Here is a 106,568-nt window from a genome sequence, read left to right as displayed (position 1 = left end):
TCCGGCCCATCGTGGCTGTGGGCACCGTCGGTGCCCCCTTGACACGCGCGGTTGGGCGTTGCCAGGTCGGCGGGATGACACGGCCCCCTCCTTTGGGATGAAGAGCCCTCGCACGACAAAGCGGCTCACCAGCCCCGTTACGCGGTGCGTGCCGGCCTTTCTCCACAAAGGGAGGGCTTCGTGTCATCCCGCCGACCTGGCGCAGCCCTACCGCACGTGTCAAGGGGGCGTTGTGCAGGTTTTGCCTGGTCGTGTGCCGATGTCGCCCCCTTGACGCGTGTGGTAGCCCTTCGGGAGGTCGGTGGGATGGCACGAAACCCGGACCCACAACCCAACGGGACATCCAGGCGGGGTTGTCCATCCTGCTGATCTGCCCGTCCGGCGAGGACGCTTGTGGTCTTTTCGCCACTACCCGCCGCCCAACTCGTCCCCAGTCACCCCCCACCCAGACCGGCCATTCGGGGGACCGCAACCGGGGGCTAACCCCCTTCCCCGACCGCCCCGACCCGGCCAGGATTGACGGGTGACCCAGCCTGTGCGCCCCGAGGACATGCGGGCCTCCGACGCCGAGCGCGAACTGGTCCAGCAGTCGCTGCACCGCGCCCACGCCGACGGCAGCCTCGACCTGGCCGAGTTCGACGCCAGGGTGGCACGAGCCTGGCAGGCCAAGACGAGGGGCGAACTGGCCGCCCTGACCGCGGACCTGCCGACCGTGCACCCCACGCCACCCGCCCAGGTCGCCGTCCCGACACCGAAGAAGACCGGCAACGGCCGCAAGGCGCTGAAGGTCCTCACGACGATCTGGCTGAGCATCAGCGTCCTCAACTTCGCCCTCTGGCTCCTCGTGAGCCTCCTCGGCGGCGACGGCCTGGTGCACCCGTGGTTCCTGTGGGTCGCCGTCCCACCGGGCGCGGTGCTCGGCGTCATCTGGGTCAGCACCAACGGCGACCGGAAGCCGAAGCCGTAACGCTGTTACCATCGACCGGCGAGGGGAGGCGCGCGTGCCGGAGTCCTTCATCCGAGCGAGTGACAACGACCGGGCGGCGGTCGCCGCGGAGCTGATCCGCGCCCACACCGAGGGCAGGCTCACCCTGACCGAGTTCGACGAGCGCACCCGCGCCGTCCACGAGGCCCGCACGTACGCCGACCTCGCCGCCCTCACCGCCGACCTGCCCATCGACCCGGTCACACCCACCGCACCCCCGACCGCCACCGCACCCCCGACCACCGTCACATCGACGACCACCGTCACACCGACGACCGTCACACCGACGACCGTCACACCGACGACCGCCACGCCCGCCGACCCGCGCCCGTCCCGCACCGTCGCCAAGGGCCTGACCACCGCCTGGGTCGCCGCGAGCACGGTCAACTTCCTCGTCTGGGGCGTCCTGAGCCTGGTCCTCGGCGAGGTCCTCTACCCGTGGTGGCTGTGGGTGGCGGTGCCCTGGGGAGCCCTGCTGCTGGCCGGCCGCCTGGGCCGATTTGGGCGTTCGAGCTGACGCGCGTACGATGGACAGGTGGCGCACACGTCGCGCCGGTTCCGTCATGCCCGGGAGTGCCGACTCCCGGACGGTGGCAGGGGTTCGCAAGGGCCTTGAGGAGTCGGGGTGTCGCGTGCCCGCACTCCGGAAGTAACACCCACCGTCACGAAACGCGGAGGACATGGGCAAGAAGGACGGGGCCATTGAGGTCGAGGGCCGCGTAGTCGAGCCGCTCCCCAACGCGATGTTCCGCGTCGAGTTGGAGAACGGTCACAAGGTCCTGGCACACATCAGCGGCAAGATGCGTCAGCACTACATCCGCATCCTCCCTGAGGACCGGGTTGTCGTGGAGCTCTCGCCCTACGACCTGTCCCGCGGGCGCATCGTCTACCGCTACAAGTGACCTCCGGCGCGCCCCAGCACGGGCGCACCGGCTGACGCAGGAGAAGCTCAGGCGTGAAGGTCCAGCCGAGCGTCAAGAAGATCTGCGACAAGTGCAAGGTGATCCGCCGCCACGGCCGGGTCATGGTGATCTGCGAGAACCTGCGCCACAAGCAGCGCCAGGGCTGAGCGGAGCACAGCCGGCACGAGTCGAGTCTTCCACGGACGCGACACCGAGTAAGCCTCTTCGCACCTGTCCCACCGGCACGACCGGTGGGGCACACCCCCGGACTCCAGGCCGGGGCCGGGACACCGGTCGTGAGAGCGACCGGAACTGACACAGCGAGTCAGTCCCGGGATCGGGCGAGGAGCAGACCTGGAGCGACACCACTGTTAGGAGCAAGCGCCGTATGGCACGACTCGCTGGCGTCGACCTCCCCCGCGAGAAGCGGTTGGAGATCGCGCTCACCTACATCTTCGGCATCGGTCGCACGCGCTCGAAGGAGCTGCTGACCGCCACCGAGATCTCCCCGGACATCCGGGTGAAGGACCTCGGCGACGACGACCTGGCGAAGCTGCGGGACTACATCGAGAACAACTTCAAGGTCGAGGGTGACCTCCGCCGCGAGGTTCAGGCCGACATCCGCCGGAAGATGGAAATCGGCTGCTACGAGGGGCTGCGCCACCGTCGCAACCTGCCCGTCCGCGGGCAGCGCACCAAGACGAACGCGCGCACTCGTAAGGGTCCGAAGAAGACCGTCGCCGGCAAGAAGAAGGCCGGGAAGAAGTAAGACCTCGCGTCTCTAGCCAGTAGGAGTTCACCCAGAAATGCCACCCAAGTCCCGCCAGGGCGCCGGGGTCAAGAAGGTCCGGCGCAAGGAGAAGAAGAACGTCTCGCACGGCCAGGCGCACATCAAGAGCACGTTCAACAACACCATCGTGTCCATCACGGACCCGATGGGGAACGTGATCAGCTGGGCGTCCGCCGGCCACGTCGGCTTCAAGGGCTCCCGCAAGTCCACGCCGTTCGCCGCGCAGATGGCCGCCGAGAACGCCGCCCGCAAGGCCGCCGAGCACGGCATGCGCAAGGTGGACGTGTTCGTGAAGGGTCCGGGCTCCGGCCGCGAGACCGCGATCCGTTCGCTGCAGGCCGCCGGTCTCGAGGTCGGCACCATCCAGGACGTGACCCCGCAGCCCCACAACGGCTGCCGCCCGCCCAAGCGGCGCCGGGTCTGAGGCACGGGGAGGAGTAAGACAACATGGCTCGCTACACCGGACCGGCCACTCGCATCTCGCGCCGTCTCAAGGTCGACCTCGTCGGCGGGGACCAGGCGTTCGAGCGTCGTCCTTACCCGCCTGGCCAGCACGGCCGCGGTCGGATCAAGGAGTCGGAGTACCTGCTCCAGCTCCAGGAGAAGCAGAAGGCCCGCTACACGTACGGCGTGCTGGAGAAGCAGTTCCGCCGCTACTACGAGGAAGCGGTCCGCCGCCCCGGCAAGACCGGTGAGAACCTGCTCCAGATCCTGGAGTCCCGGCTGGACAACGTCGTGTACCGCGCGGGTCTCGCGCGCACCCGCCGCCAGGCCCGCCAGCTGGTCAGCCACGGTCACTTCATCGTGAACGGCCAGAAGGTCAACATCCCGAGCTTCCGGGTGTCGAAGTTCGACATCATCGACGTGAAGCCGAAGTCGCTGCCCACGCTGCCCTTCGAGGCCGCGCGCGCTTCCTTCGGCGACCGGCCGATCCCGGCGTGGCTCCAGGTCGTGCAGTCCAACCTGCGCATCCTGGTGCACCAGCTCCCGGAGCGGGCGCAGATCGACACGCCCGTCACCGAGCAGCTCATCGTCGAGCTCTACTCGAAGTGATCCTCCCGGCGGGGCGGTCCGGGGGAGCGATCCCCGGGGCCGTCCCACCGGTCGGGTCCCGCGACGGCACGGAATGGTGTGCCGAACGCGTTCGCCGGTCTCCGCGACCGGTTCCCACGACGTCAAATAGCGGGCGTCGGGGTCAGAGAGGAAGAACCCAGTGCTGATTTCCCAGCGTCCCTCGCTCAGCGAGGAAGCGGTCAACGAGACCCGTTCCCGGTTCGTCATCGAGCCGCTGGAGCCGGGCTTCGGCTACACCCTCGGCAACTCCATCCGCCGCACCCTGCTGTCGTCCATCCCCGGCGCGGCCGTGACCAGCATCCGCATCGACGGCGTGCTGCACGAGTTCACGACCGTCCCCGGCGTGAAGGAGGACGTCACCGACATCATCCTCAACCTCAAGGAGCTGGTCGTCAGCTCCGAGGAGGACGAGCCGGTGACCATGTACCTGCGCAAGCAGGGGCCGGGCGCGGTGACCGCCGGCGACATCGTGCCCCCGGCCGGTGTCACCGTGCACAACCCCGACCTGCACATCGCCACCCTGAACGGCAAGGGCAAGCTGGAGATCGAGCTCGTGGTCGAGCGCGGTCGCGGCTACGTCCCCGCCGTGCAGAACAAGCAGGCCGGCGCCGAGATCGGCCGCATCCCCGTCGACTCGATCTACTCGCCCGTCATGAAGGTGACCTACAAGGTCGAGGCCACCCGTGTCGAGCAGCGGACCGACTTCGACAAGCTGATCCTCGACGTCGAGACCAAGCCGTCGATCACGCCGCGCGACGCCGTCGCGTCGGCCGGCAAGACGCTGGTCGAGCTGTTCGGCCTCGCCCGCGAGCTGAACGTCGACGCCGAGGGCATCGAGATCGGCCCCTCGCCCGCCGAGGCGGACACCATCGCGGCGTTCGCGATGCCGATCGAGGACCTGGACCTCACCGTCCGGTCCTACAACTGCCTCAAGCGCGAGGGCATCCACACCGTGGGCGAGCTGGTCTCGCGCAGCGAGGCGGACCTGCTGGACATCCGCAACTTCGGTGCCAAGTCGATCGACGAGGTCAAGATGAAGCTCGTCGGCCTCGGCCTCGCGCTGAAGGACAGCCCTCCCGGGTTCGACCCCTCGGCCGCCGCCTCCGACTACCCCACCGAGGGCTGGGGTGCGGACACCGCCGTGGACACCCACGACGACGGCCAGGACTACGCGGAGACCGAGCAGCTCTGAGGCCGCTGAGCGGCCGGGCCGGAGCAGAGGATCAGAAAGAAATCCGAGGAGCAATTCGATGCCCACCCCCACGAAGGGACCCCGTCTCGGGGGCTCGCCGGCCCATGAGCGGCTGATGCTGGCCAACCTGGCCACGTCCCTGTTCACCCACGGTCGGATCACGACCACCGAGGCCAAGGCGAAGCGGCTGCGCCCGTACGCCGAGAAGCTGATCAGCAAGGCGAAGGTCGGCGACCTGCACAACCGTCGCGAGATCCTCAAGGTCATCCGTGACAAGGACATCGTGCACAAGCTGTTCGCCGAGATCGGCCCGCAGTTCGCCGACCGCCCCGGTGGCTACACCCGCATCACCAAGACGCTGCCGCGCAAGGGCGACAACGCCCCCATGGCCGTGATCGAGCTGGTCGCGGAGAAGACCGTCACCTCCGAGGCGGAGCGCGCCCGCAAGACCAAGTTCGCCAAGGACGAGGCCCCGAAGGCGGTCGAGCCCGCGGAGACGAAGTCCGAGGACGTGCCGGACCAGGACGCCGAGGCGCCCGAGTCGGCGACCAAGGACGCGACGGAGGAGCCCGCCGAGGGCGCCGACGACGCTTCCGCGGAGGCCCCGAAGGCCGAGGACAAGAAGGACGAGTCCTGACGGACGCGCACTTCACCGACGAGCCCGTCGTTCCCGCTGGGGACGACGGGCTCGTTCGTGTGCGATTGGACCTGGGCTACGACGGCACGGGGTTCTCCGGGTGGGCCCGGCAGCCGGGCCGCCGCACGGTGTGCGGGGTGCTGGAGGACACCCTGTCGACGGTGCTGCGCGAGGACGTGCAGCTCACCGTGGCGGGCCGCACGGACGCGGGCGTGCACGCGTCGGGGCAGGTGGCGCACGCGGACCTGCCCGTGTCGGTGGACGTCGCGGGCCTGCCGAGGCGCCTGGCGCGGGCCCTGCCGGCCGACGTGCGGGTGTTCTCCGCGCGGGTCGTGCCCGCCGAGTTCGACGCGCGGTTCGCCGCGCTGCGCCGGCACTACGAGTACCGGGTCACCGACGCCCCGTTCGGTGCGCACCCGCTGCGCCGGCTGGACACGCTGGCCTGGCCGCGCCCGCTGGACCTCGACGCGTTGAACGAGGCGTCGCGGCTGCTGCTGGGCGAACGGGACTTCTGCGCGTTCTGCAAGCGGCGCGAGGGCGCGACCACGATCCGCGAGCTGCAACGCCTGGAGTGGGTGCGCGACGGCGACGTGCTGACCGCGCACGTGTCCGCCGACGCGTTCTGCCACTCGATGGTGCGCAGCCTGGTCGGCGCGCTGCTCGCGGTGGGCGAGGGCCGCAAGCCGGTGGGCTGGCCCGCGTCGCTGCTGTCGCTGACCGGGCGGTCGAGCGAGGTCGCGGTGGCGCCGGCGCACGGGTTGTCGCTGGTCCGGGTCGACTACCCGGCCGACGACGAGCTGGCCGCGCGGGCCGCGGTCACCCGGAACGTGCGTGCCGCGCCGACCACGTGAGCCAGACCGCGCCGCCCAGCGGGATCTCCACCAGGTACGTGTAGAACGCGAACAGCAGCACGCCCGCCACGGCGGGCGCGGCGGGCGTGCCCAGGCCGACCAGCAGCGCGATGGTGCCGTTCTCGCTGACGCCGAACCCGCCCGGTGTGATCACGACCAGCGTGAGCAGCCGGCTCACCGCGAACGCCGCGACGGTCGGCCCGAGCCCGAGGTGCACGCCCGCGGCGGCCAGGCACCACCACAGCAGGACGCCCTGGAGCAGCAGGTAGCCGAGCATGCCGAGGGTCATCCGCCGCCAGCTCTGCCGGATGACGTGCCCGGTCTGCCGGCGCAGCCGCAGCAGGAACCGGGTGGCGCGCCCGCCGAGGACCCTCCCCAGCCACCGCAGGCGCAGCAGCACCGCCACGGCCGCCGCCAGCGCGACGGCCGCCGCCACCGTCGCGGCCAGGACGCCGTCGCCCAGCACGACCGCGCCCTGCACGGCCAGCGCGAGCAGCGGCAGCGCCGTCCGTGACGCCGCGTTCCACAGGCCGGTGACGATCGCCGACGTGGTGATCGCCCGCGCCGAGTGGCCCCAGCTCGACGCCATCGCCGCGGTCACCGCCACCCCGACCGCGCCGCCGAACGGCAGCACGTTGCTGACCGCGCTGCCCGCCGCGTTCAGGCCGAACGCCTGGGTGTGCCGCAGGCCGGGCAGCGAGGCGGTCAGCACGAAGGTGTAGGCCCAGAGCCCGGCGAGCCACAGCGCCGTCAACCACAGCGCGGTGCCGACCCCGACGTCCCGCAGCCGCGCGCCGACGGCGGACCACGCCACCCCGCCCACCGCGGGCACGAGCGCCACCACCAGCCACGCCGCCAGCCCCAGTGACGCCAGCGACGCGAGGACGCGCGGCCACCGCCTCACCGGGCTCGCAATCGTTTGCGCTCGACGTACCACTCGGTGCCCAGGACGACGTCGAACACCGGCGGCGGGAGCTTGAGGAGGGCGGCGAGGGTGCGGGTCGACTCACCGCCGGTGGTCTGCGTGGCGTGCGCCGCCATGGCCGCCCGCTTCACGCGCGCGTACCGCCGGACGTCCACCGTGTGGGTGATCTCGTGGCGTGCGGTGTAGGCGTGCTCGAACGGGGCGAGGTCGAACCGGCGGACCAGGCGGGCCAGCCGCAGGCCGCGCAGCAGCCACGTCCGGTCGACCGTCGCCTCCCACACGCGGGGCGTGCCGGCGAGTTCGGCGGCCAGCGCGCCGACCCGGTGCACCTGGACGTGGTCGGGGTGGCCGTAGCCGCCGCGGGGGTCGTAGGTGGTCAGCAGGTCGGCGCGCTCCTCGTGCAGCAGCTCGGCCAGCCGCTCGGCGGCTTCGCCCACGTCGGCGCGGGCGAACCCCGGACCGCCCTCCAGCCCCGAGTCGGGGTAGCCGAGCAGTTCGACCCGGGCGCAGCCGAGGAGCCGTGCCGACGCGTGGGCCTCGCGGGTGCGGACCGCGCCGAGGTCGGATCTCCGGTCGCTCAGGCCCCGTTCGCCCGCGGTGGCGACGACCAGCACCACGCGGTGGCCCGCGCGGGCCAGGCGCGCCATCGTGCCGCCGGTCAGCAGCGCTTCGTCGTCGGGGTGGGCGTGGAAGAAGACGCACGTTCGGCTCACGGGTGCCAGAGTGTCAGTTGGTCCGTTCGGCGGCTTGACGGGAGGCGGAGTTGTCCACGATCCACGTCACCGATTGCTTCCTGCCCCGGCTGGGCGGGATCGAGGTCCAGGTCGCCGGGTTGGCCGCCGAGCAGGCGTCGGGCGGCGAGGACGTGCACGTGATCACCGCGACCAGGCTCGCGCGGCCCGGCGACGGCTACTCGGTGCACCCGGTCGCGGTGCGGCTGCCGTGGGAGCTGCCGGTGCACCCGCGGGCCGGGGCGCACCTCCACCGGCTGATCGGGTCGCTGTCGCCGTCGGTGGTCCACGTGCACGTGGGCGCGATCTCGCCGTTCGCGTGGGCGGGGGTGCGGTCGGCGGTGCGGCTGGGCCTGCCGACGGTGGTCGTGGTGCACAGCATGTGGGACCCGGTGGTGCGGTGGTGCTACCGGGTGCTGGACCGGCTGGGGTCGTGGAGCACGGCGCGGCTCGCGGTGGCGGCGGTGAGCCGGGCGGCGGCGGAGCGGGTGCGTGCCGCGGCGCCCGGGGTGGCGGTGGCGGTGGTGCCGAACGGGATCGCGCCGGAGCGGTGGCGGGGGCTCCCGGGGCGGCGGCGGGACGGGGCGGTGCACGTGGTGTCGGTGGGCCGGCTCGCGGCGCGCAAGGAGCCGATGGCCCTGCTGCGGGCGTTGCGGGCGGTGTCGGCGGACGTGCCGCTGCGGGCGACGCTGGCCGGGGCGGGGCCGGAGATGCCGGCGTTGCGGCGGTACGTGGAGCGGCACGGCCTGGGGTGGGTCGGCCTGCCCGGTCGGCTGGACCGCCGGCAGGTGGGTCGCCTGCTGGCCGACGCGGACGTGTTCGTGAACGCGGCGTCGCAGGAGGCGTTCGGGCTGGCGGCGCTGGAGGCACGCACGGCCGGGGTGCCGGTGGTCGCGCGGCCGGGGACCGGTGTGGCGGACTTCGTGCGCGACGGCGTGGAGGGGCTGCTGACCGACGACCTGGCCGCGGGGATCGCCCGCCTGGCGACCGACCGGGAGGAGCGGCTGAGGATCGCGGCGCACAACCGGGCGACCGTGCCGACCCACTGCACGTGGCCGCGCGTGCTGGAGGCGCTGCGATCGTGCGCGGCGCGGGTGTGAGGGTCAGAAGGTCAGGTCGGCCAAGTCCAGCGTGATCGGCACCGGCGCGGCGGTGATGGTCGCCGGGGTTCCCGCCTCCAGCACGTTCTCCGCGACGTACTCCTCGCCGGTGAGCCGGTGCGCCGTGAGCCGCCAACCGTGGAACTTGCTCGCCTGCTCGATCGTCCACAGGAACGGGACTCGGGCTTCGGCGTACGCGAGGGTCTTCGTCTCCCTCTCGGCCCGCTGGTTGCCGGGTGACCAGATCTCGACCGCCACGACGACGGCTTCCGGTGGGAAGATCACGCCGCTGGGCTGCTGGTTCAGGACCACGATGTCCGGGATCAGCCCGATGCGCCACGCCGAGGCGATCTTCACGTTCACCGCGGGGACGACGTAGAGGTCGGGGCGACCACCGGCGGCGAGGGCGACCTTGAGCGGGTGGATCAGGTTGCCGGCCACGTACTGGTGTTCGCCGGACGGCGCAGGAGTCACGTGAAGGTGTCCAAAGATCAGCTCGGTGCGTGACCCGTCCTCCGAAGGGGGCAGGTCCAGCCAGTGTTCGATCGTGTACGGGCCGATCATCGGACCCTTCCGCGGCTGGGGGTCTTCATGCAGAGCTGCGGACACTACGTCCACCTCCAGGATCGACACGATTATGACCCTGCCACAGTCCCACCGGGGCGATACCGACCCTGATCAGGTGAAACGCGGAGCGGCCCCTCACCGGCGGAAGTGGTGAGGGGCCGCTGCGCGGGGCCGGACCGGACGACCGGTTACAGGTCGAGGGTCCAGCTGTCGATGTAGCCGGTGTCCTGGCTGTACGCGTCGCGCACGCGCAGCTGCCAGGTGCCGTTGGCGTTCTCCGCCGACAGGTTCAGCGTGTACGTGGCGTCCACGTTGTCCGCGCTGTCGGTGCCGGACGTGACCTTGAGCTGCTTGACCACGCCGCTCGGCGTGATCAGGTCGATGGCCAGGTCACCGCGGTACGTGTGCTTGACGTGCACCTCGACGGTGGCCGCCGAACCGGCCTTGCCGCCGCAGTCGGTCACCGTGATCGGGCTGGACGCGGTGCCCAGGTCCGGCACGGCCACGTCGGTCGCGTTGGTCTTGGCCGGGCAGCCGCCGGGCGGCGGGGTGGAGTCGCCGACCAGGCGCAGCAGCTTGTTGGGCGACCCGGTGCCGGGGCTGCCGACCACGCCGTTCGTGGCGCCGTTGACCAGGGCGTCGCGCACCTGCTGCGGCGTGGCGGTGGGGTTGGCGGCCAGGTAGACCGCCGCCGCGCCGACCACGTGCGGGGTGGCCATGGACGTGCCGCTGATCGTGTTGGTGGCGGTGTCGTTGGTGTACCACGCGGAGGTGATCGAGGAGCCCGGCGCGAAGATGTCGAGGCAGGTGCCGACGTTGGAGAACGACGAGCGGGCGTCGGTGTTGGTCGTGGAGCCGACCGTGATCGCCTCCAGCGTGCGCGCCGGGGACGTGTTGCAGGCGTTGGCGCCGTTGTCGTTGCCCGCGGCGAGGCCGTAGGTCACGCCCGAGGCGATGGAGTTGCGCACGGCCTGGTCGACCGTGGCGTCCGCGCCGCCACCGAGGGACATGTTGGCCACGGCCGGCTTGACCGCGTTCGCGGTGACCCAGTCGATGCCCGCGATGACGCCCGCGTACGTGCCGGAGCCCGCGCAGTTCAGCACCCGGACGCCGACCAGCTTGGCCTTCTTGGCCACGCCGTGCTTCGTGCCCGCGACCGTGCCGGCGACGTGCGTGCCGTGGCCGTTGCAGTCGGTGGAGTCGTTGTCGTTGTCGACGGTGTCGCGGCCGCTCACGGCCCGGCCGCCGAAGTCGCTGTGCGAGAACCGGATGCCCGTGTCGATGATGTATGCGGTGACGCCCTCACCCTCGTTCGGGTAGGTGTAGGAGTTGTCCAGCGGCAGCGCGGCCTGGTCGATCCGGTCCAGGCCCCACGACGGGGTCGGCGTCTGCGTGGCGGAGATCCGGACCTCGCCGTCCTGCTGCACGTACGACACCGACGGGTCGGCGGCCAGCTTGCGGGCCTGCGCCTCGGTCATGGTCGCCGAGAAGCCGCGCAACGCGCTGGTGTACGTGTGCTTGACGTTCGCCTGGTACTTGGCGCTCAGCGCGCCGACGCCGCTGGTGCTCACGTCCTTGAGCACGACGATGTAGCTGTCCTTGACCGCGTTGGGCGCGTCGGCCCCGAGGATCCGGCCCTCCGCGGCGGTGGAGGTGAAGGTGGTCAGCGCGGCCGTGACCGCGAACGCCGTGCCCGTGGCCAGCCCGACACCGGCCAGCCGTCTCGTCCAGGACGTGCGAACGTCTCCCATGGCACTCCTCTTCGCAGGGTGGGTGCCCGGTCGCCGTGTCGCCCCCGCGACCGACCGGACACGGTGAGTTGTTCCTAGTTCGCCGCGCGGGTGGGGCGCAACGATTTGCGCGGAACAACCGACGAATGGCTCCTCCACAGTTTTATTCGTGCTGTGAATGGAATGCTGCGGAGAGTGACTGGACCGGGGCGAAAAAATATGCCCCCGGACGTCGTCCGAGGGCATGGCGCGGTGGGCGCGCGGCGTCAGTCGCCGCGCCGGACCGCTCCGAGGATCTGCTGCTCACCGGGGGTGGTGACGAGGCGCAGGGGCCGCCAGAGGTTCGTGCCGAGCGCGATCACCTGGTCGTCCTTGAGCGTGGTGAGCTGGTGCGCCATCTGCGGCGGCAGCCGCCAGATCTGGCTCGCCAACTGCGCCTGCCCGACCGGCAGCCGTTGCAGCAGCACGAGGTCCGCGGAATTCGCGGTCGTCGCCGCCTGGGGGTGCAAATAGGGCAGGACGTACATCGTGGTCTGCCACGGCGACCGCGGCGGGAACAGCTCCTGCGGCACGTGGCCGCCGTCGTGCACGACGAGCAGCGGGCTGTCCTCCGACGGCCGCGGCAGCTCGACCGGGCTGAGCCGGCGCAGCTGCACGAGCGGCGAGGGGCGGCCGTCCGGGCCCGCGCCGGCCGCGCGCACCACCGGCTGCCAGGCCGCCGGGCGGCCCGTCGCGATGGTGATCCACGCGCCCGTCGCCATCGCCCGCAACGCGATCTGCCGCGCCAGGTACAGCCCGCCGACCACGACCATGCGGGTCGGCGCGGACCGCAGCACGGAGATCGTCAGGGGCTCGCCCTGCAGACCCGAGCCGAGCACCATGCCGCCGCGGTCGCCGGACGGGCTCACCACGTCCAGCAGTTGCGGCGACACCAGGAACTCCGGCGCCACGCCCCGGCCCTGCGAGTCCATCAACCGGGAGTTGCTCACGCCACACCTCCGAGCGGCAGCGTCGCGGCCAGCCCGGCGACCTGCAGGCCGTTCAACGGGGTCAGCGTGATGTCGAGCTTGTCGGCCAACGCCTTGAGCCGGTCGTCGGCGCGGTCCAGTTCGGACGGCGTGCGCGCGCTCACCCGCACCATGCCGCGCAGCCCGACCTGGCCCTGCTCGCTGCTCGGCGAGATCGTCATGGACAGCGTCGAGGACAGCGCCCGCACGCCGGTCAGCGCGTTGAGGTTGTTGCGCATGCCCTTGGACGGCCAACTGGTGATCGCGTAGCTGGCGTGGCCGACGCCGCCCGCCGTCACCCCGGACCACTTCTCCCGCAACGACACCGCGTTGTTCGACCCGGCCACCGACGTCAGCTCGGCCGCCGAGATGCCCGCGCGGATCAGCTCGTCCGGGTCGAGCGGCCGGATCGACACCCCGGTCGACTCCAGCGCGTTGCGCACCCGGGACAGCGCGCCGATCAGCGCCCGGTGCGCGCCCACGACGCCGCCGCCGCGCTCCCGGATCGCCGCCGCGCACCGCCGCGGGTCCAGCCGCACCGCGATCCACGTGGTCCGGCGGGCGGCCGCGGGCAGCGGGCCCAGCACCTCCAGGTAGGAGTTGAGCGCGGGCGAGTTCACCGGCAGCGCCGCGCTGCCGGGGTAGCAGTGCCAGATGACCGAGATCGCGTCGAGGACCACGCCGCGGTCCTCCAGCGTCGGCGCGAGCGCGCCCAGCGGCAGCGACGGCGCGCTGCCCACCGCGGTGATCAGGCCCGGGGCCGGGTCGACCAGCAGCACGGCGGTCCACGCGCCCTGGTGCCACGCCATGCCCAGCGGGCGGCGCTCGTGGTCGACGCCGCGCGCCACCACCAGGTCCGGCACCGCGAGGCGCAGCAGCGCCACCCGCGGGTCGTCCGGGCCGATGACCGAGGACTCCTCCTCCGACGGCGGCTTCATCTCCACCGGGCCGGTGCGCTTGGCGGTGCGGCTGTGCGAGCGGAAGCTGTAGCGGGCCACCAGGACGATCCACTGGGTCAGCCAGCGGCCGCGGGACTTGGCGAACGCCAGGACGAGCGCGATCAGCACGATGCCGCCCGCGACGTACATCGGCACCGGCTCCACGCCGTCGCCGGTGGCGCCGATCGCCAGCAGGACCAGGCCGACGGCGACGCCGACCTCGAGGACAACCAGGTTGGCGACCGGCAGCGCGCCCAGGCTCGCGCCTGCGGTGCGGCGACGCGCCCGGAGCAGCGCGGCGCGGACGGCGCCGCCCGCCGCCTGCGCGCGTGCCATGGCGGGGTTGGGTTGGCCCGGATGTGGGGAGCTCACGGACATCCGCTCTGGTTCTCTTTCCGTCGGCGTGCGCCGGGTGGGACCGACCGGGTCTGACCAACCCGCACACGGACCACCCGCCGTCCGGCTATCGTGCAGACCGTACCGCGACTGGGAGAGCAGCGAGCCGAGAATGGCATCAACACCCACCACCAAGTCACAGGTCCAGGCTTACCGCTTCGTGCTGCGCCGGATGCAGTCCGCCCTGGTGCGCAGAGACGCGGTGATGCTGCACGACCCGATGCGCACGCACTCGCGTGCGACCGCGGTGGGCGTCCTGCTCGGCGTGATCGGTCTGATCGGGTTCCTCATCTTCGGCTTCTTCTCGCCCGACCCCCAGGTCGACGACCAGACGCAGATCGCCATCTCCAAGGAGACGGGCCAGGTCTACGTGGTGCACACGGTCGGCACGACCAAGACGCTGATCCCGATGACCAACCTCGCCTCCGCGCGGCTGCTGCTGTTGCAGCGGTCGAACCCGGACAAGGGCCAGGCGCAGGTCGCGGGCGGTGACGCGGCGGCGGGCCAGGTCAACGCGGGCGGCCCGCAGGCCGCGGGCGGCGACCCCAAGCTGGTCAGCGAGAAGGCGTTGGCGAAGCTGCCCAAGGGCAGGCTCACCGGCATCCCCGACGGCCCGGACGTGCTGCCCAAGCCCGCCGACCGGATCGGGTCGGACTGGTCGGTGTGCGACACGCTGCAGCTGGACGAGTCGCTGAACGACCCGTCGGCCCCCGGCAAGTTCACCACCACCGTCCTCGCGGGCTACAGCGGCGGCGGCGAGCTGCTGGACGGCAACCGCGCCCTGCTGGTGCGCGCGGGCACCGACGACAAGCAGGCGTACCTGATCTACAAGGCGCCGGTGAACTCCAAGATCACCTCGACGTCGACCGTGCGGGCCAAGGTGGACCTGACCAACGCCGAGGTGCGCACCGCGCTGAACCTGAGCCAGAAGAAGCCGCGCGCGATCAGCGCCGGCCTGCTCAACGCGATCCCCGAGGCCAAGCCGCTGGTCGCGCCGGACATTCCCGGCCGCGGTCAGCCCGTGACCTACATCACCAGGGAGAACCTCAAGGTGGGCTCGGTGATCGAGGTCCGCCGCGCCGGCGCGGAGTCCGAGTTCTACGTGGCGCTGCAGGAAGGGCTGCAGAAGATCAGCCGGGCCGCGGCCGACCTGATCCGCGCCGCCTACGCGCAGGGCGCGGAGCCGAAGCTCGTGGACATCGCGCTGATCAACAACGCGCAGACCGCCGACCGGCTCGACTTCGCCGACTACCCGCCGGACGTGCCGGAGGTCCTGGAGCCCAACCAGAACAACCGGGTGATCTGCCTGGGCTGGCAGGCGCAGAACGTCAACTCCGACAACAAGTCGCAGCACACCAAGGTCACCATCGCGCCGTCGCTGCCGATCCCGTCGGGCGTGGTGCCGGTGGAGATCAACCAGGTCGGCGCGACCGGCGAGGTCGTCGGCCAGTTCGCGATGGCGCCGGGCAAGGCGGCGGTGGTGCGCAGCGCGACGTCCACCCAGGACTTCGCCAGCGGCCCGATCCACCTGATCACCGGTCGTGGCGTGAAGTACGGCATCCCCGACGTGCTGACCGCGGGCGCGCTCGGCCTGGGCGCGGACGGGTTCGCGCCCGGCCCGGAGTCGATCCTGCGGCTGCTGCCCAACGGCCCGCAGCTCAACCGCAACGACGCCTCGCGGAGCTGGGACTCCATCCCGGTGCCCAAGGACAACGGCCTGCTGCCCGAGGCGAAGACGAGGCAGCAGGGCGGCTGAGCCCTTCGGCGGAACCGGCGTGGTCCGGATTCCGTCAGAGGTGCGGGAGGTGCCCTGGTGGACGAGGTCACACGCGGTGCGGTCGCGGGCGGTCGCGGGCAGGTCGCGGTCGACCCGCGCTGGCTGGAGCTGTACGCCCGGCGCGTCGAGGAAGCGGCCGAGGAGCTGACCGGTGCGCGGTCGGCGCTGCGCGAGGCGCCGGTGCGGCCCCAGAGCTTCGGCGAGCTGGGGCGGGCGCTGCGCGGCGCCGAGGCGTACGGCCGGGCGGCGGCGCTGCTGCACGGGCAGCTCGACCGGGCGTGCGAGGTGCTCACGTCCGCGGCGAAGGGCCTGCACGAGGTGGCCGAGCACTACGGCGCCCAGGACGACGACGCGGTGGCGTTGATCAAGGCGGTCGACCGGCGGGCGGGGTTGGGCTGATGCGGGGCAGGGACGGCAGGCAGATCGCCGCCGAGGTCGGGCCGGAGCTGGACTACCTGTCCGGGATCAGCCGGCGGCTCGGCGTGCGCGACCTCGTGGCGGACTACTTCAGGCCCGTCCTGGGCGAGTGGAACGACCTGCACGACGAGGCGGAGCGCTGGCGCGAGGCCGGGCTCGTCGCCGAGCGCGTGACGCGTGATCTCACCAAGCCGCTGGGCAAGCTGGACTCGGCGTGGCAGGGCAAGGACGCGGACTCGTTCGTGGAGCACATGCGCAAGGTCGGCCTGGCCGGGCACGACCTGTCCGACGCGATGCACGCGATGGGCGAGGCGCTGGACCAGACCGCCGAGGGACTGCGCGTCATCGTCGAGGACATGGCCCGGGTGTTCGCCGAGGCGGCCGACGCGGTGTCCGCCGCGGCGGCGTTGCCGGTGGACGGCGACCGGCGCGTGGTGGAGGCGTTGGACGAGCTGCACGACCCGGCGAAGGAGCTGCACGAGTCGGTGCGGGACGTGCTGGAGGCGTTCCTGCGGCTGTGCGAGGGGGTGTCCGGTTCGGACGACTTCGCCGACGTGCGGATGGAGCACCGGTACCCGGAGCGGGACTGGTCGCCCACCGCGCTCGTGAAGCCGGCCGCGCCGGAGCCCGTGACGACGTTCCCGACGCCGCCGGCGGAGACGAAGCCGGCCGCGAGCGGCGGTGCGGGCTCCGGTGGTGGCGTGCCGGGCGGTGGTGGTGTGCCCGGTGGCGGTGGCGGTGGCGGTGTGCCGGGTGGCGGGGGCGTTCCCGCCGGTGGCGTGCCCGGTGGCGACGCGGCGGAGCGGATGCAGCCGGGCGGGTCGACGGGGATCTCCGAGCCGCGTCCCGTGGAGGCCGGTCCGCGTCCGGCGGCGGCCGCCGCGGCGGCGGGTCCGTCCGGTCCGGTCGCCGGCGGCGCGGGGATGATGGCCGGCGGGATGATGGGCGGCATGGCCGGCGGCCAGCAGGGCGGCGACAAGGAGCACAAGTCGAAGGTCCAGCTGGCGGGCTCCACCGAGCAGGTGTTCGGCAAGCCCAAGAAGTCCGCCCCGCCGGTGCTCGGCGAGGACTAGGAGCCCTGAGCGTTGAATTCAGGGGTCCTGAACGTACGACTCACGCGTTCTGAAGGTAGGACTCACGCGACGCGAACGTAGGACACGCGCGTTCTGAACGTAGGACACGCGGGAAGGGGCTTCCCGCGTGTCCGGTCAGATCAGGGAGCGCTTCGGCGGCGGGACGCGCCGGGCGCGGGTGCGGTTCACGGTGTGCACGATGAACAGCGTCAGCAGCAGCAGGCCGACGCCCGCGCCCGTGCCGGACAGCGCCACGATCATCGGCGTGCTGCTCGGCGGGTTGAGCGGGCCGAGGTTGGTGATGAGCTGCTCCGGCGTCGCGGGCTTCGCGCCCGGCCGCTCGAACGGCAGCTCGGCGGTCAGCGCGGCCACCGGGTTGATCATCCCGTAGCCGACCTTGTGGTCGCGGCCGTTCGGGTTGCCGGGGTGCTGCGCGGTGGCCTTGATCCGGTCCATCACCTGCCGCGCGGTCAGGTCCGGGAACCGCTCGCGCACCAGCGCGGCCACGCCCGCCACGTAGGGCGACGCGAAGCTGGTGCCCTGGATCGCGGTGAGCCGCCCGTTCGGGTCGGAGTTCGCGTCGGTCAGGCCCTGGCCCTTCGGGTCGAGGGTGACGATGTTCTCGCCCGGCGCGGCCACGCTGACCCACGGGCCCCACACGGAGAACGACGACACCTCGCCCTCGATGTTGATCGACGCCACGGACAGCACGTTGTCCGCGTACCACGGCGGCGACGCGACCACGTTGACCGTGTTCGGGTCCTGGTTGTCGTTCTGCGCCTGGCAGCCGCTCTGCGAGTCGATGTTGCCCGCGGCGGTGACGATGACGACGTCCTTGTCGTTCACCGCCCAGTCGATCGCCGCCTGCAGCTCGCGCTCCTGGTCGCTGGGCGCGCGCGGCGGGTCGCACGCGGTCAGCGAGATGTTGATCACCTGCGCGCCCTGGGCGGCGGCGGAGACGATGGCCTTCGCCAGGGTGCCGACCTTGCCCGCGGACGACCGGTTGTCGACCTTGGCCGGGTCGTCGAACTTGAAGTGGTTGCTGGTCTGGCGGAACGCCAGGATCTGCGCGTCCGGCGCGGCCCCGACGAACCCGGTCTCGTCGTCGCGGCTGGCCGCCGCCACGCCCGCGACCTCGGTGCCGTGGCCGTCGCAGTCGTCGACGCCCTTCTTCTCCGTCTCGACGTAGTCCCCGGCGGCGGTGACCCGGCCGGCCAGCCGCGGGTGGTTGTTCACGCCGGTGTCGATGATGGCGAGCTTGATGTCCTTGCCGGTGGCGAAGCGGTGCGCCTCCTCCAGCCGCAGCTGCATCTGGCCCCACGGCTTGTTCGGGATCGGGCGGTTGCCCGTGCCCGAGGTGATGCACTGCGTCTTCGGCTGGTAGTCGACGTCTTCCTTGGGCGGCTCGGGGGCCCGCAGGAACGACCGGTCCACCGGCGGCGGCTGCGAGTTCGGCCGGGCGGCCGGGTCCGTGGACGGCTGGGCGTACGCGCCCGGCGCGGTCGCGAGGGTGACCGCCACCGCGGCCAGCGCGGCGATCTTGCGGATGCGCATCAGGGCCTCACGCGGGGATCAGCTGGCGCATGGCGACGTACAGGTCCATCACCGCCAGCGCCAGCGGCAGCACCGCGGCGATCAGGATGGCCTCCAGCACGTCGACCGTGCGGCGCAGCACCGGGGAGAACTTCTGGTTGGGGAAGATCACGCCGAGCACCAGCGCCACCGCGCCGACCACCACGAGGGCGCCGAACACGTACAGCAGCCGGTCCGCGGGGGAGGACTGCACCAGCCACCCCAGCAGCACGCCCGCGCCCGCGATCATGCCGCTGGCCAGCAGCGCGACCGCCTGCGCGCCGTTGGCGTAGGCCCGGCCGCGCAGCAGCAGCACGAGCGTCACCACGATCGCCAGCAGCGGGCCCCAGATCGTGCCGTCGCCCGCGGCGATCACGGCGAACACCGCGGCGATGCCGCCGCAGCCGATGATCATGCCGGTCAGGTACTCGTGCGCGTTGGCGGTGCGCCGCTCGATCACGGAGTACTCCGGGAAGCCGGTGTCCTCCTTGAGGTCCTCGGCGCTGCCCGGCACGGTCGGCAGCGGCAGCTTGGCGAGCTGGATCGTCAACCGGGGCAGCGCGGACAGCATGGCCAGCGAGACCGCCGCGGTGGCCGCCGCGATGCCCTGCACCGGGTGGTCGACGAAGATGCCGACGAGGAACGCGAGGGCGCTCAGCGCGCCCGCCGTGGCGGCGGCGATGAACACCGTGATGCCCCGGCCGATCAGCATGATCGAGGCCGAGGCGAAGATCAGCACCAGCACGCTGGCCAGCAGCAGGTTCGGCCGGTCGATCGGGCCGGGCACGATGTAGAGGCCCGCGACGTAGGCCATCGGCAGGCCGCCGGCCGCGGCGATCAGCACGCCCGTGCCGGTCGCGTTGTAGGCCCGCGCCACGACCGCGCCCGCGGCCAGCGCCGCGACCGCCACCACGCCCGCGCAGATCGCCGGCGCGAGGCTGGAGCCGCCCGCGAACGGGCCCGCCATCAGCACCGCGACCGCGGCCGTGATGAGCGCCAGCGCGCCCGCGAGGTGGCCGTAGCGCCGCGCCGTGTCCTTGGTCCACGGGCGGAAGCTGTCCGGGTCGGACTCGGCGATCGCGTCGACCACGTCGTCGTACAGCGGGGGCGGCGGGTTCTCGTTGCGCTTGCGGAGCTGGAGCAGCTCGCCGTCGACCACGCCCAGCGAGGCCAGGGTGCGGCTCGGGTCGAGCGGGCTGTCGCCCAGCTTCGCCAGCGCCCAGCCACCGTGCCGCACGCCACCGTCCGGAGTGGCCTCCTTGGCCATGTCCAGCAGCATCGGCAGCAGGTCGGCCACCGCCACGTCGGCGGGCAGCGCGACGTCGATACGCGTTCGCGGCGCAACCACCGTCACCCGGCTGAACACCGTCGTACCGGTCGCCACCAGCGCCCCCTAATGTCCTGATGAGTGTCTGCGTGGTTCCGCCCCGACCTTATTGGTCCGGTCGGACGTGCTCGGGCTCGCCCCTCGGGGAGCGGACCCAGTATGGGGGCACCGGGCGCCGGGGCACCGCCGTTCCGCGCAACCCGTTGCAACACGTTGACCGCCGATTTGCCGGACCCCCCGTCGTGCGGGGTGCCGATGCGCCATAGTGTCGGTTGCGACCGGTGGCGCACACCGCTGGTGGCCCCCGTCCGCACCGGTCCGCCCGGGTCGGGCGGACCGCAACGGGATCGACGCTGAAGAGGTGCCTGTTAGGTGAGCACGCTGCAGTTCAAGCGCACGGCACGCCTCGCTGCTCCCCGCCCGCCGGGCGGTGAGGTCCACCTCGAACCGCCGCCCGAGGTCCCCCGGGTCATCCCCGGCAACATCATGATGAAGGCGCTGCCCGTCGTCATGATCGTGTCGTCCGTCGGCATGATGGTGCTGATGTTCAGCTACAGCAATCGCAGCCCGGCGGCGATGATCATGCCGGGCATGATGCTGGTGTCGACCATCGGCATGATGGCCGGCGGCATGGGCAGCGGCAAGGGCCAGAAGAAGGCCGAGATGAACGAGGACCGCAAGGACTACCTGCGGTACCTCGGCCAGATGCGGGACCGCGCCCGCGAGGCCGCCAACGAGCAGCGCGCCGAGCGCGAGTGGGTCCACCCCGACCCGCAGATGCTGTGGTCCCTGGCCACCACCCGGCGCATGTGGGAGCGCCGGCAGAACGACCCCGACTTCTGCCACCTGCGCGCGGGCCGCGGCTCGCAGCGGCTGGCGACCCGGCTCGTGCCGCCGCAGACCGGCCCGGTCGAGGAGCTGGAGCCCATCGCGACGCTGGCGCTGCGCCGGTTCGTGCGCGCCCACTCGCTGGTGCCGGACCTGCCGATCTCCATCGCGCTGCGCGGCTTCGCCGCCGTCGGCCTGCTGGGCGACACCGAGCACAAGCGCGGCCTGGCCCGCGCCCTGCTGGCCCAGATGGTGACCTTCCACTCGCCGGACGACCTGCTGATCGCGGTCGTCACCACCGGCCGCACCAAGGCCGAGTGGGAGTGGATGAAGTGGCTGCCGCACGTGCAGCACCCGACGATCGTGGACGGCATCGGGCAGATGCGGATGATGGCCGGCTCGCTGGCCGAGGTCGAGCAGATGCTGGACGAGCAGCTGCGCGACCGGCAGCGGTTCACCCGCAACGCGCCGCCGCCCGCCGACCAGCCGCACGTGGTGATCCTCATCGACGACGGCGACGTCACGCGCGAGGAGCAGATCATCCTGGAGGAGGGCCTGGTCGGCGTCACCCTGCTCGACCTGTCCGAGTCCCTGGGCAACCTCACCGCCCGCCGCGGCCTGCGGCTGGTGATCGAGGACGGCAAGCTGGGCGCGCGCAGCGCGAGCGGCGTCGAGTGGTTCGGCTCGCCGGACTCGCTGAGCGTGGTCGAGGCCGAGGCGCTGGCGCGGCGGCTGTCGCCGTACCGGATCGGCGGCGTGGACGCGGGCGGCAGCGACGAGGACCCGCTGTCGATGAGCAACAACCCGCCGCTGCTGGAGTTCCTGGGCATCCCCGGCGACCCGATGACGTTCGACGTGCAGGCGGCGTGGCGGCCCCGGCCGGTGCGCGACCGCTACCGGGTGCCGTTCGGCATCGGCGAGTTCGGTCAGCAGGTCGAGCTGGACATCAAGGAAGCGGCGATGGAGGGCATGGGCCCGCACGGCCTGTGCATCGGCGCGACCGGTTCCGGCAAGTCCGAGTTCCTGCGCACGCTGGTGCTGGGCATGCTGGCCACGCACTCGTCGACCTCGCTCAACATGATCCTGGTCGACTTCAAGGGTGGTGCGACGTTCCTGGGCCTGGACAAGGCCCCGCACGTCGCCGCGGTCATCACGAACCTGTCCGGCGACCTCACCCTGGTCGACCGCATGAAGGACGCCATCGCGGGCGAGGTGGCCCGCCGCCAGGAAGTGCTGGCCAAGGGCAACTACAAGAACGTCTGGGACTACGAGAAGGCGCGTGAGAACGGCGCCGACCTCGACCCGTTGCCGGCGCTGTTCATCTGCATCGACGAGTTCTCCGAGATGCTGACCGCGAAGCCGGACTTCATCGACATCTTCCTCCAGATCGGCCGCGTCGGCCGGTCGCTGCAGATGCACATGCTGCTCGCGTCGCAGCGGCTGGAGGAGGGCAAGCTGCGCGGCCTGGACACGTTCCTGTCCTACCGGATCGGTCTGAAGACGTTCTCCGCCGCCGAGTCGCGGGCCGCCATCGGCGTGCCGGACGCCTACGAGCTGCCGCCCATCCCCGGTTCGGGCTACCTGGGCGTGCAGGGCTCGCCGCTGACCCGGTTCAAGGCGCTGTACGTGTCGGGCCCGTACCGGCCCGCCGGGTTGCAGGTCGCGGGCCCGTCCGCGCCGGTGACCAGCGACAAGCGGCCGCGCTACTTCGTGCCGGACTACATCGAGATCCCGAAGGAGCCGGTGCGGCCGGTCGAGCCGGTCAAGCAGGAGAAGAAGGACGAGGACTCGAACGAGCCGTCCGAGCTGGAGGTCATCGTCGAGCGGCTGGTCGGCCAGGGGCCGCCGGCGCACGAGGTGTGGCTGCCGCCGCTGAACGAGCCGCCGTCGCTGGACACGCTGCTGCCGCCGTTGCAGCCGACCGAGGACCGCGGCCTGACCCCGCCCGGGTTCTTCTCCAACGGCAAGCTCCAGGTGCCGCTGGGCGTGGTGGACAAGCCGTTCGAGCAGCGGCGCGACCTGCTGTGGGCCGACTTCTCCGGCGCGGCGGGCCACGGCGCGATCGTCGGCGGTCCGCAGTCGGGCAAGTCGATGATGCTGCGCACCATGATCACGGCGATGGCGTTGACGCACACGCCGGAGGAGGCGCAGTTCTACTGCCTCGACCTCGGCGGCGGCACGCTCGCGTCGCTGGAGAACCTGCCGCACGTCGGCGGTTTCGCCAGCCGGTTGGACGTGGACAAGGCGCGCCGGATGGTGGCCGAGCTGTCGGGCCTGATCGCCGAGCGCGAGCAGCGGTTCCGCGCGCAGGGCATCGACTCGATGGTCGAGTTCCGCAACCGGAAGCGGCGCGGCGAGATCCGCGACGACAACTTCGGCGACGCGTTCCTGGTCGTGGACGGCTGGATGAACTTCCGGCAGGAGTTCGAGACGCTGGAGCCGATGGTCCAGGCGCTCGCCGCGCAGGGCCTGTCCTACGGCGTGCACGTGGTCGTGACCGCGAACCGGTGGGCGGAGATCCGGCCCGCGATGAAGGACCTGCTGGGCACCCGGTTCGAGCTGCGGCTCGGTGACACGAGCGAGTCCGAGGTGGACCGCAAGGTCGCGGTGAACGTGCCCGCCGGCCGTCCGGGTCGCGGCCTGTCGCCGCAGAAGCTGCACTTCCTGACCGCGCTGCCGCGCATCGACGCGTCGTCGGACGCGGAGAACGTGGCGGCGGGCGTGCAGGACATGATCGCCAAGGTGAACGGCGCGTGGCGCGGCAAGCGCGCGCCGCAGGTCCGCCTGCTGCCCGACCTGCTGCCGTACCACGAGTTCATGGCGCAGGTGCAGCAGCAGCGGCCCAACCGCGGCCACCTGGTGCCGATCGGGGTCAACGAGGACGAGCTGGCCCCGGTGTACCTGGACTTCGACGCCGACCCGCACTTCATGGCGCTGGCCGACGGCGAGTCCGGCAAGACCAACCTGCTGCGCACGATCGTGCGCGGCATCATGACCGGCTACACCTCGACCGAGGCGTTGATCATGCTGGTCGACTACCGCCGCACCATGCTCGGCTACATCGAGACGGATCACCTGCTGTCCTACGCGGTGTCGTCGGCGCAGCTCACGGACATGATCAAGGACGTGCGCGGCTCCATGGCGAACCGCCTGCCCGGCCCGGACGTCACGCAGGAGCAGTTGAAGAACCGCTCCTGGTGGAAGGGCCCGGAGCTGTTCGTGGTGGTGGACGACTACGACCTGGTCGCGCCGCAGGGCGGGCAGAACCCCCTCGCGCCGCTGGCGGAGTTCATCCCGCAGGCCAAGGACGTGGGTCTGCACATCGTCGCGGTGCGCCGCATGGGTGGCGCGTCGCGGGCCATGTACGACCCGATCCTGGGCAAGCTGAAGGAGATCTCCGCGCCGATCCTGGTGGGTTCGGGGTCGAAGGAGGAGGGGTCGATCGTGGGCAACCTCAAGCCCTCGCCGCAGCCGCCGGGCCGGGGCACGATCGTCACCCGCAAGCTGGGCCAGCAGCGGATCCAGCTCGCGTGGATCGACCCGGACTGACCGGGTCCGGACGCGCACGGCCACCGGGAGGCCCCGCTTCGGCGGGGCCTCCCGCGTCGGGCGGGGGCCGGTGTTCGGGCCTGGGTTTCCGCTTCCGGCCCGGCCGCATCCCGGCCCCGGTTCGGCTCGGCGCGCCCCGCCCGGCCCGGCTCGACCGCTTCGGCTCAAGCCGCCCCGCCCCGGCCCGCCCCGCCCCGGCCCGCCGCGTTGAGGGCCGCCGCGTTGAGGGCCGCCCCGCCCCGGCCCGCCGCGTTGAGGGCCGCCGCGTTGAGGGCCGCCGCGTTGAGGGCCGCCGCGTTGAGGGCCGCCGCGTTCAGGCCCTGCGCGGCTCGGCCGGTGCGCCGCGGCCCCGATCGCGGTCCCCGATCCTCGAACCGCGCGGGTCTCGGGCACATCCCGCCGCGCCTGAGTCGTCGCCACCGCGGACCGGCCCGCCGGTGCGAACGGCGGTACCCCCCGGTCGTCGCCGAACGCCGTGCGCGCGGCGGGCGTCGGCCGCGGTGGACGGGGGACACGGTGCCGGACGTCGCTCACACCCGGCTCACGGTGACCGTAAGTTGTCGGTGGGTTGCCCTAAGCTTCGGCCCGCGCACGAGGGGGGTGGGCGTGAGGACCGACGTCGAGTTCGTCCAGGGCGGTGCCGTGGCCGCTCCGGCGACCCGGTTCGCCGTGCTCGGGCCGCTGGAGGTGTGGCGCGGCGGGGAGCGGGTCGCGGTGCCGGCGGGCCGGGTCAGGGTGCTGCTGGCCACGTTGCTGCTGCGGGCGAACCGCACCGTGTCCGTGGACGACCTGGTCGAGCGGCTGTGGGACGACGTGCCGAACCCGCGCCGGGTGCGGGCGACGCTGCAGATGGTGGTGACGCGGCTCCGGCAGGCCCTCGGCGACGCGAACGTGGTCCGCACGCGGACCAACGGGTACCTGGCGGACGTGCCGCCGGGGGCGCTGGACCTGCACCGGTTCCGCGACCTGGCCGACCGGGGCCGGCACGCCGAGGCGCTGGAGCTGTGGCGGGGCGCGCCGCTGTCGGACGTGCGGTCGGACGCGCTGCACCGCGAGGACGTCGCGCCGCTGCTGGAGGAGCACCTGGTGGTGCTGGAGCGCCGCATCGACGCGGACCTCGCCGCGGGTCGGGCGGGCGCGCTGGTGGCGCAGTTGCGGGGGCTGACCGAGCGGCACCCGTTGCGGGAGCGGTTCTGGGGCCAGTTGATGCTCGCCCTGTACCGCTCGGAGCGGCAGGCGGAGGCGCTGGCGGCGTTCCGCGCGGTGCGGGCGGCGCTGGTGGAGGAGCTGGGGGTGGAGCCGGGGCCGGCGCTGACCGACCTGTACGACCGGATCCTGCGCAACGACGTGCCGGGCGGTCCGGTCACCCTGACGGCGCGGCAGGTGCCGCCGGCCGGGTCGGTGTTCGTCGGCCGGGAGCCGGAGCTGGCCGCGCTGGACGAGGCGGTGCGCGAGCCGGGCGCGGTCGTGCTGCTGCACGGCGCCGGCGGGGTCGGGAAGACCGCGTTGGCGGTGCGCTGGGCGAACCGGCGGCGCGACCGGTTCCCGGACGGCGACCTGCACCTCGACCTGCGCGGGTTCGACGCGGCGGGCCGGCCGGTCGAGCCGGCGCGGGCCGTCGAGGCGTTGCTGGTGTCGGCGGGCGTGCGGCCCCAGGACGTGCCGGCCGGGCTGGACGCGCGGGCCGCGTTGTTCCGCGAGGTGGTGGCGGGCCGCCGGATGCTGCTGGTGCTGGACAACGCGGCCGGCAGCGACCAGGTGACGCCGCTGCTGCCGGGCACGCCGACCGTGGTGGTGCTGGTGACGAGCCGCGACCAGCTCCGCGGGCTGGCCGCGCGCCGCGGGGTGCGGCGGGTGCCGCTGCGACCGCTGTCGGCGGACCGCTCGCTGGAGCTGCTGTCGTCGGTGCTGGGCCGCGAGCGGGTCGAGGCGGACCCGGTGGCGAGCGCGCGGGTGGTGGCGCGGTGCGCCGGGCTGCCGCTGGCGCTGCGGGTGTTCGCCGAGCGGGTGGCCCGGTTCCCGGGCACGCCGATGGGCGCGTTCGCGGCGGAGCTGGCGGACGAGCGGTCCCGGCTCGACCACCTCAGCGCCGAGGACGGCGACGACACGGACGTGCGGTCGGTGTTCTCCTGGTCCTACCGCGCGCTGCCCCGGGACGCCGCGCGCCTGTTCCGGCTGCTGCCCGCGCACCCCGGGCCGGACCTCGGCGTGCCGGCCGCCGCGGCGCTCGCGGACGTGCCGGAGCGGGACGCGCGCCGGTGGCTGGAGCGGCTGGCCGCCGGGCACCTGCTGGAGTCGCGCGCGCCCGGCCGCTACGAGTGGCACGACCTGCTCCGGGCCTACGCCGACGACCTGGCGGACCCGGCGGACGACCGCCCGGCCGCGGTGCGCCGGCTGGTCGGGTGGTACGTCGCGGCCACCGAGGCCGCCGCGGCGCGGACGCCGTCCTACCGGTCGGGCACCTGCGCCGAGCTGCCCGCCGGCGCGGCGGCGTTCCCGCTCGGCGCGGCGGACCCGGGCGCGTGGGGCCGGCGCGAGCTGCCCAACCTCGTCGCCGTGGTCCGGGTCGCGGCCGAGCACGGGTGGCACGACGAGGCGTCGCGCATCGGCGCGGCGGTGTGGTGGCTGCTGGACTCCCTGCCCGAGGTCGACAGCCTCGTGGAGGTGTTCCGGATCGGCCGGGACTCCGCGCGGGCGGCGCCCGCGCCGCACCGGCTCGGCGCGGCGATCAACCACCTGGCGTGGAGCTGCGCGCGGGCGGGCCGGCCGGAAGCGGCGCTGGAGACCTACCTGGAGGGGCTGGCGGTCGCGGTGCGGGACGGCGACCGGCGCCTGGAGGGCGCGATCGCGCTGAACACCGGCGGCACGTACCAGCGGCTCGGCCGGCACGGTGAAGCGGTCGAGCAGCTCCGGCGCGGGCTGCGCATCGCGGAGGAGGAGGGCGACGACCACCACCGGGCGGCGGCGCACTTCACCCTCTCGCTGAGCCTGGGGGGCCTGCACCGGTACGAGGAGGCGCTGGAGCACGGCCTGCGGGCGCGCGCGGTCTTCGACGGCAGCGGTGACGAGTACCACTCCGCGCGGTCCACGTTCGTCGTCGCCCGCGCGCACCGGGCGTTGGGCCGGTTCGCCGAGGCGGAGTCGGCGCTGCGCGAGGGCATCGCGGTGCTGGCCGGGTTCGCGCAGCCGGCCGCGCAGTCGCACCTGTTCGACGAGCTGGGCACGGTCCTGCTCTGCCTGGACCGCCGGGAGGAGGCGCTGGAGTGCTGGCGGCGCGCGCTGGCGCTCTACGACGAGTACGAGCGCGGGCCGGCGTCGGTGCTGCGGTCGTGGTTGGCCGACTACGACGCCCTGCCGACGCCGCGCGTCCCGCACCGGACCGGTGCGCCGTGACCGGCGACCGCCGCCCGGGGCGGAAATGGAGGTGCCGGAGGCGGGGCGGGCGCGGATGCTGCTGAGGTGATCCCGCGGCCTCCCGGGCCCGGGTCGCGGGGCGCTCGCGCCGGGTCGTGAAGTCGTAAACTGCTTTTCGTCCAAGGAGGGGTATGGCGACTCGGTTCCCGCTTCCGGGGCTCCCCGCACCTTCGGCTCCTGGACGGTCATGAGCGTGCCCCCGCTGCGGTTCAACGTGCTCGGCCCGCTGGAGGTGTGGCACGGCGACGCGCTGGTCCCGATCCCGGCCGGTCGGGCGCGCGTCCTGCTGGCGACCCTGCTCCTGGGCGCGAACCAGCCCGTGTCGGCGGACGCGCTGGTCGAGCGGCTGTGGCAGGACGGCGCGCCGAACCCGGACCGGGCGAAGGCGACGTTGCAGATGGTCGTCCGCCGGCTGCGCCAGGCGCTCGGCGACGCCAACGTGGTCCGCACCACCGCCACCGGGTACGTGGCCGAGGTCGAGCCCGGCGCGCTGGACCTGCACCGGTTCCGCGAGCTGGCGGCCAACGGCGAGTACGCCGAGGCGCTGGCCCTGTGGCGGGGCGCGCCGCTGTCGGACGTGCGGTCCGACGTGCTGCACGCGGAGGAGGTCGAGCCGCTGCTGGAGGAGCGGCTGGTCGTCCTGGAACGCCGGATCGAGGCCGACCTGGCGGCGGGCCGCGCCGGCGACCTCGTGCCCGAGCTGCGCACCCTGACCAGGGCGTACCCGTTGCGGGAGCGGTTCTGGGGCCAGTTGATGCTCGCCCTGCACGGCAGCGGCAGGCAGGCCGAGGCGCTGGCCGCGTTCGGCGCGGTGCGCGAGCTGCTCGCCGAGGAGCTGGGCGTCGACCCGAGCGAGCACCTGCGGGCCGTGCACCGGACTGTGCTGGCCGGCGACGCCGAGCCGGAGCCCGCGCTCAGCCCGTGGACCGCGCTGTGCCAGCTCCCGCCCGACACGGCCGACTTCATCGGCCGCGACGACCTGTGCGCGGAGGCGTCGGCGCTGCTCACCGCGGACCCGTCCGGGACGGCCGTGCCGGTCCTGGCGATCACCGGCGCGCCGGGCACCGGCAAGTCCACCCTGACGATCCGGGTCGCGCACGCCCTGCGGAGCAGCTTCCCGGACGGCCAGCTGTTCGTCCGCCTCGACGGCGCGGGCAACGCGCCGCGCGACCCGGCCGAGGTGCTGGCCGAGCTGCTGACGGCGGTGGGCGTCAGCCCGTCGGCCCTGCCCGACCGGCTGGAGACGCGGGCCGCCGCGTTCCGCTCCCACCTCGCCGACCGCGCCGTGCTGCTCGTGCTGGACGACGCGGCGGGCGTCGACCAGGTGCGGCACCTGCTGCCGGGCACCGCGAGCAGCGCCGTGCTGATCAGCAGCCGCCACCAGCTCGGCGGCCTGCCGGGCGTGCGCAGCCTGCGGGTGCCGCCGCTGCCCGCCACGTCGGGCCTCGCGCTGCTGTCCCGGGCGATCGGCGAGGACCGGGTCGCCGCCGAGGCCCGCGCCGCCGAGGCGATCGTCGAGGCGTGCGGCGGCCTGCCGCTGGCGCTGCGCATCGTGGGCGCGCGGCTGGCGGCGCGGCGCTCGCTGCCGCTGGCGCAGCTGGCCGCCCGGCTCGCCGACGAGCGCCGCAGGCTGGACGAGCTGGCCACCAGCGACATGGAGGTCCGGGCCAGCCTGGAGTTGAGCTACGAGGCGCTCGCGCCGGACGCGGCGCTGGCGTTCCGCCGGCTCGGGCTGCTCGGCGCGTCCGACGTGGCGTCCTGGGTGGTGCGGGCGCTGACCGGGCTGGACGACCCGGAGCACGCGGTCGAGCGGCTGGTCGAGGCCAACCTGCTGGAGGACGTGGGCCGCGACGCGACCGGCGAGCCGCGGTACCGGCTGCACGACATCCTCGCCGTCTACGCCGCCGAGCTGGCCCGCGCGGAGGACGCCGGGCGCAGCGACGCGGCCCTGCGCGGGTACGTCGAGGCGCTGCTCACCCTGGCGGACGCGGCGGTCCACCGGCTGCCGTCCGTGGTGGACGAGCTGCCGCCCGACCCGGTCGAACCGTCGCCGCTGCTCGCGGCGGCCGAGGTCGCGCGCCTCACCGCGGACGGCACGAGTTGGTTCCTGGCCGAGCAGGTGCACCTGGCGCAGGCCGTGGAGCTGGCCGCCCACCGCGGCTGGGTCGCCCCGGCCGTCGCGCTCATCGAGCGGATGATGACGCACCTCGACGTCTACATCCCCCTCGACCGCGTGGTCGAGCTGTACCGGCTGGTCCGCGACACCGCGGCCGAGGCGGGCGAGGGCAGGCTGCGCTGGCGGATGGCGCTGGGCCGCGCGACCCAGATGGTGAAGCGGGCGCTGGACGAGTCGCTGCTGGCCGACATGCAGACCGCCGTCGAGGGCTTCCGCGCCCTCGGCGACCTGCCCGGCGAGGCCATCGCGCTGGCCGCCGTCGTGCACTACCGCTACCTGCACAGCGGCACGCCGGACATCGACCTCGCCCGGCACGCGGCCGACGTGGCCAAGCGCAGCGGCGTGCACAACGTCTACTGCTCGGTGCTGCGCGAGTACGCCTCGATGCTCGCCGCCTCCGGCCGGTACGAGGAGTCGCTGCCCCACTTCGCCGAGACCCTGGCGCTGACCCGCGCCTACGACGACCCGCTGCCCGAGGTGGGCGTGCTGTACCGGATCGCCCGGTACGCCCTGGACAACGACGACCTGGACCGCGCGGTCGAGACGTCCGACCGGGCCATCCGGCTGCTGCGCGGCGTGGACGACATGCGCGCGGTCGGCTACGTGTCCAGCCTGGCCGCCCGCGTCCGGCTCACCGTGGGCCGCGCCGCCGACGCGCTGCCCCTGGCCGACCGGGCCTACCGGATCTTCGTGGAGATCGGGGAGAGCCTGGGCGCGCCCGCCGCCGTCGCCTCGATCGCGGAGGCGTGGCTCGGCCTGGACCGGCCGGCGGAGGCGCTGCGGGTGCTGGAACCCGCGCTGCGCCGGTACCGCGACGTCGGCGCGGCGGAGGCCGTCGCCCGGATGGAGCGGGCGCACGCCCGCGCACGTGCGGCGATCTCGGCACCAGCCGACGAACCGTCGGTCTCGTGAGGTATGCATATGCAGGCCCGCCCCGGCCGACGAGGGGATGACGGATGAGCTTGCACGTGGCGGTGGACTTCGGCACGTCCAGCACCTGCGTCGCGATGTCCCTGCACGGCCGGGAGCCCCAGGTCGTCGTGGTGGACGGCCAGCCGATCGTGCCCTCCGCGGTGTTCGCCGCCGCCGACGGCACGCTGTTCGTCGGGCAGGAGGCCGAGCGCCAGGCCGCGGTGGACCCGTCCCGCTACGAGCCGCACCCCAAGCGCCGGGTGGACGAGGGCGAGCTGCTGCTGGGCACCACCGTGCTGCCGGTGGTGGACGTGGTGCGGGCCGTGCTGACCAGGGCCGTGGCCGAGGCCAGGCGCGTGGCGGGCGGGGCCCGGGTCGACCTGCTCGTGCTCACCCACCCCGCCGACTGGGGCGCGATCCGCACCAGGGTGCTGCTCCAGGCCGCCCGGGGGCTCGGCCAGGAGCTGCGGCTGGTGCCCGAGCCCGTCGCCGCGGCGGTGTTCCACTCCGCCACCCACGCCATCCCGGACGGCGCGGCGCTGGCCGTGCTCGACCTCGGCGGCGGCACCGTCGACGCCAGCGTGGTGGCCCGCCAGGGCGGCGCGTTCCGCGTGCTGGCCACCAAGGGCGACCCCGCCTTCGGCGGCGCGGACGTCGACCAGGCGCTGCTGGAGCACGTCGGCTCGCTGGTCTCGCCCGGCGACCCCGAGGCGTGGCGGCAGCTCGTCGAGGGCCGGGAGCTGGCCGACCGCCGCAAGCGCCGGATGCTGCGCCAGGACGTGCGCGGCGCGAAGGAGACCCTGTCCCGGCACGCCTACACCGACGTGCCGATGCCGCCGCCGTTCCCCGACGCCCACGTCACCCGCACCGACCTCGAACGCCTGATCGGCGCCCCGCTCGCCCGCGCCGCCGAGCTGGTCGTGACGGCCGTGCGGGACGCCGGGCTCGACCCGCGCGGGCTCGCCGGGGTGTTCCTGGTCGGCGGGTCGAGCCGCATCCCGCTCGTGGCGCGGCTGGTGCTGGAGCGGTCCGGCGTGGTGCCGACGAGCATCGACCAGCCGGAGACGGTGGTGGCCCGCGGCGCGCTGCGGGCCGTGCGCGTGGACCCCCTGCGCACCGGCGCGCTGCCGGCGGACCGGGGCGACGTGACGCAGAAGATCACCGACGACCGGACCCGCAAGATCACCCGGCGGATCACGCCGCCGTCGCCGCCCGGCGGGTTCCCGCAGCCCGCGTACTACCCGCCGCCCGCGCCCGCACCGCCGCCGCGCCGCAGCCGCGTGCCGCTGCTCGTGGTCGCCGCCGTGGCCGTGGTCGCCGTCGTCGGCGCGTCCGTCGCGTACGCGCTGACCAGGGAGGAGACCCCGGGCGGCGCGCCGACCACGCCGGGCTCGCCGACCGGCGCGGCCGAGGGCCGGACCATCGCCCAGTACGACTACCAGTTCGTCGCGCCGACCGGCTGGCAGCAGACCGGCGGCCAGGTCGAGACCCGCAAGGTGCTGCTCAAACCCGAGGCGCCGGAACTCGACCTTGACGTCATCGCGGTCGAGGAGCGGCTGCTCAACTACAACGCCACCGAGGACCGGGCGCGGGCCGAGACCGAGCTGCGCGACCAGTACGACCAGCGGCGGAACGTGTCCGGTTTCGACCCTGCCGCGGACTTCGCCACCAAGGATGTCGTTTACTACCGGGAGGAGGCGGGCCCGGCCACCATCGACTGGTACGTGCTGTTCCAGGACGACGTCCAGGTCAGCGTCGGGTGCCAGTACCCGCCGGACGGCCGCGACCGGGTCCGCCCCGCGTGCGAGCAGGTCGTCCGCACGCTGACCGTGACCACCTGACCTTGTGGGGACTGTGATGACCGGCATCCCGGAGGCGTTCGCCCGGTTCCGCGCCGACCTCGACGCCGCCGTGACCAGGGGCCGGCGCGCGGCCGCCGCCGCGGGCGAGCGGAACGCGGCCCTGCGCGAGCGCAACCGCCGGCTCGCCGACCAGGCCAGGGCGCGGGAGGTCCGGCCCGACCGCCACGAGCCCACGTCGCCGGACGTGCGGCGGGTCGCGACCGGGTTCCGCCACCACCGCGGCCTGCCCGTCGAGGAGCTGCCGGCGGGCGCGGAACTGCTCGCACCGGAGAAATCGCGAGAGCAAACGGACGCGAATGCAAATTCGGCGCCGCCGGCGCCCGTGCTCGGTTCTCGCGCGGTCGCCGGGCCGAGCGGCCAACTACCGCCGCACAACGACGATGACGAGGACTTTTCGCAAGCGCGAATCCTCTACTGAGAGCGTCCCGACGCCTCTCGCGTTTACAACCGCAACGACTTCCGGAGAAGTCACGACAGCGTGGAACCGACCATGGCAAGGTCTGCGTCGTAAGAGGCGTACGGATCGAGTACGCACACCTGATCTCATCGACCAAGGGGGTCGCACCCATGGCTGGTTACTCCACCGGACATCCCGAGCTCGTCGGCGCCGCGAAGGACATCGTCAGCACCAACGAGGGCATCCAGGGCATCCTCGGGCAGCTCGGCGCCACCATCGACGGCCTGGCGCCCGCGTGGAAGGGTGGCGCCGCCGAGGCGTTCGCCAAGCTGATGGAGCGGTTCCGCGAGGACGCCGACAAGCTCCAGAAGGCGCTGATGGACATCGCCGAGCAGATGGACCAGGGCGCGGCCACCTACCTCCAGCAGGAAGAGGAGCAGGCGGCGGAGATGTCGAACATCACGAGCCGCCTCGGTATGTGATCCGACGGAAATTGTCCGTCCGTTCATCACGCAGCAACCCTTTTCCGCTTCTCTTTTCTGACTTCACTTCCTAGGGGAGACTATGGACATCAAGGTCGATTTCGGTGCCCTGAGCAGCGCGGCGAGCGACATCAGCGGCCAGGCCGCCAAGGTGGACTCCGAGCTGGACAACCTCAAGAGCCGCCTCGCGCCCGTCATCGCCCAGTGGGAAGGTGGCGCGTCGGCCGCGTACCAGGACGCGCAGCGCCGCTGGGACGAGTCCGCCGCCGGCCTCCAGCAGGTGCTGGCCCAGATCGGTTCGGCCGTCGCCTCCGCCACCGAGGCGTACCAGGCCGCGGAGCGCAAGAACGAGGGCCGCTGGGGCTGAGCCGCCTCGCGACCCCTGCGCGGGCCCCGGGACCGTCACGGTCCCCGGGGCCCGCGGGCGCGTTCCGGCCCGGTTCGCCAGGGCGTTCGAGCCGGCCCCGGCCGGTCGGGAGGGGGGTCGTTTTGACCGGTGCCGACCCCACCCGGTATCTTCCTACGTTGTTGTGCGGTAACTGGCGCGCTCTATGCGTGCCTCGTGTTCTGGTCCTCTGCCCACCTGGGGTCTCTGGCCTGAGCAGCCGCCGCAATGACCCCAGACGCAAGTGACGACGAGGTAGACCCGTGCGCACGTACAGCCCGAAGCCCGGCGAGGTGACCCGAACCTGGCACGTGATCGACGCCCAGGACGTGGTGCTCGGTCGGCTCGCCACCCAGGCCGCGACGCTGCTGCGCGGCAAGCACAAGCCGACCTACGCCCCCCACGTTGACACCGGTGACTTCGTCATCGTCATCAACGCGGACAAGGTGGCGCTGACCGGCAAGAAGCGTGATCAGGAGTTCGTGTACCGGCACTCCGGTTTTCCGGGCGGCCTGAGCCAGCGCTCGTTCGGCGAGGTGCTCGACACCCGTGCCGACCGGCTGGTCGAGAAGGCGATCAAGGGCATGCTGCCCAAGAACCGCCTCGGCCGCGCGATCGCGGGCAAGCTCAAGGTCTACACGGGCCCGAACCACCCGCACGCTGCGCAGCAGCCGCAGCCGTTCGAGATCAAGAAGGTCGCCCAGTGACCGAGCAGCAGACCGAGGACATCGCCGTGACCCCTGAGGCCGAGTTCGACGCCGTCGAGGCGGAGGCCACCGAGGTGGACGCCACCGACGCCGAGGCCACCGAAGCCGACACCGCGGCCGACGAGGTCGAGGCCGCCCCCGTCGTGCGGCACACCCTCAACGCGGGTGCGCACCACCTCGCGCAGACCGTCGGCCGCCGCAAGCAGGCCATCGTCCGCGTGCGCCTCCTCCCCGGCACCGGCAAGTTCACCCTGAACGGGAAGTCCCTCGAGGACTACTTCCCGAACAAGGTGCACCAGCAGCTCATCCGCGAGCCCCTGGTGACGACCGAGAAGCCGGAGACGTTCGACGTCATCGCGAACCTGCGCGGCGGCGGCACCACCGGCCAGGCCGGCGCCCTGCGCCTCGCGATCGCGCGCGCGCTGATCGCCGTCGACTCCGAGGACCGCCCGGTGCTGAAGAAGGCCGGCTTCCTCACCCGCGACCCCCGGGTCAAGGAGCGGAAGAAGTACGGCCTCAAGAAGGCCCGCAAGGCGCCTCAGTACAGCAAGCGCTGACCTTTCCCAGGTCGAGCGAGCACCACCACGCGGGAGCAGTCAGTTCTTCGTCGAACTGCTGCTCCCGCTGTGCGTTCCCGCCCCTTTTTCCCCGCACATGGAGGTCACGGCGATCATGGCTCGGCTGTTCGGCACCGACGGCGTACGAGGTCTCGCCAACGCGGACCTGACCCCGGAACTCGCGCTGTCCGTCGCCGCGTCCGCGGCACGCGTGCTGGCCGAGCACGACCGCTCGCACCGCCCGGTCGCGGTCGTCGGCCGCGACCCGCGGGCCAGCGGCGAGATGCTGGAGGCCGCCGTGGTGGCCGGCCTGACCTCGGCGGGCGCGGACGTGCTGCGCGCCGGCGTGCTGCCCACCCCGGCCGTCGCCTACCTGGTGTCCGCCCTGGGCGCGGATGTCGGCGTGATGATCTCCGCCTCGCACAACCCGATGCCCGACAACGGCATCAAGCTGTTCGCCGCCGGCGGGCACAAGCTGCCCGACGCGGTCGAGGACGAGATCGAGCAGAAGCTGGGCGAGCGCGACCACCGCCCCACCGGCGCGGGCATCGGCCGCGTCCGCGACATCGAGGACGCCGAGGGCCAGTACGTGCAGCACCTGGTGAAGGTGACGCCGCACCGCCTCGACGGCCTCAAGGTCGTCGTGGACTGCGCGAACGGCGCCGCGTCCGTGGCCGCGCCCGACGCCTACCGCCGCGCCGGCGCCGAGGTCGTCGAGATCCACGCCACCCCGGACGGCCTCAACATCAACGACGGCTGCGGCTCCAACCACGTCGAACTGCTGCGGGCCGCCGTGGTCGAGCACGGCGCGGACCTGGGCATCGCCCACGACGGCGACGCGGACCGCTGCGTCGCGGTCGACGCCGACGGCAACGACCTCGACGGCGACCAGGTCATGGCGGTGCTCGCGCTCGGCATGAAGGAAGCCGGCGAGTTGACCGACAACACCCTGGTCGCCACCGTGATGAGCAACCTGGGCCTGCACCTGGCGATGCGCGAGCACGGCATCTCCCTCAAGACCACCGCCGTCGGCGACCGCTACGTGCTGGAGGAGCTGCGCGCGGGCGGGTTCGCGCTCGGCGGCGAGCAGTCCGGCCACGTGATCCTCCCGGCGCACGCCACCACCGGCGACGGCCTGCTGACCGCGTTGCGCCTGATGTCGCGGATGGCCGAGACCGGCAAGCCCCTGGCCGAGCTGGCGGGCGTCATGCGCCGCCTGCCCCAGGTGCTGATCAACGTCGTGGTCGGCGACAAGGCCGCGGTGGCCAGGGACGCGGCCGTGAACGAGGCGGTCGCCGCCGTGTCGGCCGAGCTGGGCGACACCGGCCGGGTGCTGCTGCGGCCGTCCGGCACCGAGCAGCTCGTGCGCGTGATGGTCGAGGCCGCCACCCACGAAGTGGCGGAAGCGGCGGCGCAGCGACTCGCGGGTGTGGTTTCCTCGGTGCGCTGACGGGCGAGTCGTTCGGGGGTCGGGGATGGGCAACTTCGGGTTCGTCGAGCTGGCTATCATCGCGGTGGTGCTGGCCGCCATCGTCGTGGGCGTCGTCGTGCTGGTGAAGAAGGCCGGCGGCAAGCAGGCGCAACACCCCCACCCGGGGCAGCACCCCGGCCAGTACCCGGGCCAGCAGTACCCGGGTCAGCAGTACCCGGGCCAGGGGTATCCCGGTCAGCAGTACCCGGGCCAGGGGTATCCCGGTCAGCAGTACCCCGGTCAGCAGGCACCCGGCGGGCACCACCCCGGCCCGCCGCCCCAAGGCGGCCCGTACCCCGGCGGCCCGGGCCGGCCGCCGCACGGGCAGCAGCCGCCCCCGGGCCACCAGCCGCCTCCGCCGCCGCGGTGACGGCGACGCCCCGCGTCGCCGTTTACACCTGCAAGGACCAGCGCCGTTCCGCCGTCGGGCGGCCCGGCGGCCTGCCACGATGGGAACCGCACGCCGAAGCGTCACGTCGAAACGGGCGAGTCGTCGAGTTGGGTCGTGGCCTCAGCGCCACGGAGGGGAGTGGAGCGCCGTGGCCGGTTACGGCACCAGTACCGAGGCGATGCGAAAAGCCTCGAAGGGCATTTCCGATGCGGCGAAGGAGACGGCCGACGGCTTGAAGGACGTGGGCCAGACGCAGACGGTCGCCCGCGATTTCGGCGAAGCGCACCAGCAGCACTTCACCGGCTACAAGGCGGGGATCGACAACTTCGGCAAGGGCATCGCGAACATGGCGAGCGTCCTCGGCGGGTTCGCCGGGAAGATCGCGTCCGGCGCCGGCACCTACGGCGACGTCGAATCCACCAACGCGGGCGACCTGGGGAGCCAGTACTGATGGCCGATCCGAGCTGGAACGACGTCAAGGCCGTTCTCGACGACCCGAACGTGTCGGAGGACAAGAAGGCGGAGCTGATGCACGCCTACGTGTCCGAGACCGCGCCGTGGAACATCCCCGACGAGGCGAACACCTACAAGGACCGCTACGACACCTCCAGCCTGTGGGACTGGGGCGACGGCGCGTCCGCCGACAACGGCCTGCGCAACCGCTACGACGAGGCCAAGGCCGAGGGCGAGTCCAACAGCTACAACAGCCGGGAGCAGACTAAGGCCGTCGAGGACGGCCGGCGCGACCTGGACTCCACGCAGCCGCCCACCGCGTCCGGCTCGGGCGTGAAGCTCTCCGACGAGCTGCTCGACGCGGGCAAGGCCGGGCTCAAGGTGTTCGAGAAGTTCGAGGGCATCTGGAACAACCGGCCCGGCGACTGCCTGGGCAACACCACGGCGATCAACTACGCCGAGCAGATCCAGAAGCCCTACGACGAGCAGCGCGGCATCAACTTCCACAAGCTGCTCATGGAGGCCGACGAGTTCGGCGCCGCCAAGACGAAGATCGACGAGATGCGCACCGAGGTGGACGGCCACCTCAAGGGCCTGTACGCGGAGTGGGAGGGCCAGGCCGCCACCAAGTCCCACGAGCACTACACCGGGCAGATCGCGCCGAAGGTCACCGAGCTGGCGGACGCGTTCGACGGCGCGGCCAAGCTGACCCGTTCCGCGGTCCGCAACGTGTACGACCTGGTCAAGAGCAAGGCCGACGAAGTACTCGGCATGTACCGGGAGCAGATCGGCCAGGCCGACACGTTCATGGCGGAGAAGGTCGTGTCGTTCGCGCGCGGCGAGGGCGACTACTCCAAGGACCGCGTCCTGGAGATCGCCGGCTGGGTCGACTCCAAGACCGGCAGCAACATCGCCGACCGGATCCACTCCGACGACTGCAGCCTGAACGACGAGAACCGCGACTACGCGATCAACCAGTGCAAGAAGTGGATCCGCGACTCGTTCAACCGCGAGTTCTGGCAGCTCTACGAGCAGTTCAAGTCGTGCTGCACCGAGACCAAGTCCTCCGTGGACGCCCAGTGGGAAACGCTCGCCAACTACATGGCCGAGTTCGACAACCCGTTCCCCGCGCCCGCCTCCGACGAAGGCGGCGACAAGGGCGGTGACGACAAGGGTGGCGACACCGGCGGTGGCACGGGTGGCGGCGGTGGCACCGGTGGCGGCACGGGTGGTGGCGGCAGCGGTTCCGGCGGTGGCGGAGGCTCGCCGTCCCTGCCGGAGATGCCCAAGCCCGAGAACCCGCTCGACAAGGACGGCGACGGCAAGCCGGACGACATCAAGCTGCCCGGCGACACCGACGGCGACGGCAAGATCGACGACCTCGACGGCGACGGCAAGCCGGACGACCAGGACGGCGACGGCAAGCCCGACGGGCTCAAGGGCGAGGAGGAGCCGCCCGAGACCGTCACCATCAGGAGCGGCGACAACGAGATCAAGATCACCGAGCCGGACGAGAACGGCCACGTGCAGATCACCGTGGACACGCCGCAGAGCGAGCCCAAGACCTACGACGTCGACTTCAGCAACAACCCCGACGCGCTGAAGGCCCTGATGGGCCAGAACGGCGGGGCGGCGCTGGCGGGCGCGTTGGCCGGCGCGACCTCGACCACCGGCACGGCCGTGCCCGGCGGCACGCCCGGTGCGAGCGGGGCCGCGTTCGGCGTGGCCGGCCAGGGCGAGGGCGGCGCGAACGGCGCGATCCCGATCGAGGCCGGCGCGGACGGCAAGGCGTTGATCGAGCTGGACGGCCTGGCGATCACCGCCGAGGTGGACCCGCTGACCGGTGAGATCAACCTCACCGTGGACAACGGCGACGGCACGCCCGAGCAGTACGGCGTGGAGCTCGGCGAGGACACCGCCGACACCGGCACGCCGGGCATCCCGGGCCTGGACAACGCCGTGCCGCTGCCGGCCGACGTGACCACGATGCCCGCCGAGGCGGAAACCCTGATCGGCCGAGGCGAACCGGCCGTGGCCGGCTTCACCGAGCCGCAGGCGGCACCCGCGGGCCAGGGCTTCGCGGGTGGTTTCACCGAGCCCCAGGCAGCGCCCGCCGGTCAGGGCTTCGCGGGTGGTTTCACCGAGCCCCAGGCGGCCCCCGCCGGTCAGGGCTTCGCCGGTGGTTTCACCGAACCGCAAGCGGCCCCCGCCGGCCAGGGCTTCGGTGGCGCGTCGGTCGGCGGCTTCACCGAGCCGCAGGCGGCCCCGATGCCCGCCGCGGGCACCGTCGCGGGCGCACCGGTCAGCGCCGGCTTCACCGAGCCTTCGTCGTTCCAGGCGCAACCGGCGTTCCAGTCTCAACCGGCGTTCCAGGGCCAGCCCGCTTTCCAGGGCTTCGCCCCCGCGGGCCAGTTCGACGGCGGCGTCCCGCACTACAACACCGAGGGCACCACGTCGACCTCCGGCGCGTCCGTGCTGGGCAGCGGTTCCGGTTTCAACAGCGCGGACTCCGTGCTGGGCGGCGGGTCGTCGTCCGCCGGGGACAACACGTGGAACAGCCCGTCGACCAACTCCGCCGACCAGGGCCTCGCGTCGGACACGAACGCGTCCCAGGCGGGCCAGGCCGGTTCCGCGACGTTGCCGTCGATGCAGGACTCCCAGGTCGCGGGGCAGCCCGGCGGCTCGGCCGTCGGTGGCGGCATGATGGGCGGCGGGATGATGGGCGGCGGCATGGCCGGCGCGGGTCAGCAGGGTGGCGGCGGCGACAACGAGCGCAGCCCGGGGCAGTGGCGCACGACCGGGTCGCTGTTCGACGACGACGTCAGCCTCAGCCGGGTCCAGGGCGTGCTGGGTGAGGAGGGCCGATGAGCGCCGCGTCGGAGCGGCTGGCCGCGGCGATGAGCCGCTTGGACCAGATCTCGCGGGAGCACGCGGACCGGCGTGAGCTGCGCGAACGCCGCACCCGTGAGGCGAAGGAGCAGGCGAGCGCCAGCTTCGCCAAGCAGGGGGAGACCGCGCAGAAGATCGTCGAGCGGCTGGAGGAGGCCGAGAAGGCCCAAAAGGCCGCCGGCGGCTGGAACACCAAGGCGGCGACGGAGAAGAAGAGCGGCGAGTACAAGTTCGGCGCGGAGGACGACGAGCCGACCTACGAAACCCCACCGCCGCTCACCACGGGCTGGTCGCCGACCCCGCCGACCACCCCCATCCCGACCCCCGTCACCACCCCACCCCCGCCACCACCACCGCCTGCGGCCCGCCCGTCCCCCCGCCGCCCGACCCCGGTGGACGACGACGACGATTTCGGCGGCCAAAGCTGGCTGACCTGACCTGACCTGGCTCTACCTCCGCCCCCTCGACCAGCCAACCGACACGATCGGGCGAACATCGCCCGAAAATGTACGGAAACACTGTTACCGCACCTCGGTTGATATGGACCGCCCGCCAACCACGGCCCCGTCGCGACCACCACTCACGACGACCCGCCACCCGGCACCGGTCCACCAGCCAGACGTCGAGGGGTCGGAGGAACCAGGACCATGCCAGCAGCCCCACACTCGCCCGCCCTTGCACGCGACGCCCCCGAACACACGGGGAGACGCCCCGGCACACGGCGGAACGGGCTCGCGCACACGACGCAATGAGTTCGCACACACGACAGCCCGACGCTGCCCGGCGCATGCCCGGCCCGGCGCACGACAGCCCGGCCCGGCGTGGCCCGGCTCACGTGACCGCCCGAACCCCCGGCTCGCCGACCGCCACCGCCCAGCCCGCCGCCGACGTGGCGCAAGCGCTTGCCCGACGAACCCGCGGCCGGGCTGGGGTCGCCGGGCTGGGGTCAGCGCGGGACCAGCGGGCCGCGTTGGAAGCTCAGGACGGCACCCCGCACGTCGCCGTCCAGCAGCGCGTCCCACTGCTTCTCGCCCTTCAGCGTGCGCAGCAGGAACGCCGTCATCAGCGCCCGCGCCAGCCTCTGCGCCGCGCGCTCGCCCTTGCCGTCGAGCAGCAGCTCGCTCCAGTGCCGCCCCTCCGCGAACCCCAGGTGGCTGGCCTTCGGCAGCGACCGCAGCTGCACCGGCCCCTGCCAGGCCTCGGCGATCGCCTCCGCGTGACCGACCGGCGGCGCGATCCGGTCCTCGCCGGCCGCCAGGTGCAGGCCGGGCACGGTGACCCGTCGGGCCGCGTCGAGCGCGGACGGCCGGGTCTCCGATGCGGCCAACGTCACGACCGCCCGCACGCGCGGGTCGTCCGCCGCCGCGAGCACCGCCGCGCCGCCGCCCATCGAGTGGCCGGCCACCGCGAGCCGGGACGGGTCGACGCTGATCGCGCCGTCGCCCAGCCGCACGCCGGTGCACACGTCGAGGGTCGTCCGCAGGTTCCCCGCCAGCAGCCGCGACGACATCAGCGGCCCGCGCTGGGTCCCCGGCGCGGCGGCCACGAAACCCCAGGACGCCAGGTGCCGGAGCAGGGCGCGATAGCGGTTGACCGGCTGCAACCAGCCGTGGCCGAACGCCACGGCGGGCAGTCCCAGCCCGGTCGCGGGGGTGTAGACCAGGCCCGGTAGGCCGACCAGCGCCAGATCGCCGCGCAACACGGTGTGCTCACCGGGCCTGCTGAGCTGGTCGAGCACCTGCTTCGCCGAGTAGCCGCTCACCACGCGAACGGTAGTCGATCGAGGTCGCGCCGCGCACGCTCCAATTGGTCTACACCAATTCCCGTGCCCACCAGCGGAAACGCGGGGAAGTGGCCCGTTCGAACAGCGGCCCTGGTCTAGTTACGCTGTGCGGCGTGTGCGGAATCGTGGGATATGTGGGACACAGGTCGGCGCTCGACGTCGTGCTCGACGGGCTGCGGCGGCTCGAGTACCGGGGCTACGACTCGGCCGGCGTCGCGGTCCTCGACGGTGACGGCGGCCTGGCCGTCGAACGCAAGGCCGGCCGCCTGACGAACCTGGAGGCCCGCCTCGACGAGGTCGGGCGCGACGCCTTCACGGGCACCGCCGGCATGGGCCACACCCGCTGGGCGACCCACGGCGCGCCGATCGACCGCAACTCGCACCCGCACCGCGACGTCACCGGCCGGGTCGCCGTCGTCCACAACGGCATCATCGAGAACTTCGCCGCCCTGCGCGCCGAACTCGAAGCCGACGGCGTCGAGATGGCCAGCGACACCGACACCGAGACCACCGCGCACCTCATCGCCCGCGCGTACGACGACGGCGACACCAAGGGCGACCTGGTCGCGAGCGTCCGCTCGGTCGTGCGCCGCCTCGAAGGCGCGTTCACGCTCGTCGTCACCCACGCCGATCACCCGGACGTGGTCGTCGCCGCACGCCGGTCGTCACCGCTGGTAGTGGGCGTCGGCGACGGCGAGACGTTCGTCGCCAGCGACGTGTCGGCGTTCATCGAGCACACCCGCGAGGCCGTCGAGCTGGGCCAGGACCAGGTCGTGGTCATCGACCGCGAGGGCTACCGCGTCACCGACTTCGACGGCGCGGACGCGCAGGCCAAGCCGTTCACGGTCAACTGGGACCTGTCGGCCGCCGAGAAGGGCGGCCACGAGTACTTCATGCTCAAGGAGATCGAGGAGCAGCCGGAGGCGCTGGCCAACACGCTGCGCGGCCACTTCCGCGACGGCCGCGTCGTGCTGGACGAACAGCGCCTGTCCGACCAGGACCTGCGCGACGTGGACAAGGTCTTCGTCGTCGCCTGCGGCTCGGCCTACCACTCCGGCCTGGTCGCCAAGTACGCCATCGAGCACTGGACGCGACTGCCCGTCGAGGTCGAGCTGGCCAGCGAGTTCCGCTACCGCGACCCCGTGCTGGACCGGGACACGCTCGTCGTCGCCGTCTCCCAGTCGGGTGAAACCGCTGACACGTTGGAGGCTGTCCGGCACGCACGGTCGCAGAAGGCGCGCGTGCTGGCGGTGTGCAACACCAACGGCGCGCAGATCCCGCGCGAGTCCGACGCCGTGCTCTACACGCACGCCGGCCCGGAGATCGGCGTCGCCTCGACCAAGGCGTTCCTCGCCCAGATCGCGGCGAACTACCTGGTCGGCCTGGCGCTGGCGCAGGCCCGCGGCACGAAGTACCCCGACGAGGTGGCGCAGGAGTTCCACCAGCTCGAGGCCATGCCGGACGCCGTGCAGAAGGTGTTGGGCACGGTCGAGCAGGTCCGCGCCCTCGGCCGCGAGCTGGCCGACTCGAAGGCGGTGCTGTTCCTCGGCCGCCACGTCGGCTACCCGGTGGCGCTCGAAGGCGCGTTGAAGCTCAAGGAACTGGCCTACATGCACGCCGAGGGCTTCGCGGCGGGCGAGCTGAAGCACGGTCCGATCGCGTTGATCGAGGAGGACCTGCCGGTGGTCGTGGTGATGCCGTCGCCGAAGGGCCGAGCGGTGCTGCACTCGAAGCTCGTGTCGAACATCTCGGAGATCCAGGCACGAGGTGCGCGCACGATCGTGATCGCTGAAGAGGGTGACGAGACGGTTCGCCCGTTCGCGGATCACCTGATCGAGGTGCCGGCGGTGTCGACGCTGCTCCAGCCGTTGATCTCCACCGTGCCGCTGCAGGTGCTGGCCGCGGAGATCGCCCGCAGCCGCGGTTACGACGTGGACAAGCCGCGCAACCTCGCCAAGTCCGTCACGGTCGAGTAGGGCAGGCTTGGCCCCATGCGGGGTCTGTGGACGACGGATCGGGTCAGGGCGGCGGAAGAGCGCGTCATGGCGGTCGTGCCGGCCGGCGCGCTGATGCGCCGGGCGGCGTTCGGCGTGGCGGTCGTCGCGGCGGAGCTGCTGGCCGGGAGGCGTCGGGTCGGCCTGCTCGTCGGCGCGGGCAACAACGGTGGTGACGCGCTGTGGGCGGGGTACTACCTGCGCAAACGCGGCGTGGCTGTGTCCGCTGTCCTGCTGTCGCCTGATCGCGTGCACGCGGAGGGCTTGGCTGCGTTCCGTCGCGTCGGCGGTCGGGTGGTCGACCGCCTGCGCGCCGTCGACCTGGTGATCGACGGGATCGTGGGGCTGTCCGCGCGCGGCCCGTTGCGCCCGGACGCCGCCGAGCACGTGGCGCACCTCGACGCGCCCGTGCTGTCGGTGGACCTGCCCAGCGGCATCGACCCCGACACGGGCGCGATCCCCGGACCGGCGGTGCGCGCGCACACCACCGTGACGTTCGGCTGCCTCAAGCCCGTGCACGCGCTGGCCGACTGCGGGGACGTGCGGCTGGTCGACATCGGGCTGGCCGGCGAGCTGCACGGGCCGGACCTGGTCGAGCTGGACGTGGACGACGTCGGCGCGGCGTGGCCGGTGCCGGGGGCCGAGGACGACAAGTACACGCAGGGCGTGACGGGCATCGCGGCCGGTTCGGCGACCTACCCCGGCGCGGCGGTGCTGGCGACCGGTGCGGCGTTGCTGGCCACGTCGGGCCTGGTGCGGTACGCCGGTGCGGCGGCGGAGCCCGTGCGGGCGCGGTGGCCGGAGGCGATCTGCACCGGGTCGATCACGGACGCGGGCCGCGTGCAGGCGTGGGTTGTGGGGCCGGGGTTGGGCACCGGGCTCGGGTCGGAGGCCGTCCTGCGGACGGTGCTGGAGGCGGGCGTGCCGGTGTGCGCGGACGCCGACGCGATCACCATGCTGGCCAACAACCCGGACCTGTGGGACGCGCGCGACCCCGACACGCCGTTGGTGCTGACGCCGCACGACCGCGAGTACGAGCGGTTGGCCGGGCCGGTCGGCCCTGATCGGGTGACGGCCGCGCGGAAGGCGGCGGAGCGGTTCAACGCCGTCGTGCTGCTGAAGGGGCACGCCACCGTCGTCGCCGGGCCGGACGGACGGGTGCTGGTCAACCGGGCGCGGTCGTCGTGGGCCGCGACCGCCGGTTCCGGGGACGTGCTGTCCGGGGTGCTGGGCTCGCTGCTCGCCGCCGGCCTCGACCCGGTGCTGGCCGCCGGCTGCGCCGCGAAGGTGCACGTCCTCGCGGCCGAGCTGGCCGCCGACGGCGCGCCGATCCCGGCCACCTCGCTGCTGGCCGCGATCCCCGACGCCATCCGGGCCGTCCGCCCGCTCTAACCCCCGCGTGTCCTACGTTCGCGTCACGCGTGTCCTACGTTCGGAACACCCGAGTTGAACGCTCAGGTGCAGCGGCCGCGTTCCGAGCGTTCAACTCGGGGTACGCGGACGTAGGACACGCGCGTTCCGGACGTAGGACACGCGCGATCGAGGGTGGGGTGGTTGTGTCACCATGAACGGCGTTATGGCTGCTCCTCGCGCTGAGGTCGTGATCGACCTCGACAACCTCCGGCACAACGTCGCCCACCTCGACGCCCTCGCGCCGACCGCCGACACGATGGCCGTCGTCAAGGCGGACGGGTACGGGCACGGCGCGGTGGAGGTGGCCAGAGCGGCCGTGGAGGCGGGCGCGACGTGGCTGGGCTCCTGCTCCCTCGCCGAAGCCCTCGCGCTGCGCGCGGCCGGGATCACCGCGCCCATCCTCGCCTGGCTCGACCCGCCCGGCACCGACTACGCGCCCGGCGTCGAGCAGGACGTCGACCTGGCCGCGTCCTCCCTCGGGCAGCTGGAGGCGATCTCGGCGGCGGCGGACAAGGCCGGTCGGACGGCCCGCGTCCACCTCAAGATCGACACCGGCCTGTCCCGCAACGGGTGCCCGGCCGCCGACTGGCCGGAGCTGGTCGAGCGGGCCGCCAAGACCCACAACGTCGAAGTTCACTCGATCTGGTCTCACCTGGCCGTGGCGGACGAGATCGGCCACCGGGCCACCGACGCCCAGGCCGAGCGCTTCGACGACGCCTACCGCGAAGCCGTCGCCGCGGGCCTGGACCCGCGCCGGCACATCGCCAACTCGGCCGCCCTCCTCACGCGCCCCGACCTGCACCTGGACCTGGTCCGGCCGGGCATCGCGATCTACGGCCTGAACCCCGTGCCGGCGCCGACCGACCTGCGCCCCGTGATGACGTTCCGGTCCTCGGTCGCCCTGGTCAAGCGCATCCCGGCCGGTGAGTCGGTGTCCTACGGCCTGAGCTGGACCGCGACCACCGACACGACCCTCGCCCTGGTGCCCGTCGGGTACGCCGACGGCGTGCCGCGCAGCCTCTCCCACCGCATGGACGTCTGGCTGGCCGGCCGTCGCCGCCCGGTCGTCGGCCGGGTCTGCATGGACCAGGTCGTGGTGGACTGCGGCGACGACGCGGTGGTCGAGGGCGACGAGGTCGTGCTGTTCGGCGCGGGCGACCGCGGTGAGCCGACGGCCCGCGAGTGGGCCGACAAGACCGGCACCATCGACTACGAGATCGTCACCGGCATGTACCGACCGCGTGTCACCCGGAAGTACGTGGGGACACGCTGGTGAACACGGTGTGGAAGGCCGTCGGTTGGGCCGGCGGCATCCTCGGCGCCGCTGCGACCGGTGTCGCGGTGGGCGTGGCCGCCAACCAGAAGAAGGTCTCGCACGACCGCCTGCTCGCCGACCCGCTCGCCGACGAACCGCTGGGCCGCCTCACCCCGACCCGCGAGTCCACCGTCGCGGCGGACGACGGCGTGCCGCTGTCGACGGAGGAGGTCGACCCGGACGACGGCGGGAAACCCGAGGTCACGGTCGTCCTCGTGCACGGTTTCGCCCTGGACCGCCGCTGCTGGCACTTCCAGCGCCGCGACCTGGCCGCGCTCACCGGGCCGCGGGTCCGCCAGGTCCTCTACGACCAGCGCAGCCACGGCCGGTCGGGCCGGTCCACGGCCGAGGGCAGCACCATCGAGCAGTGCGCCCGGGACCTCGACGCGGTGATCCGCTCGGTCGCGCCCGACGGCCCGCTCGTGCTGGTCGGCCACTCCATGGGCGGCATGACGATCATGGCGCTGGCGGAGCAGCGGCCGGAGCTGTTCGCCGACCGGGTGCGCGGCGTCGCGCTCGTCGGCACGGCGGCCGGCGCGGTCGGCGGCGCGGGCCTGCCGAAGTCGGTGCTGTCGCGCTACAACCCGGTGACGCTGGGGGTGGGTCGGCTCGCCGGCCTCCAGCCGGGGCTGGTGGAGTGGGTGCGGCGGCGCGCGTCCACGCTGACGTGGAGCGGGATCCGGGCGCTGGCGTTCGGCAGCGGCCCGGTCAGCCCGTCGCTGGTCGACCTGATGGCCAAGATGATCAACAGCACCACGGTGCAGGTGCTCACCGAGTTCCTGGAGACGCTCGGCACGCACAACCGCTACAAGGCGCTGGCCGGCCTGCGGCACTGCGAGGTGCTCGTGATCAGCGGGGACGCGGACAGGCTGACGCCGTTCTCGCACGCCGAGCGGATGGCCGAGGAGATGCCGCACGGCGAACTGGTCCGCGTGCCGGGGGCGGGCCACATGCTCATGTTGGAACAACCCGACCTGGTCACCGGGCACCTGGTCGGACTGGTTCGGCGCAGTGCCGCCGAACGGTCGGGAAGCGGGCGGCAGTGGTGGCGACGAGCGTGAGCGTGACGCTCCCCGAGGTGCACGACACCGAGGAGTTCGGGCGCAGGCTGGGTGGTCTGGTGCGGGCCGGTGACCTGGTGCTGCTGTCCGGCCCGTTGGGCGCGGGCAAGACGGCGCTGGTGCGCGGCCTGGCCGACGGGTTGGGCGTGGCGGGCCGGGTCAGCTCGCCGACGTTCGTGATCGCGCGCGTCCACGAGCCCGCGCCCGGTGGTCGCGGTGTGCCGTTGGTGCACGTGGACGCGTACCGGATCGGTGGTCACCTGGACGAGTTGGACGACCTCGACCTGGACACGGATCTGGTGGATGCCGTGGTGGCCGTCGAGTGGGGCGAGGGCGCGGCGGAGCGGTTGTCGGAGGACCACCTGCTGATCAGGCTGGAACGGCGGGACGACGACGTGCGGATCGCGCACCTGCACCCGCACGGGGCGTGGGTCGACCGGGAGTTGCCCGCCTGATCCGGGGGCGAGGACGCTTTCAGGCGCTCCCCGGCTCCGCGATCCCGCGAACCACGCCCAACTCGACCAGGTCCTGCGGCCTCAACCGGAGATCGTCCGCGAGCCGCCGCACGTCGTCCCGCTTCAGGATCGCCGCCGCCAGTTCCGGCGCGATCACCGAGAAGTAGGCGTCCGGCGCGATCCACGTGCGCTCCGGCGACGACAGCGCCAGCGCGCCACCGGACCCGCCCTCCCCGACGACCAGCGTGGTGATCGGCACCGGGGCCTCGGCAACGGCCGCGAACAGGTCCGCGATGGCCGCGCCGACCCCGGCGCGCTCCGCCGCCGGGTCGTTCGCCGCGCCCGGCGTGTCCACCAGCGTCAGCACCGGCAGCCCGAACCGCCCGGCCAACCGGATCACCCGCGCGGCGGTGCGGAACCCGGCGGGCGTGGTGGCGGCGCCGGTCTGCGCGGCGTACGCGATCGCCCGCCCTGCCCGCCGCCCGATGCCGCACAGCATCCCGGGGTCCACGCCGCCGGCCCGGTCGCCGCCGAGCGGCACGCGCAGGTCGAAGTAGTCGTCCAGGTAGGCCGCCGCACGGGGGCGTTCCGGGGCGCGTGCCCGCCGCACGGCGCTCCACCCGTCCGCCGGCAGGTCCCCGGCCCCCAGCGCACGGGGGACCTCGGCGGGCGCGGTGTCGGCGCGGGCCAGCAGGGCGAGGACCGTCGCCACGGTCGCGTCGACGTCCTCGGGCGGGACGACGAGGTCCACCGTGCCGGCCGCGAACTGGCCTTCGGCGGTGTACGCGGGGTCGTCCACGGGGCGCACCCGGCTGCCCGCGAAGCCGACCTGCGCGCCGGCCACCGCCACGACCACGTCGGCGCCCGCGCCCAGCGACGCCCACAGGCCGCCGGTGGTGGGGTCGCGCAGCACGGACACGTGCGGCAGCCCGGCCGCGCGGTGCTCCGCGCACAGCCGCGCGACCCGCTGGAGCTGCCGCAACGACAGCATCCCCTCCTGCATCCGGCTGCCGCCGGTGGCGATCCGCGACACCACGGGCAGCCGCGCCGCCCGCGCCTCGGTGAACGCCTCCTCGATCACCGCGCCGGTCGCCGTGCCCACGGAGCCGCCGAGGAACCGGAAGTCGAACACGACCTCCACCGCGCGCGGACCCCGCCGCCAGGTCACGGACTCCTCGCCGCCGGTCCGCTCCCGCGCCCGCCGGAGCTGCTCCTCGTAGCCCGGCCAGCCCAGTGGGTTCACCGCAGCTCCCGCTTCAGCACCTTGCCCATGTCGTTGCGCGGCAACGCGTCCAGGTACCGGACCACGCGGGGCCGCTTGTGGGGTGACAGCAGCCTGGCCACGTGGTCGCTCAGCACCTCCGGCGCCGGCGCCTCGCCCCGGGCGACGACCCACGCCACGACCCGTTCGCCCAGGTCGTCGTCCGGCTCGCCGGTGACCGCGACCTCGGCCACGGACGGGTGCTCCAGCAACGCGTTCTCGATCTCGCCCGCGCCGATCTTGTACCCGCCGCTCTTGATCAGGTCCGTGGCGCGCCGGCCGACGATCCGCACGTAGCCGTCCGGGTCGACCACGGCCAGGTCGCCGGTGCGGAACCAGCCGTCGCGGAACGCCTCCCGGGTGGCGTCCGGCCGGTTCAGGTACTCCAAGAACAGGTTCGGCCCGCGCACCTCGATCTCGCCGGGCTCGTCGCCGACGACCCGCAGCTCGACCCCGTCCAGCGGCAGCCCGACGGTGCCGGGCCGCCGGTCGCCGTCCGCGCGGACGCTGGTGTTCATCAACGTCTCGGTCATGCCGTACCGCTCGACCACGCGCTGCCCGGTGAGCCGCTCGATGCGCTCGTGCACGGCCGCGGGCAGCGGGGCCGAGCCCGACACCAGCAGCCGGGCCCGCCCGAACGCCTCGGCGTGCTCGGGTTCGGCGGCGATCCGGTGGTACATGGTGGGCACGCCGAACAGCATCGTGCCGCCGTCCCGCAACGCCGCCGCGGCCTTCGGCACGCTGAACGACCCGAGGTGGTGCACGGTCCCGCCGCGCCGCAACGGCCCGAGCACGCCCACGCCCAGCCCGTGCACGTGGAACAGCGGCAGGCCGTGCACCACCACGTCGTCCGCGGTCCACGCCCACGCGCGGGCCAGGGCGTCGAGGTTCGTCGCCAGCGCCCGCCGGGGCAGCACGACGCCCTTGGGCGGTCCCGTCGTCCCGCTCGTGTAGACGATCAGCGCGGGCGCCTCGCCGTCCGGCTCGGGCAGCTCCACCGGCGGACCGGACGGCAGCTCGTCGTCCACCACGAGGTCCGGCGCGCTGTCGGCGAGGATGTGCGCCAGCTCGCGTTCGCCGACCTTGGGGTTGAGCGGCACCACCGGCACGCCGGCCAGCAGCGCGCCGACGACGGCCACGCACGTCTCGGGGGTGGACCGCGCCCACACCGCCACCCGCCGCCTGCCGACCAGCCCGTGCGCGACCGCGCGCGCCTCCCGGGCCAGTTGCTCGTACGTCAGCTCCCGCTCGGGGAACCGCAGGGCGATCTTCGACGACGGAGAGGCCAGCGCCGGCAGCAGCATCCACCAACAGTGACCTCATCCGTCGTCGTGCGCATCACAAGTGTGGTTCGAGCCACGCCATCAGGTGGATCTTCGGCCGAGCGCCCACGGTCTGTGCCACCAGCTCGCCGTCCTTGTAGAGCTGGAGCGTCGGCGCGGACATGATCCGCTGGTCGCGGGCGGTGCGCGGGCTCGCGTCCGTGTCGACCTTGACCACGGTCAGGTCGTCGCGCTCGCGGTCCAGCTCGTCCAGCACCGGCTCCAGCATCCGGCACGGCCCGCACCAGTCGGCGCGGAACTCGACCAGGACGGTGCCCGTCCGGGTGGCCTCGGTGAACTCGTCGTCGGTCAGCGTCCGCACGGTCCGCTCCTCTGCTCGGCGTCCTGAAGTTGCGCGCGCACCTGGTCGCGGGTCGCCTGGAGGCGGGCGATGCAGTCGTCCAGCTCGGCCAGCTTGCGCCGGTACACCTCGACGGACTCCGCGCAGGAGTCGCCGGTGGTGTGGCCCTCGCGCAGGCACTCGACGAACGGCCGGGTGTCCTCCAGGGCGAACCCGATGCCGGCCAGCGACCGGATCTCCGCCACCAGCCTCAGGTCGTCCTCGTCGTACTCCCGCTGCCCGTTGGGCCCGCGCCGGGCGGGCAGCAGGCCGAGGGACTCGTAGTAGCGCAGCGCCCGGGTGGTCGTGCCACCCCGCCGCGCCAGTTCTCCGATGCGCACGTCCCCGATCCTCCGACTTGACGTTGACGTCAACACAAGTGTTGCCCACGCCACCCGATACCCTTGTCAGTTGTGCTGGTGCTCGCCTTGGACACCGCCACTCCGGCCGTCACGGCCGGCGTGGTGGACCTGACCCCCGACTCGCCCCCCCGGCTGCTCGCCCAGCGGGTGACGGTGAACGCGAAGGCGCACGGCGAGCTGCTCACCCCGCACCTGCAGGAAGCGCTCGCCGAGGCCGGGCGCCGGCTGTCCGACCTCGACGCGATCGTGTGCGGCTCGGGCCCGGGGCCGTTCACCGGCCTGCGCGTCGGCCTGGTCACGGCCGCCGCCCTGGGCCAGGCGCTGAACCGGCCCGTCTACCCGGTGCCGACGCCGGACGCGATCGCGCTGGGCGCCGCCACCGGCAAGCCGCTCCTGGTCGCCACCGACGCCCGGCGCAAGGAGGTGTACTGGGCGGCCTACGACGCGGCCGGCCGGCGCACCGACGGCCCGCACGTGGACCGGCCCGCGGACCTGGTGGCGAAGCTGCCCGCGGTGGCCGCGGCCGCCGGCGAGGGCGCGGAGCTGTACGCCGACGTGCTCGGCCTGCCGCTGGTCGAGGCGCGCCACCCCCAGCCGGTGTCGCTGGTCGCCGCGGCGGCGGCCGAGCTGCTGGCCGGCGCCCGCCCGGCCGCGCTCACCCCGCTCTACCTGCGCCGGCCCGACGCCGTGGAGCCGGTCGGCCGCAAGCGGGTGACGAGGGCGTGAGTTCCCCCACCGTGACGATCGCGCCGCTGCGCCACGAGGACGCGGCGCGGTGCGCGCAGATCGAGCAGGACCTGTTCCCGGGCGACGACCCGTGGAGCGAGAACGCCTTCCGCAGCGAGCTGGACCACGGCAACTTCTACGTCGGCGCGTACCTCGACGGCGCGCTGATCGGGTACGCCGGGCTGGGCCTGACCGACTTCGAGGCGAGCGTGCACACGATCGCCGTGGTGGCCGACCACCAGGGCACGGGCGTGGGCAGGACCCTGCTGCGCGCGTTGCTGGCCAAGGCCGACGAGGCGGGGCTGCCGGTGTTCCTGGAGGTCCGCACGGACAACGCGCGGGCGATCGACCTCTACCTGGCGCACGGCTTCGAGCACCTGGGCGTCCGCCGCCGCTACTACCAGCCGTCGGGCGCCGACGCGTACACGATGGGAAGGCCCGCGAACCGTGACTGACCGGCTGATCCTCGGTATCGAGAGCTCGTGCGACGAGACCGGCGTCGGCATCGTCCGGCTCGGCGCGGACGGGTCGCTGGAACTGCTCGCCGACGAGGTCGCGTCCAGCGTCGAGGAGCACGCCCGCTTCGGCGGCGTCGTGCCCGAGGTGGCGTCCCGCGCGCACCTGGAGGCGATGGTGCCCACCATGCGCCGGGCGGTGGAGAAGGCCGGGATCGCGCTGCGCGACGTGCACTCGATCGCCGTCACCGCCGGTCCGGGGCTCGCGGGCGCGCTGCTGGTCGGCGTGTCGGCGGCCAAGGCGTACGCGGCCGCGCTGGACAAGCCGCTCTACGGCGTGAACCACCTCGCGGGCCACGTCGCCGCGGACACCCTGGAGCACGGCCCGCTGCCGAAGCGGTGCGTGGCGCTGCTCGTCTCCGGCGGCCACTCGCAGCTCCTGCTGGTCGAGGGCCTGGCGGAGAAGATCACCGAACTCGGGTCCACCGTGGACGACGCGGCGGGCGAGGCGTACGACAAGGTGGCGCGGCTGCTCGACCTGCCCTACCCGGGCGGTCCGCCGATCGACGGGCTCGCCAAGCAGGGCAACGGCTGCGCGATCGCGTTCCCGCGCGGGCTGACGGGGCCGCGGGACGCCAAGTACGACTTCTCGTTCTCGGGCCTGAAGACCGCGGTGGCGCGCTGGGTCGAGAAGCGGGAGCGCGCGGGAGAGGAGATCCCGCTGGCCGACGTGGCCGCGTCGTTCCAGGAGGCGGTGGCCGACGTGCTGACCGCCAAGGCGATCCGGGCGTGCCGGGACCTGGGCGTGGACACGCTGGTGATCTCCGGCGGGGTGGCCGCGAACTCGCGCCTGTCCGGTCTGGCGGCCGAGCGGTGCGCCGAGGCGGGCATCGAGCTGCGCGTCCCGCGCCCCCGGCTGTGCACCGACAACGGCGCGATGATCGCCGCCCTGGGCGCGCACCTGGTCGCGGCCGGCGCGAAGCCCTCCGCGCTGGACCTCTCCACCACCCCCGGCCTGCCCGTGGGCACCGTCCAGATCCTCTGACCCCCGCGCGTGTCCTACGTCCGGAACGCGCGTGTCCTGCGTTCCGAACACCCGTGTTGAACGCTCAGAACGGCACGTCCAGCCCTTCGGCGTGCCCGGCGTCGAACGCCGCGGCGAACACCGGCCCGCCCAGGGCGGCACGCGCCGCCGCCTCGATCCGGTCCACGTCACCGCGTTCCCCCGGCGGCAGCGGCACGCCCACCGACGCGCGCGCCGCCGTCGCCGCCCCCAGCAACCGGGCCGCGGTCTTCGCGTCACCCGCCAGCGCCCGCGCGCCCGCCAGCCCTTCCAACGCCAACGCGACCGCCCGCGGGTCGCCGACCTGCCGCGCCAACGCCAACCCCCGCGCGTGCAGCTCCCCCGCCCCCGCCGCGTCACCGCGCAGCTCGGCCACGAACCCCAGCTCCGCCAGCATCAACGTCGCGCCGGCCTCGAACCCGACCTGCCGGTACCACGGCCGCAGCCGCTCCCAGTGCGCCTCGGCCGCCGCCAGTCGGCCCTCCCGCCGAGCGCCCAGCGCCAACCCGGTCTCCGCGTACACCTCACCCGGCGAGAACCCGTGCTCCGCCGCCACCCGACGGGCACGTTCGTGCAGCTCACGCGCCTTCGCGTGGTCGCCCGCGGTCAACGCGACCCGGCCCAGCCAGGACAGCTTGTACGACACCTCCGGCCACGACCGCAGCTCCTCGGCCACCCGCAGCCCGTCCCGGTGCACGGCCTCAGCCCGCGCGTTGTCCCCGGACAGCTGCGCCAGCACGCCCAACCCGAACGACGCCTTCAACTGCCCCCACCGCTCGCCCAGCGCCGCGAACAGCTCGGCCGACCGCGAGGCCGACGCCCGCGCCTCGTCCACCCGGCCGCGCGCGAGCGCCTGGCTCACCCGGTCGCTGTGCGCGGCGGCCACGCCCCACCGGTCGCCCGACTCCTCGAACGCCGCCAACGCCTGCCCCGTCAGCTCCTCGGCGGTGGGCATGTCCCCCACGGTGGACAGCGCGTAGCCCAGGAACCACCGCGCCCGCGCCCGCTGCGCCGGGTCCGCGATGCCCGCCGTGCCCGAGATCGCCGCCGGTTCGGCCGGCTCGCCCAGCAGGAGGCCGAACCCGGTCCGCCACGCCACCGTCACCGGGTCGGTCGCGGTCATCAGCCGCCGCCCCTCCCGCAGCCGGCCGCGCAGGAACCAGTACCACGTCAACGCGCGGCTCAGCCGGGCCGCGTCGGCCGGGCCCGCGGCGTCGTGCGCGGCCCGCAGGTTCGCCGTGTCGGCGTCGAGCCGGTGCAGCCACTCCAGCTGCCGCGGCCCGCGCAGCTCCGCGTCCGCCCGTTCGGCCAGCGCGAGGTGGAACGCCGCGTGCGCGGCCCGCACGGCGTCCAGCTCGCCCGCCTCGCGCAGCCGCTCCCGCCCGTAGTCGGCGACCGACTCCAGCAGCCGGAACCGCGGCTCGCCGGTGTGCTCCGGGGCCACCACCAGCGACCGGTCGACCAGCCGGGTGAGCACGTCCAGCACCTCGTCGGCGGCCACGCCACCGCCCGCGCACACGGCCTCGGCGGCGTCCAGCGCGCACCCGTCCACGTGCACGGACAGCCGCCGCAGCACGACCCGCTCGGCGTCGCCCAGCAGGTCCCAGCTCCAGTCGATCATCGCGCGCAGCGTGCGCTGCCGGGCGGGCGCGTCCCGGTGGCCCCGGTCCAGCAGCCGGAACCGGTCGTCGAGCCGGTCCAGCAGCGCGGTCACGCCGAGGCCGCGCACCCGCGTCGCGGCCAGCTCCAGCGCCAGCGGCAACCCGTCGAGCCGGCGGCAGATCGCCTCGACCACCGCCGCGTTCGCCGGCGTCACCGCGAAGCCCGGCGCGGCGGCCGCGGCGCGGGCCGCGAACAGCTCCACGGCGTCCGCCACGTCCAGCGGCGGCACGGCCCACACCACCTCGAAGGCCAGGCCGAGCGGTTCCTGGCCGGTGGCCAGCACCCGCAGCCCCGGCAGCGCCCGCAGCAGCCGGGACACCAGCGCGGCGACCGGTTCGACCAGCCGCTCGCAGTTGTCCAGCACCAGCAGCACCTCGCGGTCGCGCAACGCCTCCACCAGCGCCGCGCCGGACGCGTCCTCGCGCACGCCCAGCGCGTCGGCCACCGCGGTCACCACCTGCTCGGGCCGGCCCACGCCCGCCAGCTCGACCAGCCACACCCCGTCCACCACCGACACCCGCCGGGCGACCTCCAGGGCGAGGCTCGTCTTGCCGACCCCGCCGGGACCGGTCAGCGTCACCAGCCGGGCGTGCCGGGGCAGCTCGCACAGGTCCCGCACCGCCTGGTCCCGGCCGACCAGGTCCGTGACGGGCACGGGGAGGTTCGTGCGCGCCGACGTGACGGGGCCGAGGGCGGGGTCGTGGTCCAGGATCGCGCGGTGCAGGGCGACCAGCTCGGGCCCCGGTTCCAGGCCCAGCTCCTCGGCCAGCAGCCGGCGCAGCGCGGCGTAGCTCTCCAGGGCCTCCACCTGCCGACCGGCCCGGTAGAGGGCCTTCATGTGCAGGGCGCGCAACCGTTCGCGCAACGGGTGCCGCGCCACCTCCGCCGCCAGGTCGATTTCACTCGATCCAGCGAAATCTTCCACGGCTGACAGCCGTTCCTCCTGCCACCGCGCGACGATCGGCGCGAGGAACGGCGCGTCGGCGAACTCCGCCAGCGGCTCGCCGCGCCACAGCGCCAGCGCCTCGCCGGGCCGCCCGCCCGCCACCAGCTCCCGGAACCGCAGAACGTCCACAGTGGACGAGTCCACCCGCACCGAGTACCCGGCGGGCCCGTGCGCGACCAGCTCCCGCCCGCCCGGCTCCGCCGCCTCCAGCGCCCGCCGCAGCTGGGAAACCTTGGTCTGCAACGTGTTCACCGGGTTGCCGGGCGGCTCGTCGCCCCACAGGTCGAACGCCAACCGGTCCGCCGGGACGGGCCGCCCCTCGTGCGCGAGCAGGTCCGCCAGCAGCAGCCGCACCTTCGCCTCCGGCACCCGGACCGCCTCGCCGCCCGCCGTCCACACCCCCAGCGGCCCCAACACCCCGAATCTCACGCACGGACCGTAACCGGCGGACCCCCAGCGGATCCCCAGCGGACCGTGCGCGGCCTTGACGACCGTGGTAGCGACACGAAGGAGTGAGAACGCATGAGCGACAAGACCCCGCTGACCGTGATCGGCCTCGGCCCGATGGGGCAGGCCATGGTCCGCAGGTTCCTCGACGCCGGTCACCCGACCACGGTCTGGAACCGCACGCCCGCCCGCGCCGACGGCCTCGTCGCCCTGGGCGCGACCCGTGCCGCGACCGCCGCCGACGCCGTGGCGGCGAACCGGCTGCTGGTCCTCAGCCTCACCGACTACGCCGCCGCGGACGCCGTCCTCGACGGGGTGGACCTCGACGGCCGCGTCGTGGTCAACCTCGGCTCGGACACGCCCGACCGGACCCGCGAGGCCGCCGCCGCGCTCGCCGGGAGGGGCGCGGAGCTGCTGGTCGGCGGCGTCATGGCGAACGCCGAGATGGTCGGCCACCCGGCGGCGTACGTGTTCTACAGCGGCCCGCGCGAGGTGTTCGACCGGTGCGCCGACACGCTCGCGGTGCTCGGCAGGCCGGACTACCTCGGCGCGGACCACGGCCTCGCGCAACTGCTGTACCAGGCGCAGCTCGACGTCTTCCTGACCGCGCTGGCCGGGATGCTGCACGGCATCGCGCTGGCGAAGTCGGCGGGCGTGACGGCCGAGCGGTACGCGCCCTACCTCGTGGACAACCTGTCCACGCTGTCGATGTACGTCGAGGAGACCGCGCGGCACGTCGACTCCGGCGAGCACCCCGGCGACCTCGCCAACGCGGCCATGATGGGCGCCACCGCGGCGCACGTCGTGGGCGCGAGCGAGGCCGCCGGGATCGACACCGCGCTGCCCAAGGCGGTCCGGTCCCTCTACGACCGCGCCGTCGCGGCGGGGCACGGCAAGGACAGCTGGACCGCCCTGATCAACGTCCTGCGGGGGTGACCGGGAGCCGGCCGGGGCCGGCCCCCGGTGCGGTCAGACCGGGTTCAGGCCGGGGTTGCGGTCCTCGACCACGAACGACTTCAGCGTCGTGGCCTCCGCCCCGGCCGTCCGCACGTACGGCAGCGCCCGGAAGTCCGCCCGCAGCTCGCGCGCGGTGAACCTGGTGCGCACGTACCCGCGCCGCCTGCTGTGCAGCTTGATGTGCGGGTTGTTGCGCAGCTGCACCTGGTCCACCGTGTCGTTGCCGTCGCCGCCGGAGGTGACCGACGTGCACACCAGCTCGGTGCCCACGGTCCGCGACGACGCCGGGTCGTTCCAGTCGGCCTTGATGTCGGCGGCGTAGGCCGCGTGCACGTCGCCGGTGAGCACGACCGCGTTGCGGACCTTCGCGTCGACCCAGCCCCGCGTCACCCGGTCGCGGGACGCCAGGTAGCCGTCCCAGGAGTCCATCGACAGCTCCTTCTCCGGCCCGTCCTTGCGGTCGCGCTCGGCGAAGAACACCTGCTGGCCGAGCACGTCCCACCGCGACCGCGACCGGCGGAACCCGTCGAGCAGCCACGCCTCCTGGGCCGCGCCGGTGATCGTCCGGGTGGGCAGCCCGGCGTCGGCGCAGGTCTTCCAGCCGTCGCCGCACGCCTGGTCGTCGCGGTACTGGCGGGTGTCGAGCATGTGGAAGTTGACCAGGCCGCCCCACTGCACGCGCCGGTAGAGCTGCATGTCGATGCCGTTGGGCCGGGCGCCGCGGCGCAGCGGCATGTTCTCGTAGTACGCCTGGAACGCCGCGGCGCGCCGGGCGGGGAAGTCCGGGTCCGGCTGCTCGGGCACCTCGTCGGCCCAGTTGTTCTCGGTCTCGTGGTCGTCCCAGACCACGACCCACGGCGCCACCGAGTGCGCGAACTGAAGGTCCTCGTCGGTCTTGTACTGGGCGTGCCGCAGCCGGTAGTCGGCCAGCGTGCGGGTCTCCGGGCCGACGACGGTGCGCACGTCCGCCGCCTTGGCCGCGTACTCGTACTGGTAGTCGCCCAGGTGGAGGACCACGTCCGGGTGGTCCTCGGCGAGCCGCCGGTACGCGGTGAAGTAGCCCTCGCCGTAGTGCGAGCACGACGCGAAGCACATGGTCAGGTCCTGGCCGAGCACCCACGGCTCGGGCGTGGTGCGCGTGCGGCCGACCGGCGACAGGTGGTTGGCCACCTTGAACCGGTAGAAGTACTCGCGGCCGGGCCGCAGGCCGAAGGTCTCCACGTGCACGCTGTGCGCGGACTCGGGGCGGGCGGCCGCCACGCCGCGCCGCACCACGCGGCGGAAGCGCTCGTCCTCGGCCAGCTCCCACTGCACGGGCACGACCCGGTCGGGCATGCCGCCGAGGCCGTCCTCGTTCAGCGGGGAGGTGGCCAGGCGCGTCCACAGCACCATGCCGTCGGAACTCGGGTCGCCGGAGGCCACGCCGAGGGTGAAGGGGTCGCCGAGCTTGGCGGAGCCCGCGCCGGTGGTGGCGAGGGCCACACCGGCCGCGCCGCCGATGAGCAGGGAACGTCGGGTCACGGTGGTCATGGCACGACACCGTGGCGGATCGGGTTGGCGACCAGGTGAACGGCGGTGTGACACGAGTGGACGACTTCACCCGGCCGGTGCCGGGGGGTCGTTGAAGCGTTGGCACTCGCGTGGGTAGAGTGCTAGATGCACGGCACCAGCAACCGCCCCGACCCCCGCGACGGCGGGGTGGCAGGAGCCGTAACGCAACCTGCCAACGCTTTCGACGACCGTGGAGGTCAGCCCGGTGAGCGTGAACATCAAGCCGCTCGAGGACAAGATCGTCGTCCAGGCCAGCGAGGCCGAGACCACGACCGCTTCCGGCCTCGTGATCCCGGACACCGCGAAGGAGAAGCCCCAGGAGGGCAAGGTCCTCGCGGTCGGCCCCGGCCGGATCGACGACAAGGGCAACCGCGTCCCCGTGGACGTGGCTGTCGGCGACGTCGTCATCTACTCCAAGTACGGCGGCACCGAGGTCAAGTACAACGGCGAGGAGTACCTGATCCTCTCCGCCCGCGACGTGCTGGCCGTCATCAACTGACGCTCGGCTGACACGCAAGGCGCCCCGGCGAACCCCTTCCCGGGGCTTCCCGGGGCGTTTCGCATCGAGAGAGGCGTAGGTAATGGCCAAGCAGATCAGCTTCGACGAGGACGCTCGTCGGGCGCTCGAGCGCGGTGTGAACAAGCTCGCGGACACGGTCAAGGTGACCCTCGGTCCGCGCGGGCGGCACGTCGTGCTCGACAAGAAGTTCGGCGGGCCGACGGTCACCAACGACGGTGTGACCATCGCCCGCGAGGTCGAGCTGGACGACGCGTTCGAGAACCTGGGCGCGCAGCTCGCCAAGAGCGTCGCCACCAAGACCAACGACGTGGCCGGCGACGGCACCACCACCGCGACCGTGCTGGCCCAGGCCATGGTGCGGGTGGGTCTGCGCAACGTGGCGGCGGGCGCGAACCCGATGTCGCTGGGCGTCGGCATCCACGCCGCGGCCGAGGCCGTCGTGGACGCCCTCAAGGCCAAGGCCACCCCGGTCAAGGGCCGCGACAACATCGCCCAGGTCGGCACCGTCTCGTCCCGCGACGAGTCCATCGGCGCCCTGCTCGGCGAAGCCATCGAGAAGGTCGGCGAGGACGGTGTGATCACCGTCGAGGAGTCCTCCTCGATGGCCACCGAGCTGCAGATCACCGAGGGCGTGCAGTTCGACAAGGGCTACGTGTCGGCGCACTTCGCGACCGACCTGGAGGCCCAGGAGGCGGTGTTCGAGGACGCCCGCATCCTGCTGCACCGCGAGAAGATCTCGGCGCTGGCCGACCTGCTGCCGATCCTGGAGAAGGTCGCCGAGGCCGGCAAGCCGCTGGTCATCATCGCCGAGGACGTCGAGGGCGAGGCGCTGTCCACCCTGGTCGTCAACGCGCTGCGCAAGACGCTGCGCGTGGTCGCGGTCAAGGCCCCGTACTTCGGCGACCGCCGCAAGGCGTTCCTGGACGACCTGGCCGTCGTCACCGGCGCCACGGTCATCTCGGCCGAGGTCGGCCTGAAGCTGTCCGAGGCGAACCTCGACGTGCTGGGCACCGCCCGGCGGGTCGTGGTGTCGAAGGACAACACGACCATCGTCGACGGCGGCGGCACCAAGGCCGACGTCGCGGCCCGCGCGGAGCAGCTGCGCCGCGAGATCGAGGCCACCGACTCCGACTGGGACCGCGAGAAGCTGCAGGAGCGGCTGGCCAAGCTGTCCGGCGGCATCGCCGTGATCAAGGTCGGCGCGGCCACCGAGACCGAGCTGAAGGAGCGCAAGCACCGCATCGAGGACGCGGTGTCGGCGACCAAGGCGGCGGTCGAGGAGGGCATCGTGCCCGGCGGCGGTTCGGCCCTGGTGCACGCGGCCAAGGTGCTCGACGGCGGGCTCGGCCTGTCCGGCGACGAGGCGACCGGTGTCGCGATCGTCCGCGAGGCCCTCGGCTCGGCGCTGTTCTGGATCGCGGCGAACGCGGGCCTGGAGGGCGCGGTCGTGGTGAACAAGGTGCGCGAGCAGGACTGGGGCTTCGGCCTCAACGCCGCCACCCTGTCCTACGGCGACCTGCTGGAGGCCGGGATCATCGACCCGGTCAAGGTGACGCGGTCCGCGGTCACCAACGCCGCTTCCATCGCCCGCATGGTGCTCACCACGGAGAGCGCCGTCGTGGAGAAGAAGGAAGAGGAGCCCGCCGCGGCGGCCGGTCACGGCCACGGGCACGGGCACGGTCACTGAGAGCCGGTCGAGGCCGCGGCCGGGGCGGTGGGTCCCGGTCGTGGGTCTCGCACCGGGCCGCGGACCTCGGGTCGAGGTCCCGGAGCACGGCGTACGGGAGGGGCGGCACCCGCGAGGTGTCGCCCCTCCCGCGCGTTCGGCGGGGCGCAGCGGTCAGGCAGGCGTCAGCTGGCGCTTGCGCGCCTTGATGATGCTGTCCCGCTCGGACTCCGAGAGGCCGCCCCAGATCCCGTAGGGCTCCTGGACCGCCAAGGCGTGCCGCCGACACATCTCCAACACCGGGCACGACAGGCACACCGCCTTCGCCCGCGCCTCCCGGCGGGCCCGTGCCGGTCCGCGTTCCCCGTCCGGGTGGAAGAAGAACGCGCTGTCCATCCCGCGGCAGGAGCCGCGCATCTGCCAGTCCCACAGATCCGCGTTGGGACCGGGAAGCCTTCGGGTGTCCGCCATCGAGACCGCCTCCTTGGCCCATGGACGAGAACTGCTCCATTCGGCTTAACGATGATCCACCGTAGAACCGCGCCAAAACTTGTTCAAGGGGGTGTGAGGGCTTTTGACGGCAATTCATACGATGGGTGATCTCCCGGCGTGGTAAACGGAGTTGCCGGTGACGTCAGGTGAACGGACGATGTCCGCGTGACGACGCCCCCCGACCACGCCGGCGCCCTGTCGGACGGCGAGCCGGAAACGGTTGAGGCAGAAGAAGATCCAGCGGATTCGGTGACCCTGTCGGTGGCGGCCGTGGCGCGTCGGCTCGGCGTCGCGCCGGCCACGCTGCGCACCTGGGACCGCCGGTACGGCCTCGGACCCAGCGATCACACAACCGGGCGACACCGCAGGTACGCGCCACTCGACGTGGCGCGCTTGGAGCTGATGCAGCGGGCGCTGCTGCGCGGCGCGTCGTCGGCGGAGGCGGCCAAGTACGCGCTCGCCGGCCCCGTGCGCGCGCCGCTGTCGGCGGTGGTCACGGGCGGTGAGGTCGACGGGACGTCGGGAGCGGCCGGTGGGCGGGGGCTGAAGCTGCAGGCGGCCAACCGGCGGGCCCGCGGGGTGGGGCGGGCGGCGTTGGCGATGGACTCGGCGGCGGTGCAGGGGTTGCTCGCGGACGCGATCGAGGCCGACGGCGTGGTCGCCACGTGGAACGAGGTGGTGCGGCCGGTGATGGCCGCCATCACGGCGAGGTGGGAGCACTCCGGGGCCGGGGTGGAGGTGTCGCACCTGGTGGAGGCGTGCGTGCTGGCGGCGCTGGTCCGGGCGACGCCGGTGGTGGCGCAGCCGCGCAACCACCGGCCCGTGCTGCTGGCGTGCGCGCCGGACGAGCGGCACGACCTGCCGCTGTACGCGTTGGCGGCGGTGCTGGGGCGGCGCGGGGTCGGGGTGCGGCAGCTCGGGGCGGCGCTGCCGGCGGACGCCCTGGCGGCGGCGGTGCGGCGGACCGCGCCGGCGGCGGTGGTGCTGTGGGCGCAGTTGCCGCGGTACGCCGATCCGGGCGTCGTGGCGGGGTTGCCGCGGACGCGGCAGCAGGTGCGGGTGTTCGTCGGGGGACCCGGGTGGGAGCGCGGGGTGGTGCCGCAGCCGGCGGAGCGGGTCAACGACCTCGGGTCGGCGGCGGATGTGGTGGAGAGGGCGGTTTGTGAGGTGTGAGGGGGTGGGATCGAAGGTCGGAAGATCAAGAGCGTCCTCGCCGGACGGGCGGATCAGCAGGATGACGGGGGTGGGTGGTGAAACCCCGGTTGCGTCGTTGGTCGGAACCCTCCTGTTGGGGAAGGGCAGGTGGTTGGCCGGTGGGGGGTGGAGGAGGGGTTGTGGAGCTGCGGCGGGTGGCGTTCGGGGATCGGCCCGGGGATGAGGTGTGGGCGGCGTTGCGTGGTGGTGGGGTGGAGGAGCGGTGGTTGGCGGCGGTGGCGCTCGGTGGGCAGGGGCGGTATGCGGCGGCGGTGGCGGTTCTGTCCGAGTTGGTGCGGGGTGGGGGGTTGTTCGGGTCGTTGGCGGCGTCGACGCTCGCTTCGCACCGGCGGCAGTTGGGTGGGCACGCGGTGGCGCGGGTGCTCGACGGGCGGGCGTTGGCGATGGTGCCCGGTGGCGGGCGCCGGGACGAGGACGACGTCGATGCGGCCGGTGCGCGGGTCGATGCGTTGTTGGGGCTCGCGGCGGATGCGGTCGGGGCCGGGCGGGTCGGGGAGGCGCGGCGGTTGCACGGGCTCGTCGAGCCCCGGGGGTGGCGCAGCCGGGTGAGGCACCGGTGGTTGGCGGCGGAGATCGCGTTGGCCGGTGGGTCGGCGGAGGAGGCGGTGGGGCACGCGGAGGTGGCGGCGGCGGTGGCGCGGGAGGCCGGGGCGAGGCGGCACGCGCTCAAGTCGGACCTCGTCCTCGGCACGGCGTTGGTGGTCCGGGGGACACCCGAAAGCGTCGATCGGGGGTGCCGACTGCTGGAGTGTGACCTAACTCACACTGACCGCGAGGGACTTTTTTCGTTGTCCTGGCCGGCGGCCCTCGTCCTGGCAAACGCGCAGGCAGACCGCAGTATTGCGGGCACGGAAAACATGAAGGAACGGGCGAAAAACGCTCTGAGCTGCGTGTTGCGCCGAGCGGACCCGATCGGCCGCCGGCTCGCGGCCCGCTCGCCGTGGATCCCGACTGCGCTGCTCCGTTCCGGGGAACCCCCGAACGCAGACCCTGAGACGAACTTCTTGACGGATTAAGCACCGGATCGTGTCAAGGTTCGGCCTCTAGCGTCCGATAGGGGATGTGGAACGTCACTCGGCTGCAGGAAGGAGTCCCCGTGACCACGGTCCTTATTTGCGACGACCGGCGCAGTGTGCGGGAGGGTCTCACCCGCGTGATGTCGGCTGTCCCAGGGGTTAGCCGCATCGACTGCGTAGCGCACGGTGACGAGTTGTTGGCTCGGTTCTCTCGGCAGCCGGTCGACGTCGTACTGGTTGGCACCCAGCGCGCCGTCCCGACCGGGGTCGAAGCGACCCGGCGACTCGTCTCGGCCAACCCGCAGGCAAACGTCATCGTCTTCGGCGCACCGGACGACGCGGGCAGCATCGCCGCCGCGATCGCCGGCGGGGCGCGTGGCTACCTCCGCTGGGACGCCTCGCGTCCCGAGCTGGTGGCCGCGCTGGCCCACACGCTCGCCAGCACGAGCGTGCCCGCGCCGCGCCAGCCCTCGGACCCGGGCGTCCAGCTCACCGAGCGCGAGCTGCAGGTGCTGCGCGGGATGAGCCAGGGCAAGAGCAACGGGCAGATCGGCCGCGAGCTGTACCTGTCCGAGGACACGGTGAAGACCCACGCCCGGCGCTTGTTCCGCAAGCTCGGCGTCCGGGACCGCGCCCAGGCCGTCGCGCACGGCTTCCGGCGCGGCCTCGTGTCCTGACGCACGGCGGCGAAGGTTTCTGAGGGCCCGTCGCATCCGTCGGACGGTTCGCAGCTTCACTTCTTCCTCCAGCCCGGCCCGGTGACGCGTGGACGCGCGTCGCCGGGCCGCCGTGCGTCCACGGCGTGTCGGCTGGTCAGGTGAGGTCCAAAGACCCCATCTGGACCCCATTGCCGAACATTCGGCCGTGCGACCGGTACGGTGAGCATCACCAGTACGGGGGACGTTGTCCGTCCCGTGCTGTTCTTTGTCGGTACGCCTACGCGTAACACCAGGGCAGTTGTCTGCGATGACCAACTTGGGGGACGGACTGGACGCCGAAGTGGGCGCAGCCGTCGATGGCGACCGCCACGCGATCGAGCGGCTCCTGGCATCCATCCGACCCCTGGTGGTGCGGTACTGCCGCGCCCGAGTCGGAAGGCAGGAGAGGTCTTTCGCTTCGGCGGACGACGTGGCCCAGGAGGTGTGTCTCGCGGTGCTGACGGCCCTGCCCAGCTATCGCGACCAGGGTCGGCCGTTCTTGGCGTTCGTCTACGGGATCGCCGCGCACAAGGTGGCCGACGCGCATCGCTCCGCAGCCCGGAACCGGTCCGAGCCGGTCCCGGAGGTCCCCGACGCCCCCGAAACGGAGGCCGGTCCCGAACAGCGCGCCATGCAGGGCGAGCTGTCCGATCGAATGGCACTGCTCCTCAAGGTCCTCCCGGAGAAGCAGCGGGAGATCCTGCTGCTCCGCGTGGTGGTCGGCCTGTCGGCCGAGGAAACCGCCGACGCGGTGGGCTCCACGCCCGGCGCGGTGCGGGTGGCGCAACACCGCGCCCTGGCCCGCCTGCGCAAGACGTTGGCAGCGGAGGAGGTGGTCTGAGTGGCTGACCAGCACGAGAAGGGCAACGGGAAAGTCGTGCGCGGACGAGATGAGAGACCGCCGCAGTCGGAAGACACCCTGACCGAGGACAACGCGGTCGGGCCGGGGGACGACCTCGCGGGCATCCGGGCTGACGACGCGCTGCTCGACGCCCTGGGCGGCCGGGACGGCGACCAGCCCGACTCGCTCGTCGAGGACGAGCTGAACGCGCTGCTGCTGGCGTGGCGGCGCGAGGTCGAGCAGCCGCCGATGGCCGAGCTGGTCGACACCGACACCGCGGTGGCCACGATCGCCGCCGCCCGGCCCCAGCCGCGAGGCGGGCGCCGGTACCTGATCCCCCTCGCGAGCGCCGCCGCCGTGCTGGCGATCGCGTTCACCGGGATGAGCCTGGTCGCGCGGGACGCCCAGCCGGGCGACGCGCTGTGGGGCCTGACCCGGGTCCTGTACTCCGAGCACGCCCGGTCCGTCGAAGCCGCCGTCGCGGTGCGCAGCGACCTCGACACCGCGCGGGCCGCGCTGCGCGAGGGCCGCTACAGCGAGGCGCGGGACGCGCTGCTCAAGGCGGGCGAGGGACTGCCCGCGGTCTCGCCGGACGACGGCAAGGACGACCTGACCCAGACGCACGAGTCGCTGCTCCAGGAGCTGACGAGCACCACGCCGTCGCCGAGCACGTCGTCCGTGCCGGGCACGTCCACCACGGCGGCCCTCACCACGACCACGACCACGACGCCGTCGGCCACGTCGCCGACGACGACCACGGTGCCGACCACGACGACCGTGCCGACGACGAGCTCGGAGACGGTCCCGCCGCCCACGGACGGCACGGCGCAGCCGCCGCCCCTGCAGACGACGGGCGAGCTGCCCTCCAGCGGCCAGACCCGCGGCGAGCAGACGACCGGGTCGGACACGACCGGCGGCACGAACAACTGACACGCGTGTGACCAAGCCCGCTCCCCTCCCGGGGGCGGGCTTCGTCACATCTCAGCGGGCGCTCTCGGTGGCGGTGACCCCGTCGGCGTAACCGCGGCAGTACTCCCAGCTCACGTAGGCCGCCGGGTCCGGGTCGTAGGCGGGCTCGTGCGGGCGCATCCGGCCGTCGGACAGCAGCTGCTCCAGGCTCGACCGGAGCAGGGCCCAGTCGTGGTAGTGCGGCTCCTGGCACTCGCCGCAGTCCACCACGATCCCCCTGACACCGCGCGGTTCCAGCAGCGCCTGGTACACCGCGAGGTCGCTGAGGTCGCCGACCAGCTCGGCCCGCTCGGCGTCGTCCATCGGCGGGTGGTCGTGGTCGTGGTCGGGCTCGCCGAGGGCCCGCGCCGGGTCCTCCGGGTCGCCCGCGAACGGGTCTGGTGGCAACGCGTCGTGCGGCACGACCCCGCACGGTACCGGGCCGACCCCCGACCCCGTCCAGATACCATGACCTGAACCCATCGCCGCCTGTGGAAACCCGATCCGCGGCGGCGCGTTCGCCGCACGACGGAAGGCAAGCCAGCCGCCATGACCAGCGAGCTCAACGCTGACGGAGTCCCGCCCAAGTTCGCCATGCTGGGACTGACCTTCGACGACGTACTGCTGCTGCCCGACGAGTCGGAGATCGTGCCGAGCGGCGTGGACACCAGCACCAAGCTGTCGCGCAACATCACGCTGCGCGTGCCGCTGGCCTCGGCCGCGATGGACACCGTGACCGAGGGCCGGATGGCGATCTCGATGGCCCGCCAGGGCGGCATCGGGGTGCTGCACCGCAACCTGTCCCTGGAGGAGCAGGCCCGCCAGGTGGAGACCGTGAAGCGGTCCGAGGCGGGCATGGTGAGCGACCCGGTCACCTGCACCCCGGACGACACGATCCGCCACGTCGACGAGCTGTGCGCGCGCTACCGCATCTCCGGCGTGCCGGTGACGGACGCGAGCGGCAAGCTCGTCGGCATCATCACCAACCGCGACATGCGGTTCGAGGTGGACCACTCGCGCAAGGTCAGCGAGGTGATGACCAAGGGTCCGCTGGTCACCGCCCAGGTCGGCGTGTCGGCGGAGGCCGCGCTGGGCCTGCTGCGCCGGCACAAGGTGGAGAAGCTGCCGATCGTGGACGGCGACGGCAAGCTGCGCGGCCTGATCACGGTCAAGGACTTCGTCAAGACCGAGCAGTACCCGAACGCCTCGAAGGACCCGGACGGCCGGCTGCTGTGCGCGGCCGCGATCGGCGTCGGCGAGGACAGCTTCGCGCGGGCGATGGCGCTGGCCGAGGCGGGCGTCGACGTGATCATGGTCGACACCGCGCACGGCCACCAGCGCAACGTGCTGGAGATGGTCGCCCGGGTGAAGAAGGAGCTGGGCGACGAGGTCGACGTGGTCGGCGGCAACGTGGCCACCCGCGCGGGCGCGCAGGCGCTGGTGGACGCGGGCGCGGACGGCGTGAAGGTCGGCGTCGGCCCCGGCTCGATCTGCACCACGCGCGTCGTCGCGGGCGTGGGTGTGCCGCAGATCACCGCCATCTACGAGGCCAGCCTGGCGTGCGCGCCGGCGGGCGTGCCGGTGATCGGCGACGGCGGCATCCAGTACTCCGGCGACATCGCCAAGGCGATCGCGGCGGGCGCGAGCGCGGTCATGCTCGGCAGCCTGCTCGCGGGCACGGCCGAGTCGCCGGGCGAGCTGGTGCTGGTCAACGGCAAGCAGTTCAAGACCTACCGCGGCATGGGCTCGCTGGCCGCGCTCCAGGGCCGCGGCGAGGGCAAGTCGTACTCGAAGGACCGCTACTTCCAGGACGACGTGCTGTCCGAGGACAAGCTGGTGCCGGAGGGCATCGAGGGCCGCACGCCGTTCCGGGGTCCGCTGTCGTCGGTGGTGCACCAGCTCGTGGGCGGCCTGCGCGCGGCGATGGGCTACACCGGCTCGAAGACGGTCGCCGACCTCCAGCGCAAGCAGCTCGTGCGGATCACGGCGGCCGGGCTGAAGGAGAGCCACCCGCACGACATCACCATGACCGTCGAGGCCCCCAACTACACGACCCGCTGATCCGGATCGCCTTGGGCTAGGGTTCCCGGGTTCCGCTGGCTCCACGGAAGGACGTTTAAGGTGCGCGATCTGGTCGAGATCGGCATGGGCCGGACCGCGAGGCGGGCCTACGAGTTGGACGACCTCGAGATCATCCCGTCCCGCAGGACCCGGTCCTCGAAGGACGTCTCGACGGCGTGGCAGATCGACGCCTACCGCTTCGAGATCCCCCTGATCACCCACCCGACGGACGCGATCGTGTCGCCGGGCACGGCGGTCGCGATCGGCGAGCTGGGCGGGTTGGGCGTCCTCAACGCGGAGGGCCTGTGGGCCCGGCACGGCGACGTGGAGGAGGCCCTGTTCCGGCTGGTGCAGGCGGTGGAGGACACCGACGACCCGGCCGCGCCGGTGAAGGTGCTCCAGGAGCTGCACGCCGCGCCGGTGCGGGTGGACCTGATCGCCGAGGCGATCAAGCAGGTGCGCGAGTCGGGCGTCACGGTCGCGGTGCGGGTCAGCCCGCAGCGGGCGGCCGAGCTGACCCCGGACCTGCTGGCGGCGGGCGTGGAGATCCTGGTCGTGCAGGGCACGATCATCTCCGCCGAGCACGTGTCGCGCGACGGCGAGCCGCTGAACCTCAAGTCGTTCATCGCCGACCTGGACATCCCGGTGATCGCGGGCGGCGTCGGCGACTACCGGACCGCGATGCACCTGATGCGCACGGGCGCGGCGGGCGTGATCGTCGGCTACGGCTACACGCCGGGCGTGACCACGACGGACTCGGTGCTCGGCATCGGCGTGCCGATGGCCACGGCCATCGCCGACGCCGCCGCGGCGCGCCGGGACTACCTGGACGAGACCGGTGGCCGGTACGTGCACGTGATCGCCGACGGCGGCGTGCTGACCAGCGGCGACATCGCCAAGTCGATCGCGTGCGGCGCGGACGCGGTGATGCTGGGCGAGCCGCTGGCGGCGGCGTCCGAGGCGCCGGGCCAGGGCCTGTACTGGACGGCCGCGTCGGCGCACCCGTCGGTGCCGCGCAGCCACGTGTCGACCGGCGTGGACCAGGTCGTCGACCTGCGCAAGCTGCTGTTCGGCCCGTCGGTGGACCCGCGCGGCGTGACGAACCTGTTCGGCTCGCTGCGCCGGGCGATGGCGAAGACCGGCTACTCGGACCTGAAGGAGTTCCAGAAGGTCGGCCTCACCATCAGGGGTTGACGGTCGCGTCTGAACCGATTGAGAACTAGCTGTTACCGCGAGTTACGCCTAATGTCGCGACCATGGGTGAACTCGCCGGTAACAACACCGACTACGACGTCGTGGTGGTGGGCTCGGGCTTCGGCGGCAGCGTCGCCGCCCTCCGGCTCACCGAGAAGGGCTACCGGGTGGCCGTCATCGAGGCCGGCCGCCGGTTCGCCGACGACGAGTTCGCCGAGACGTCCTGGGACCTGCGGCGCTACCTGTGGGCGCCGGCGCTGGGCTGCTACGGCATCCAGCGCATCCACGCCCTGCGCAGCGTGATGGTGCTGGCCGGGGCGGGGGTCGGCGGCGGGTCGCTGGTCTACGCGAACACGCTGTACCGGCCGCTCAAGCCGTTCTACGCCGACCGGCAGTGGGCGCACATCACCGACTGGGAAGCCGAGCTGGCGCCGTTCTACGACCAGGCGAGCCGGATGCTCGGCGTGGTGGAGAACCCGACCACGACGCCGTCGGACGTGGTGATGCGGCAGGTCGCCGAGGACATGGGCGTGGCCGACACCTACCACCCGACGCCGGTCGGCGTGTTCTTCGGCGAGCCGGGCCGGACCGCCGAGGACCCGTACTTCGGCGGCGCGGGCCCCAGCCGGACCGGCTGCACGCAGTGCGGCGCGTGCATGTCGGGCTGTCGGGTCGGGGCGAAGAACACCCTGGTCAAGAACTACCTGTACCTGGCCGAGCGCAACGGCGCGCAGGTGCTGCCGCTGACCACCGTGACCGACCTGCGCCAGGCCCCGGACGGCACGTGGGCGGTCGGCACCCGGCGGACCGGCGGCAAGCTGCGCAGGGGCCGGCGCACGATCACCGCGGGCCAGGTCGTGCTGGCCGCCGGCACGTGGGGCACCCAGCAGCTCCTGCACCGGATGAGGGACGAGGGCGCGCTGCCCGCGCTGTCGCCCCGGCTCGGCGAGCTGACCCGGACCAACTCCGAGTCGATCATCGGCGCGGCCCGGTTCACCGTGGACGAGGAGCGCGACTTCAGCCGGGGCGTGGCCATCACGTCGTCCATCCACCCGGACGAGCAGACCCACATCGAGCCGGTCCGCTACGGCAAGGGCAGCAACGTGATGGGGCTGCTCCAGACGCTGGCCACGGACGGCGCCAAGTCGACGCCGCGCGTCGTGCAGTTCCTCGCCCAGGCGGTCCGGCACCCGCTGCGGCTGGCGCGGCTCATGTCCGTGCGCCGGTGGAGCGAGCGGACGGTGATCCTGCTGGTGATGCAGAGCCTCGACAACTCCATCACCACGTTCACCAAGAAGGGCCTGTTCCGGCGCAGGTTCACCTCGAAGCAGGGGCACGGGCAGCCGAACCCGACGTTCATCGAGGCGGGCCACCGGGCGAACCTGCTCGCGGCCCGGCACATCGACGGCATCCCGGGCGGCACCTGGGGCGAGCTGTTCAACGTCCCGCTCACCGCGCACTTCATCGGCGGCTGCCCGATCGGCTCGGACCCGGCCGGCGGCGTCATCGACCCCTACCACCGGGTGTACGGCTACCCGGGCCTGTCCGTGGTGGACGGCGCGGCCATCTCGGCGAACCTGGGCGTGAACCCGTCGCTGACCATCACCGCGCAGGCGGAGCGCGCGTTCGCGCTGTGGCCGAACAAGGGCGAGCCGGACCGGCGACCCGACCAGTCGGCGGGCTACCGGCGGCTCGCCCCGGTGCCGCCGCGCCACCCCGCCGTGCCGGCCGGCGCGCCGGGTGCGCTGCGGTTGCCGATCGTGGAGGTCGAGTAGGCGGGCGGGACCGGGTGGCGTTGGCCGGCGGGTGGGTGCGGTCGCTGCGCCGGGCGGGTTGTGGTTGCCGGTCGCGGGGGTGAGGACGACGTCACCGACCCTATGGTGGGTGGTGTGGCACCGAAGCCGTTCGCGTCCAGCGCCGACCTCGAGCCCAAGCGCGAGAAGTTCGTCCGGCTCGCGGACGGCGTGTACGCCCTGACCGCCGAGGGCGACCCGAACGTCGGCGCGATCGAGGGCGAGGACTTCCTGGTCTGCATCGAGGCCCGGGCCACGCCGAAGGCCGCCCGGCGCTGGCTCGACCGGCTCCGCGAGCACACCGACAAACCCGTCCGCCACCTCGTGCTGAGCCACTACCACGCGGTCCGCACGCTGGGCGCGAGCGCGTTCGGCGCGGCCGAGGTCATCGCGCACGAGAACACCAGGGCGCTGATCGCCGAACGCGGCCGCGAGGACTGGCTGAGCGAGTACGGCCGGATGCCCCGGCTGTTCGAGGAGCCGGCGGGCATCCCCGGCCTGACCTGGCCCACCGTCACGTTCTCCGACCGCCTCACCATCCCGCTCGGCGGCGACCGGGGCGAGGTGGAGCTGCGCCACTGCGGACGCGGCCACACGGCGGGCGACATCGTGGCCTGGCTGCCACACCAGCGGATCCTGTTCGCGGGGGACCTGGTCGAGTCGCGGGCGGCGCTCTACACCGGGGACGCGTTCCACGACGAGTGGGCCACCTCGACGTTGGACCGGGTGGCCGCCCTGGGCGCGGAGCAGCTGGTCGGCGGACGCGGCGCGCCGGCCCGCGACCGGGCGGAGGTCGACGCGGCCATCGCGCAGTCCCGGCACTTCCTGGACGAGCTGCGCCGCACGGTCGGCACGGTGCACGTCGGCGGCGGCACGGTGAAGGACGCGTTCGAGGCCGCGCACGCCGCCCTCGCGCCGCGCTACGGCCGGTGGCCGATCTTCGAGCACTGCCTGCCGTTCAACGTGCAGCGGTACTGGGACGAGTGCGACGGCGTGGACTGGCCGCGCATCTGGACCGCGGCGCGGGACCGCGAGGTGTGGGAGGCCCTGCGGTGATACCGGTGCTGGTGGTCGGCGCGGGTCCGGTGGGGTTGACCGCCGCGCTGCTGCTGGCCCGGGCGGGCGTGCCGACGACCGTGCTGGAGTCCTCGGCGCGCCGGGTGGCCGCGGGCAGCCGGTCGATCTGCGTGCACCGGGACGTGCTGAACATCCTCGAACGGGTCGGCGTCGGCCAGGCCGTGGTCGACGCGGGCGTCACCTGGTACCGCGGCCGGACGTACTACCGCGACCGCGAGGTGCTCACCGTCGAGCTGCCGCGCGCCGAGGGCCGCTTCCCGCCGTTCGTCAACACCCCGCAGACGACCGTGGAGCGGATCCTGCACGCGCAGGCCGCCGCCAGCCCGCTCGTCGACCTGCGCTTCGGGCAGGAGGTCGTCGGCATCCGGCTCACCGACCACGTCACCGTGCGCACGACCGACGGGACGCACGAGGGCACGCACTGCGTGGCGGCCGACGGCGGCCACTCCACCGTCCGCGCGCTGCTCGGCATCCCGTTCGAGGGTCACTCGTTCCGCGACCGGTTCGTCATCGCCGACATCCGGGTGGACCTGGGCCACCGGGAGCCGGAGCGCCGCTTCTACTTCGACCCGCCGTGGCACCCCGGCCGCCAGGTGCTCGTGCACCCGCAGCCGGACGGCGTGCACCGCGTCGACTGGCAGGTGCCCGAGGGCTTCGAGCTGACCGACGCGCACGTGCGCGCGGTCACCGGCGACCGGCCCCACGAGGTGCTCTGGCGGTCCACGTACCGCTTCCACCAGCGCCGCGCCGCCCGCTTCCGCGTCGGCCCGGTCCTGCTCGCGGGCGACGCCGCGCACGTGATGAGCCCGTTCGGCGCGCGGGGCCTCAACTCCGGGCTCTGCGACGCCGACAACGCCGCGTGGAAGATCGCCCTCGACCGCGCCGGCGGGGCAGGGCCGCTCCTGCTGGAGTCCTACCACCTGGAACGCGCCGCGGCCGCCGACGAGAACCTGCGCGTCACCGGCGAGACCATGCGCTTCCTGGTGCCCCGGACCGAGGCCGAGCGGGCCCACCGCCGCCGCGTGCTGGAGCAGGGCGTCACCGAGGAGATCGACTCGGGCCGGATGTTCGAGCCGTTCGCCTACCGCGACTCGCCCCTCACCACCAACGGCGACGGCGCACTCCGCCCGGACAGCCACCGCTACGGCCCCGGCTTCACCGTCGAGGGCGACGCCCTGGTCCGCCCCGACGGCCACACCGCGGCCACCGGGACCGACCTCGGCGCGGCGCGGCGCCGGGCCGAGGGCTTCACCGACGCCGGGGCGTCACCGTGAACCCGGCGGGCTTCAGCGTCAGCATCTCCGCCACCGCCAGCTCGTAGTCGGGCGAGGACTCCAGCTCGTACCGCCGCAGCACCGTGCCGAGCGCCAGCGTCGCCTCGTGCAGCGCGAACTGCCGCCCGATGCACGCCCGCTCCCCGGTCCCGAACGGCTTGTAGACGTGCGCGGGCCGGGCGCGGACGGCCGCCGGCGCGAACCGGTCGGGGTCGAACGCCTCCGGCGACCCCCACACCGCCGGGTCGCGGTGCACCAGCGGCAGCAGCACCAGCGCCCACTGGCCCGCCCGCATCGGGTACCGCCCGCCGAGCACGGTGTCCGCCCGCGCCTCCCGCGCGAACCCCGGCGCGGTCGGCCACAGCCGCAACGCCTCGTCCAGCACCCGCCGCACGTACCGCAGCTTCGGCACCTGCTCGAATTCCGGCACGTCCGCCGATCCCCACACCGCGTCCACCTCGGCCCGCGCCCTCTCCGCCACCTCGGGGTGCCGCGAGAGGTAGTACAACGCGAACGCCAGCGCGCCGGACGTCGTCTCGTGCCCGGCGATCAGGAAGGTGATCACCTGGTTGCGGATGTTCACCTCGTCCAGCTCGCCGGACGCCAGCATCAGCCCGAGCAGGTCCGACCCGCCCGACCCGCGCCGCGACCGCACCACCTCGTCCACGACCTCGGCGAGGAAGGCCAGGTCCCGCCGGTACCGCTCCTCCGCCGCGCGCCCGAACAGCCGGGCCACCAGGGGGAACGTGAAGTTCCTGCGCTGCGCGTGCCGCAACGACCCGGTCATCGCCCGCACGAACGGGTGGGTGTCGGCGCGGGAGAACGACTCGAACGAGTACCCGAAGCCGACCCGGCCGATCGTCTCCAGGGTCAGCTTCGTCATGTCGGCGGAGACGTCCACCTCGCCGCCCCGGTCCCACTTCGCCACCAGCTGCGCGGTCACGTCCACCATGGTCGGGTGGTAGGCGCGCATGGCGCTCTGCGTGAACGCGGGCAGCAGCACCTCGTGCGCCGCCTTCCAGTTCGGCTCGTCGTTGTAGGCGGTGAACAGCCCGTCCCCGCCCACGTCCCGCAACGCCTCCACGCCGAGCGCGAGGTGCTTGGCGAACCGCGACTCGTCGGCCAGGTCCGCGGCGAGGTCCGCCCCGCCGACGAACACGACCTCCCGGTCCAGGAACCGCCGGGTGAAGATCGGCCCCAGCTCGCGGCCCAGCCGCATCGTGTCCTGCACCGGGGTGCGCCGGTCGGCGCCCAGCACGTCACCCAGGAACGGCACCCGCCACCGCGGGTGCGGGATCGCCGGGGCCGTCACCGCTTGCCCCGGTTGGCCGCGCTCAGCCGGCGCATCAGCTCGTCGCTCGCCAACCGCCGCTGCAACCCCGACGAGAACGCCGGGAACGCGCCGCCCAGCACGCTCGCCACCCGCAGCTCCGGCGGCGCGACGTTCACCTCGGCCCGGTCCCGCTCGATGGCGTCCAGCACGCCGTCCGCGACCTCGCCGGGCGACACGGTCCGCACCCCGGCGGGCGGCTTCGCGCCGGTCTCGGCGAACATCCCGGCGTCCCGCACGAACCCCGGCTGCACGATCGACACGCCGACGCCGGTGCCGCGCAGGTCCTCCCGCAGCCCCAGCGCGAAGCCGCGCAGCCCGAACTTCGTCGCGTTGTAGAGCGAGCTGTGCGCGGACGCCACCTTGCCCGCCAACGACCCCACGAACACCAGGTGCCCGCGCCCGGCGTCCACCATGGCCGGCGCCAGGGCGCGGGCCAACGCGATCGGCGCCTCCAGGTTCACCGCCAACGCCCGCGCGACCTCCTCCGGCGTGAAGTCCAGCAACGGGCCGCCGGCCGGCAGCGCCGCGTTGGCGACGACCACGTCCACCGACCCGACCTCCTCGACCAGCCGCCGGACGCCCTCCGGATCGGACAGGTCGGCCGCCACGGCCCGGCCGCCGACCTCCTCCGCGAGCCGCGCCAGCTCCTCCGCCTTCCGCCCGGTCAGCACCGGCTTCGCCCCGCGCCGGGCGAAGGCCCGCGCGATCGACTGCCCGATCCCGCCCGTCGCGCCGGTCAGCAACACCGTCGTCCCCGTCACCCGCATGCGCCCTCCCGAAACTGTTCGTTCGAACGAACAGTACCGTGGATCCGCCGGGTCGTCCCATGCCGGACAATGACGGCATGACGGAGACCAGGCAGCGGATCATCGGGGCCGTGCTGCGGATCATCGGTGACGACGGTGTCGCGGGCGTGACCAACCGGCGCATCGCGCAGGAGGCCGGCGTGTCGCTCGGCTCCGTCACCTACCACTTCGCCACCCAGCAGGACCTGCTGCGGGAGAGCCTGCGGCACTTCGTCACCGAGGAGACGAAGCGCTTCGGCGAGCTGGCCACCCGCAACAACACCAGGTGCGCCAACCTCGACGAGGTGGTCGAGGTCGTCGGCCAGGTCGCCGAGGCGACGGGCACCGACAGCGAGCGCATCGCCCCGTACGAGCTGTACCTGCACGCCGGCCGGGACCCGGAGCTGCGCGCCGCCGCCGCCGAGTGCTTCGCCGCCTACGACCGGCTCGCCGCGACCGTCCTGGCGTCCGTCGGCGTGCCGGACGCCGACCGGCTCGCCGGCGCGGTCGTCGGCATGGTCATGGGCCTCAAGCTGAGGGCCCTGGCCACCGGCGACGACTCCGACGACCTGCTCAACGGCCTGCTGGCGCTCGCCAAGGGCGCGCTCACAGAGTGATGCCGGTGAGCACCATCGTGCGCTCCTCGGTGAAGTCCTCCATCGCCGACCGCACGCCCTCGCGCCCGGTGCCGGACCCCTTCACGCCGCCGTACGGCATCTGGTCGGCCCGGTAGGACGGCACGTCGCCGACGATCACCCCGCCCACCTCCAGGGTGGCCGCCGCCTCGAACGCCACGCCCAGGTCCCGGGTGAACACGCCGGCCTGCAACCCGTACTCGGTGGCGTTGGCCTGCTCGAACGCCTCGTCCACCGAGTCCACCACGGACACTGCGAGCACCGGCCCGAACACCTCCTCGCGCCACACCCGCGACCCGGGCGGCACGTCCTGCAGGACCGTCGGCTCGACCGTGGTGCCCGACCGGCCGCCGCCGACGTGCAGCACCGCCCCGTCCGCCACGGCCTCCGCGACCCACTCCTCGACCCGGCGCGCGTTGTCCTCGTCGATCAGCGGCCCGACCTCCACCTCGGGGTCGTGCGGGTCGCCGGTGCGCAGCCCTCGCACGGCGTCCACCAGCTTCGGCACGAACTCGTCGGCCACGTCCCGGTGCACCAGCACCCGCTGCACCGCGATGCACGACTGACCGGCCTGGTAGTTGCCGAACGTGGCGATCCGCCGGGCCGCGAAGTCCAGGTCGGGCCAGTCGGGGCAGACGATCGCGGCCGAGTTGGAGCCCAGCTCCATCACCACGTGCTTGCGCGGCGCGGCGTCCATCAACGACCAGCCGACCGACGTCGACCCGGTGAACGAGATGACCGGCAGCCGGTCGTCGGTCACCAGCGCCTTCATGTCCGACCCGCGCACCGGCAGCACGGAGAACGCGCCCTCGGGCAGGTCCGTCTCCGCCAGCAGCTCGCCCAGCAGCAACGCCGACAGCGGCGTGGCCGACGCGGGCTTCACGACCACCGGCGCGCCCACCGCCAGCGCCGGCGCCACCTTGTGGGCCACCAGGTTCAGCGGGAAGTTGAACGGCGCGACCGCCAGCACCGGTCCGCGCGGCACCCGCCGCACCACCGCGAGCCGGCCCTCTCCGCCCGCGTCGGTGTCCAGCCGCTGGAGGTCGCCGGTGAACCGCCGCGCCTCCTCGGCGGCGAACCGGAACGTGCTCACCGCCCGCCGCACCTCGACCTCGGCCCACTTCAGCGGCTTGCCGTTCTCGGCGGTGATCGTCTCGGCGATCTCCTCCGCCCGCTCGGCCAACGCCGAGGACACGTGCGCCAACGCCGCGGCCCGCACGTGCGCCGGTGTCCGCCGGAACTCCGCGGCGACCGCCGCCGCGGCGGCCACCGCCCGCTCCACCTGCTCCGGGCCGGGCACCGCCACCGACGCCACCTCCGTCCCGTCGAACGGGTGGTGCACCGCGATGGCCGACCCGCCCTGCTCGGCGTGTCCGGCGATCCAACAGGGCCGTGGCTGAGGCGTGAACGCGTCCATGCGGACACCGTATTCCCGTACCGCGCGGTCCGGCGGATCGATCTTGGAAGTACGCTCGGACGCCGACCGTGACGGACACCTCACAGGTCCGCGAAGTGCTCCCGCACGTAGTCCAGGTGCCCCAGGTAGTAGAGGTCGTGCCGCTCCTCGCGCTGCCGGTGGAACTCCGGCCGCTCCCGGATCATCGCCACCATGTCGGTCAACCGGGCCCGCACCCAGCGGCCGGCGCCGGCGGTCCCGATCCCGTACGCGGCGCAGAACAGCCCGAGCCGCCGCCGCTGGTCGGCCACCGTCCCGAACTCCGGCGAGAACGGCACCAGGCAGTACGCGGTGTAGGCGAGGTCCCACCACCGGGGTCCGGGCCGGGCGCCGTCGAAGTCGAAGACCCCCACCGGCAGCCCGTCGCGGAAGACCATGTTGTACGGCGCGAGGTCGTTGTGGCAGATCACCTCGACGGGTGAAATCGCCGGGAACTGCCACCCCTGCGCCGGCAGCTCGCCCACCAGCTCCGCCGACGCGTCGTGCAACCGCCGCGCCATCCGCGCCACGGCCACCAGCACGGCGTCCGCGCGCAGCGCCTCGGGCAGCGGCGGGTGGCCCACCTCACCCTCCAGGTAGGACAGCACCTCGCGGCCCCGTTCGTCGATCCCGTGCGGCGCCGGCGCGATGCCAAGCGGCGCAAGGCGTTCCAGCAGCCGGTGCACGTTGGGCGTCCACGGACCGGTCGGCCGGCGGACCGTCGACCCGACCCGCACGACCTCGTTCAGCCCGCCTCCGGTGAGCACTTCCTCCCGCACGCATGACATCCTTCACCTGCGCGGATCCGCCGGACGAGAGGTTTTTCCCCAGTGGCTGAGAGCAGCAACCGCCCTGTGCTGGTAGTGGACTTCGGCGCGCAGTACGCGCAGCTGATCGCCCGCCGGGTCCGGGAGGCGCAGGTCTACTCGGAAGTCGTCCCGCACACCACGCCCGTGGCGGAGCTGCTGGAACGCGACCCGGCCGCGATCGTGCTGTCCGGCGGCCCGTCGAGCGTGTACGAACCGGGCGCGCCCCAGGTCGACCCGAAGCTGTTCGACGTCGGCGTGCCGGTCTTCGGCATCTGCTACGGCTTCCAGGCCATGGCCGGCGCCCTGGGCGGCACGGTCGAGCACACCGGCACCCGGGAGTACGGCCGCACCGAGCTGGGCGTGCGGGCGGGCGGCCTGCTGCACGACGAGCTGCCCGCCAGCCACCCGGTGTGGATGAGCCACGGCGACTGCGTCACCAAGGCGCCCGACGGCTTCACCGTCACCGCGACCAGCGAGGGCGCGCCGGTGGCGGCCTTCGAGCACGCCGAGCGGCGGTTCGCCGGCGTGCAGTACCACCCGGAGGTCGGCCACTCCCCGCACGGCCAGGAGGTGCTGCGCCGCTTCCTGCACGACATCGCGGGCATCCGGCCGCAGTGGACCACGTCCTCGATCGTGGACGAGCAGGTGGCGCGGATCCGCGAGCAGGTCGGCGACGGCAAGGCGATCTGCGGCCTGTCCGGCGGCGTCGACTCGGCCGTGGCCGCCGCGCTCGTCCAGCGCGCCATCGGCGACCGCCTGACCTGCGTGTTCGTCGACCACGGCCTGCTGCGCGCGGGGGAGCGGGCCCAGGTCGAGCGCGATTTCGTGGCCGCGACCGGCGTCAACCTGGTCACCGTGGACGCCCGCGAGCGGTTCCTCGACGCGCTGCGCGGCGTCACCGACCCGGAGCAGAAGCGCAAGATCATCGGCCGGGAGTTCATCCGGGTCTTCGAGCAGGCCGAGCGCGACCTCAAGGCCGAGGGCGACTACCGGTTCCTCGTCCAGGGGACGCTCTACCCGGACGTGGTCGAGTCCGGCGGCGGCACGGGCGCGGCGAACATCAAGAGCCACCACAACGTCGGCGGCCTGCCCGATGACCTCCAGTTCACCCTGGTGGAGCCGCTCCGCGCGCTGTTCAAGGACGAGGTCCGCCGCGTCGGCACCGAGCTGGGCCTGCCCGAGACGATCGTGCAGCGGCAGCCGTTCCCCGGTCCCGGCCTCGGTATCCGGATCATCGGCGAGGTCACCCAGGAGCGGCTGGACATCCTGCGCAAGGCCGACGCGATCGCCCGCGAGGAGCTGACCAGCGCGGGCCTGGACCGCCAGATCTGGCAGTGCCCGGTCGTGCTGCTGGCCGACGTGCGCAGCGTGGGCGTGCAGGGCGACGGCCGCACGTACGGCCACCCGGTGGTGCTGCGCCCTGTGTCCAGCGAGGACGCGATGACCGCGGACTGGACCCGCCTGCCCTACGACGTGCTGGAGCGCATCTCGACCCGCATCACCAACGAGGTCAACGAGGTGAACCGGGTGGTGCTCGACGTGACGAGCAAGCCGCCGGGCACCATCGAGTGGGAGTAGGCGCGACAAAGGGGGAAGGCCCGTCCACCGGACGGGCCTTCCCCTTTTCCCCCACATCCCCCTCGGACTACCGGCGTCGTCGCGCGGACCCCGCCAGCAGCCCCAGCCCGATCACCATCGCCCCGCCGGCCAGCGCCCACCTCAGGTCGAGGAAGTCCGGCCACGCCGCCCCGTCGGAGAGCATGTAGGCGGCCGCGACCAGGGCCGCCACCCCGAACACCAGGCCCACGACGTCGACACCGCGCTTCTCGACCGAATCCCGCTCAGCCACGACTCACCTCCACCTCTCCGAGATCGCTCCGCACGTCCAGCACGATCTTCAACCCGCCGGGCCCGTCGGCCCCGTAGTCGGTGACCTCCTCGTGCCCGCTCTTGCCGTTGGACTGGCGACCGAGGCACCGCACCTCGCCGAGGTCGGTCCGGCAGTTCACCGTCACGTCCGCGTCGGCCGGCACCTTGACCCGCGCGCTGCCCAGCCCGACCTCGACGTCCGTCGTCACGGTCCCGGACCCGCCCGCCGGCAGGCCGGTCAGGTCCAGCTCGACCTCGCCGACGCCCGTCGTGTACCGCTCCTGCACGTCCTCCACCGTCGCCGGCCGGGCCCTGGTGCTGCCCATCTGCCTGGCGTCGACGTCGAAGTCGACCGTCGTCAACAGCACCCCGACCACCGACAGCGGCACGACCAGCCACAGCAGCCCGCGCCCGCCGCCGCCCCGCAGCGCGCCGAGCACCATGCCCCCGCCCAGCACCGCGACCAGCAGCCCCAGGACGTGCCGCGCGTCGAACCAGTCCGAGTAGGACGACGCCACCAGCGACCCGGCCAGCACCACCAGCGCCGCGCCGAACGTCGCCACCCCGACCCTCGACCGCGGTCGCCGGACCGCCGGCACGGCGGGCGACGCGCCCACCGGCTCCGGCGTCCCGCCGGGCTCGGGCAGGTCCCACGCGAACGGGGCCGCGCCCAGCGGGTCCCAGGCCGGCGGCGTCACCCGCTCCGTCGCTCGCTCCTCCGCCGACACCGTTCCCCCCGCGTCCGTCGTCAACCCCGACCCGACTCCCGCGCCGGACCCCACCCCGGTGGGCACGTCCGGCCGGTTGAGCTGCCCGCGACCGCGGTGCAGCAGGTAGATCGCCCCCACGGACAGCAGCACCCCGCCGACCATGGTGAAACCGCCGTCGACGAAGAACCCGGTCGCGGGCAGCACCGCGAGCCCGAGCAGCACGGTCAGCGCCGTCGGCGTCGAGCTGCGGCCCCGCCCGATCAGCGCCTCCGCCGCGGACACCTCGTCGTCGGCCTGCGCGAGCCACAACCAGCCCAGCAGGTAGATGAGCAGCCCGGCGCCGTTGCACAGCGCCATGGCCACGAACGCCACCCGGACGATCACCGGGTCGATCTGGTACCGCTGGGCGATACCGGCGGCGACTCCGGCGATCTTGCGACCGTCGTGGGGCCGCCTGGGCCGCGTGGCCCAGAAGTCCTTCAGCGTCTCCTCGACGCCGGCTGCGCTGATGCTCCCGCTCACGACGACAAGCTTGCTGAACGCGCGCCGCCCGCACATCGGGGACCCACCCTGAACCGCGCATCGGGTGGAACCCTGATGACCGGCCCCCACCCCCGTGTGACCATCAAGGGGTGAGTTCGGAGACGAAGACCGCCGTCGAGCCGGTGCGCCGCAGGCGGACCGGCCGGGTGGTCGCGGGCGTGGCCGGCGGGGTCGCCGACCACCTCGGCATCGAGGTGTTCTGGGTGCGCGCGGCGTTCGCCGCGCTGACCGCGTTGAACGGCGTCGGCGTGATCGCCTACGGCCTGCTGTGGCTGTTCGTGCCGCAGCGCGCGGCCGGCGAGCCGGAGGAGCAGTCCACCCCGAGGGAGCGCCAGCAGGCCCTCGGGCTGGTCGCCCTGGGCATCGGCGCGGCCGTGCTGGCGGGCCTGTTCTCCGGACCGGTCAGCGGCTGGATCGCCGGGCCGCTCGCGGTGGCCCTCGTGGGCGCGGCCGTGGTGTGGCGCGAGGCGGACGAGGCCCAGCGCCGCCGGTGGCGCGACGGCGCGAGGTCCGGGATCCTCGGCGGCTCCGGCCGCACCACGGTCGTGCGCGTGCTCGCGGGCGTCGCGCTGGTGGCCATCGGCATCGGCGTCCTGCTGGTGAACAGCTACGGCATCGACCAGCTCCGGTTCGCGCTGCTGGCCGTGGTGGCCACCCTCGGCGGCGTGGCGGTGCTCACCGTGCCGCTGTGGATCAAGCTGATCAACGACCTGGGCGAGGAGCGCCGGGTCCGCATCCGCACCGAGGAACGGGCCGAGATCGCCGCCCACCTGCACGACTCCGTGCTCCAGACCCTCGCCCTGATCCAGAAGCAGGCCGAGCAACCGCGCGAGGTCAAGCGCCTGGCGCGCGGCCAGGAGCGGCAGCTGCGCGAGTGGCTGTACGGGCGGGTGGTCGAGGACAACAACGAGCCCACCACCCTGTCCGCCGCCATCGCGAAGGCGTCCGGCGAGGTCGAGGACAGCTTCGCGCTGGCCGTGCAGCAGGTCGTGGTCGGGGACTGCCTGCTGGACCCCAACCTGTACGCGCTGGTGCAGGCCGCGCGCGAGGCGATGGTCAACGCGGCCAAGCACGCGGGCGTCGGCGACATCAGCGTGTACGGCGAAGTCGAACCCGATCGGGTGACCGTGTTCGTCCGCGACCGGGGCAAGGGCTTCGACCCGGAGACCGTGCCGGAGGACCGGCATGGCCTCGCGGACTCCATCGGGGGGAGGATGGACCGGCACGGCGGCGAAGTCCGGATCCGCACCCGGTTGGGTGAGGGCACGGAGGTGCAGCTGATGATGCCGAGGAAGACCGCAGACAAGCGAGAGACGGGGGCCAGGACATGACCGTCCGGGTGTTCCTGGTGGACGACCACGCGTTGTTCCGCGCCGGGGTGCGGGCCGAGCTGGACTCGATCACCGACGAGATCGAGGTCGTCGGCGAGGCCGGCTCGGTCGGCGAGGCGGTGGCGGGGATCGGGCACCACCGCCCGGACGTGGTGCTGCTGGACGTGCACATGCCCGACGGCGGCGGCGCGGAGGTGCTACGGCAGGTGCGCACGGCGCTGCCCGAGGTGGTGTTCCTGGCGCTGTCGGTGTCCGACGCGGCCGAGGACGTCATCGCGGTCATCCGCGCCGGCGCGCGCGGGTACGTGACGAAGACCATCTCCAGCCAGGAGCTGGTGCGCGCGGTGGTGCGGGTCTCGGAGGGCGACGCGGTGTTCAGCCCGCGGCTGGCCGGGTTCGTGCTGGACGCGTTCGCCGACCGGCCCGGCGCCGCGCCGATCAGCGACCCGGAGCTGGACCTGCTCACCCCGCGCGAGCGGGACGTGCTGCGGTTGCTGGCGCGCGGCTACGCGTACAAGGAGATCGCGTCGGAGCTGTTCATCTCGGTGAAGACGGTCGAGACGCACGTGTCGAGCGTGCTGCGCAAGACGCAGCTGTCGAACCGGTACGAGCTGTCCCGCTGGGCCTCCGACCGCCGGCTGGTCTGACCGGCGGCTACGCGAGCTGCTGGGACTCGCTGATCAGCAACCGGTCCTCGACCTGCTCCAGGACCAGCTGGTAGGAGCCCGAGACCTCCGTCGCGCCCCGCAGGAACGTCACCCGCACCCGCACGACGAACCGGGTCGGGTGGTCCTGCACGGCTTCGATCGGGTCGGCGCGGACGTCGTCGTACTGGCCCCAGAACGCCCGGTACTCCTCGAACGGCTGCTGCCGGTACGAGGTGCTCAGGTTGTGCCACGCCGCCTCGGGGTCCTCCGGCAGCAGGGCGTAGTGGTAGCTGACCAGCGCGATCGCGTTCTCGGTGGTGAACGTCGTCGGCGGTGCGGCGGTGTCCTCGGGCGACCAGGGCCTGAGCGCGAGCACCGCGACCACGCCCGCGACGACGACCAGCATGAGGGCCGCCACCACCGGCGCGAGCCACCGCCGCTTGGCCGCCCGCTCGACGGCCGGTCCCGGTTCGGCGGACGCCCGCTCGGCGGGAACGCCCTGGTCCGAGTCCCGCGCATCACCCGTGGCGTTCTGCGGGCGGGAGCCCGGCGCAGCGGCTCGTTCGCCGGCGCCCTGTCCGCTGAAGTCCGCGTCACCGGCCTTCCGGGCGGCGGAATCCCGCTCGGCGCGCTCCCGCCCGTCGGCCCGCCCGATCTCGGCCAGCAGCTCCACCGCCTGGGCCGCCGTGGGCCGCTCGGCCGGGTCCGCCGCGAGCAGCCGCTCCAGCACACCGGTCAACGGCCCGCACCGCGTCGGCGGCTCGACCCGCCCCGCCGCGGCCCGGTACAGCAGCCCGAAGTTGTTGTCGCTCACCCCGTGCGGCGACTTGCCCTCGACCGCCGCGTACAGCGTCGCGCCCAGGGAGAACACGTCCGAGGCGCGGTCCGGCTGCTCACCGCGCGCCACCTCGGGCGCGAGGTACGCCGGTGTGCCGGTGATCATGCCGCTGTCGGTCAGCGTGCCGTCCCCCGCGGCCCGCGAGATGCCGAAATCGGTGAGCTTGACCGTCCCGTCGTGCCCGATCAGCACGTTCGACGGCTTCACGTCCCGGTGCACGATGCCCGCCGCGTGCGCCGCGGCCAGCGCCGACGCCACCCGGCCGCCGACCCGGGCCGCCTCGACCGGGTCCAACCCGCCCTCTTCCGCCAGCAGCCCGGCCAGGCTGCGCGAGGGCAGGTGCTCCATGACCAGCCAGGGCCGGCCGTCCTCCACCACCACGTCGAACAAGGAAATCGCGTCGGGGTGCTGCAACCGGGCCGCGTTGCGCGCTTCGCGCATCGCCCGCGCCCTGGCCACCTCGACCTCGTCGTCGGTCAGGTCCGGCCACCGGAGCTGCTTCACCGCGACCTCGCGGTCGAGCAGCCCGTCCCGCGCCCGCCAGACGACGCCCATGGCACCGCTGCCGATCCGCTCGACCAGCGCGTACCGACCGCCTACCGTCCCCGTCCCCCCGGACTCCACACCAGCAGGTTAGGCGATGCGGTCAGTTGGTCGAGACCAACTTGGCCAGCTCGCGGTCGAAGTCGATCCACAGGTCCTCCTCGCCGGGCTGGACCACGTCGTAGGTGAGGTCCAGGAACTCCGCGATGTCCTCGGCGTCGGCCGACAGGATCGCGAAGCCCGTGGGCGCGTTCAGCTCGACGAGCACCCGCTCGGGGTCGTCGGCGGCCGGCCGGACCAGGATGTCGCCCTCGCCCGCCGAGGTCAGCAGGCCGTCGGCCAGCAGGTCGCGGGCGAAGATCCACTCGACCTTGCCCTGCCCGGTGTGGAACAGGACGGCGACCGCGTACGGGTCCTCCGGCTCGTAGTGCAGCTCGGCCTCCACCGGGGCCGGGGCCACGCCCGGGACCAGGAGGTGGAACGTCGTTGTGATGGTGATGCTGTCGTTGCTCATGGCCTGTGGGTTCCCTTCGGAAGTCGTCCCTCTCATGTGAGGAGACGTCCGAGAGGGCGAATCGGGACGTGGTTCGCCTGAACACCACGCGATCGGGGGAGACCTGCGTCTCAAGTCCACCCGTTTGCCCAGGACGGCCGTCTCAGTTGGACCCGTCGCCCGGCATACCGACGGGTAACGGTGTGTTATCGCAGGTCACTTGAGCGTGGCCGCCGGGGTCGGCGCCTCCGCCGCGACCGGCACGATGGCCGTCGCCGGCTGCTTGCGGGTCAGCGCGACGCCGACGAGCACCACGACCATGCCCGCCACCACGCGCAGGTTCAGCGCCTCGCCGAGGAACAACGCGCCCAGCAGGACCGACACCACGGGCAGCAGGTAGCCGACCATCGTGGCGTTGGTCGCGCCCTCGTCCTCGATGACGCGGTAGTTGAGCACGAACGCCACCCCGGTGCCGAAGACGCCCAGGATCGCCACGGCCACGAGCGGCTGCCAGGACAGGTGCACCGGCTGCGTCCCGGCCACCGGCACCACGACCGCCGTCATGCCCGCCGCGGCCACCAGCTGCGTCGAGGAGATCTGCATGGGGGTCAGGCCGCGCCCGGACACCTTGCTGCCGATGTAGGCGTAGCTCACCGCGTAGGACGCCGCCGCCGCCAGGCACGCCAGCGCGCCCCAGCTGGCCAGCCCCGCCTTCTGCCACGGCGCGAAGATGAGGAGCACGCCCGCGAAGCCGAGCACCAGGCCCGCGAACCGGGCCGGGTTGCGCTGCCGCTCCGTGCCCAGGGCCAGGCCGATGCCCAGCGCCCACAGCGGGGTGGTGGCGTTGAGCACACCGGCGACGCCCGAGTCCACCGTCTGCTCGCCCAAGGCGAAGAGCGCGAACGGCACCGCGCTGCCGAACACCGCGGCAAAGCCGAGCCGCAGCCACGACGTCCGGTCGCGCGGCAGCCGCTGCTTCTTCCAGTGCAGCAGCGCGACCAGCACCGCCGCGCCCAGGGCGGTGCGGGTGAGCGTGATCTGGACCGGCGACAACCCGGTCAGGGCGATCTTGATCCACAGGAAGCTGGAGCCCCAGAGCAGGGCCAGGACACCCATCCTGATCAGCGTGCCAGGCTTGTTCACCAGCACACCTTGCGCCTCGTCAAGCATCAGCACAAGTGAATAGAACTGCACGACGCTTAAGCGCCACTGTACGGTTGACGCATGTTGGACGTGCGACGCATGCAGGTGCTCCGGGCCGTGGTGACCACCGGCTCCATCACCGCCGCGGCGGTGAACCTCGGGTACACGCCCTCGGCCGTCAGCCAGCAGGTCTCGGCCCTGGAGCGGCAGGCCGGGCTGCCGCTGCTGGACCGGGTCGGGCGGGGCGTGCGGCCCACCCTCGCGGGCCGGCTGCTCACCGAGCACGCCGCGCACATCACGGACCGGCTGGTGGAGGCGGAGGCGGCCCTGGCCGACCTGCGCGCGGGCCGCACCGGGCGCCTGCGGGTGCGCTACTTCGCGACCGCGGGCGCGGCGCTCGTGCCGCCCGCCGTGGCCCAGTTCCGCGCCGGCCACCCCGACGTCCAGCTCGACCTCAAGCTCACCGAGCCGGACGACCCGATGGTGGAGGTCGAGGCGGGCCGCGCCGACGTGGCGATCGTCGTGCACCACGGGAACGCCGAGCCGCCTCGCGGCGTGCACCTCGTGCACCTGCTCGACGACCCGTACCTGGCCGTGCTGCGGCGCGGGCACGAGCTGACCCGCAAGCGCGTGCTCGACCTCGCCGACCTGGCCGAGGAGCAGTGGGTGGACGCCGTGACGCCGCCCGGGCCGTGCCGCGACATCGTGCTCGACGCCTGCGCGGGCGCGGGGTTCGCGCCGAACGTCGTGGTCGAGGCCGACGACTACCCGACCGCCCAGGGGTTCGTCGCGGCCGGGCTCGGCGTCACCATCGTGCCCAAGCTCAGCCTGGGCGTGATCCACCCCGGCGTGGTGGTCCGCAAGCTGCGCCACCCGGAGCCGACCAGGACCATTTGCGCCGCGATCCGCGAGGAGGGCGTCGGCTCGCCCGCCGTGACGAGCCTGCTGGAGGCGCTGAAGGGGTCGGCTACGAGCTGAGCTTCTGCTCGCCGTCGATGAAGATGCCCTGGTTCTCCCACTTGAGGATGATCAGCTTGCGCTCCTCGCTGACGGAGTCGTCCTTCATCCGGTAGGCGAGGTCGACCTCGTAGGCGTAGGGCGAGTTCATCCGCACGCTCTTGAGGTCCACCGACTCCACGAGCTTCCACCAGCCCTCGTAGCCGCCCGCGCCGCCGGCCGAGGACTGCATCTTGGCGGTCAGCCGGCTGAAGCCCTCGTCGATGTGCTCCGGCAGCAGGCCGAAGTAGTCGCGGACGGCCTGCTCCTGCTGCTCGGGCGTGGGCGCGGCGGTGATCTTGGCGGGCGGCGCGGTCGACTTCTTCGTCGGCGTGACCGACGCCTCCGCGCCGGCCTCCCGCGCGGTGGTGGACGTCGTCGGCGCGGCCTGCTCGCCGCCACCGCCGCCGTCGGACAGCACGCTCGCCAGCAGGATGCCGACGACCGCGGCGACCGCGACGGCCAGCGCGGTGACCACGGCGGACCGCTTGTTCCGGATGGGACCGCCGGGTCTGGCGCCGCCGCCCGGCCGGGCCGGCGGCGGGGTGTGACCTGTCTGCCGCTGCTGCGCCGCCGGGGCGGGCGCGGGCGCGATCCGGGTCGCCGCCGGGGCCTGGGGAGCCGCCGCGGCCTGCGGCGCGTTCTGGTTGGCCGGGGCGGGCGTGCGGGCCGGCGCCTGCACCGGCGCGCCCTGCCACGACGGCGGGTGGGTCTGCGGCAGCGCCACCGGGAACTCGGGCGCGGCCCGGCCGGCGGCGACCGCGGCCAGCGCCTCCCGGGCCTCGGCCATGGTGGGCCGGTCCTCCGGCTCGGCGCGCAGCAGGCGCATCAGCAGCGCGGTCAGCGGGCCGGCCTGCTTGGGCGGCACCACCTTGCCCGACGCGACCTGGTGCAGCAACGCGATGGTGTTCTCGTTCAGGCCGAACGGCGGCGCGCCCTCGACGGCCGCGTACAACGTCGAGCCCAGCGAGAACACGTCCGAGGGCGGGCCGGGGTCGTACCCCTTGGCCACCTCGGGCGCGAGGTAGGCGGGCGTGCCGGCGAGCATCCCGGTCGCGGTGACCGTGACGTCGCCCGTGGCCCGCGAGATGCCGAAGTCGGTGATCTTCACCGTGCCGTCGTTGCCGAGCAGGATGTTGCCCGGCTTGATGTCGCGGTGCACGATCCCGGCGTTGTGCGCGGCGGCGAGGGCGGAGGCGACCTGCGAGCCGATCGACGCCACGTCGCGGGGCGGCAGCGTGCCGCGTTCCGACAGCGCCGTGGACAGGCTCTTGGACGGCAGGTACTCCATCACCAGCCAGGGCTGGCCGTCGTCCTCCGCCACGTCGTACACCGCGATCGCGTGCGGGTGCTGGAGGCGGGCGGCGATCCGGCCCTCGCGCATCGCGCGGCGCTTCGCCTCGTCCGTGTCGGACTCGGCCAAGCCGGGCTGGAGCAACAGCTGCTTGACCGCGACCGTGCGGTGCAGTCGCTCGTCGTGCGCCTGCCAGACGACGCCCATCGCACCGCTGCCGATCCGCCGGCCAAGTCGGTAGCGGCCGGCAACCAGGCGGCCATCGTCGCTCACGGCGTGCTCCCAGTAGCTGCTAGGGCTTCATTCAGTGGCGAACGACAAGACGCCACTAGGACAAGGACGTTGCGTCACCCGATCGGGTTCAACACCACACCTTACGAGGTCCGCTACCCACCCTGTCCCGCCCCCGTGGCAGGAGGTGGGGTGGTCGTCGTCGTGGTGGGCGGCGCGGTGGTGGTCGTCGTGGTGGTCGTGGTCGTCGGCGGGGTGGTGGTCGTCGTGGTCGTGGTCGTGGTGGGCGGCGCGGTGGTGGTCGTCGTGGTGGGCTGCACCGTGACCGTCTGCGTCTCGACCGTGGTCGTCGTCGGCGGGGCCGTGGTCGTGGTGGTCGGCTTGGGCGACGACGAGCTGGTCTCGCCGGGCGGCGTCGTGATCGGGTCCTTCCCGCCGAACCAGTCCAGCGCCACCGCCAGGAAGCCCAGCAGCAGCAGGGCGCCCAGCACGACGGCCGCGATCACCAGCGCCCGGTTGTTCGACCGCGACGGCGGCGGCGCGACCGGCGTGGCGCCGCCCGTGGACCGCGGACCGGGCCGCACCACGCGGGTGCGGTCGGCGTCCAGGACCGCCGTGGCGCCCGCGGGCGCCGGCGCCAACCCCGGTGGGCCGGCCGGCAGCATGCCGGTCAGGCTGGGGTTGCGGCCGTGGGCCACGGCGCTGAGCATGTCGCGGGCCTGCGCCATGGTCGGCCGGTCCGCCGGGTCGTAGTTGAGCAGCCGCAGCAGCACGTCGGTCAACGGGTGGTCGACCGTCGGCGGGTTGATCCGGCCCGCCGCGACGGCGTGCAGCACGCCCAGGGTGTTCTCCGACAGCCCGAACGGCGGCTCGCCCTCGACCGCCGCGTACAGCGTCGAGCCGAGCGAGAACACGTCCGAGGCGGGCGTCGGGTCCTGGCCGCGCGCGATCTCCGGCGCGAGGTAGGCGGGGGTGCCCGCGATCAGGCCGGTCTTGGTGACCGTGACGTCGTCGCTGGCCCGCGAGATGCCGAAGTCGGTGATCTTGACCAGGCCGTTGTCGGCCAGCAGCACGTTGCCGGGCTTGACGTCGCGGTGGACGATCCCGGCGGCGTGCGCGGCGGCCAGCGCGGCGGCGGCCTGCATGCCGATCTGGGCGACCTCGACCGGGTCGAGCGGGCCGTGCTCGGCCATCGTGTCGGCCAGGCTGTAGGACGGCAGGTACTCCATGACCAGGCACGGAGCGCCGTTCTCCTCCACCACGTCGTAGACCGCGATGGCGTTGGGGTGGTGCAGCTTGGCGGCGATGCGGCCCTCGCGCATGGCGCGCTGGATGGCCTCGTCCTGCTCCCGCTCGTCCAGGCTCGGCGCGAGCAGGAGCTGCTTGATCGCCACGATCCGGCCCAGGCGCTCGTCCTGGGCGCGCCACACGATGCCCATCGCGCCGCTGCCGATCCGGTCCAGGAACCGGTAGCGCTCGGCGATGACGCGACCGTCGTTGCTCACCGGACCACCTCGCTGGGGCGCTGCGTGACCGCGGCAAGGGCAGCAGGTCTCACGCTCGGGCTCCTCGTCGTGCGGATCGGTGCGCGGAACAGGCTAGGCCACCGCTCGCCCGCAGAGCCTACCCCGGCCGTGACTACGCCTTTCGAGCCGTTGCGCAGGTCACGTGAGCCGAGAGGTGACCGGGAAGGGATACCTGATACCGGCCCGTAAGGACACCCGTTCGCACGAAGATCGCCAGTTTTGCGGCCGAACGGCCTAACCGCCCGGTGGGCCACCCGTTCGGGTGGTTGCGCCGGTCGTCCGCGCGGCTGCGGAGGTCGGTTCGGCCACCGCGGAACGACCCCTCGGGCACGCCGGGAGGGGGGTTCGGGACGGACCTGCGGTGCGATCAGTTGGCCGGGGCGAAGAAGTCGAACCCGCCGATCGGGTTCAGGATCTTGCCCAGGTCGAGGTCCAGGCCGAGGCCCTGGTCGTCGTCCTCGCCCGGCGGGGTGCTCGGGACGGACGACGACGGCGGCGTCGAGGACGACGGCGGCGTGGACGAGGGGTTGGACGACGGCGGCTGCGAGCTGCTGCTCGGCGGTGCGGGCGTCGTGGTCGTCGGCGCGGGGGTCGTGGTCTGCGTGCTGCTGCTCGGGCTCGGCGCCTGCGTGCTCGTGGTGGCCTGCTGCTCGGCCTGCTGCTGCGTGGTCGTCGTGGCGGTCGGCTGCTGCTGCACGGGCCGCTGCTGGCGCTGGGTCGTCGTCTGCGCGGGCTGCCCGGTCTGCTCCGGCGTGGTGGTCGTCGTCTCGGCCTGCGGCTGCGCCTGCTGGGCCGCGGCGGCGCCGAGGTCCTTGGTGAGGGTGTTCGTGGCGCGGGCGGCCGGGCGGGCGTCGAAGCGCACCTCGGCGGGCGGGCGCTCGTCCGGGGACGTCAGCAGGTTGCTCGCGGTGAACGCGACGGTGCCGGCGAGCACCACGCCGCCGCTGGCCATCGCGACGAGCTTCGGCACGGAGAACCCGCCGCCGCGCTCCTCCTCGCCGGCGCGGCCCTCGCGGCGCAGCAGCTCGGTGATGTGCAGTTCGCGGCCCGAGAGGTTGGTCGCGCCGGAGACGGCGGACGCCGGGAAGCGGACGGTCTGCTCGTCGTCGTGGCGGTCGCGCCGGGGCGCCCGGTCCTCACCGGTGGGGATCCGCGGGATCGGCTGCGTCTCCGCCTCGCGCCGGGCGAGCAGGTCGGCGACGGACAGCTTGGCCGTCGAGCCATCCTGTCGACGGCGTTTGTCGTCGTTCGACACCGCTGGACACCTTTCCCGGGAGTGCATCGCGCTACTGACCGGGACCATGGATACCGAATCGTGACCGTCTACGTAACCCCTTTGAGTGAAGTTTCCTACGACTTCCAGGGATTTATAAACGCACAGTGAACACCTGGGGCGTGATCGCTACGGATCGTCACTGGCGTTGCGCGGCCAAGACCTCGGTGCCGACGATGCGCGGAACGCTCGTGTCGGTCAAGTGGAATACCTGCTCGACGTGCATCCACCGACCGGTGCGCTCCTGCAGCGACACGACCGCGAGCACCGTGCCGTCCGGCCTCAGCCGGGTCGCCTCCAGGGTGATCGCCTGCACCACGCCCCAGGACTCGACGAAGTCCCCGCCGTCCCCGCCGAGCAGGTCCGGCGACAGCAGCCGGGACGCCTCCGCCGGGTTGGCCGGCAGCAGCTCGAAGAACCGCCGCACCACGTCCACCTGCGGTTGGGGCCCGACGACCAGGTGCGGGGTCGGCACCATGACCGGCGACTCGTCGGCCGCCGGCGGCGGCTGGTGCGGCCGGGCGACCGCCCGGTCGGGCCCTTCGCCGCCGAGTCGCCCCGACAGCACGTCCGGCCGCAGCGCGAACGACCCGGTGATCGACGCGGGCGGCTCGACCCGCGGTTCGACGGGACCGGCGGGGCGGTTCCCCGCCAGGATCGCGGCGCCCGCGATCCAGCCCAGGAGCACGACCGCCCCGGCGACCACACCGACCAGCCTGGCCCTGCCCCTCGGCGGCGGCTCCGGGTGCGCGCCACCCGCGAGGCCGTGCGCGCCGACCGGCTGGCGGAGCCGGACGCGCGTCGGCGCGGGCTGCTTCCGGATCAGCTCCGCCACCGTGACCGAACCCGCGCGGTTGTGCCTGCGACCGCTCGTCGTAGGGCGCTGCACTGGCGACTCCCTCGTCGTGTCGTCGCCAAGACTCGTACCGTCGGGGGCGGGTGGGAATCCAGCTCAGCGGGAGACTTCACTCGTTCGTGGCGACCAGTGGTCAAAACCCGTCGCCCGAACGGACGAAGGACTACGGAACGCGGGCGGTCACGCGCCGGGCGCGCGACGCTCCCCGTGGATCATCAGGGGGCCGTCGGTGGTGAACGACAGCTCCCGCTTCTCCGTGGTCGTGGTCCCGTCCTTGCGGGTGAGGTGCAACGTGCTCACCGTGACGCCGCGCACGGGGTCCACGCTGATCTCCCGGACCTCGACGGCCGCCACGTCGGCGAAGTCCTCGTGCAGCAGCGCCTCGCCGGTCGCCCGGAACGTGTCCGACACGAGGGTCAGGGCGGTGTCGGTGTCGGCCGCCACCTGCTCGTAGAACAGCTCGGTGCTCACCGCGATCGCCTCGGGGTCCACGACCGGGCCGTCGGTCGCCGGCACGGTGGTGACCACGGGGGACGCGGCCTGCGCCGCGGTCGCGCCGTCGGTGCGCCCGACCGGGGAGCCGCCGCCGACGCCTTCGCCGCCGGCCAGACCCGCCGCGGACGCCTCGGCCGGCGTGCGGCCCGGGTCCTCGGCGGTCGTCGTCGGCGGGGGGCTGGTGGGGAAGTGGGTGAGCAGCGGCACGTCGGTCGGGTAGCCGGGCAGCGCGATGCGCTCGGCCGGGCCGCTCGAACCGACCAGGTTGGCCGCCGCGACCGCGAGCCCGACCAGGACGCCCGCCGAGGACAGCACGGCGAACCAGGCGGCCGCCTTCCACGTGCGGGGCGGCGTCACCGACGCGGGGACCAGGCCGATGTTGAACTTGCACAGCCCCACGGCGTCGGGGTGGCCGAACGGGTCCCGCGCGGCCGCCGGGCGCTCGGCCGCCGGCTCGCCGCACGTGGGCGCCCGGTGCGCCGTCCCGTCCTGCCGCCGACGCCGGTCCGACCGTTCCGCATCCCCGATGTCCATGCTCGCCGACCCCTCCCGCCCCCTGGCCGGACGGCCCTCGCGGGTTTCACCTGCCGGGCCCGAACTCACCCGGTGGGTTCGAGCCGCGCGGGGAATGGGGGTGGGACGCCGAGTACCCCGCTGCTGCCTCAGCGTAGGTGGCGGGTTCCCGTGGAGCCGGGTGGATCAGCCTTGTGGGTCTGATCCGCACACTTAAGGGTGAACCTGCTCAGCTTCCGCTGTTCAGCCTCTTCCGGGTGCCCTGGAGCGCGTTGGTGGCGGCGAGGCCCGCGCCGCCCGCGATCAGCGCGCCGATGATGTCGCCGGAGACGCTGGACCCGGACGTGATCAGCAGGCCCACGAGCGCGATGATCGTCGTCACCCCGGCGACGGTCCACCGGCTGCGCACGTACTGGGCGATGGGCGCGCCCGCGGCGCGCTTGGACTTGGCGGCGGAACCGAGCATCGCGAGGTACCCGTCGTGCGCCAGCGCGGCGAGCACACCCAGGATCGCGATGAGGCCCGTGATGAGACCGATGACCATGGCACCAGTGTGCCCTCGGACAAACCCGCTGGACCATCCGTGATCGCCCTGATATCCCACCGGGGTGGAGGTCTTCTGGCACGACGCGTGCCTCGAGCACGACACCGGCACCGGGCTGTGGGAGCTGCCCGGCCGGTGGGGGTGGCTCGACGAGCCCGAACCGCACCCGGAGAACGCGGCCAGGCTGCGCACGTTCCGGCACGCCCTGCGGCACGGCCCGGTCGCGCCGCACCTGACCTTCTCGACCGGGCGGTTCGCCGACGACGAGGAGTTGGCCCGCGTCCACACCCCGTCCTACCTGGCACGACTGCGGGCGGCGTGCGCCACGGGCGCCGCCGTCGAGGTGAACACCCCGGTCGGCCCCGGCTCGTGGGACGCCGTCCGGGCCGCCGCCGGCACCGCGCTCGCCGCGTACGAGGCCGTCGCCGCCGGCCGCACGCGCCTGGCGTACGCCCTGGTCCGCCCGCCCGGCCACCACGCGCAGCGGACCATGGCGGACGGGTACTGCCTGGTCAACAACCCCGCGCTGGTCGCCGAGACGGCCCGGCGCGCGGGTCGCCGGGTCGCGGTGCTGGACTGGGACGTGCACCACGGCAACGGCACGCAGGAGGTGTTCCGCGACACCCCGGACGTGCTCACCGTGTCCGTGCACATGCGCCACGGCCCGTGGGGCGCGAACCACCCGCAGACGGGCGGGCCCGCCGAGTCGGGCCCGTCGAACATCAACGTCGAGCTGTCGCTGGGCGCGGGGGACGGCGCGTACCGGCGGGCGCTGGAGGAGGTCGCCTTCCCGGCGCTGGCCGAGTTCGGCGCGGACTTCCTGGTCTGCGCGTCCGGGTTCGACGGGTCGGCGTTCGACCCGAACGGCAGGCACAACCTGACCGCCGCGGGCTACCGGCACATCGGCCGGGCCGTGTCGGGGCTCGGGCTGCCCACCGTGCTCACGCAGGAGGGCGGCTACCTGCGCGGCTACTCGGCGCTGTGCCTGCACGCGCTGGTGGAGGGCCTGCTGGGGCTGGAGCTGCTGGAGGACCCGCTCGCCTACGTGCCGGACGACACCCAGCTCGTGAGCGCGGACCTGGCCAGGGCCAAGGCCGCGCTCACGGCGTGGGACTTCGCCCGCTGACCCCCGCGGGACCGGGGTCGGCGGTCCGGCGGGGTTACCTGCCGAGGGGGCCGCGACCCAGCTTGAGCAGGATCATCGCCAGGTCCCGGCCCTCCGGGCCGAGGTCCTTGTAGCGGTTGATGACGTCGATCTCCCGGTTGTGCACGATCCGGGTGCCGCCGGCGGCCATGCGGGCCGCGCCGATCAGCTTCGAGACCTCGACCCGTCGCTTGACCAGCCGCAACAGCTCGGCGTCCAGGTGGTCGATCTCCTGGCGCAACGCGTCGATGTCCTGGGCGGTTTCGGTGCTGTTCATCGTGACGACCTCTCGACTCTCCGGTTGGAGTCCCAGCCCTGGCAGCAGCGAAGCCCCGGGGTCCGAGGACTCCGGGGCTTCGTGGTGGCTTGTTCGGCGCTAGCGGTCCACGGGAGCCGGAGTCCGGATCCCGTAGAAAAACTCGAAGTGGGCCATGCGCACCGCCACATCATGCCACAGCCACGGGCTGTCGGGGGTACCCGGTAACGTGAACAGGCGATGAGCGCCTTGTTCGACTTGCCCCCAAGTCCCCCCTCTTCCCGGTCCGACCGGTCCCGTTCCGGGCGGCTGCTCGACGACCTCAACCCGTCCCAGCGCCGGGCCGTCGAGCACTCGGGCGCGCCGCTGCTGGTCGTCGCGGGCGCGGGCTCGGGCAAGACGCGCGTGCTGACCCGCCGCATCGCCTACCTGCTCGCCGAGCGGGACGTCCACCCCGGCGAGATCATGGCGATCACCTTCACCAACAAGGCCGCCGCCGAGATGAAGGAGCGGGTGGCCGACCTGGTCGGCGCGCGGGCCCGCTCGATGTGGGTCTCCACGTTCCACTCGATGTGCGTGCGGGTGATGCGCCGCGAGGCCAAGACCCTCGGCATGTCGTCCAACTTCTCCATCTACGACTCGGACGACACGCGCCGGCTGATCACGCTCGTGGCGCGCGACCTCGACCTGGACCCCAAGCGCTACCCGGCGCGCACGCTGGCGATCCACATCTCGAACCTCAAGAACGAGCTGGTCGACGCCGCCACCGCCAAGGAGCGCGCGGCCAACGACCTGGAGCGCCGCGTCGCCGAGGTCTACGAGAGCTACCAGCGCCGGCTGGGCGAGTCGAACTCGCTCGACTTCGACGACCTCATCATGCGCACGGTGGAGCTGCTCCAGCGGCACCCCGAGGTGGCCGAGCACTACCACCGCCGGTTCCGGCACGTGCTGGTCGACGAGTACCAGGACACCAACCACGCGCAGTACACGCTGGTCCGCGAGCTGATCGGCACGGGCTCCGACGGCGTGCCGCCGGGCGAGCTGTGCGTGGTGGGCGACGCGGACCAGTCGATCTACGCCTTCCGCGGCGCGACGATCCGCAACATCGTCGAGTTCGAGCGCGACTACCCGCAGGCCACCACGATCCTGCTGGAGCAGAACTACCGGTCCACGCAGACCATCCTCAGCGCCGCCAACGCGGTCATCTCGCGCAACCCGAACCGCCGGGACAAGCGGCTGTGGAGCGACCTGGGCGACGGCGAGAAGATCGTCGGCTACGTCGCGGACAACGAGCACGACGAGGCGCAGTTCGTCGCCAACGAGATCGACCGCCTGGTGGACGGCGGCGAGGCGAACAACGGCGAGATCGCCGTGTTCTACCGGACCAACAACCAGTCGCGCGTGTTCGAGGAGATCTTCATCCGCCTCGGCCTGCCCTACCGGGTCGTCGGCGGCGTGCGGTTCTACGAGCGGCGCGAGGTGCGCGACGCGCTGGCGTACCTGCGGGCGCTGTCCAACCCGGACGACACGGTGTCGCTGCGGCGCATCCTCAACGTGCCCAAGCGCGGCATCGGCGAGCGCGCGGAGGCGTGCGTGTCGATGTACGCCGAGCGCGAGCGGATCAGCTTCGCGGCGGCGCTGCGCGACGCGGTGACCGGCAAGGTGCCGCTGCTCAACCCGCGTTCCCGCAACGCGATCGCCGGGTTCGTCGAGCTGATGGACGAGCTGGGGGAGCTGGTCGAGCGCGGCGACGACGTGGCGGACATCCTCGAGGCGGTGCTGGAGAAGACCGCCTACCGGGCCGAGCTGGAGGCGAGCGAGGACCCGCAGGACCACACCCGCGTCGAGAACCTGAACGAGCTGGTCACGGTGGCCCGCGAGTTCACCGACCTCGGCGCGGCGGTCCCGGTGCCGGAGGAGGACGAGGGCCTTCCCTCCGAGGGCTCGCTGGCCGCGTTCCTGGAGCGGGTGTCGCTGGTCGCGGACGCCGACTCGGTGCCGGACGCGGAGTCCGACGGCGTGGTCACGCTGATGACCCTGCACACCGCCAAGGGCCTGGAGTACCCCGTCGTGTTCTGCACGGGCTGGGAGGACGGCGTCTTCCCGCACCTGCGGGCCCTGGGCGACCCGACCGAGCTGGCCGAGGAGCGCCGCCTGGCGTACGTCGGCATCACCCGGGCGCAGAAGCGGCTGTACCTGTCCCGGGCGCTGGTGCGCTCGGCGTGGGGGCAGCCGTCGGCCAACCCGGCGTCGCGGTTCCTGGACGAGATCCCGGCCGACCTGATCGACTGGCGGCGGGTGGAGCCCAGGCGGTCCGCGCCGTCCGCGCCGACGTCGTGGGGCCGCGGTTCGGGCGCCTCGCGCCCCGCGCCCACGAACGCGGGCTGGAAGGACACGCCGGCGCTCAAGCTGGACGTGGGCGACCGGGTCAGCCACGACAAGTACGGGCTCGGCCGCGTGGTCGCCGTGGACGGCTCGGGGCCCCGGGCGACGGCCACGATCGACTTCGGCGGCGCGGGGACCGTGCGGCTGATGCTCATCGGCGGCGTGCCCCTCGTGAAGCTCTGAGGCCCTGCCGGATTCCCGGGCAACCCGAATGGCACTCGCACGTCTATAGGGGTGTCACCAGCGGGACGGCCGGGTCGGTCGGGGCGAACCGGCCAGGGGGAGCCGCCGGCGGCAGCGGGGGTGTGGTGCACGGGGGCGTGCGGGAGCCGCGTCGGGGACGGTGACCGCACAGGGGGGATCGAAGGGGGACGGTTCCACAGAGCAAGGGCCGGGCTGCCTCGTGCAGCCCGGCCCTTCGCGTCGGTGCGCTCAGAGCGTCGGTGCGCTCAGACGCTGATGCCCTTGGAGTTCAGCCAGGACAGCGGGTTGATCTTCTTGCCGTCCGGGTTCCACACCTCGAAGTGCAGGTGCGGGCCGGTGGAGAAGCCGCGGTTGCCCATGCGCGCGATCTGCTCGCCCGCGAGGACCTTCTGGCCCTTGCGCACGGAGTAGGTGTCCACGTGGCCGTAGACGGTCACGGAGCCGTCGGCGTGCTCGACCTTGACCCAGAGGCCAAAACCGCTTGCGGGACCGGCCTCGATCACGACACCATCCGCGGCGGACAGGATCGGGGTGCCGATGGGGCCGGCGATGTCGATGCCGTAGTGCATCTCGCCCCAGCGACCACCCCACCCGGACGTGAACTCGCCGGCGGCGGGGCGGGCGAACTTGGGTCGCCTGGCCTCGGCCTCCTCGGCCTCGCGGGTCTCGGTGATCTGCTGGCTCTTGACGAGCTTCTGCGCCTCGGCCGCCGGGTCGACCGTCTTCGCGACGGGCAGGACCTGCGGGGACGCCGGACCGGTGCCGCCGACGCCGAACGCGGCGGCGCCGTCGGCGGCGTTCGCGAGCGGGGTGACCTCGTCGGACGAGGACGGCGAGTCGGAGCCGAGGGCGTGGAGCGTCTGCCCTGCGCCGGCGGCCGCGAAGGCGCCGACGGCGACCGCGGCGACCACGATCCGGCCGCGCAGCGCCGAGGGCGGGGGCGGGAGCCGGTGAGAGCCCACGCCACGGGTCGAAGCGCGGTCTGCCGCTTCTTCGAGCACCGCAGAGCTCGTATGGCCGCCGGGGGAGCGGTGTTGAGACAAAACCTGGCCTTCCGTCTTCGGGGAGTCCGGTCGGACTGCCGGGCGGGGGATCCCGGTGAGCCGGTCGGGGTACCGACTCGTCGTCCTGCTTGTGACCAGACCGTGACAACGGACCGGGGGAAGATAACGGCGCGGAGCCCTTAAGGGCAATCCCCGATGACGATGTCTACCGTTTAGCGGTCAGTGGGACACACCCGCGTATGAGTGGTCACTCACCGTCGCCGTATCGCTCCGAAACCCGGTGGGTCCAGGCACGATGGGGTGAGAGGGGTTGCCATGCGAACGAGTGATCGCGGTCACAATTAGATCAAGTACCCGCGTGTCGATCGAGAGCGAAAGGTGACCTGAATCACGTATCCGGTGCTCCTCGACGACGAGCGCCGGGTGCGTCAACCGGGCGTTGGCCTGCGGGACGATCACCTGGTCCAACTCGCTCCACACCACGACGAACCGGGTGCGGCAGGGCGGGGACGGTTCGGCCAATTCGGACAACAGCTCCGAACCGGGCCTCAACTGCCTGGTCAGGGGCGTGGGCAGCAGGTAGGCGGCCAGGGTGCCGCGGTGCGGGGTGCCGAGGGTGGTCAGCGTGCGCACCCGCTCGTCGCCGCCGAGGCGCTGCACGTAATAACGGGCGATGAGCCCGCCCAACGAGTGGCCGACCACGTGCACCCGGTCGGCCCCGGTCCGCTCGCGGATCCGCTCGACCTGCTCCCCGAGCAGCGCCGCCGACCGCCGGACGTCCCCCGTCACCGCGGTCAGCACGCTGTGGTTCACCGCGTGCACGGCGGTGAAGCCCCGCCTCCGCAGCGCCCCCGACAGCACTGCGAAGGCGGACCTGTTGTCCCCGATGCCGTGCACCAACACGATGGGGGTGCCCGCCGCTTCCCCGGCCGAAACGAGGAGACCGCGCCGGCGGGGCGGGAGGCGGTCGGTGCGGTAGTGGCGATCGGCCTTCGGCCTCTCCTCCAACGCGCCCCACGGGTACAGCACGGTGCGCGCCGCCAGCCAGGCCGCCTCGACCGCCACACCGCGCACCCCGGCCGGCGACGCGACCGCCCGCAGCACGCCCCCGGCCGGCCCGAGGGCCTCGCCCGCCACCCGGAGCCCGGCGTCCAGCCGGTTCGCCCAGGTGGTCGCGAACCGGTCCAGCCCGGTCGCCGCGAGCGGGTCCGCCCAGGTCGCCTTGAGCCGGTCCGCCCAGCCGGCCGCGAGCCGGCCCGCGGAAGTCGATGACGCCCCCATCGACCACCAGTACCCGGTGCCCGCCCCGCGCAACCGCGTCCCGCGCAACCCGGCCCTGCGCAACCCCGCCCCGCGCAACCCGGCCCTGCGCAACCCGGCCCTGCACAACCCGGCCCTGCACAACCCGGCCCTGCACAACCCGGCCCTGCACAACCCCGCCCTGCACAACCTCAGCCCCGCGCAACCTCCCGGTCCGCGCTCGCCCTGCGCAACCCGGGGCCGCGCGGTGCCGGCCGTCGCCGTGCCCGCGGTTTTGCTAGCGTCCGGCCGGTGACCCGAACCGCTGAACCGGTCTCACCGCCCACCACGAGACTGCGGGCGGCGGTCGGGGTGGCCGCGGCGGGCGCGTTGCTCACCGCGGTGGCCCCGGCTGTCGGCGTGGTCGACGCCTCCGCGCCGCCCGCGTTCACGGCCTGGCCGCTGCTGGCGCTGCTCGCCGTGCTCCCGACGGCCCTGGCGGCCGTCTTCCTCGCCCGCGGCCAGGAGCTGACCGCGGCGGCGGCGCTCGTCGCGCCCGCCGTGTTCGCCGTCGGACGGCTGCTCAACGACCTGCAACTGGTCCTCGACCCGGTCGACGCCTCCCGCCCGGAGCTGTTCCGGCCGCAGTCCCTCGCCGCGCCCACCCCCACCGCGGGCGCGTGGCTGCTCGTCGCCGGGCACGTCCTGCTGATCGCCGCGGGCGCGCTGGCGACCCTCGGCGCGGAACCGGACGTCCGCAGCGAACGGGCGGGCTTCGTCCGGCCCGCGACGGCCGGCATCGTGGCGGGCATCGGCCTGTTCACCGCGCCGTTCACCTCGACCGACGCGCTGATCCCGGCCCGCGGCCCGTTCGAGTCGCCGACGCTGCCGATGCTCGGCGGGCTCGTCCTCACCCTCGCCGCGCCCGCCCTCGCGGTCCTCGCGGCCAGCGCCACCACCCACGAGGCCCGCAGGGGCGGCCTGCTCGGCCTGGCCGCCGCCCTGCTCGCGCTCGCGCTGCCGCCGATCGCGACGGCCCTCGCCGTGGACCGCGTGGGCCCGGCCGTCGGCCCGTTCCTCGTGCTCGCCGCCGCCGTCGCGCTCGCGTGGCCGCAGCGGACCCCCAAGGACGCCGACCCGTACGACCTCGAACTGCCGGGCCAACGCCGGCTGCACGTCATCGCGGGCACGGCCGGCCTGCTCGCCGCGGCGGCCGCGGCCGCCGGCGCGTCCACCGCCCAGCTCGTCGTGCCCGCCGGCTTCCCCGCGCCCACGGCCTACGCCGCGCGCCTGCTCTGGCCGGCCGCGATCGCCCTCGCCGTGCTCGCCGCCGCACTGCTCGCCAAGGCCGCCGTCCGCCCCGCCTTCACCGTCGCCACGGCCACCGTCGGGCTCGCCGCCGCCGGCGCGCTCGACGCCGTGTTCGCCGCGACGCGGGTCAACCTCGTCCAGCCGGGGGTCGGCGTCTGGTTCACCGCGGGCTCCGTGGTCGCCGCGGCGGTCGCCGCCGTCCTCGCCGCGCTGGCCGGCGCGGTGGAGCGGGACGAGGTCGGCACGACCACGACCGAACCGCCGCTGCCGCTGGTCGCCACCACCCTGATCGCCGCGCTGCTCGCCCTCGGCGCGTTCGCCCTGCCCGTGCTGCGCGCGCCGGACTTCGTGCCGTTCGGCGCGTTCGGGTTGCGCGTCGGCTCCTTCGGCTTGCTCGTCGCGTTGCTCGCGGTCGTGGCCGCCGCCGGCATCGCGCTCAAGGCCCGGCCGGGCCGGGGCGCGGCGCTGCTGCTCGGCGCGGCCGTCGTCACGGCCGTCCGCGCCCTGGAGTACCCGCTGACCGCCGCCCGCGCCGCCGAGGCCGCGCCCGGTCCGGGCCTGTGGCTCGCCGTCGCCGCGACGGCCGCGTTCCTCGTCGCCGGCGCGCTGCGCACGGCCCGCTGAATCGGTGTGGTGATCGACCTCACCACCTCTATGACGGACTTCACGGGCGTGGGGTGCGGTGGAGTCCGAGCAGGTCGATAGTGTCTTGCGAAGCCGCGTCGAGCCGGTCCCCCACGGCTGTGCCGGCGTTCCAGGTGATGCCTGGTACGTGTGGGCGCCAGGCCCCGGCCTGGAGCGCCGGACCATGAGGACCGCACGACATGACGCGGTGTCCGACACCGACGTCGCAGGAGACCCGAGTGGACCTGTACGAGTACCAGGCGAAGGACCTCTTCGCCGCCCACGACGTCCCGGTACTTCCGGGCGACGTGGCGAGCACCCCCGCCGAGGCGAAGGCCATCGCCGAGCGCTTCGGCCAGACCGTCGTGGTCAAGGCCCAGGTCAAGACGGGTGGCCGTGGCAAGGCGGGCGGCGTCAAGCTCGCCGAGACCCCGGACGAGACCGAGGCCAAGGCCGAGGCGATCCTCGGCCTGGACATCAAGGGGCACGTCGTTCACCGCGTGCTGGTGACGCCCGCGTCCGACATCGCCGAGGAGTACTACTTCTCCTTCCTCCTCGACCGCGCCAACCGCACCTTCCTGGCCATGGCCAGCGTCGAGGGCGGCATGGACATCGAAGAGGTCGCCGCGACCAAGCCCGAGGCCCTGGCCAAGGTGCCGGTGGACGCGATCAAGGGCGTGGACCGCGCGAAGGCCGACGAGATCGTGGCCGCGGCCAAGTTCCCGGCCGAGGTGGCCGACCAGGTGGCCGACGTCATCGTGAAGCTGTGGGACACCTTCGTCTCCGAGGACGCCACGCTGGTCGAGGTCAACCCGCTGGTCCGCGACCCCGAGGGCAGGATCGTCGCGCTCGACGGCAAGGTCACCCTCGACGAGAACGCCTCCTTCCGCCACCCCGGCCACGAGGCGCTGGTCGACAAGCAGGCCGAGGACCCGCTGGAGGCCAAGGCCAAGGCGAAGGGCCTCAACTACGTCAAGCTCGACGGCCAGGTCGGCATCATCGGCAACGGCGCCGGTCTCGTGATGTCCACCCTGGACGTGGTGGCGTACGCCGGCGAGAAGCACAACGGCGTCAAGCCCGCGAACTTCCTCGACATCGGCGGCGGCGCGTCGGCCGAGGTCATGGCCAACGGCCTGGACATCATCCTGCACGACCCCGACGTGCGTTCGGTGTTCGTGAACGTGTTCGGCGGCATCACCGCGTGCGACGCGGTGGCCAACGGCATCGTGGCCGCGCTGGGCATCCTGGGCGACGAGGCCACCAAGCCGCTCGTGGTCCGCCTGGACGGCAACAACGTGGAGGAGGGCCGGCGGATCCTCGCCGAGGCCAACCACCCGCTGGTCACCGTGGTGGACACTATGGACAACGCGGCCGACAAGGCCGCCGAGCTCGCGGCTGCGGGGGTCTGACGATGGCTATCTTCATCACCAAGGACAGCAAGGTCATCGTCCAGGGCATGACCGGCGCCGAGGGCACCAAGCACACCAAGCGGATGCTGGCGTCCGGCACGACCATCGTCGGCGGCGTGAACCCGCGCAAGGCGGGCGAGAAGGTCGACTTCGACGGCACCGTGCTGCCGGTGTTCGGCACCGTGGCCGAGGCCATGGAGGCCACCGGCGCCGACGTCACCGTGATCTTCGTGCCGCCGGCGTTCGCCAAGGCGGCCGTGATCGAGGCGATCGACGCGGGCATCGGCCTGGCCGTCGTGATCACCGAGGGCATCCCGGTGCACGACACCGCCGCGTTCTGGGCGCACGCCGTCGCGACCGGCAACAAGACGCGGATCATCGGCCCGAACTGCCCCGGCCTGATCAGCCCCGGGCAGTCCAACGCGGGCATCATCCCGGCCAACATCTCCGGCCCGGGCAAGATCGGCCTGGTGTCGAAGTCGGGCACGCTGACCTACCAGATGATGTACGAGCTGCGGGACTTCGGCTTCTCCACCGCGATCGGCATCGGCGGCGACCCGATCATCGGCACCACCCACATCGACGCGCTGGCGGCCTTCGAGGCCGACCCGGAGACCGCGGCGATCGTGATGATCGGCGAGATCGGCGGCGACGCCGAGGAGCGGGCCGCGGCCTACATCAAGGAGAACGTCACCAAGCCGGTCGTCGGCTACGTGGCGGGCTTCACCGCGCCCGAGGGCAAGACGATGGGCCACGCGGGCGCGATCGTGTCCGGCTCGGCCGGCACCGCGCAGGCGAAGAAGGAGGCCCTGGAGGCCGCGGGCGTGAAGGTCGGCAAGACGCCGAGCGAGACCGCCGCCCTCATGCGCGAGATCATGCAGTCCATCGGCTGACGCTGCTCCGTTCGGGCAACCCGCCGAGGGCCACCTCCCCCGTGAGGTGGCCCTCGGTGCGTGTTCGGACGAGTCAATGCGCACATTGGGGGGAACCACGGGAGTCCGGTCGCCGTCGGAGAGTGTGCATCGGCTAGCGTTCTGTCGACCCGAAATCAGTTCGCAGGTGGAGGAGACCGCATCATGTCCCAGCCGTACGGCGCCCCTCAGCAGCCGCCGGGTCCGGCGCAGCCGGCGGTGGGTGTGAACCTGAACCTCATCCTTCCGCTGGTCGCCGCCGGTCTGGCGCTGATCGCGTTCCTGCTCGCGTTCGCCGACGACGTGCCGTCCTCCGAGTACCTGTACGCGGCGGGCACGCTCGCGGGCCTGTCCGTGCTGCCGAAGGCGCCCAAGGGCCTGCTGTACGCGGCGGTGCCGTTCGCGCTGATCCCCACGCTGGGGCTGCTCCAGGGTCTGATCACCACCGAGGCCGACGTCCAGGGCATGCAGATCGTGCTGCTGATCGTGTCGCTGCTGCTCACGGCGGCCGTCGTGATGAGCCTGCTGCTGGAGACGGGCATCGTGAAGCTGCAGCCGAAGACCGCGAACGTCTACGGCCAGCCGGGCGGCTGGAACCCGCACTCGGGCGCGTTCCCGCAGCAGGGCCAGCAGCCGCAGCAGTTCGGCCCGCCGTCCGGCCAGTTCGGCCAGCAGGCCCCGCCGCCGCAGCAGCAGGGCCAGGCGCAGCCCTCCCAGCCGCAGCCGACGTCCTACATGCCGCAGCCGGGCCAGTTCGGCCAGCCCGGCCCGCAGCCCGGCCAGGGCACGCCGCCCGGCGGTTTCGGCGGCCCGCAGCAGGGCTGAGCACGTCGTGAGAGGGGTGGCGCCGGACCGGTCCGGCGCCAC

97 protein-coding genes are annotated in these 106,568 nt (G+C 73.3%); 61 read left to right on the top strand and 36 right to left on the bottom strand.

Going from position 1 to position 106,568, the window contains the following annotated elements; translation table 11 throughout:
• The first annotated feature begins 523 nt into the window (after positions 1-523).
• The 10 genes from ACWEFJ_RS25215 (at position 524) to truA (ending at position 6,431) form a co-directional block, all read left to right on the top strand.
• Positions 524-967, top strand: a complete 444-nt coding sequence (locus ACWEFJ_RS25215) for a DUF1707 SHOCT-like domain-containing protein (protein ID WP_378090157.1) — start codon at positions 524-526, stop codon at positions 965-967.
• Positions 968-1,001: 34 nt separating this feature from the next.
• Positions 1,002-1,502 carry a DUF1707 SHOCT-like domain-containing protein gene (locus ACWEFJ_RS25210; protein ID WP_449715258.1) on the top strand — a complete coding sequence of 167 codons (501 nt, stop codon included), beginning with the start codon at positions 1,002-1,004 and terminating at the stop codon, positions 1,500-1,502.
• Between the two features lie 163 nt (positions 1,503-1,665).
• Positions 1,666-1,887 (top strand): translation initiation factor IF-1, encoded by a 222-nt coding sequence (gene infA, locus ACWEFJ_RS25205; protein WP_005166804.1) that lies wholly within the window; start codon positions 1,666-1,668, stop codon positions 1,885-1,887.
• A gap of 53 nt (positions 1,888-1,940) precedes the next feature.
• Positions 1,941-2,054, top strand: a complete 114-nt coding sequence (gene rpmJ, locus ACWEFJ_RS25200; protein ID WP_010148647.1) for a 50S ribosomal protein L36 — start codon at positions 1,941-1,943, stop codon at positions 2,052-2,054.
• 221 nt (positions 2,055-2,275) lie between these two features.
• Positions 2,276-2,656, top strand: a complete 381-nt coding sequence (rpsM, locus tag ACWEFJ_RS25195) for a 30S ribosomal protein S13 (RefSeq protein ID WP_073885904.1) — start codon at positions 2,276-2,278, stop codon at positions 2,654-2,656.
• Between the two features lie 37 nt (positions 2,657-2,693).
• Complete coding sequence (gene rpsK, locus ACWEFJ_RS25190; RefSeq protein WP_033428592.1) at positions 2,694-3,101, top strand: 30S ribosomal protein S11; 408 nt, start codon at positions 2,694-2,696, stop codon at positions 3,099-3,101.
• 23 nt (positions 3,102-3,124) lie between these two features.
• On the top strand, positions 3,125-3,730 hold the full coding sequence (gene rpsD / locus ACWEFJ_RS25185) for a 30S ribosomal protein S4 (protein ID WP_053718426.1): 606 nt from the start codon (positions 3,125-3,127) through the stop codon (positions 3,728-3,730).
• Positions 3,731-3,890: 160 nt separating this feature from the next.
• On the top strand, positions 3,891-4,943 hold the full coding sequence (locus ACWEFJ_RS25180) for a DNA-directed RNA polymerase subunit alpha (protein WP_378090162.1): 1,053 nt from the start codon (positions 3,891-3,893) through the stop codon (positions 4,941-4,943).
• A 58-nt stretch (positions 4,944-5,001) separates the two neighbouring features.
• On the top strand, positions 5,002-5,580 hold the full coding sequence (rplQ, locus tag ACWEFJ_RS25175) for a 50S ribosomal protein L17 (protein ID WP_378090164.1): 579 nt from the start codon (positions 5,002-5,004) through the stop codon (positions 5,578-5,580).
• Positions 5,581-5,639: 59 nt separating this feature from the next.
• Positions 5,640-6,431, top strand: coding sequence for a tRNA pseudouridine(38-40) synthase TruA (gene truA, locus ACWEFJ_RS25170; protein WP_378090166.1), 792 nt, complete (start codon positions 5,640-5,642; stop codon positions 6,429-6,431).
• On the opposite strand, the gene ACWEFJ_RS25165 is transcribed toward truA, so the two are convergent.
• Both ACWEFJ_RS25165 and ACWEFJ_RS25160 read right to left on the bottom strand, forming a co-directional pair.
• The gene (locus ACWEFJ_RS25165; RefSeq protein WP_449715257.1) at positions 6,397-7,335 is read right to left on the bottom strand and encodes a lysylphosphatidylglycerol synthase transmembrane domain-containing protein; all 939 of its coding nucleotides are present in this window, start codon (positions 7,333-7,335) and stop codon (positions 6,397-6,399) included. The genes truA and ACWEFJ_RS25165 overlap by 35 nt on opposite strands.
• On the bottom strand, positions 7,332-8,069 hold the full coding sequence (locus ACWEFJ_RS25160; protein ID WP_378090170.1) for a PIG-L deacetylase family protein: 738 nt from the start codon (positions 8,067-8,069) through the stop codon (positions 7,332-7,334). The genes ACWEFJ_RS25165 and ACWEFJ_RS25160 overlap by 4 nt, the downstream gene beginning before the upstream one ends.
• Before the next feature lie 50 nt (positions 8,070-8,119).
• On the opposite strand from ACWEFJ_RS25160, the gene ACWEFJ_RS25155 reads away from it, so the two are divergent.
• Positions 8,120-9,187, top strand: coding sequence for a glycosyltransferase family 4 protein (locus ACWEFJ_RS25155; RefSeq protein WP_449715256.1), 1,068 nt, complete (start codon positions 8,120-8,122; stop codon positions 9,185-9,187).
• A gap of 3 nt (positions 9,188-9,190) precedes the next feature.
• Here ACWEFJ_RS25155 and ACWEFJ_RS25150 read toward each other — a convergent pair whose 3' ends face one another.
• From ACWEFJ_RS25150 to eccE, 4 genes are all read right to left on the bottom strand, one after another.
• Entirely contained in the window at positions 9,191-9,751 is a 561-nt protein-coding gene (locus tag ACWEFJ_RS25150) for a Uma2 family endonuclease (protein ID WP_378090174.1), read from the bottom strand.
• 191 nt (positions 9,752-9,942) lie between these two features.
• A complete protein-coding gene (locus tag ACWEFJ_RS25145; protein WP_378090176.1) occupies positions 9,943-11,505 on the bottom strand; it encodes a S8 family peptidase in 1,563 nt (520 codons plus the stop codon).
• A gap of 245 nt (positions 11,506-11,750) precedes the next feature.
• A complete protein-coding gene (locus tag ACWEFJ_RS25140; RefSeq protein ID WP_378090223.1) occupies positions 11,751-12,455 on the bottom strand; it encodes a hypothetical protein in 705 nt (234 codons plus the stop codon).
• 14 nt (positions 12,456-12,469) lie between these two features.
• A complete protein-coding gene (gene eccE / locus ACWEFJ_RS25135; RefSeq protein WP_378090178.1) occupies positions 12,470-13,765 on the bottom strand; it encodes a type VII secretion protein EccE in 1,296 nt (431 codons plus the stop codon).
• 172 nt (positions 13,766-13,937) lie between these two features.
• Here eccE and eccB point away from each other — a divergent pair, with 172 nt between their 5' ends.
• The 3 genes from eccB to ACWEFJ_RS25120 are packed head-to-tail and all read left to right on the top strand — an operon-like array spanning position 13,938 to position 17,092.
• Positions 13,938-15,581, top strand: coding sequence for a type VII secretion protein EccB (eccB, locus tag ACWEFJ_RS25130; RefSeq protein ID WP_378090180.1), 1,644 nt, complete (start codon positions 13,938-13,940; stop codon positions 15,579-15,581).
• Positions 15,582-15,638: 57 nt separating this feature from the next.
• Complete coding sequence (locus tag ACWEFJ_RS25125) at positions 15,639-16,001, top strand: hypothetical protein (RefSeq protein WP_449715255.1); 363 nt, start codon at positions 15,639-15,641, stop codon at positions 15,999-16,001.
• Complete coding sequence (locus tag ACWEFJ_RS25120; RefSeq protein WP_449715254.1) at positions 16,001-17,092, top strand: WXG100 family type VII secretion target; 1,092 nt, start codon at positions 16,001-16,003, stop codon at positions 17,090-17,092. The genes ACWEFJ_RS25125 and ACWEFJ_RS25120 overlap by 1 nt, the downstream gene beginning before the upstream one ends.
• A gap of 135 nt (positions 17,093-17,227) precedes the next feature.
• Here the strand turns inward: ACWEFJ_RS25120 and mycP are convergent, their stop codons facing one another.
• Positions 17,228-18,646 carry a type VII secretion-associated serine protease mycosin gene (gene mycP, locus ACWEFJ_RS25115; RefSeq protein WP_378090187.1) on the bottom strand — a complete coding sequence of 473 codons (1,419 nt, stop codon included), beginning with the start codon at positions 18,644-18,646 and terminating at the stop codon, positions 17,228-17,230.
• A 7-nt stretch (positions 18,647-18,653) separates the two neighbouring features.
• On the bottom strand, positions 18,654-20,048 hold the full coding sequence (gene eccD / locus ACWEFJ_RS25110; RefSeq protein ID WP_378090189.1) for a type VII secretion integral membrane protein EccD: 1,395 nt from the start codon (positions 20,046-20,048) through the stop codon (positions 18,654-18,656).
• A gap of 315 nt (positions 20,049-20,363) precedes the next feature.
• On the opposite strand from eccD, the gene eccCa reads away from it, so the two are divergent.
• Positions 20,364-24,368, top strand: coding sequence for a type VII secretion protein EccCa (gene eccCa / locus ACWEFJ_RS25105; RefSeq protein ID WP_378090191.1), 4,005 nt, complete (start codon positions 20,364-20,366; stop codon positions 24,366-24,368).
• A 164-nt stretch (positions 24,369-24,532) separates the two neighbouring features.
• Here eccCa and ACWEFJ_RS25100 read toward each other — a convergent pair whose 3' ends face one another.
• Positions 24,533-24,763 (bottom strand): hypothetical protein, encoded by a 231-nt coding sequence (locus ACWEFJ_RS25100; protein ID WP_449715253.1) that lies wholly within the window; start codon positions 24,761-24,763, stop codon positions 24,533-24,535.
• A 211-nt stretch (positions 24,764-24,974) separates the two neighbouring features.
• On the opposite strand from ACWEFJ_RS25100, the gene ACWEFJ_RS25095 reads away from it, so the two are divergent.
• From ACWEFJ_RS25095 to ACWEFJ_RS25035, 13 genes are all read left to right on the top strand, one after another.
• On the top strand, positions 24,975-27,761 hold the full coding sequence (locus ACWEFJ_RS25095) for a BTAD domain-containing putative transcriptional regulator (RefSeq protein ID WP_449715252.1): 2,787 nt from the start codon (positions 24,975-24,977) through the stop codon (positions 27,759-27,761).
• A gap of 208 nt (positions 27,762-27,969) precedes the next feature.
• Positions 27,970-30,870, top strand: coding sequence for a BTAD domain-containing putative transcriptional regulator (locus ACWEFJ_RS25090; RefSeq protein ID WP_449715251.1), 2,901 nt, complete (start codon positions 27,970-27,972; stop codon positions 30,868-30,870).
• Positions 30,871-30,914: 44 nt separating this feature from the next.
• Entirely contained in the window at positions 30,915-32,711 is a 1,797-nt protein-coding gene (locus ACWEFJ_RS25085) for a type VII secretion-associated protein (protein ID WP_449715250.1), read from the top strand.
• 16 nt (positions 32,712-32,727) lie between these two features.
• Positions 32,728-33,150: a hypothetical protein gene (locus ACWEFJ_RS25080; RefSeq protein WP_378090201.1), complete on the top strand. Its 423-nt coding sequence runs from the start codon at positions 32,728-32,730 to the stop codon at positions 33,148-33,150.
• Between the two features lie 149 nt (positions 33,151-33,299).
• On the top strand, positions 33,300-33,611 hold the full coding sequence (locus ACWEFJ_RS25075) for a WXG100 family type VII secretion target (RefSeq protein WP_378090203.1): 312 nt from the start codon (positions 33,300-33,302) through the stop codon (positions 33,609-33,611).
• Positions 33,612-33,693: 82 nt separating this feature from the next.
• Positions 33,694-33,978, top strand: coding sequence for a WXG100 family type VII secretion target (locus ACWEFJ_RS25070; RefSeq protein ID WP_378090205.1), 285 nt, complete (start codon positions 33,694-33,696; stop codon positions 33,976-33,978).
• Positions 33,979-34,259: 281 nt separating this feature from the next.
• Complete coding sequence (gene rplM / locus ACWEFJ_RS25065) at positions 34,260-34,703, top strand: 50S ribosomal protein L13 (RefSeq protein WP_033436749.1); 444 nt, start codon at positions 34,260-34,262, stop codon at positions 34,701-34,703.
• Complete coding sequence (gene rpsI, locus ACWEFJ_RS25060; RefSeq protein ID WP_378090207.1) at positions 34,700-35,260, top strand: 30S ribosomal protein S9; 561 nt, start codon at positions 34,700-34,702, stop codon at positions 35,258-35,260. The genes rplM and rpsI overlap by 4 nt, the downstream gene beginning before the upstream one ends.
• Before the next feature lie 115 nt (positions 35,261-35,375).
• Positions 35,376-36,710, top strand: a complete 1,335-nt coding sequence (gene glmM, locus ACWEFJ_RS25055) for a phosphoglucosamine mutase (protein ID WP_449715249.1) — start codon at positions 35,376-35,378, stop codon at positions 36,708-36,710.
• A 25-nt stretch (positions 36,711-36,735) separates the two neighbouring features.
• The gene (locus ACWEFJ_RS25050) at positions 36,736-37,101 is read left to right on the top strand and encodes a hypothetical protein (protein ID WP_449715248.1); all 366 of its coding nucleotides are present in this window, start codon (positions 36,736-36,738) and stop codon (positions 37,099-37,101) included.
• A gap of 169 nt (positions 37,102-37,270) precedes the next feature.
• The gene (locus tag ACWEFJ_RS25045) at positions 37,271-37,573 is read left to right on the top strand and encodes a hypothetical protein (RefSeq protein ID WP_378090211.1); all 303 of its coding nucleotides are present in this window, start codon (positions 37,271-37,273) and stop codon (positions 37,571-37,573) included.
• The gene (locus ACWEFJ_RS25040) at positions 37,573-40,443 is read left to right on the top strand and encodes a WXG100 family type VII secretion target (RefSeq protein WP_449715247.1); all 2,871 of its coding nucleotides are present in this window, start codon (positions 37,573-37,575) and stop codon (positions 40,441-40,443) included. The genes ACWEFJ_RS25045 and ACWEFJ_RS25040 overlap by 1 nt, the downstream gene beginning before the upstream one ends.
• Complete coding sequence (locus ACWEFJ_RS25035; protein WP_378090215.1) at positions 40,440-40,901, top strand: hypothetical protein; 462 nt, start codon at positions 40,440-40,442, stop codon at positions 40,899-40,901. Before ACWEFJ_RS25040 ends, ACWEFJ_RS25035 begins: the two co-directional genes overlap by 4 nt.
• A gap of 509 nt (positions 40,902-41,410) precedes the next feature.
• Here the strand turns inward: ACWEFJ_RS25035 and ACWEFJ_RS25030 are convergent.
• A complete protein-coding gene (locus ACWEFJ_RS25030; RefSeq protein WP_378090217.1) occupies positions 41,411-42,226 on the bottom strand; it encodes a dienelactone hydrolase family protein in 816 nt (271 codons plus the stop codon).
• A gap of 134 nt (positions 42,227-42,360) precedes the next feature.
• Between ACWEFJ_RS25030 and glmS the strand changes: the two genes are divergently transcribed.
• From glmS to tsaE, 5 genes are all read left to right on the top strand, one after another.
• On the top strand, positions 42,361-44,223 hold the full coding sequence (gene glmS, locus ACWEFJ_RS25025; RefSeq protein ID WP_378090219.1) for a glutamine--fructose-6-phosphate transaminase (isomerizing): 1,863 nt from the start codon (positions 42,361-42,363) through the stop codon (positions 44,221-44,223).
• 15 nt (positions 44,224-44,238) lie between these two features.
• Entirely contained in the window at positions 44,239-45,633 is a 1,395-nt protein-coding gene (locus tag ACWEFJ_RS25020; RefSeq protein WP_449715246.1) for an NAD(P)H-hydrate dehydratase, read from the top strand.
• A 184-nt stretch (positions 45,634-45,817) separates the two neighbouring features.
• Positions 45,818-46,930, top strand: coding sequence for an alanine racemase (gene alr / locus ACWEFJ_RS25015; RefSeq protein WP_449715245.1), 1,113 nt, complete (start codon positions 45,818-45,820; stop codon positions 46,928-46,930).
• Positions 46,927-48,030, top strand: a complete 1,104-nt coding sequence (locus ACWEFJ_RS25010; protein WP_378083181.1) for an alpha/beta fold hydrolase — start codon at positions 46,927-46,929, stop codon at positions 48,028-48,030. Before alr ends, ACWEFJ_RS25010 begins: the two co-directional genes overlap by 4 nt.
• Positions 48,027-48,485 (top strand): tRNA (adenosine(37)-N6)-threonylcarbamoyltransferase complex ATPase subunit type 1 TsaE, encoded by a 459-nt coding sequence (gene tsaE / locus ACWEFJ_RS25005; RefSeq protein WP_378083183.1) that lies wholly within the window; start codon positions 48,027-48,029, stop codon positions 48,483-48,485. The genes ACWEFJ_RS25010 and tsaE overlap by 4 nt, the downstream gene beginning before the upstream one ends.
• Positions 48,486-48,504: 19 nt before the next feature.
• Here the strand turns inward: tsaE and ACWEFJ_RS25000 are convergent, their stop codons facing one another.
• Genes ACWEFJ_RS25000 through ACWEFJ_RS24985 form a run of 4 tightly spaced genes read right to left on the bottom strand, consistent with a single transcriptional unit; the run spans position 48,505 to position 51,749 of the window.
• Positions 48,505-49,728, bottom strand: a complete 1,224-nt coding sequence (locus ACWEFJ_RS25000) for a carboxyl transferase domain-containing protein (protein WP_378083185.1) — start codon at positions 49,726-49,728, stop codon at positions 48,505-48,507.
• Positions 49,725-51,050, bottom strand: coding sequence for an acyl-CoA synthetase (locus ACWEFJ_RS24995; RefSeq protein WP_378083188.1), 1,326 nt, complete (start codon positions 51,048-51,050; stop codon positions 49,725-49,727). Before ACWEFJ_RS24995 ends, ACWEFJ_RS25000 begins: the two co-directional genes overlap by 4 nt.
• A gap of 34 nt (positions 51,051-51,084) precedes the next feature.
• A complete protein-coding gene (locus tag ACWEFJ_RS24990; RefSeq protein ID WP_378083191.1) occupies positions 51,085-51,390 on the bottom strand; it encodes a thioredoxin family protein in 306 nt (101 codons plus the stop codon).
• On the bottom strand, positions 51,378-51,749 hold the full coding sequence (locus ACWEFJ_RS24985) for a MerR family transcriptional regulator (protein WP_378083194.1): 372 nt from the start codon (positions 51,747-51,749) through the stop codon (positions 51,378-51,380). The genes ACWEFJ_RS24990 and ACWEFJ_RS24985 overlap by 13 nt, the downstream gene beginning before the upstream one ends.
• A 72-nt stretch (positions 51,750-51,821) precedes the next feature.
• Between ACWEFJ_RS24985 and tsaB the strand changes: the two genes are divergently transcribed.
• Genes tsaB through tsaD form a run of 3 tightly spaced genes read left to right on the top strand, consistent with a single transcriptional unit; the run spans position 51,822 to position 53,996 of the window.
• On the top strand, positions 51,822-52,496 hold the full coding sequence (gene tsaB, locus ACWEFJ_RS24980; protein WP_378083196.1) for a tRNA (adenosine(37)-N6)-threonylcarbamoyltransferase complex dimerization subunit type 1 TsaB: 675 nt from the start codon (positions 51,822-51,824) through the stop codon (positions 52,494-52,496).
• A gap of 11 nt (positions 52,497-52,507) precedes the next feature.
• The gene (rimI, locus tag ACWEFJ_RS24975) at positions 52,508-52,951 is read left to right on the top strand and encodes a ribosomal protein S18-alanine N-acetyltransferase (protein WP_378083380.1); all 444 of its coding nucleotides are present in this window, start codon (positions 52,508-52,510) and stop codon (positions 52,949-52,951) included.
• Positions 52,944-53,996 (top strand): tRNA (adenosine(37)-N6)-threonylcarbamoyltransferase complex transferase subunit TsaD, encoded by a 1,053-nt coding sequence (gene tsaD, locus ACWEFJ_RS24970; protein ID WP_378083198.1) that lies wholly within the window; start codon positions 52,944-52,946, stop codon positions 53,994-53,996. The genes rimI and tsaD overlap by 8 nt, the downstream gene beginning before the upstream one ends.
• 64 nt (positions 53,997-54,060) lie before the next feature.
• Here the strand turns inward: tsaD and ACWEFJ_RS24965 are convergent, their stop codons facing one another.
• Positions 54,061-57,051 (bottom strand): BTAD domain-containing putative transcriptional regulator, encoded by a 2,991-nt coding sequence (locus ACWEFJ_RS24965; RefSeq protein ID WP_449715244.1) that lies wholly within the window; start codon positions 57,049-57,051, stop codon positions 54,061-54,063.
• A gap of 93 nt (positions 57,052-57,144) precedes the next feature.
• Here ACWEFJ_RS24965 and ACWEFJ_RS24960 point away from each other — a divergent pair, with 93 nt between their 5' ends.
• Complete coding sequence (locus ACWEFJ_RS24960; protein WP_378083201.1) at positions 57,145-58,005, top strand: NAD(P)-dependent oxidoreductase; 861 nt, start codon at positions 57,145-57,147, stop codon at positions 58,003-58,005.
• Positions 58,006-58,038: 33 nt separating this feature from the next.
• Here ACWEFJ_RS24960 and ACWEFJ_RS24955 read toward each other — a convergent pair whose 3' ends face one another.
• Positions 58,039-59,556: an alkaline phosphatase D family protein gene (locus tag ACWEFJ_RS24955; RefSeq protein WP_378083202.1), complete on the bottom strand. Its 1,518-nt coding sequence runs from the start codon at positions 59,554-59,556 to the stop codon at positions 58,039-58,041.
• A 226-nt stretch (positions 59,557-59,782) separates the two neighbouring features.
• Here ACWEFJ_RS24955 and groES point away from each other — a divergent pair, with 226 nt between their 5' ends.
• Positions 59,783-60,076, top strand: a complete 294-nt coding sequence (gene groES, locus ACWEFJ_RS24950) for a co-chaperone GroES (RefSeq protein WP_033428811.1) — start codon at positions 59,783-59,785, stop codon at positions 60,074-60,076.
• A gap of 82 nt (positions 60,077-60,158) precedes the next feature.
• Positions 60,159-61,784, top strand: coding sequence for a chaperonin GroEL (gene groL, locus ACWEFJ_RS24945; RefSeq protein ID WP_378083204.1), 1,626 nt, complete (start codon positions 60,159-60,161; stop codon positions 61,782-61,784).
• 153 nt (positions 61,785-61,937) lie between these two features.
• Here groL and ACWEFJ_RS24940 read toward each other — a convergent pair whose 3' ends face one another.
• Positions 61,938-62,234 (bottom strand): WhiB family transcriptional regulator, encoded by a 297-nt coding sequence (locus tag ACWEFJ_RS24940; protein ID WP_033428626.1) that lies wholly within the window; start codon positions 62,232-62,234, stop codon positions 61,938-61,940.
• 270 nt (positions 62,235-62,504) lie between these two features.
• Between ACWEFJ_RS24940 and ACWEFJ_RS24935 the strand changes: the two genes are divergently transcribed.
• The 5 genes from ACWEFJ_RS24935 to ACWEFJ_RS24915 all read left to right on the top strand — a co-directional run bounded on the left by ACWEFJ_RS24935 (position 62,505) and on the right by ACWEFJ_RS24915 (position 66,955).
• Positions 62,505-63,428 (top strand): MerR family transcriptional regulator, encoded by a 924-nt coding sequence (locus ACWEFJ_RS24935; protein WP_449715243.1) that lies wholly within the window; start codon positions 62,505-62,507, stop codon positions 63,426-63,428.
• A 161-nt stretch (positions 63,429-63,589) separates the two neighbouring features.
• Positions 63,590-64,486 carry a hypothetical protein gene (locus ACWEFJ_RS24930; RefSeq protein WP_378083207.1) on the top strand — a complete coding sequence of 299 codons (897 nt, stop codon included), beginning with the start codon at positions 63,590-63,592 and terminating at the stop codon, positions 64,484-64,486.
• A gap of 80 nt (positions 64,487-64,566) precedes the next feature.
• Complete coding sequence (locus ACWEFJ_RS24925) at positions 64,567-65,163, top strand: response regulator transcription factor (RefSeq protein WP_015805222.1); 597 nt, start codon at positions 64,567-64,569, stop codon at positions 65,161-65,163.
• 289 nt (positions 65,164-65,452) lie between these two features.
• Positions 65,453-66,025, top strand: coding sequence for a sigma-70 family RNA polymerase sigma factor (locus ACWEFJ_RS24920; RefSeq protein ID WP_141980366.1), 573 nt, complete (start codon positions 65,453-65,455; stop codon positions 66,023-66,025).
• Positions 66,026-66,955: an anti-sigma-D factor RsdA gene (locus ACWEFJ_RS24915; protein WP_378083208.1), complete on the top strand. Its 930-nt coding sequence runs from the start codon at positions 66,026-66,028 to the stop codon at positions 66,953-66,955. It begins immediately after the preceding gene.
• 51 nt (positions 66,956-67,006) lie between these two features.
• Here ACWEFJ_RS24915 and ACWEFJ_RS24910 read toward each other — a convergent pair whose 3' ends face one another.
• The gene (locus tag ACWEFJ_RS24910) at positions 67,007-67,456 is read right to left on the bottom strand and encodes a DUF5319 domain-containing protein (RefSeq protein ID WP_378083211.1); all 450 of its coding nucleotides are present in this window, start codon (positions 67,454-67,456) and stop codon (positions 67,007-67,009) included.
• A gap of 66 nt (positions 67,457-67,522) precedes the next feature.
• Here ACWEFJ_RS24910 and guaB point away from each other — a divergent pair, with 66 nt between their 5' ends.
• The 5 genes from guaB to ACWEFJ_RS24885 all read left to right on the top strand — a co-directional run bounded on the left by guaB (position 67,523) and on the right by ACWEFJ_RS24885 (position 74,372).
• The gene (gene guaB, locus ACWEFJ_RS24905; protein WP_378083213.1) at positions 67,523-69,034 is read left to right on the top strand and encodes an IMP dehydrogenase; all 1,512 of its coding nucleotides are present in this window, start codon (positions 67,523-67,525) and stop codon (positions 69,032-69,034) included.
• A gap of 60 nt (positions 69,035-69,094) precedes the next feature.
• Positions 69,095-70,228: a GuaB3 family IMP dehydrogenase-related protein gene (locus tag ACWEFJ_RS24900; RefSeq protein ID WP_378083215.1), complete on the top strand. Its 1,134-nt coding sequence runs from the start codon at positions 69,095-69,097 to the stop codon at positions 70,226-70,228.
• Between the two features lie 62 nt (positions 70,229-70,290).
• A complete protein-coding gene (locus ACWEFJ_RS24895) occupies positions 70,291-72,003 on the top strand; it encodes an FAD-dependent oxidoreductase (protein ID WP_449715242.1) in 1,713 nt (570 codons plus the stop codon).
• 114 nt (positions 72,004-72,117) lie between these two features.
• Positions 72,118-73,077: an MBL fold metallo-hydrolase gene (locus tag ACWEFJ_RS24890; RefSeq protein ID WP_449715241.1), complete on the top strand. Its 960-nt coding sequence runs from the start codon at positions 72,118-72,120 to the stop codon at positions 73,075-73,077.
• Positions 73,074-74,372 (top strand): FAD-dependent monooxygenase, encoded by a 1,299-nt coding sequence (locus ACWEFJ_RS24885; protein WP_449715240.1) that lies wholly within the window; start codon positions 73,074-73,076, stop codon positions 74,370-74,372. Before ACWEFJ_RS24890 ends, ACWEFJ_RS24885 begins: the two co-directional genes overlap by 4 nt.
• On the opposite strand, the gene ACWEFJ_RS24880 is transcribed toward ACWEFJ_RS24885, so the two are convergent.
• Together ACWEFJ_RS24880 and ACWEFJ_RS24875 are read right to left on the bottom strand one after the other, a co-directional pair.
• The gene (locus tag ACWEFJ_RS24880; RefSeq protein ID WP_378083221.1) at positions 74,347-75,684 is read right to left on the bottom strand and encodes a cytochrome P450; all 1,338 of its coding nucleotides are present in this window, start codon (positions 75,682-75,684) and stop codon (positions 74,347-74,349) included. The two genes, ACWEFJ_RS24885 and ACWEFJ_RS24880, sit on opposite strands and share 26 nt — an antisense overlap.
• Positions 75,681-76,472, bottom strand: coding sequence for an SDR family NAD(P)-dependent oxidoreductase (locus ACWEFJ_RS24875; RefSeq protein ID WP_449715239.1), 792 nt, complete (start codon positions 76,470-76,472; stop codon positions 75,681-75,683). Before ACWEFJ_RS24875 ends, ACWEFJ_RS24880 begins: the two co-directional genes overlap by 4 nt.
• Before the next feature lie 77 nt (positions 76,473-76,549).
• Here ACWEFJ_RS24875 and ACWEFJ_RS24870 point away from each other — a divergent pair, with 77 nt between their 5' ends.
• Positions 76,550-77,107, top strand: a complete 558-nt coding sequence (locus tag ACWEFJ_RS24870) for a TetR/AcrR family transcriptional regulator (protein WP_378083227.1) — start codon at positions 76,550-76,552, stop codon at positions 77,105-77,107.
• Here the strand turns inward: ACWEFJ_RS24870 and ACWEFJ_RS24865 are convergent.
• Positions 77,097-78,542 carry an aldehyde dehydrogenase family protein gene (locus ACWEFJ_RS24865; protein WP_378083229.1) on the bottom strand — a complete coding sequence of 482 codons (1,446 nt, stop codon included), beginning with the start codon at positions 78,540-78,542 and terminating at the stop codon, positions 77,097-77,099. The two genes, ACWEFJ_RS24870 and ACWEFJ_RS24865, sit on opposite strands and share 11 nt — an antisense overlap.
• An 80-nt stretch (positions 78,543-78,622) precedes the next feature.
• Complete coding sequence (locus ACWEFJ_RS24860; RefSeq protein ID WP_449715238.1) at positions 78,623-79,339, bottom strand: phosphotransferase; 717 nt, start codon at positions 79,337-79,339, stop codon at positions 78,623-78,625.
• Positions 79,340-79,390: 51 nt separating this feature from the next.
• Here ACWEFJ_RS24860 and guaA point away from each other — a divergent pair, with 51 nt between their 5' ends.
• Positions 79,391-80,947, top strand: a complete 1,557-nt coding sequence (gene guaA / locus ACWEFJ_RS24855) for a glutamine-hydrolyzing GMP synthase (protein WP_449715237.1) — start codon at positions 79,391-79,393, stop codon at positions 80,945-80,947.
• Positions 80,948-81,014: 67 nt separating this feature from the next.
• Here the strand turns inward: guaA and ACWEFJ_RS24850 are convergent, their stop codons facing one another.
• Both ACWEFJ_RS24850 and ACWEFJ_RS24845 read right to left on the bottom strand, forming a co-directional pair.
• Positions 81,015-81,218, bottom strand: coding sequence for a hypothetical protein (locus tag ACWEFJ_RS24850; protein WP_378083235.1), 204 nt, complete (start codon positions 81,216-81,218; stop codon positions 81,015-81,017).
• Positions 81,211-82,470, bottom strand: a complete 1,260-nt coding sequence (locus ACWEFJ_RS24845; protein ID WP_378083238.1) for a PspC domain-containing protein — start codon at positions 82,468-82,470, stop codon at positions 81,211-81,213. The genes ACWEFJ_RS24850 and ACWEFJ_RS24845 overlap by 8 nt, the downstream gene beginning before the upstream one ends.
• 110 nt (positions 82,471-82,580) lie before the next feature.
• Here ACWEFJ_RS24845 and ACWEFJ_RS24840 point away from each other — a divergent pair, with 110 nt between their 5' ends.
• The gene (locus tag ACWEFJ_RS24840) at positions 82,581-83,822 is read left to right on the top strand and encodes an ATP-binding protein (RefSeq protein WP_378083239.1); all 1,242 of its coding nucleotides are present in this window, start codon (positions 82,581-82,583) and stop codon (positions 83,820-83,822) included.
• Positions 83,819-84,469 (top strand): response regulator, encoded by a 651-nt coding sequence (locus ACWEFJ_RS24835; protein WP_053721568.1) that lies wholly within the window; start codon positions 83,819-83,821, stop codon positions 84,467-84,469. Before ACWEFJ_RS24840 ends, ACWEFJ_RS24835 begins: the two co-directional genes overlap by 4 nt.
• Positions 84,470-84,476: 7 nt before the next feature.
• Here ACWEFJ_RS24835 and ACWEFJ_RS24830 read toward each other — a convergent pair whose 3' ends face one another.
• From ACWEFJ_RS24830 to ACWEFJ_RS24820, 3 genes are all read right to left on the bottom strand, one after another.
• Positions 84,477-85,931, bottom strand: a complete 1,455-nt coding sequence (locus tag ACWEFJ_RS24830) for a protein kinase domain-containing protein (RefSeq protein WP_449715236.1) — start codon at positions 85,929-85,931, stop codon at positions 84,477-84,479.
• Between the two features lie 22 nt (positions 85,932-85,953).
• Positions 85,954-86,364 carry an SsgA family sporulation/cell division regulator gene (locus tag ACWEFJ_RS24825; RefSeq protein WP_233825336.1) on the bottom strand — a complete coding sequence of 137 codons (411 nt, stop codon included), beginning with the start codon at positions 86,362-86,364 and terminating at the stop codon, positions 85,954-85,956.
• 195 nt (positions 86,365-86,559) lie between these two features.
• Complete coding sequence (locus ACWEFJ_RS24820; protein WP_449715235.1) at positions 86,560-87,513, bottom strand: DMT family transporter; 954 nt, start codon at positions 87,511-87,513, stop codon at positions 86,560-86,562.
• Positions 87,514-87,567: 54 nt separating this feature from the next.
• Here ACWEFJ_RS24820 and ACWEFJ_RS24815 point away from each other — a divergent pair, with 54 nt between their 5' ends.
• The gene (locus ACWEFJ_RS24815; RefSeq protein WP_378083248.1) at positions 87,568-88,464 is read left to right on the top strand and encodes a LysR family transcriptional regulator; all 897 of its coding nucleotides are present in this window, start codon (positions 87,568-87,570) and stop codon (positions 88,462-88,464) included.
• Here the strand turns inward: ACWEFJ_RS24815 and ACWEFJ_RS24810 are convergent.
• The 6 genes from ACWEFJ_RS24810 to ACWEFJ_RS24785 form a co-directional block, all read right to left on the bottom strand.
• Positions 88,454-90,049: a serine/threonine-protein kinase gene (locus tag ACWEFJ_RS24810; RefSeq protein WP_449715234.1), complete on the bottom strand. Its 1,596-nt coding sequence runs from the start codon at positions 90,047-90,049 to the stop codon at positions 88,454-88,456. The genes ACWEFJ_RS24815 and ACWEFJ_RS24810 overlap by 11 nt on opposite strands.
• 113 nt (positions 90,050-90,162) lie before the next feature.
• Entirely contained in the window at positions 90,163-91,512 is a 1,350-nt protein-coding gene (locus ACWEFJ_RS24805; protein WP_449715233.1) for a serine/threonine-protein kinase, read from the bottom strand.
• A gap of 388 nt (positions 91,513-91,900) precedes the next feature.
• A complete protein-coding gene (locus tag ACWEFJ_RS24800) occupies positions 91,901-92,788 on the bottom strand; it encodes a hypothetical protein (RefSeq protein WP_449715232.1) in 888 nt (295 codons plus the stop codon).
• A 157-nt stretch (positions 92,789-92,945) separates the two neighbouring features.
• On the bottom strand, positions 92,946-93,695 hold the full coding sequence (locus ACWEFJ_RS24795) for a hypothetical protein (protein ID WP_449715231.1): 750 nt from the start codon (positions 93,693-93,695) through the stop codon (positions 92,946-92,948).
• Positions 93,696-93,842: 147 nt separating this feature from the next.
• Positions 93,843-94,691: a hypothetical protein gene (locus ACWEFJ_RS24790; protein WP_449715230.1), complete on the bottom strand. Its 849-nt coding sequence runs from the start codon at positions 94,689-94,691 to the stop codon at positions 93,843-93,845.
• 208 nt (positions 94,692-94,899) lie between these two features.
• Complete coding sequence (locus ACWEFJ_RS24785; RefSeq protein ID WP_378083261.1) at positions 94,900-95,214, bottom strand: hypothetical protein; 315 nt, start codon at positions 95,212-95,214, stop codon at positions 94,900-94,902.
• 64 nt (positions 95,215-95,278) lie between these two features.
• On the opposite strand from ACWEFJ_RS24785, the gene ACWEFJ_RS24780 reads away from it, so the two are divergent.
• On the top strand, positions 95,279-96,340 hold the full coding sequence (locus ACWEFJ_RS24780; RefSeq protein WP_449715229.1) for a histone deacetylase: 1,062 nt from the start codon (positions 95,279-95,281) through the stop codon (positions 96,338-96,340).
• Between the two features lie 34 nt (positions 96,341-96,374).
• Here ACWEFJ_RS24780 and ACWEFJ_RS24775 read toward each other — a convergent pair whose 3' ends face one another.
• The gene (locus ACWEFJ_RS24775; RefSeq protein WP_378083264.1) at positions 96,375-96,635 is read right to left on the bottom strand and encodes a chorismate mutase; all 261 of its coding nucleotides are present in this window, start codon (positions 96,633-96,635) and stop codon (positions 96,375-96,377) included.
• A gap of 219 nt (positions 96,636-96,854) precedes the next feature.
• Between ACWEFJ_RS24775 and pcrA the strand changes: the two genes are divergently transcribed.
• Positions 96,855-99,182 (top strand): DNA helicase PcrA, encoded by a 2,328-nt coding sequence (gene pcrA, locus ACWEFJ_RS24770; protein ID WP_378083265.1) that lies wholly within the window; start codon positions 96,855-96,857, stop codon positions 99,180-99,182.
• A 266-nt stretch (positions 99,183-99,448) separates the two neighbouring features.
• Here the strand turns inward: pcrA and ACWEFJ_RS24765 are convergent, their stop codons facing one another.
• Together ACWEFJ_RS24765 and ACWEFJ_RS24760 are read right to left on the bottom strand one after the other, a co-directional pair.
• Positions 99,449-100,165, bottom strand: a complete 717-nt coding sequence (locus tag ACWEFJ_RS24765; protein ID WP_378083268.1) for a M23 family metallopeptidase — start codon at positions 100,163-100,165, stop codon at positions 99,449-99,451.
• Positions 100,166-100,426: 261 nt separating this feature from the next.
• Positions 100,427-101,488, bottom strand: a complete 1,062-nt coding sequence (locus ACWEFJ_RS24760) for an esterase/lipase family protein (RefSeq protein WP_449715228.1) — start codon at positions 101,486-101,488, stop codon at positions 100,427-100,429.
• A 16-nt stretch (positions 101,489-101,504) separates the two neighbouring features.
• On the opposite strand from ACWEFJ_RS24760, the gene ACWEFJ_RS24755 reads away from it, so the two are divergent.
• The 5 genes from ACWEFJ_RS24755 (at position 101,505) to ACWEFJ_RS24735 (ending at position 106,526) form a co-directional block, all read left to right on the top strand.
• Positions 101,505-101,762, top strand: a complete 258-nt coding sequence (locus ACWEFJ_RS24755; protein ID WP_449715227.1) for a hypothetical protein — start codon at positions 101,505-101,507, stop codon at positions 101,760-101,762.
• The gene (locus tag ACWEFJ_RS24750; RefSeq protein WP_449715226.1) at positions 101,759-103,381 is read left to right on the top strand and encodes a hypothetical protein; all 1,623 of its coding nucleotides are present in this window, start codon (positions 101,759-101,761) and stop codon (positions 103,379-103,381) included. The genes ACWEFJ_RS24755 and ACWEFJ_RS24750 overlap by 4 nt, the downstream gene beginning before the upstream one ends.
• A 239-nt stretch (positions 103,382-103,620) precedes the next feature.
• The gene (sucC, locus tag ACWEFJ_RS24745; RefSeq protein WP_378083275.1) at positions 103,621-104,790 is read left to right on the top strand and encodes an ADP-forming succinate--CoA ligase subunit beta; all 1,170 of its coding nucleotides are present in this window, start codon (positions 103,621-103,623) and stop codon (positions 104,788-104,790) included.
• Between the two features lie 2 nt (positions 104,791-104,792).
• Entirely contained in the window at positions 104,793-105,683 is an 891-nt protein-coding gene (sucD, locus tag ACWEFJ_RS24740) for a succinate--CoA ligase subunit alpha (protein ID WP_449715225.1), read from the top strand.
• Positions 105,684-105,866: 183 nt separating this feature from the next.
• A complete protein-coding gene (locus tag ACWEFJ_RS24735; RefSeq protein WP_378083279.1) occupies positions 105,867-106,526 on the top strand; it encodes a DUF5336 domain-containing protein in 660 nt (219 codons plus the stop codon).
• The last annotated feature ends 42 nt before the right edge of the window (positions 106,527-106,568 follow it).

The sequence above is a fragment of the Actinosynnema sp. NPDC004786 genome, from assembly GCF_053601135.1.
The sequence above is the reverse complement of the archived record's forward strand: the minus strand, read 5'-3'. Positions and strand labels throughout refer to the sequence as shown.

Excerpts from the sequence above, each read along its gene's own strand:
- infA (WP_005166804.1), top strand. The coding sequence starts at position 1,666 with ATGGGCAAGAAGGACGGGGCCATTGAGGTCGAGGGCCGCGTAGTCGAG.
- rpsM (WP_073885904.1), top strand. The coding sequence starts at position 2,276 with ATGGCACGACTCGCTGGCGTCGACCTCCCCCGCGAGAAGCGGTTGGAG.
- rpsK (WP_033428592.1), top strand. The coding sequence starts at position 2,694 with ATGCCACCCAAGTCCCGCCAGGGCGCCGGGGTCAAGAAGGTCCGGCGC.
- rpsD (WP_053718426.1), top strand. The coding sequence starts at position 3,125 with ATGGCTCGCTACACCGGACCGGCCACTCGCATCTCGCGCCGTCTCAAG.
- rplQ (WP_378090164.1), top strand. The coding sequence starts at position 5,002 with ATGCCCACCCCCACGAAGGGACCCCGTCTCGGGGGCTCGCCGGCCCAT.
- ACWEFJ_RS25150 (WP_378090174.1), bottom strand. The coding sequence starts at position 9,751 with ATGATCGGCCCGTACACGATCGAACACTGGCTGGACCTGCCCCCTTCG.
- ACWEFJ_RS25145 (WP_378090176.1), bottom strand. The coding sequence starts at position 11,505 with ATGGGAGACGTTCGCACGTCCTGGACGAGACGGCTGGCCGGTGTCGGG.
- ACWEFJ_RS25140 (WP_378090223.1), bottom strand. The coding sequence starts at position 12,455 with ATGGACTCGCAGGGCCGGGGCGTGGCGCCGGAGTTCCTGGTGTCGCCG.
- eccE (WP_378090178.1), bottom strand. The coding sequence starts at position 13,765 with ATGGCACGCGCGCAGGCGGCGGGCGGCGCCGTCCGCGCCGCGCTGCTC.
- eccB (WP_378090180.1), top strand. The coding sequence starts at position 13,938 with ATGGCATCAACACCCACCACCAAGTCACAGGTCCAGGCTTACCGCTTC.
- ACWEFJ_RS25120 (WP_449715254.1), top strand. The coding sequence starts at position 16,001 with ATGCGGGGCAGGGACGGCAGGCAGATCGCCGCCGAGGTCGGGCCGGAG.
- mycP (WP_378090187.1), bottom strand. The coding sequence starts at position 18,646 with ATGCGCATCCGCAAGATCGCCGCGCTGGCCGCGGTGGCGGTCACCCTC.
- ACWEFJ_RS25100 (WP_449715253.1), bottom strand. The coding sequence starts at position 24,763 with ATGTGCCCGAGACCCGCGCGGTTCGAGGATCGGGGACCGCGATCGGGG.
- ACWEFJ_RS25090 (WP_449715251.1), top strand. The coding sequence starts at position 27,970 with ATGAGCGTGCCCCCGCTGCGGTTCAACGTGCTCGGCCCGCTGGAGGTG.
- ACWEFJ_RS25085 (WP_449715250.1), top strand. The coding sequence starts at position 30,915 with ATGAGCTTGCACGTGGCGGTGGACTTCGGCACGTCCAGCACCTGCGTC.
- ACWEFJ_RS25080 (WP_378090201.1), top strand. The coding sequence starts at position 32,728 with ATGACCGGCATCCCGGAGGCGTTCGCCCGGTTCCGCGCCGACCTCGAC.
- ACWEFJ_RS25075 (WP_378090203.1), top strand. The coding sequence starts at position 33,300 with ATGGCTGGTTACTCCACCGGACATCCCGAGCTCGTCGGCGCCGCGAAG.
- ACWEFJ_RS25070 (WP_378090205.1), top strand. The coding sequence starts at position 33,694 with ATGGACATCAAGGTCGATTTCGGTGCCCTGAGCAGCGCGGCGAGCGAC.
- glmM (WP_449715249.1), top strand. The coding sequence starts at position 35,376 with ATGGCTCGGCTGTTCGGCACCGACGGCGTACGAGGTCTCGCCAACGCG.
- ACWEFJ_RS25050 (WP_449715248.1), top strand. The coding sequence starts at position 36,736 with ATGGGCAACTTCGGGTTCGTCGAGCTGGCTATCATCGCGGTGGTGCTG.
- ACWEFJ_RS25040 (WP_449715247.1), top strand. The coding sequence starts at position 37,573 with ATGGCCGATCCGAGCTGGAACGACGTCAAGGCCGTTCTCGACGACCCG.
- ACWEFJ_RS25035 (WP_378090215.1), top strand. The coding sequence starts at position 40,440 with ATGAGCGCCGCGTCGGAGCGGCTGGCCGCGGCGATGAGCCGCTTGGAC.
- ACWEFJ_RS25020 (WP_449715246.1), top strand. The coding sequence starts at position 44,239 with ATGCGGGGTCTGTGGACGACGGATCGGGTCAGGGCGGCGGAAGAGCGC.
- alr (WP_449715245.1), top strand. The coding sequence starts at position 45,818 with ATGGCTGCTCCTCGCGCTGAGGTCGTGATCGACCTCGACAACCTCCGG.
- ACWEFJ_RS24995 (WP_378083188.1), bottom strand. The coding sequence starts at position 51,050 with ATGCTGCTGCCGGCGCTGGCCTCTCCGTCGTCGAAGATCGCCCTGCGG.
- ACWEFJ_RS24960 (WP_378083201.1), top strand. The coding sequence starts at position 57,145 with ATGAGCGACAAGACCCCGCTGACCGTGATCGGCCTCGGCCCGATGGGG.
- ACWEFJ_RS24955 (WP_378083202.1), bottom strand. The coding sequence starts at position 59,556 with ATGACCACCGTGACCCGACGTTCCCTGCTCATCGGCGGCGCGGCCGGT.
- groL (WP_378083204.1), top strand. The coding sequence starts at position 60,159 with ATGGCCAAGCAGATCAGCTTCGACGAGGACGCTCGTCGGGCGCTCGAG.
- ACWEFJ_RS24940 (WP_033428626.1), bottom strand. The coding sequence starts at position 62,234 with ATGGCGGACACCCGAAGGCTTCCCGGTCCCAACGCGGATCTGTGGGAC.
- ACWEFJ_RS24920 (WP_141980366.1), top strand. The coding sequence starts at position 65,453 with ATGACCAACTTGGGGGACGGACTGGACGCCGAAGTGGGCGCAGCCGTC.
- ACWEFJ_RS24910 (WP_378083211.1), bottom strand. The coding sequence starts at position 67,456 with ATGGGTTCAGGTCATGGTATCTGGACGGGGTCGGGGGTCGGCCCGGTA.
- guaB (WP_378083213.1), top strand. The coding sequence starts at position 67,523 with ATGACCAGCGAGCTCAACGCTGACGGAGTCCCGCCCAAGTTCGCCATG.
- ACWEFJ_RS24895 (WP_449715242.1), top strand. The coding sequence starts at position 70,291 with ATGGGTGAACTCGCCGGTAACAACACCGACTACGACGTCGTGGTGGTG.
- ACWEFJ_RS24875 (WP_449715239.1), bottom strand. The coding sequence starts at position 76,472 with ATGCGGGTGACGGGGACGACGGTGTTGCTGACCGGCGCGACGGGCGGG.
- ACWEFJ_RS24870 (WP_378083227.1), top strand. The coding sequence starts at position 76,550 with ATGACGGAGACCAGGCAGCGGATCATCGGGGCCGTGCTGCGGATCATC.
- ACWEFJ_RS24865 (WP_378083229.1), bottom strand. The coding sequence starts at position 78,542 with ATGGACGCGTTCACGCCTCAGCCACGGCCCTGTTGGATCGCCGGACAC.
- ACWEFJ_RS24835 (WP_053721568.1), top strand. The coding sequence starts at position 83,819 with ATGACCGTCCGGGTGTTCCTGGTGGACGACCACGCGTTGTTCCGCGCC.
- ACWEFJ_RS24825 (WP_233825336.1), bottom strand. The coding sequence starts at position 86,364 with ATGAGCAACGACAGCATCACCATCACAACGACGTTCCACCTCCTGGTC.
- ACWEFJ_RS24820 (WP_449715235.1), bottom strand. The coding sequence starts at position 87,513 with ATGCTTGACGAGGCGCAAGGTGTGCTGGTGAACAAGCCTGGCACGCTG.
- ACWEFJ_RS24815 (WP_378083248.1), top strand. The coding sequence starts at position 87,568 with ATGTTGGACGTGCGACGCATGCAGGTGCTCCGGGCCGTGGTGACCACC.
- ACWEFJ_RS24790 (WP_449715230.1), bottom strand. The coding sequence starts at position 94,691 with ATGGACATCGGGGATGCGGAACGGTCGGACCGGCGTCGGCGGCAGGAC.
- ACWEFJ_RS24785 (WP_378083261.1), bottom strand. The coding sequence starts at position 95,214 with ATGGTCATCGGTCTCATCACGGGCCTCATCGCGATCCTGGGTGTGCTC.
- ACWEFJ_RS24775 (WP_378083264.1), bottom strand. The coding sequence starts at position 96,635 with ATGAACAGCACCGAAACCGCCCAGGACATCGACGCGTTGCGCCAGGAG.
- pcrA (WP_378083265.1), top strand. The coding sequence starts at position 96,855 with ATGAGCGCCTTGTTCGACTTGCCCCCAAGTCCCCCCTCTTCCCGGTCC.
- ACWEFJ_RS24760 (WP_449715228.1), bottom strand. The coding sequence starts at position 101,488 with ATGGGGGCGTCATCGACTTCCGCGGGCCGGCTCGCGGCCGGCTGGGCG.
- sucD (WP_449715225.1), top strand. The coding sequence starts at position 104,793 with ATGGCTATCTTCATCACCAAGGACAGCAAGGTCATCGTCCAGGGCATG.
- ACWEFJ_RS24735 (WP_378083279.1), top strand. The coding sequence starts at position 105,867 with ATGTCCCAGCCGTACGGCGCCCCTCAGCAGCCGCCGGGTCCGGCGCAG.